The organism is Bacillus sp. FCW2, assembly GCF_021228595.1.
Lineage (GTDB): Bacteria > Bacillota > Bacilli > Bacillales > Bacillaceae > Bacillus > Bacillus velezensis.
Genome location: NZ_CP089436.1, coordinates 1,146,404 through 1,257,583, shown reverse-complemented (window position 1 = coordinate 1,257,583; position 111,180 = coordinate 1,146,404). Strand labels below are relative to the sequence as shown.

Below are 111,180 nucleotides of genomic sequence, written 5' to 3'. Positions count from 1 at the left end.
CGAAAGCCCGCCATCAAAATAATCCCGCTCACCACCGTCACGGTCAGACTTTTTGTTTTCAAGGCATAGTTGACCTGAAGCCGGGCTGCGCCCATGAGGCAACATCACATTTAGGGGAAGAATACATTTTAATCAAAAGCGGTGAATTGACGGTTGAGCTTTATGACGAAAAGCATGTGCTGACTTCGGGCGACGCCGCACAGTTATTTTAATTCCTCGGATGAACCGGTGACATATTTTATGCTGGTCTATTATGATGAACCGGCTTAAACGCATATCAGGCTTCTTCAGACAGAAGCCTGATGGACCGCAACCCATTCTTGTATGCATTGAATCAGTTTCTGGACAGAAGGTGTCTGCGTCTCCTTTGCATGAGCTGTCAAAATGCCGAGCTGCCTGGAGACATACCGGTCGAACCGTTTGATGAGCACATCACAATCATTCACCAAAAGCTGCGGCAAGATGCTGATCCCCAGATTGTTCCGCACCATTGCAATAATCGCTTCATCCCCTCTGATTTGATAAGCGACCCGCGGCGTGATCTTTTCTTCCTTCAGCACTTTCAGCACATCAAAATGTGTCTCCGGATAAGGCACGATACATTTGACGGACTCCATGACATGTAACGGAACCGTTTCACATTGCGCCAACTCATGCTGCGGGCTCATCACCGCTACAATCGGGTCCTCTGCCAACGGGTAAAAATACCACTTCTCGCTGTGGGATGTCCCGATCGCCGCATCAATCCGGTCATCTTTCAGCCATTCTTCCAGTTCAGTAGAATTTCCTTCAAACAAATGCACCTTAATGGAAGGATACAGCTCATTAAATTCCCTCAAAATTTTCGGCAGCCATTTTACAGCCACGCTCGTAACAGTGCCGAGCCGGACTTCCCCTCTTTCTAACCCATTAATATTATCAACGGTTTCAGACAGTTTTTCATAGTTTTTTTGAATTTCCTTCATAATATGTAACACTTTCAAGCCATTTGCGGTCGGCCTCACTCCATGCCGCTGTCTGATCAAAAGCGGAAAACCGTACTCTTCCTCTAATTTACTGATCATTTGGCTGATGTTCGGCTGTGTGTAATTCAATATGGCAGCGGCTTGGGTCAGGCTGCCGCTTTCAACCGTTTTAATAAAGGCTAAATGCTTCTTTAAATCCAACCGGCTTCATCTCCCAGATATCATTCTTTATTATCCAATGCATTAGTTATATTTAGTTTACTTATACATCAATCAAAAATAAAATGGCAATGTCTCCATCATTATACTTGATAACAAACAGAAGGTGAGCGTTTCAGCATGAGTTTTCTCATTCAATTTTTTATCGGCGGCACTGTTATGGTGGCCGCCGCGTATTTAAGCAAATCGAAATACTTATTTTTATCCGGCGTTATTACATTGCTGCCAATCATGACGCTACTGAATATTCACTTGCAGCTGAAAAATATGAGCCCCGACGATTTCAGAGCCGCTCAAAAAAACGGAATATTCGGTGCCTTCGGCGCGGTGATCTTCATCAGCAGTATTTTCATCCTGACAAACTGGTTCAAAGGAGGCCACGCAGTCATCGGTGCGTTTCTCATCTATATTTGCTATATGATCGGCTGTAAATGCCTGTTATGAAGATACGGCACCGATGTGTATAAAAAAATGCCCTTCCAGAACAATAATAACAATGCACTCAGTCGTGAGCAGTTTATATGACTGAATGATCATGAATTGTTATAATCAATGTCTAAAACATTCCGGGAGGCGAAATAAATGGCCAGAAAATTATTCACACCATGGACCGTTAAAGATGTAACGATCAAAAACCGTATTGTTATGGCACCGATGTGCATGTATTCCTCACATGAGAAGGACGGAAAACTGCAGCCTTTTCATATGGCGCACTATATATCGCGTGCAATCGGCCAGGTCGGCCTGATTATCGTGGAAGCGACAGCCGTTAATCCGCAGGGGCGCATTTCCGATCAGGATTTAGGCATTTGGAGCGATGATCATATCGAAGGTTTTGCCAAACTGACGGAACAAGTGAAAGCGCAAGGATCTAAAATCGGCATTCAGCTTGCGCACGCCGGACGTAAAGCTGAGCTTGAGGGAGACATTTACGCTCCGTCAGCCATTCCGTTCGATGAGCAGTCCAAAACACCGGCTGAAATGACGACAGAACAAATTAAAGAAACCATTCAGGAATTCAAACAGGCAGCGGCGCGCGCGAAAGAAGCCGGCTTTGACATTATTGAACTTCATGCGGCACACGGCTACTTAATGCACGAATTTTTGTCCCCTCTGTCCAATCACCGTACAGACGAATACGGAGGCTCACATGAAAATCGCTACCGCTTCTTAGGCGAGACCATTGAAGCCGTCAAGGAAGTCTGGGACGGCCCGTTATTTGTCCGTATTTCTGCATCGGATTATACAGACAAAGGGCTGGACATTGCGGATCATATCGGTTTTGCGAAGTGGATGAAAGAACAGGGAGTCGACCTCATTGATTGCAGCTCAGGCGCACTCGTTCAAGCTGATATTAACGTCTTCCCAGGCTACCAAGTGAGCTTTGCGGAGAAAATCCGTGAACAGGCCGAAATCGCAACAGGCGCCGTCGGTTTGATAACGACGGGAACAATGGCGGAAGAAATTCTGCAAAACAACCGCGCTGACCTTATTTTTGTCGCGAGAGAACTTCTGCGCGATCCGCACTTTGCAAGGAGTGCAGCGAAGCAGCTGAATACTGAAATACCGTCACCGGTTCAATACGACAGAGCATGGTGATGAAGTGACAGCCGGAGTTTTTCGATCCGGCTGTCTCTTTTTTTATTTTTTGAGAAACGATTGCCGAAGCTTCTCCGTCTTCCCTATAGAACCAATTAGAGGGGATGACTCCAATGAAAGCAGCATGGATGGAAAGGACATATCTGATTGACGGGTGTCCGTTTTATACGAAACACCGTAAAGGCGCCGGCGAAGTGACGATCGTCTTTGAAGCCGGCTACGGCACTTCTTCTGAAACATGGACATCATTACTCGCTGACATAGATGAAGAATTTGGGGTTTTCACATATGACAGAGCCGGAATCGGCAAAAGCGGACAAAGCCGAAACAAGAGAACGGCGGACCACATGGTACAGGAATTAAACGCTCTTCTTCTGAAGGCCGGCGTCAAGCCTCCTTATCTTGTCGTCTCGCATTCATACGGCGCGATTATCAGCAGACTTTGGGCGAGCCGGAACCGCCGGGATATTCTCGGGATGGTGATGCTTGATCCGGTTTCTGAGGATCAGGAGACGAAAGTGCTTCCGCTTCTTCCCGAAGAAATGAAAGCCGCCTATTTGAAACAGTTCATATTGGAAGGATCACACGCGGAATTTTTGACGAGCCTTCGTCAGATCAAGCATCAGCAGATTCATTTCGGCGATATGCCGCTGTTGATTTTATCATCGGGAGAGCGGGATGAGCACTTAAAGCACGCTCATGAACAATGGGTGAAACTGCACAGAAGCATGCTTGATGTCTCTTATCAAAGCGGATGGATTCAGGCCAAAAACAGTTCTCATGCCATTCACCACGATGAACCGCACATCGTCCACCTTGCCATTTATGATGTTTGGTGCGCGGTGCGCCAGCAAATGAATGCTCCTGCCTATCAGGCGGTAAACTGATTAAACAAAAGCCATTGTGCAGCGGCACAATGGCTTTTGTTATCGTGATCTATTTTGTCTCACGATGCAACGTATACTTTTTCAACCGGGGTGAATACTTTTTCATTTCTAACCGGTCCGGATTCGTCCGTTTGTTCTTCGTCGTAATATAATTTCTGTCCCCTGTCTCTGTACAGGCCAATGTAACATTCACACGCATCATTTTCACCCCTTATACAAATCGTAATTATTTCGTTTTATTATATCTCATCAGAAAAAAATGTCAAGCGTCCATTTTTTAAGACCGCTCCACAGTGACCTCCATGAAGTCAAATGCGATCTTACTGTTTTCAAATACCGCTTTCGCCTCATGTTCGAGACGCTCTATCGGCGATTCACCCTGATACCTTGCGCTGATATGAGTTAAAATCAGCTGTTTGGCGCCTGCTTTTTTTGCCGTTTGCGCAGCCTGTTCTGTCGTTGCGTGATAATAATTATGTGCGAGCTTTGCATCTTCCTTGGCAAACGTCGCTTCATGAACAAGCACATCCGCATTGCGCGCCAGCTCCGTTACCCGCTCTGATGCCCTCGTATCCCCGGAAAAAGCGACGATTCTCCCTTTTTTCGGCGGTTCCAAAAAATCCCGCCCGTTAATGATTCTGCCATCGTCAAGTGTGACCGTTTCGCCTTTTTTGATTTTCTGATAGACGGGTCCGGGCGGGATATTCATTTCTTTCAATCTGCCGGCCTGCAACGCGCCGGGAATATCCTTTTCCTGAACCCGGTAGCCGAACGCTTCCACGCCGTGAATGACGGATGCTGCGGTAACAATGAATTGCTCATCTTCAAAAACCGTCCCCTCTTCGATTTCATGTACGGTAAGAGGATACGTCAGATGAGTCGCCGTCACGTGCAGGCTTGTTTCGATAAAGGCTTTAATGCCTTTTGGCCCGTAAATCGTCAGCTCTTCTTCACCGCCCTGAAATGAACGGCTCCCCAACAGACCCGGAAGACCGTAAACATGGTCGCCGTGAAGGTGGGTGATGAAAATCTTCTCAATTTTCCTCGGTTTGATTGTTGTATGTAATATCTGATGCTGAGTGGCTTCTCCGCAATCAAACAGCCATACGGAACGCCTTTCTTCAAGAAGCTTCAGCGCGACGGACGTTACGTTTCTCGTCTTTGCCGGCATGCCGGCCCCCGTCCCTAAAAATAATAATTCCACAATGCTTCCTCCTAGATCTTTGTACTACTAAGGATACAGGATCAAGCTGAAAATGTGAATTCACCCGGGCCTTCTCCGGCCTGATTAATTTTTTTCCGCAAACCGCAAAAAACAGGCTGAAATGTTTGCTTTCAACGAATTTTAGATTTAAAATGAAGGAAATATGCGGGGTTTTAAACCATGCTTCAGATAAAGTGAGGTACTCTAAGTGAAAACAAACGACAAACCAAAAGCAGTAATTGTAATATTTGGTGCCACAGGGGATTTGGCAAAACGAAAACTTTACCCATCCATTCACCGTTTATATAAAAATGGTCAAATTGGTGAAGAGTTTGCAGTTGTAGGTGTTGGAAGAAGACCTTGGTCAAACGAGGACCTCCGGGAAACCGTTAAAACGTCTGTTTCTTCTGCCGGGCAAAAAGACATAGACGATTTCACATCTCATTTTTATTACCATCCGTTTGATGTAACGAATCCGGGTTCCTATCAGGAGCTGAATGTCCTGCTTGATCAGCTTGAACATACATATGAAATCCCGAACAACAGAATGTTTTACTTGGCGATGGCTCCTGAGTTTTTCGGCACTATCGCAAAATCACTTAAAAACGAAGGTGTCACAGCGACAAATGGCTGGTCCCGTCTCGTCATTGAAAAACCGTTCGGCCATGACCTGCCGAGTGCGAAAGAGCTTAACAAAGAAATACGCGAAGCTTTCACGGAAGATCAAATTTACCGGATCGACCATTACTTAGGCAAACAAATGGTTCAAAATATCGAAGTCATCCGGTTTGCGAATGCGCTGTTTGAGCCGCTGTGGAATAACCGCTACATCTCAAACATCCAGATTACGTCAAGTGAGGATCTCGGCGTTGAGGATCGTGCGAGATATTACGAGAAATCAGGCGCACTCCGTGATATGGTTCAAAACCATATTTTACAAATGGTCGCTCTCTTGGCGATGGAACCGCCGATTAAACTGAACACGGAAGAAATCCGCAGCGAAAAAGTGAAGGTGCTGAGAGCTCTCCGCCCTGTCGCTCCAAACGAAGTGAGTGACTTCTTCGTCCGCGGACAATACCAAGCGGGAACGATTGACGGAAACGCTGTACCGAGCTATACAGATGAACAAAATGTAGCACCGGATTCCAATACGGAAACATTCGTGTCCGGAAAGCTGTTAATCGATAACTTCCGCTGGGCCGGCGTTCCGTTTTATATCCGCACAGGGAAACGGATGAAAGAAAAATCAACGAAAATCGTCGTTCAATTTAAAGACATTCCGATGAACCTTTATTACGGCAATGAAACGAATGTAAATCCGAACCTGCTTGTCATCCATATTCAGCCGGATGAAGGCATCACACTATATCTGAACGCTAAAAAATTAGGCGGAGCCGCTCATGCTCAGCCGATTAAGCTGGATTACTGCAGCAACTGCAGTGATGAAATGAACACACCGGAAGCCTATGAAAAATTAATCCATGACTGTCTGCTCGGTGATGCGACAAACTTTGCCCATTGGGACGAAGTGGCGCTTTCCTGGAATTTCGTCGATGCGATTTCCGAAACGTGGGCAGCCGACAAAACCCTTTCTCCGAATTATGAAGCCGGGTCAATGGGACCGAAAGCTTCGGACGATCTTCTTGAAAAAGACGGTCTCCACTGGTGGAATATATAAGAAAACATCAAAAACCGCGGCGCCGTTCATGACGGCCCGCGGTTTTTAATATCAGAAAAGCCCCCGCAATAACTGCGGGGGCTTCTTCATTACTTCATCCATTCAGTATGGAAAATGCCTTCTTTATCTGTGCGTTCATACGTATGCGCGCCGAAGTAATCACGCTGCGCTTGAATCAAGTTTGCAGGAAGCACTGCCGTACGGTAGCTGTCGTAATACGCAAGTGCGCTTGAGAACGAAGGTACCGGCACGCCTTGGGCTACGGCAAGTGAAATCACTTGGCGAAGGGCGCCTTGGTAGCTTTCTGCAATGTTTTTGAAGTAGCTGTCTAACAGCAGGTTGTCAAGCTCCGGTTCACGGTCATACGCGTCTTTGATCTTTTGCAGGAACGCCGCGCGGATGATACAGCCGCCGCGGAAAATCATCGCGATTTCACCGTATTTCAGATCCCAGTTATATTCTTCAGACGCGGCTTTCATTTGGGCGAAGCCTTGTGCGTAAGAACAGATTTTACTCATGAAGAGCGCTTTTCTGACCGCTTCAATCAGCTCTTCTTTATTTTCAGTGACCGGCTTAACGTCTGGTCCGGACAGAAGACCGCTTGCTTTCACACGCTCTTCTTTCATTGCGGAAATGAAACGCGCAAAAACAGATTCAGTGATAATCGGAAGCGGCACGCCTAAGTCAAGAGCACTTTGGCTTGTCCATTTACCCGTTCCTTTTTGGCCTGCTTTATCAAGGATAACGTCAACAAGCGGTTTGCCCGTTTCTTCATCTTTTTTAGTGAAAATGTCAGCCGTGATTTCGATCAGATAGCTGTCAAGCTCTCCTTTGTTCCACTCAGCGAATACTTCGTGAAGCTCTTCGGCAGACAATCCGAGCACCTGTTTCAGAATGAAATATGACTCAGAGATCAGCTGCATGTCACCGTATTCGATACCGTTGTGCACCATTTTTACATAGTGCCCCGCTCCGTCCGGGCCGATGTATGTCGTACAAGCTTCTCCGTCCACTTTAGCAGAAATGGCTTCTAGAATCGGTTTCACGAGTTCGTGCGCTTCCTTTTGGCCGCCCGGCATAATAGAAGGCCCTTTCAGCGCTCCCTCTTCACCGCCTGATACACCCGTTCCGATAAAGTGAATGCCGCTTTCGGCAAGCTCTTTGTTCCGGCGCTGTGTATCTTTATAGTATGTATTTCCGCCGTCAATCAAAATATCGTCTTTTTCCAGATGAGGAAGAAGAGATTGAATCGTCGCATCCGTTGCAGTTCCCGCTTTAACCATTAATAAAATTTTACGGGGTGTTTCAAGAGACTGGACAAACTCCTCAATGCTGTATGTACCGACAACATTTTTGCCTTTTGCCTCTTCTAAAAACTCTTCCGTTTTGCTGCTTGATCTGTTGTATACAGACACAGAAAATCCCCGGCTTTCGATGTTAAGAGCCAGATTTTTACCCATTACCGCAAGACCGATAACTCCGATTTGTTGTTTTGACATATTCTAACGTCCCTTCTTCAAACGTTTAACCATTTTAAAATTTAAATTAAAATAAAATGATATTTATACTAAAGAAATTATCATACATAACCCCTTTTTTCAAGTTATTCACCTTTTCTTTTCATCCTGAAAAAAGTCTCTGTTAAAGCTCGTTCCCCTTGTTTTGCTTTCTTCTTTTTTTATAACGGCGCCTTTTCTGATCAGGTTTTGGCCGTATTTTTCATTCAGCTCGTTCATCATCTGAAAAATCGGCTCATCCTTTGCGTCCTCCTTGAATGAAAACAGATCAAGCTGTTTATACGCCTGCTGTTTTTCAACCAGTTCCGTCCCGGTGATGCCGAGAAGCCTTACCGGATTTTGGTTCCAGTGCTTGTCAAACAGTTCCATCGCCGCTTCCATGATGTCTTTTTTCTGATCAGCCGGATTGTTGAGGGTCATGCTTCTTGTGACCGTTTTCCAATCCGCATACCGAATCATGATGAACAGCCGGCAGGCCATGACCTCCTTACGCTGGAGCCGTTCGCTCACAGACAGCGCGAGCCGGTCAAACACACCCGTTAATTCATCCCAGTCAGCCGAATCATGCGACAGGGTGGATGAGTTGCCGACGCTTTTAAATTCATAAATCCGCTCGGGATTGACTTCTGCAGGATGGATGCCGTTCGCTTTATCCTTCAGCCTCGGGCCGTTTATGCCGAGAAGCGTTTTCAGCGCATGTTCATCTCCTTTTGCCAAATCACCGATCGTTTTGATGCCGAGCGTTTTTATTTTTTCCGCAGTTTTCGTTCCTATACCGTGCATCTCTTCAATCGGAAGAGGCCATAAGACGTCCGGCAGCTCTCTTTTTCTTAAAATGGTGATGCCGAGCGGTTTTTTCATGTCAGACGCCATTTTGGCAAGAAATTTATTCGGGGCGATGCCGATGCTTGACGGAAGCAAAAGCTCTTTTTGCAGTCTCGCCTGAATGTCTTCGGCTGTCTCATACGCCCTGTGTCTGTGCGGTGTGTCCGTAATATCCATGTATCCTTCATCAATAGAAACAGGCTCGACTAAATCCGTATACTCCCTCAGAATGCTGAACATTTCTTTTGACGAACTCCGGTAGCGGTCAAAATTCGGCGGCACGACGATGAGTTCCGGACAGAGGCGTTTTGCCCGCCACACCGGCATGGTGGTCTTTACGCCCCGCGCTCTCGCTTCGTAGCTGCAGGTGACGATGATTCCTTTCCGTTCCTTCACGTTTCCGGCAACGGCGATAGGTTTTCCTCTTAAAGACGGATCATACGCCATTTCTACGGAGGCATAAAAACTGTTCATATCGATATGAAATATAATTCTCCCTTTTCCGGCCACTCCCGGCGCCTCCTTTCCTTTCATAGACAACCTTATATATATGTAGTAAAATAAGAGCTGAATGGATGTGATAAAATGATTCTTGAGTCAATGAATGACTTTTTATTTTTAGTCGATTTTTTCACAATTATTCTTCCCGCTCTGACCGCGATCGGCATCGCTTTTCTTTTGCGTGAGCGCCGCGCAGGCGAGCATTGGAGAACGAAACGAATAGATGAACATCAAGCAGTCGTTCAGCTGAACCGAACAGACTTTCTTATTATTATATATCATCGCATTACAACTTGGATACGTAAAGTCATCCGCATGAATTCACCGGCGAATGATGATGAAGATGTCAGCTTCCTCCTTTTATAACGGCAAGTGAAGATAAAAAGGAGGAGACATAATTGTCTAAAACATATCAAAAATGGATCGCATTCGGATTATTTTTTATCGTACTGTGCACAGGCCGCTCGGCTTTTGCGGCGACATCTCAGACTCAGACGGGAGGCCTCGGGAATATCGGTTTTTTCCACGATTACCTGATCGAGCCGTTTTCGGCACTTTTAAAAGGTGTGGCGGGCCTGTTCCACGGTGAGTACGGACTGTCGATTATTCTGGTGACGATTATCGTCCGGATCGTTGTATTGCCTTTGTTTGTGAACCAATTTAAGAAACAGCGGGTGTTCCAGGAAAAAATGGCTGTGATCAAACCGCAGGTCGACAGCATTCAGGCTAAAATGAAACAAACGAAAGATGCGGAAAAACAAAAAGAACTGCAAATGGAAATGATGAAGCTTTACCGTGAGCACAATCTGAATCCGATGGCAATGGGATGTCTTCCGATGCTGGTGCAATTCCCGATTTTGATTGGTTTTTATTACGCCATCCGCTCAACGCCGGAAATCGCTTCACACTCATTTCTGTGGTTCAGCTTAGGGCATTCTGATATTCTTGTATCACTGTGCGCGGGAGCCATGTATTTCTTACAGGCTTATATTTCCCAAAAATTAAACGAGAAATATTCACCGGCTGCTCAAAATCCGGCCGCGATGCAGTCAGCAAAAATCATGGTCTTTATTTTCCCTGTCATGATGACCATTTTTTCACTTAACGTACCGGCTGCGCTGCCGCTTTACTGGTTTACAAGCGGACTGTTTTTGACAGTGCAGAATGTACTTTTACAGCAGACGCATCATAAAAAGAAACAAGCTGCGGCTCAGGCGGAGCCCGCCAAATCATAATACTGAAACCCTGCCGGAAACCTATCCGGCAGGGTTTTTTTCTTGTATCTGCAAGGCTTTAAGCCAATTATTATGAAGAATGAAAAAAGCACCCAATCAACTGGGTGCTTCGTTTTTAGTTGGCCGCTGTTTCGATAATGGCAACGACCATTTCCGCCGTTTTGACGAGCTCTTCAATCGGCATTTTTTCATTTTTCGTATGGATTTGTTCATAGCCTACTGACAGGTTGACTGTCGGAATGCCGTGGCCGGCAATGACGTTTGCGTCACTTCCGCCGCCGCTTGTCTGAAGTTCGCTCGGCCGGCCGATTTTTGCCGCCGCTTTTTTCGCGACTTCCACAACCTGATCGCCGTCCTGATATTTGAAACCCGGATACATGACCGCGATGTCCACTTCCGCGCGGCCTCCCATCTCAGCTGCAGCAGATTCGAAAGCTTCTTTCATTTTCTGCACTTGCGCTTCCATTTTTTCAGGCACTAATGAACGCGCTTCAGCCAGAATATCAACCTGGTCGCAGACGATATTGGTTTGCGTGCCGCCTTCGAAACGTCCGATATTAGCCGTTGTTTCTTTATCAATACGGCCGAGCGGCATTTTAGAGATCGCTTTTGACGCGATTGTAATCGCGGAGATGCCTTTTTCCGGTTCTACTCCCGCATGAGCCGTTTTCCCGAAAATGGTTGCTCTCACTTTCGCTTGTGTCGGCGCGGCTACAATAATGTTGCCGACTTTTCCGTCTGAATCAAGCGCAAAACCGTATTTCGCGGTAATGTCTGAACGATCCATTGCTTTTGCCCCGACTAATCCCGATTCTTCTCCGGCCGTGATAATGAATTCAATGGTGCCGTGCTCGATGTTTTGTTCTTTCAGCACTTTAATGGCTTCAAACATTGCGGCAAGTCCCGTCTTATCATCAGCGCCGAGAATCGTCGTGCCGTCGGATTTTACATAGCCGTCTTCCACAATCGGCTTAACGCCTTTGCCCGGGACAACCGTGTCCATGTGCGATGTGAAATAAATCGTATCCGCATCTTTTGTGCCCTTTAACGTACAGATTAAGTTGCCGGCTCCATGCCCCGTCACTTCTTTTGTATCATCTTCTTTTACGCTCAACCCTAAATCAGTGAATTTTTGTTTGAGCACCTTGCTGATTTCCGCTTCATGTTTTGTCTCTGAATCAATTTGAACGAGTTCAAGAAATTCTTCAAGCAGACGTTTTTCGTTTACCATTTTCAGTTCCCTCCGTTTAAAGCGGTATATTACCGTGCTTTTTTTTCGGTCTTTCCTCTTCCTTATGCGCAAGCATGTCAAATGCCTGAATCAATTTTTTCCTCGAGTCTTCCGGCCGGATGATATCATCCACCATTCCGCAGGCCGCCGCTTTATACGGACCGGCGTTTTCCTTTTCGTATATGGCTTTTTTTTCGCGCTTCGTTTTCTCCGGGTCGTCAGAAGCCTGTATGTCTCTGCTGTATAAAATCGACGCCGCGCCTTCCGCTCCCATCACGGCGATTTCCGCATTGGGCCAGGCGAATACAAGATCTGCCCCGAGCCCTTTCGAATTCATGGCGACATAGGCGCCTCCGTAAGCTTTTCTGATGATGAGCGTCACTTTCGGCACCGTTGCTTCGGCAAAAGCATACAGCAATTTTGCTCCGTGACGGATGATTCCCGCATGTTCCTGCTGAAAGCCCGGGAGAAATCCCGGAACATCAGCGATTGTCAATAACGGAATATGAAACGCGTCGCAAAAACGGATGAATCTCGACGCTTTGTCAGCGGCATCAATCGTGAGGCTCCCCGCCAAGTGTTTCGGCTGGTTTGCGACAACACCGACTGTACGCCGTCCGAGTTTCAGAAAACCGACAACAATGTTTTTGGCAAAATACGGCTGAATGTCAAAAAACGTTCCGTCATCCGCCAGCTCTTTTATTACCTGTAACACATCGTAAGGTTTCGAACTGTCCGCGGGAACGAGGGTATTTAATAACGGTCTGGCGTCTTCCTTTTTAACGGGCAATGCCGTCTGTCCGCCGTGCGGGAGATAAGAAAGCAGGGTTTTCACAGCGGAAAGAGCCTCTTTTTCCGTTCGTGCGGAATAGTGGGCACTTCCGCTTATCACATTATGTATTCCCGCACCGCCTAAACTTTCCGCGTCAATCTGTTCACCCGTAACCTGTTCAATGACTTTCGGGCCTGTAATAAACATGTGCGACGTATGTTCCGCCATAATCACAAAATCCGTCAATGCGGGTGAATAAACAGCACCGCCGGCACACGGCCCAAGGATGACAGAAATTTGCGGAATCACTCCCGAGTAAAGGACGTTGCGCCTAAAGATATGACCGTATCCATTTAATGATACCACACCCTCTTGAATTCTCGCACCACCTGAGTCGTTCAGCCCGATGATCGGGGTTTTGTTTTTCGCCGCCAGATCCATCACCGCCGCGATTTTTTCCGCATGTGTCTCGCCGAGCGTCCCGCCGAGTACGGTAAAGTCATGGGCAAACAAATACACGGGCCGTCCGTCAATTGTGCCGTATCCGGTAACGACTCCGTCTCCCGGAGCATTCCGGCACCCGGGCATGCGGCTCTTGGCAAACGTCTGCAGCTCTGAAAAACTGTCTTCGTCCAATAAATAGTCAATTCTTTCTCTTGCCGTCAGCTTGCCTTTTTTGTGCTGTTTTTCATTTTTTTCCGCTCCGCCGCCGTTTGTTAAAAAGGAACGTCTTTCGTTTAAGTGTCTGATATGATCACTCATGCTCATCTTGAGTTTCTCCTTTTTCAATTGTTTCACAAAGCTCAATCAGGACCCCGTTCGCCTCTTTTGGAGAGAGAAATGCGATCTTCTTCCCGCCCGCTCCGCTTTGCGGTTCATGATGGATCAAAGTCATGCGGCATGATTCAAGCTCCTTGATCGTTTCCTTCATATCGGCGCAGCGGAATGCCAAATGATGCAGCCCTTCGCCTCTTTTCTGTAAAAAAAAGCTGACGGGAGACGCGTCCGACAGCGGCTCAATCAGCTCAAGCTTTGTGCCTCCCGCCTCTAAAAAAGCAACTCTCACATTTTGGCCGCTTACCAGCTCGTCTCCCATATACGTAAGCCCGAGCATCCGTTCGTAAAATCCTCTCGCGGCATCAATAGAGCTGACGGCAATGCCGACATGATCAAGTTTTTTCATAGCGCGGCCACCTGCTTTCCGCCATAGGATATGGCTTGTTCATACAAGCAAAACACGTTAAAATGATAGACAGTAATCTTAAGGAGTGAAACAATGTCTCAAAAATTTATGAAAAGCGCCGTCATCGTCATTTTAGGCGTATTTATACTTTCAACCCTCCTCTCAGGCATTATGATGTATTTGCGGTAAAAAAGCAGGCGCCTCATTGCAAGGGGGTTTCCTGCTTTTTTATGAGGGCTTTCCGCTCTATTGCAATGTCCTCGAATGAGCGGTTTTCTTTTGTAATCAATACTTTCGTTCCGGGAGGGATAATCCGGAAAATACGGATGACATCCCGGTTTTTCATACGGATGCAGCCGTTTGATACAAACCCCCCGATCAGCTCTTCTCTGTTTGTTCCGTGAATGCCGTATATCCTGCCGTCGGTTCCTTTCGCGTCAAAACCGATCCAGCGGACGCCGAGCGGGTTTTCCGGCGCGCCTCCCTTTACATTTTTCTTCCGGTAATACGGATTGACGGCTTTGACCGTTACCGTAAATTCTCCTTCAGGCGTCAAATCATCCGTTTTTCCCGTCGCCACCTGATAAATGCCTTCTATTCGGTTATCCTTCACAACAGCAAGCGCATTTGTGGCTTTATTGACGATAATATAAGGGTCACCCGGCAAAGGGTTTGCGCCAAGCGGCCAAAGCGGAGACAGCAGCAGGGCGGCTGACAATAAAAAAAATCGCATGGGCTCCCCTCCTTTTTTCATTAGAATGACCAATGAAAGGAGGACTCATGCGATTGATCCATATGTTTTTTACAGCTTGATGCCTTTGAAATAACTTTTAATCACGAGATATTGTTCCATCTCACCGAGGAGGTGGAACAAAGCCGCCCGCGCTTCAAACTCCTCGCGCGTTGCCGGGAGCGGCATTTCTTCAAATTCCGTTCTCATTTCTGCAAGTCTTTTTAAAAATTTATGAGCGGTATTGCCGGGATGAATGGCTTCCCTTAATTCACGGATGAAATGGGCGATTATTTTGCCCTGCTCCACCGTTATTGAAATAGAGGTAATCTTCGGCAGCAGCCGTTCAATGATTTCAAATTGTTTCTGTCTCATCTTAAAATAATGATAGTAAAGATTTTCATGGCGCAAAATATGATTCTGCACGTCCCGATAGGCGAGGTTTTTCGCCTCTTGAATCATCTGATGCGTCTCCGGTATTTCCTTCCCCGACCAATCTTGCTCACCAGTTAACAAATACCGTTCGATTTCGGCGAAGATGACGGAAAAGTTGTCCTCGATTTTTTTCCGGTACGCCGCGAGTTTTCTGTCAAGGCTCGGCATATACAGATTCATTAACAGCGCGACGCCGATACCTACGGTGATCAGCTGGAACTCATTCCAGATAAACGCCATCGTAATGCCGCCGGACATATATAAATGAAGAATGATTACTGAGCTGGTGACGATCCCTTCGTTTATTTTTAAAACGACTGTAGTCGGAATGAACAGCACCAGCAATATTCCGATCGCAAACGGATAATAGCCGATCAGCCCGAAAAAGACATATGAGAAGACGATTGCCAATAAACAGGCGGCAAATCGGGCCCACGAGGCCTGAAGCGACCGCTTTTGCGTAATCTGGATGCACAATATGGTGATGATTCCTGCGGATGCGAAGTTTTGCAGATGCAACAGCTGGGCTAAATAAATGGCCAGCGCCGTTCCAAGTGCGGTCTTTAGTGTGCGGTAACCGATTTTAAACATTGCTTGCTCCATTCTGTTTGTTTCTTTCTCAAAAAAAAGAAGAAGAGCATTCTTCTTCTTTTCTTCCAGTTATATTTTATAATATTTTTTCTAAAAAGTCCTGTGCTCTTTTTGACTTCGGAGAAAGAAAAAATTCTTCCGGCTGCCCGTCTTCCACGATCGTCCCTTCATCCATAAATAATACGCGGTCTGCGACTTCTTTGGCAAATCCCATTTCGTGCGTTACGATCACCATTGTCATGCCCGTCTGCGCGAGCTCTTTCATCACCTCAAGAACTTCTTTGACCATTTCCGGGTCAAGAGCCGAGGTCGGTTCATCAAACAGCATGATGTCAGGATTCATGGCAAGCGCCCGCGCGATGGCGACCCGCTGCTTCTGTCCGCCTGACAAACGGTTCGGATAGTCGTTCCGTTTGTCAAGCAGTCCGACTTTTTCAAGGAGAGCGCACGCCTTTTCCTCCGCCTCCTTTTTAGACTCTTTCTTCACGCTGACCGGCGCGTATGTGATATTTTCAAGCACCGTTTTATGAGGAAACAAATGAAAATGCTGAAATACCATGCCGATATTTTCCCGCACTTTCAGTTTATTCGTTTTAGCTGCGGTGATTTCGTTTTCTTTAATGGCAATCGTTCCGCCGCTCGGGGTTTCCAGCAGATTTAAGCAGCGCAGAAACGTTGATTTGCCGGAACCTGAAGGGCCGATGACAGCGACGACTTCCCCTTCTTCGATCTGTGTTGAAATGTTTTTCAGTACTTCATGTTTCCCGAATGATTTTGACAGGTTGTCGACCTTAATCATTGGCTTTCAGCTTCCTTTCTACGCCTTTTCCGATGAATGCTAAGATCAAAACGAGCACGTAATAGATTAAGCCCGCCACAATAAGAGGTTCTAAATAGTTGTATGTTGCGGCGCCGGACTGGTAGGCCCGTCTCATAATGTCGCCAAGACCGATAACTGTGACGATCGCCGATTCTTTCGTTAAGGTGATTAATTCGTTAATAATAGCCGGAGAAATGTTTTTAAACGCCTGCGGCAGCAGCAGATCTTTCATCATTTTTCCGTATGGCACGCCGAGAGCGACGGCTGCCTCTTTTTGTCCTTTGTCAATTGCGTTGATTCCCGCTCTGATAATTTCAGAGACGTAAGCGGCCGAATTGAGCGATAATGCGGTGACTGCCGCCCAAAATTGATCGATCTGAAAGCCGAGGAGCTGCGGCATACCGAAATAGATGATCATCAGCTGCAGCACGAGCGGCGTGCCGCGGAATATCGAAGTATAAAAATCCGCAATCCATTTCAGCGGACTGATCGTGCTGATTTTAAATAAGCTGAGCACGATTCCTAATACAAGACCGATGACCGCTGAAACGAGCACAATTTTCAATGTGACCGCAAGGCCTTCCAATATAAAAGGAATTTGGGGGATTGTCGCTGAGAAATCCAAATTCATACGTGTGATCTCCTTTGTCTTTATTCAAGATAAAAAGCTCAACGAAAAGTTGAGCTTTCTTTTATTTCTCGTTGGTGAACCATTTTTTCTTCAGTTTTTCGATTTCTCCGTTTTTCTCCATTTCTTTCAGCGCTTTGTTAAACTTCGCTGTCAGATCACTGTCTTTGCGGAACGCAATCGCGGAGCCCGATTCGTCTGATTTCGCATCTGCTGACGCAAAGCCCTGCAGATCTTGATTTGAATTGAAATAGCCTTGTGCTACGATGTCTTCGATAATCGCGGCATCAAAACGCCCGGATTTGATCTCTTCGGTTAAATCTGAGATCCGGTTGCGGTCTTCGAGCTGAAAACCGTATTTCGAAGCGAGCTTCTTGCCTTTTTCCTCTTGAATGGAGCCGAGCTGCACACCGACGGTTTTGCCTTTCAGATCATTCAGGGATTTAATGCTGCTTCCCTTTTTCGTAACAATCATATTGTTAGCAGTATAATAAATATCAGAAAAATCAACTTGCTTTTTCCGTTCCGGCGTAGGTGTCATTCCAGATAAAATCATATCTACCTGCTTGGACTTCAAGGCTGTAATCAGGCTGTTGAAGTCCATGTCCTGCACCTCAACGTCATAGCCGGTCTTTTTGCCCAGAGCTTTTGCCAGATCAACGTCAAACCCGGTGATCTGATCGCCGTCTTTATATTCAAATGGTTTATAGTCAGCCGATGTACCCATAATCAGCTTGTTCTTTCCGCCCTCTGAGCCTGAATTGCCTGATCCGCAGGCGGACAGCGCAAAGGTGATACATGCGGCAGCTAATACCAACAGCCATTTCTTCATGATTCATTTCCCCCATATCTACTGATCTCTTAAAATTGAATATTTATTCGTTAACTTGTATTTTAAACACTTTTTAAGTGTGATGCAATACTATTTTTGAAAAATATATTTTCCTTTCTGTGTTTATTATAGTCATTGTTTTTCAGATTAGTGACAGCTGAACACCGATGTATAAATATTTATATTTATACAGATTCCATATAAAAAACCCCCGCAAGCGCTTGGCTCCGGGGTTTTTCTTTCACTTATACTTCTTCACAATATTCTTCAAATGCTTCCTGCAGTTTTGTGACGACGGCCATCGGCTCATGGCCTTCAATTTCATGGCGTTCCACCATTTTCATGATTTTCCCGTCTTTTAAAATGGCAAATGACGGAGAGGACGGCGGATAGCCTTCAAAGTATTCTCTCGCTTTGGCTGTCGCTTCTTTATCCTGTCCGGCAAATACCGTCACAAGCTGATCCGGTCGTTTATCGTAATGTACGGAATGGTACGCGGCAGGCCGTGCAATACCGCCTGCGCATCCGCACACAGAGTTGACCATAACGAGTGTCGTTCCTTTTTTCGAAAGCGCTTCGTCCACTTCCTCAGCGGTTTTCAGCTCTGTATACCCGGCAGCCGTGATTTCCTGGCGGGCTTGACGCACGACATCATTCATAAATAAATTAAAATCCATATTCAACTGGGACCTCTCCTTTTTGATCATCTCTTCTTATGATAGCAAGGAACCTCCCTATCGGCAAATGACACCGCTCATAACCAATTGTTTTTTGACCCTTTTATGTTCCCTATGTAAGTTTATGACCTTTTAAAAACGGGAAACTTGTTAAGGAGATTGTCTGAAATAAAGGAGCAGTCGTATGAGCCAACGGAAAGCAGTATTAATTTATAACGGAAACGCCGGACAAAAACAGATTGATAAAACGCTCGGCACGGTCGTCCCCATTTTGGCCCAGTCAGCTGACGAACTTTTGATTAAACCGACCAAACATCAGGATGATGCCCGTCAGTATTGTGAAAATCTCGACAGTTCAGTTGACCATTTATATATTTTAGGCGGGGACGGCACTGTGCATCAATGCATCAACAGCATCAGCAAGCTTGATCACAGACCCGCTGTCGGCATTTTGCCGGGAGGAACGTGCAACGATTTCTCCCGGGCGCTCGGCATCCCGCAAAACCTTCAAAAGGCCGCTGAAGCGCTCGCGGCCGGACATAAACAGATGATTGACGTCTGTAAAACGGATGACGGCTATTTTCTGAACTTCTGGGGCATCGGATTGATCACCGAAGCATCAAGCCATATCAATGAAACTGAAAAAGCATGGCTTGGTAAAATCAGCTACTTCACGAGCGCCTTGCGGACGATGACAAGCGCGAACCCGTTTCCTGTCAAATTGACGATTGACGGCGAGGTGAAAGAAGACGAAGCCGTAATGGTGCTTGTCATGAACGGGCATTATATCGGGACAAACAGAGTTCCCCTGCCTGATGCCAGCCTCCGGGACGGCTTAGCCGATGTGTTAATCTGCCGCAACACAAGCCTTGCCGCGTTGCGGGAGCTGATGACGATGGAGCAGGGTTCATTTGATGATTTCAAAGGAGAGCTGTCCTATATTCAGGCCTCCAGGATTGAAATCGAAACCGGACGTGAGATGGACGCGGATACAGATGGCGAGGTATACGGAACAACACCTTGTACGATCGAAGTGAAAAAACATCATCTCACTATGCTTGTTCCCGAGGATTCACAATGAAAATAAAAAACTCCTTTTGCCGCCCGGGCAAAAGGAGTTTTTTTAATATACTGACGTATGTTCATCAATGTTTTCTAAGATCTCTTTGACGCGTCCGAGGAATCGGCCGCACACGAGCCCGTCGAGCACTCTGTGATCTAAAGACAGGCAAAGATTAACCATATCACGAACGGCGATCATCCCGTTATTCATGACAACCGGTCGTTTGACGATAGATTCTACCTGAAGAATCGCCGCCTGCGGATGGTTGATAATGCCCATAGATTGAACTGAGCCGAAAGATCCCGTGTTATTGACGGTAAATGTGCCGCCCTGCATATCTTCCGCGGTAAGTTTTCCGTTTCTCACTTTTTTCGCAAGGTCCGTTATTTCTCTGGCTATGCCTTTAATCGTTTTTTCATCAGCATGCTTAATAACCGGAACAAACAGCGAATCTTCCGTGGCAACGGCAATGGAGATGTTGATGTCTTTCTTTTGGACGATTTTGTCTCCCGCCCACATGCTGTTCATCTGCGGGAACTCTTTGAGAGCCTGCGCCGCCGCTTTTACAAAGAAAGCGAAAAACGTTAAATTGAAGCCTTCTTTTTGTTTAAATGAGTCTTTAATGCTGTTTCTGTACGCCGTCATGTTCGTGACGTCGACTTCCATCATCGTCCAGGCATGCGGAATTTCTGTTTTGCTTTTATGCATATTGGCGGCGATGGCTTTTCTGACGCCTGTAACCGGAATTTCAATATCACCGGCTGACAGAGCGGGTGCCGGTGCTTGTTTTTGCTGTTGTTTCGGCGCTTGTTGCGTTGTTTGAACAGCAGCCGGCGCCGGTGCTTCCGATTTCTGCTTCATTCCCGAATCAATGATCTTTTGAATGTCTTTTCGCGTAATTCTTCCGCCTGCACCCGTTCCTTCAACTTCTTCAAGCTGAATGCCGTGTTCCCCCGCTAATCTGAGCACGGCCGGCGAATAACGCGCTTTATTTGACTGATCTTTACCTTGGAGGTTTGCATCGGTGTCTGAAGGGGTATTCTGCTCTTCTTCCCGCTTCGGCGCCTCTTCGGTTTCCGTTTCTTCTGTTTCAATTTTGCAGATGATCTCGCCGACTGCAAGAGTCTGGCCTTCTTCTCCTACAAGTTCTGTAATCGTACCGGTAAAAGAAGACGGCACCTCCGCGTTCACTTTATCTGTCATGACCTCCGCGATGGGGTCATATTTATTCACTTGATCACCGGGGGATACCAGCCACTTGCTGATCGTCCCTTCCGTCACGCTCTCTCCGAGCTGAGGCATAGCCATTTGTTCAATCGCCATGTCAAAAACCTCCTTACGTCTTTAAAACTCCGCTAATTCTCTCATCGCGGCTTCTGCTTTGTCAGGATTCATCATGAAGTATTTTTCCATTGTCGGCGCATAAGGCATTGCCGGAACGTCAGGACCTGCAAGCCGCTTGATCGGCGCGTCTAAATCAAATAAGCAGTTTTCAGAAATAATGGCGGCGACCTCGCTCATAATACCGCCTTCTTTCGTATCTTCCGTGATCAGCAATACTTTTCCCGTTTTAGACGCGGCTTCAATGATGGCTTCTTTATCTAACGGATAAACCGTACGCAAGTCTAATACGTGCGTGGAAATTCCGTCTTTTTCAAGACGCTCGGCAGCCTGCAGAGCAAAATGGACGCATAATCCGTACGTAATGACAGTAATGTCGCTGCCTTCGCGTTTTACATCCGCCTTTCCGATCGGAAGGACGTAATCATCCGCAGGGACTTCGCCTTTAATCAGGCGGTACGCCCTCTTATGTTCGAAAAACAGCACCGGATCTTCGTCACGGACTGCAGCTTTCAACAGCCCTTTTGCGTCATAAGGAGTTGAAGGCATGACAATTTTAAGGCCCGGCTGGTTGGCAAAAATGGCCTCCACAGATTGGGAATGATACAACGCGCCGTGCACGCCGCCGCCGTAAGGCGCTCTGATGACCATCGGACAGCTCCAATCATTGTTTGAACGGTAGCGTATTTTTGCCGCTTCTGAAATGATTTGGTTGACCGCAGGCAGAATGAAATCGGCAAACTGCATCTCGGCAATCGGACGCATGCCGTACATCGCGGCGCCGATCCCGACACCGGCAATCGCTGATTCAGCAAGCGGCGTATCCATCACGCGCTCTTCTCCGAACTGTTCATAGAGACCCGCCGTTGCTTTAAACACGCCGCCTTTTCTCCCGACGTCTTCCCCGAGAACAAACACGCGCGGATCTCTTTCCATTTCTTCTTTCATTGCTGCATTAATACTGTCAATATAAGACATTACAGACATAAGTATTCCTCCCTACTTCGCATAAACGTGATCAAGCGTTGATTCAGGAGATGCGTATGGCGCTTTCTCCGCTTCGTCTGTCGCTTCGTTTACGATAGCCATGATGTCATCCAGCATGGTCTTTTCTTCTTCTTCACCTAGAAGCCCGGCTTCTTGCAAGTATGCTTTGTATAAAAGAAGCGGATCTTGTTTCTTCGCTTCTTCTACTTCTTCGCGTTCTCTGTAGCTGCTGTCGTCGTCATCACTGGAATGCGGCGTCAAACGGTAGGAAACCGTTTCTATTAATGTAGGGCCTTCGCCTTTAGACGCCCGTTCGCGCGCTTCTTTTACGACTCGGTAAACTTCCAGCAGGTCGTTTCCGTCAACAGTGACTCCCGGCATGCCGTAGCCTGCCGCCCGGTCGGATATTTTCTCGCACGCCACCTGTTTGTCATACGGGACAGAAATGGCATACTTATTGTTTTCACACATGAAAATGACCGGCAGTTTATACACGGCGGCAAAGTTTGCCCCTTCGTGAAAATCCCCCTGGTTGGAAGATCCTTCTCCAAAGGTAACAAAAGAGACGATATCCTTTTTATCCATGCGTCCCGCAAGCGCGATTCCGACCGCATGAGGAACCTGCGTCGTAACAGGGGATGAGCCCGTTACGATTCTGTTTTCCTTTTGCCCGAAGTGGCCCGGCATCTGCCTTCCGCCTGAGTTCGGGTCAGCCGCTTTCGCAAAACCGGACATCATCAAATCCTTTGCAGTCATACCGAATGCAAGCACAACCCCTATATCTCTGTAGTAAGGAAGTACATAGTCGGTATCACGGTTTAAGGCATAGGCCGCGCCTACTTGTGCCGCTTCCTGTCCTTGACATGAAACAACGAACGGAATTTTGCCCGAGCGGTTTAAGAGCCACATTCTTTCGTCGATTTTTCTGGCTAACAGCATGGTTCTATACATTTCAACGGCTTCTTCGTCAGAGAGCCCTAATGCTTGATGGCGGTTTGTAGTCATTCAAACCCCTCCTTCTTTCCTTTTAAAAATGAATCGCGTTTCCGTCTGCGGCTAACGCAGCTTCTCCAATCGCTTCTGACAGCGACGGATGCGGATGTATGGACTGGCCGATTTCCCAAGGCGTCGCATCGAGCACCTTGGCAAGCCCCGCTTCAGAGATCATATCGGTGACGTGCGGGCCGATCATATGAACACCGAGAATATCATCTGTATTCCGATCGGCGACGATTTTGACAAAGCCGTCGCTTTCTCCGTATACAAGAGCCTTTCCGATCGCCATGAACGGAAACTTCCCGATTTTCAGTTCATGCCCTTTTCGAAGAGCTTCCTCTTCTGTCAGACCGACGCTCGCCGCTTCCGGATTTGAATAAATGCATTTCGGCACAAGAGCGGCATCAAGCGGAGCCGGATTAAGACCCGCCATATGCTCAACGGCAATGATGCCTTCACGGGAGGCCACATGCGCAAGCTGCAGCCCGCCGACAACATCACCGATCGCATAAATGTGCGATTCCTTCGTCTGCCCGGCTTCGTTCACGATGATAGAACCGTTTTCCGCTTCAATGTCCGTGTTTTCAAGGCCGATCCCTTCAATGTTCGGCTGGCGGCCGATGGAAACAAGCATTTGTTCCGCGTGATACGTTTCTTTTTTTCCATTCTTTTCAGCGGCAATTGAAACGCCGTCCGCTTTTTCCAATGTATCCGGAAGCACTTTCGCACCCGTCACGATTTTAATTCCTTTTTTCGTTAACAGTTTTTCCATCTCGCTTGAAATATCACGGTCTTCAGTCGGCAAAATGCGGTCCGCATATTCAATCACAGTGATATTGACGCCGAAATCGTTCAGCATGGATGCCCATTCAATTCCGATGACACCGCCGCCGACGATCATCATGGATTGGGGCAGACGTTTAAGCTCTAACGCTTCATCTGATGTCAGAATATATGTACCGTCTGCTTCTAAACCCGGCAGCATTTTCGGCCTTGAACCGGTTGCGATAATCAATTGTTTCGGTATCAGCATGTCGTTTTCTTCACCATTTGCGTATTCGACGGAAACTGTACCGGGAAGAGGTGAGAAGATGGAAGGGCCGAGCATACGTCCGTACCCGTTGAATACATCAATCTTCCCCTTTTTCATCAAGTGGGCGACACCGCCGGCCAGCCGGTCAACGATTCCCTGCTTTCGTTTTTGCACGCTGTCAAAGCGGAGGGAGACACCTTCCGTTTCAATGCCGAATGCTGCCGCTTCCTTTGCGGTTCGGTACACTTCCGCGCTTCTTAACAGCGCTTTACTCGGAATACATCCTTTATGCAGGCATGTTCCGCCGAGCTTTTCTTTTTCTACAACGGCCGTTTTTAAGCCGAGCTGGGCCGCTCTGATGGCGGCTACATAACCGCCTGTGCCGCCGCCCAGAATGACCACATCATACTCAGTCGCCATTTGTTTTCACTCCTTCGCCGATCTGATATTGCTTTGACTGCTCCTCACCGGCTAAAACCCGAAGCGCGCCTTGCGCGAGAGATTGCAGTTCATTTTCTCCCGGGTACACCAGTACATCCGAAATCCAATCTATGTACGATCTGATAGCGGATACGAAACTTTTCCCGTACGCCAATCCGCCCGTCAGGACGATAATGTCTACTTTTCCTTTTAAAACGGCGCTTGCCGCCCCGATTTCTTTTGCTACTTGATAAGCCATGGCGTCATAAATGAGACGCGCGTTTTCATCTCCGGCCTGAATGCGTTTTTCCACTTTGACCGCGTCCGTTGTCCCCAGGTAGCCGGAGAGTCCGCCCGTGCCGACAAGTTTTTTCATCATATCGGCTTTTGAATACTTGCCGGAAAAACACATTTCCACCAAATCACCCGCCGGAACGGTTCCCGCGCGCTCCGGGCTGAAGGGGCCTTCTCCGTGAAGCCCGTTGTTGACATCTGTCACCCGTCCGCAATCATGGACACCGACTGTGGTGCCGCCGCCCATATGAGTGACGATCATCTTCATCTGTTCATACCGTTTGCCGAGGGATGCCGCCGCCTGACGGGCAACAGCTTTTTGGTTCAAAGCATGGAAAATGCTTTTCCGCTTGATTTCAGGCATTCCTGATACTTTAGCGAGCGGAGTCATCTCATCCACCACGACCGGATCGACGATATACGCGGGGATATTTAATCCGTCAGCTATTTCCCTGGCAATAATTCCGCCCAGATTAGAAGCATGCTGGCCGTTGTAGCCGTTTTTCAAATCAGTGATCATGGCGTCATTCACTTCATATGTGCCGCCCTCAATCGGTCTGAGCAGGCCGCCCCTGGCACAAACGGCATCGAACTTTGAAATGTTGATGCCCTGTTCGTGCAAAGACTCAAGAATGCTTATTTTTCGAAATTCGTATTGGTCGATAATGCTGTTAAATGTTTTCAGCTCTTCTTCGGGATGCCGCAGCGTCTTTTCAAAGATACAGCGTTCATTGTGAAAGACACCGATTTTCGTTGATGTTGAGCCTGGATTCAGAATGAGAATGCGTTTTTCCTTTTCGAACATTTTCATACCTCCAGATCAAATTCCTATCGTCTGCTTAATATACTTTGGCCGTTTTGCAGAAACTGGCTTCTTGAACGGCGCATGCGCTCAATTCGTTCCTCAGCCAGACGGTCAGCCGCTAAGTATGTCGGAATGCCGTCACGCGCGGAAATATCGAGCACCCGCTCAATGTTTGCATAGATGCCTTCAACCTTTTTCAAAGCCCGCTCAGCATTGTAGCCGTAAAGCTCATCGGCCACATTGACGACGCCGCCTGCATTGATGACATAATCCGGAGCGTATACGATTCCCATTTCATGAATGGTATCGCCGTGACGTGTTTCTTTCAGCTGGTTATTGGCCGCTCCCGCAATGACTTTCGCCTTCAGCTGTTTAATCGTGTCATCGTTAATGACGGCGCCGAGAGCACATGGGGCATAAATATCGCACGCCTGTGAGTAAATGTCGTCGGGATCAACTGCGCGGGCGCCGAAGTCCTCAACGGCACGTTTAACAGATTCTTTATTGATATCCGTTACGATTAAAGAAGCGCCTTCTTCGTGAAGGTGGCGGCATAGATTGTAAGCCACATTTCCCACGCCTTGCACGGCAATTGTTTTACCTTCCAGTGAATCAGTGCCAAACGCCGCTTTCGCTGCAGCTTTCATCCCTTTATAGACGCCGTACGCCGTAACCGGGGACGGATTTCCTGATGAACCGAATGCCGGAGAAATTCCGGTTACATAGTCTGTTTCATCATGAATGATGTCCATATCTTCAACGGTGGTGCCGACGTCTTCCGCCGTAATATACCTTCCGTTTAAGCCTTGGATGTACCGGCCGAACGCGCGGAACATTTCTTCATTTTTATCTTTGCGGGGGTCTCCGATAATAACGGTTTTCCCGCCGCCTAAGTTTAAACCGGCAGCCGCATTTTTATAAGTCATGCCTTTTGCGAGTCTTAGTGCATCTTCAATCGCCGCTTCTTCACTGTCATATGTCCACATTCTTGTTCCGCCGAGTGCAGGGCCGAGCGTCGTATCATGAATCGCGATGATCGCTTTTAATCCGGATTGTTCATCTTGGCAGAATACCAATTGTTCGTAATCATAAGTCTCCATATATTTAAAAATTTCCATAGGTTCGTTCCTCCTACTGTTCTTGTGATGCGCAAATCGCAAGCGCAATTGAATACAGTTTATTTTCTGCGGTATCCGCTCTGCTCGTTAATGCGATCGGCGCTTTTGCACCGGCGATGACGGCAGCAACATTTGCTTTCGCAAAATAAATCATTGACTTATAAAGCATATTTCCGGCCTCGATTGAAGGAACCAAGAGAATATCCGCCTGGCCCGCTACGCTTCCGGAAATCCCTTTTTGCAGCGCAGCCGCTTGGGATACGGCATTATCCAAAGCAAGCGGTCCGTCCGCAATGCAGCCGGTAATCTGTCCTCTGTTGCACATCTGGACGATCGCAGCCGCGTTCAGCGTCGCCTCCATTTTCGGATTAACCGTTTCAATAGCGGCAAGGACTGCGGCTTTCGGCATAGGGTTCCCTACTGAATGTGCGACATGAACCGCATTTTGCAGAATATGCCCGAGCTCTTCAAGAGACGGGGCAATGTTCAGCGCTGAATCAGTCACATACATCAGCCGGTCATAGTCCGGCACCTCAAAAACGGCTACATGTGATAACACCCTTTTTGAACGAAGCCCTTCATGGCGGTTTAAAACCGATTTCAGAAGAGTTGAGCTCGGGAGATTCCCTTTCATTAAAATGTCCGCCTCTTGTTCACGCACTGCGCGCACTGCTTTTGCCGCAGATTCTTCGGGTGAATCGGCGTGGATGATTTCAGCATTGAACTTCGGCTCATTTGCCAGAAGCTCTTTCAGCTTTCCGCTGTCACCCGTCAGTAAAAATCGTGCCGACAAGTGTTCTGCCGCCATTTTGACGGCCTGGATCACTTCTTTATCTGCTGCGTGGGCCACTGCAATGGTTTTTGCGTTTTTTGCCGCGGCTTTTTCAACTAGGTCTCTCAGCTTCATTTTGTACCACCTTCCTTGTGCGAATCCGCTTTTAACAATGCAAGTTCCGTGCCAAATATGCGGGAGGGTTTATTCCGGCTTTTTTCAAGAAAACATGCAGCTGTTTGCGCTTTCTCTGCAATTTATTGCATGCCGTCATTTGCAAGGCCGTACTTGTCCATTTTGTAGTACAGATTCCGAATGCTGACACCAAGCGCTTTTGCCGTTTTGGTTCGGTTGAATTTATGCTTTTCAAGCGTTTTTTGAATGACGTGCGCTTCAAATTTTTCAACAGCCTGAGACAGCTTTTCCCCTTCCACATCCGGAAAATCACTTTGGGTGCCGTTTTTTTCATTCAGCTCTGATTCAAAAACAGGCAGATGCTGCTGTTCGATCCGTTCCATGTGCGGCTCTAAAAATATCATTGCCCGTCCGAGAACATTTTCAAGCTCCCGGACGTTTCCCGGCCAGCTGTAGGCTGATAAAGCACGCAGCGCGTTCGGCGCGAGCCCCTTTACATTGCGGCCGTAATCCTGATTGATTTTTTCAATGAGCCGAATGCTCAGCGCTTCAATATCTTCTTTGCGCTGCCGAAGCGGCGGGATTGAGATCGGATAGCGGTTAATCCGGTAATACAGGTCTTCACGGAACGCGCCTTCCGCCATGGCCTTTTCGATGTTGACGTTTGTCGCTGCGATAATTCTGACATTGACAGAAATCGCTTTAGCGCCGCCGACCCTGATAATTTCTTTTTCCTGCAGAACTCTGAGCAGCTTTGCCTGGGTGCTTTGGGTCAGCTCTCCGATTTCATCTAAGAAAATGCTGCCGTTATTCGCTTCCTCAAAAAGTCCTTTTTTGCCCCCGCGCCTCGCGCCCGTAAACGCGCCTTCCTCATAGCCGAAAAGCTCGGATTCTAGCAGGGATTCAGAAAGGGCCGCACAATTGACCCGGATGAATTTATTGTATTTTCGGTCGCTTTCATTATGGATGGCGTGGGCGAAAAGTTCTTTTCCTGTGCCGGATTCTCCCCGCAGCAGAATCGTCGCCGGCGTTTTCGCCCCGAGCTTCGCCTGTTCAAGGGCGACCAGCATTTGTTCACTCGTGCCGATAATGTCATCAAACGTGTATTTCGCTTCAAGCGTGCGGATGATCTGGCGCGCCCGATTCAGCTCAGCAGTCAGCGTTTTAATTTCTGACACATCGTGAATGACGCCGACGCTGCCTTTTAAAATACCGTCCACAATAACGGGGGCAACATTTACGATGACATCCTTTTTATTGGGGCCGACCTTCATTCTCACACCCCGCACAGGCCGCCTTGTCCCCAATACTTTCAGGTGCATGCTTTCCCCTTCTGAGATATCGGTGGAAGCGGGTTTTCCGATGACTTCGCTTTCTGACAGCCCGGTCATTTTTGTATACGCTTTGTTGATTAACATTCCGATGCCGTTTTCATCAACGACGGAAATGGCCTCGTCTGAGGATTGAATAATCGCTTCAAGCATGGTGCGGATTTGTTTTAAGTTCGTGACCTCTTCCGCCAGTTCAACTGCGTCGGTGATGTCTTTAAACACGCATAACGCGCCGAGAAGTTTTCCGCCTTCATCAATGATCGGCAGTCTTGTCGTGACAATCTGCAGGTGCTTTCCGAGAAGCTGCTTCTGGTTATATTCCGGCTCTCTCGTTTCCAGAATCCGCGGCAGCTTTGTGTTCGGCACTACATCTTTAATTTGGCGGCCGATGACATCCTCCCGTTTTTGACCGACCATTTTTTCTGCCATCTGATTAAATAAAATGATCGTTTCGTTGACGTCTATAAAAATCATGCCGTCGTGCGTTGAATTAAAAATCCGGTCATGCTTATACGTCTGCGACTTGAGCATTTGGATAAGCTGCTGTTTTTCCTCCATCAGCTGAAACACCATGTACGCCAATTTTCCCGGCATGACGATGGTTTGTTCTTTTTTCTCATGGAGCAGCTCATCCATGACCGCTTTATCGCCTGTTGTATGGATGATAATATCTATATCTTCGGTTATGTAAGGTTTCCAATCTGATGAGGTTGCAATTCCATATTTCCGGGCTTCTTGCAGCCCTTGCGCCTCCGGATCTTGATCAACCACCGCAATAATCCGGATCAGCTTTGTTTTCATCAAAATCTGTAGGAGCGCCGTGCCTCCTTTACCAGCACCTATAATCAGCACCTTCTGCATCCCGATACCCCTTTATATGAAAAAATTTGCACACCTGTATTTTCCGTTGCAATAATTTGCACAACCCCTATGTTACCACGTTTTGATCTCTTGACAAAATATTTTTTCGATTGGACAATAAAGGAAATCATATCGTAAAGGGGTTTTCTGAATATGAGCCGGCTTGTTGCGCTTTTGATTTTGGTCCTCCCCGGCGCTGTCGCGGCGCTCGGCATTAAGCTGATGAGAGATGCATTATTCGGGCATGTGTTTTCCCCGTTTCCGTCCCTTTTTCTTCAGGGGGCGGCCGGTTTGGCGTTTTTTTTGTTCGGCCTTTATGTTCTGGCCGGGTTTATTTTGTACAGAGATCGGAAACGCAATCAAGTCAGCCCGCGGTTCAGGAAAAAAAAGCTGTAAAAAAAGCCCTTGCAAAAAAAAGGGCTTTTTCAGTCGTCCGGCAGTATCGTTTTGGCAATGGATTGATCCAGTTCTTCATAGTCATCGTAAGCGATCGTTTCATATAATTCTTTTCTCGTCTGCATATCTGAAAGCCCCTCTTTTTGCGAGCCTTCTTCTTTCAGAAGGCGGAAAATACGCTCAAAAGCCTTGGCCGCCGTTCTGAGTGACGTGACCGGGTAAATGACCATCTGACAGCCCATATCGGAAAATTCATCAGCACTGTAATACGGCGTTTTTCCGAATTCAGTCATGTTAGCGAGAATCGGCACACTGATTTGTTTGGAAAACGCTCTGAATTCACTTTCGGATTGGAGCGCTTCCGGAAAAACAGCGTCAGCACCCGCTTTTATATAAGCGGACGCCCTTGTTAATGCCCCCTCCAGCCCTTCCTGCTGTCTGGCGTCTGTTCTCGCAACAACAAGAAGGGTCGGCGCGGCCCGCTTGACCGCTTGGATTTTTTGCGCCATTTCTTCAATCGGCACGAGCTGCTTCCCATTCAGATGTCCGCATTTTTTCGGCAGGCGCTGATCCTCCATCTGGACGGCGGCCGCGCGCGCTTCATACATTTCTTTCGCCGTCCGGGCGGCATTCAGCACTCCTCCGAAACCCGTGTCAATATCGACAAGGACGGGCAGATCAGACGAGCGGACCAGATCTTTAACCCGTTCAGCCATTTCCGCCGACGTGATGATCCCTAAATCGGGCAGCCCTCTGCTCGCCGTGTAAGCCGCGCCTGATAAATAAAGAGCCGAAAACCCCGTTTTCTTGGCGATAAGAGCGGCCATCGCATCGTGAGCGCCGGGGATCTGCAATAGATCCGGCGCTGCCATCAGCGTACGGAACCGCTCTGCAAGCTCCTCTTGAGACGACTGCTCGCTGACGATCCACGTCATGTTTGTCACCCTCCTATTTTATACGAGAAATAAGTCCATAAATTCACTAACGCTGAGCTTCTGCATTCGGCCGCTATGTTCGCAGGCCTCTTCGATTTTTCGCTGCTGCTTCAATGAAAAATGAGTGCTGATGTTTGCTGAAAACTTGGCAAGAATCTTCGGAACGGCTTCTTTTCTGCGGAACCGGTGTCCGAGCGGGTATTCACATTCAATCCGTCCCGTAGCCGTGCCGTCTGTAAAATGCACCTGTACGGCATTTGATATGGATCGCTTATTCGGGTCTAAGTAATCTTTTGAGTACGCTTTGTGTTCCGTCACCTCCATTTTGCTCCGCAATGTATCAATTCGCGGGTCAGACGCCGTTTCCTCTTCATAATGATCCGCCGTGATATCTCCGAAAAGCAGCCCGATTGCCGTAATATACTGGAGGCAGTGATCCCGGTCAGCCGGATTGTGAAGCGGCCCTTTTTTATCGATAATCCGGATTGCCGACTCATGGGTCATAATCGTGATCCTATCAATGTCTTCAATGCGGTCTTTCACCTCCGGATGAAGCCGGACCGCGCATTCCGCCGCTGTCTGGGCGTGAAATTCAGCCGGGTAGGATACTTTAAATAAAACATTCTCCATCACATAGGACCCAAGCGGGCGGGCAAGCTTCATTTCCTGCCGGTTAAACAGTACGTCTTGAAATCCCCACCCAGATGCGGTCAGAGCCGTCGGGTACCCCATTTCACCTTTTTGCGCCATAAGGGCCAAATATACGCCTCTGCTCGTCGCGTCGCCGGCCGCCCATGATTTGCGTGATCCGGTGTTCGGCGCATGACGATACGTTCTGAGGCTTGAATTATCAATCCAAGCGTGAGATACGGCGTTATTGATTTCCTCTCTTGAGCCGCCCAGCATTTGTGCGCAAACAGCCGCAGTCGCCACTTTCACAAACAGCACATGGTCAAGCCCCACTCTGTTTAAGCTGTTTTCCAAAGCGAGAATTCCTTGAATTTCGTGCGCTTTGATCATTGCGCAAAGCACATCGCGCACGATAAGCGGTTCTTTCCCTTCTGAAATCCGCACTCTGGATATATAATCCGCACAAGCCAATATGCCTCCGAGATTGTCAGACGGATGACCCCATTCCGCAGCAAGCCACGTATCATTATAATCGAGCCACCTGTTGATACAGCCGATATTAAAAGCAGCCGTGACAGGGTCTAAAACAAAAGGCGTGCCCGGGACTCTGCTGCCGTTGGGCACGGAGGTTCCCGGGACAATCGGGCCGAGCAGCTTTGTACATTCGGGATAGCTGAGCGCCAAAATTCCGCAGCCTATCGTATCAAGAAGCACATGTCCTGCCGTAGTGAATGCTTCTGAACTGTCAATCTCCTGATGGAGCACGTAGTCAGAAATCTCTTCGATTACAGCGTCCATTCGGCGGGGTTCTGTCATGTTTTCATCTTCCTTTCTCATCTGTTTACAGGCGCGCTCCGGTATAGCGGACACGCGGGCGGAAAAGCCGGTTTCGGCTGTGCTGTTCAATAACGTGGGCGCACAGTCCGACCGTCCGTGCGCTGAAGAATATAGGCGTGTACAGCGGGATCGGGATGCCAAGCATGTAATAGACCGGCGCTGCGTAGTAATCTAAATTCGGATAAAGGCCTTTTTTCTCCCTCATGACGGTTTCACCGGCTTCACACATATTATAAAGACGGAAATCACCTGAAAGATCAGACAGCTTTTTTAACGCTTCTTTCATCATGAGCGCCCTCGGGTCCATTTTTTTCATGTAGACACGGTGGCCGAAGCCCATGATTTTTTCTTTGTTTGCGAGTTTTTGAGTTAACAATTGTGTAAACCCGTCTGTATCCTTCGCTTCTTCAAGCATGTACATAACCGCTTCGTTCGCGCCGCCGTGAAGGTTTCCTTTAAGCGAGGCGACGGCTCCGGTCAGCGCGCCGTAAATATCCGATTGCGTCGAAGCAATGACACGGGCCGTAAACGTTGAGTTCGGCAATTCATGCTCACTGTATAAAAGAAGCGACCGGTCGAAGATTTCTTCTTCCAAAGATGACGGCGTTTTTCCGGTAATCATATATAAAAAGTTTGCGCTGTATGATAAGGTTCCGACCGGCGCCAAAGGCTCCAGCCCGTTGATGACTCGATAGCTGTTGACCGTCAGATTCGGCATTTTGCCTATCAGTCCGCGTACGCGGTGCTGATTTACGGAAGATGAACGGTCATCGATGTCCTTGTCAAAGCCTCCAAGGGCGGACAAACCCGTCCTCAGTCCGTCCATCGGGTGAGTATGTTCGGGCAGCAGACGGCATATGTGCAAGATTTCCTCGGGAAGATGTCCGCCGCGCCGAACGTCTTCTTCAAGCGCCGCCTTCTCTTTCGCATCAGGAAGTCTGTCTTCCAATAAGAGATGAACAATGTCCATATAGCCGGCCGTTTTAGAAAGCTCAATCAGATCGTGGCCTTTGATTAAAATACTGCCCTGCTGTGTATCCAGGAAAGAAATCCCCGTTTCCACCGCAATGACGCCATCTAAACCGGGAGAATAAGATTCCATGGTTTCGCTCCTTTGCGCACTTTTTATTGAAGAAGATACTTAGAAATAATCAGCCTTTGAATCTCATTGGTTCCTTCATAGATTTGCGTGACTTTCGCATCCCGAAATAAACGCTCCGCGGGATATTCTTTCATATAGCCGTAGCCGCCGTGAATCTGCACAGCCTCCACCGCCGCTTTCATCGCCGCATCGGACGCGAATTGCTTCGCCATAGACGCTTCTTTTCCGCACGGAAGCCCTCGCTGATACAGATCAGCAGCATGATAGACCAATAATTTGGCAGCTTCCGCATTCGTCGCCATGTCAGATAATTTAAATGAAACGGCCTGATTCGAAGCGATGGGTCTGCCGAACTGGCTGCGGGTTTTGGCGTACTCCACCGAGCAGCCGAGCGCCGCTTCGATAATCCCGAGCGCCTGAGCCGCTATGCCGATCCGTCCGACGTCAAGGTTTTTCATGGCGATTGAAAAGCCCTCGCCCTCTTCGCCGAGCCGGTTTTCAATCGGAATTTCCGCTTGGTCAAACTGCAATTCGACAGTATTGGAACCTAACAATCCGAGCTTTTTTTCTTTTTTTCCGACAGAAAAACCGGGTGTGTTTTTTTCAACGATAAACGCGGAAATCCCCTTTCTCCCCTTACCCGGATCGGTTATGGCGAATGTCAGATACAGATCTGCCGCTCCGCCGTTTGTAATAAAGATTTTTGAACCGTTCAGAATATATGAACCGCCTTTTCGCACGGCCGTTGTTTTCAGGCTTCCCGCATCAGATCCGGATTGAGGCTCAGTAAGCGCAAACGCCCCAATATATTCGCCCGCTGCCAGCTTCGGAATATACGTTTGTTTTTGGGCTTCTGTCCCGAAATGCAAAATCGGGATTGTCCCTACCGATGTGTGGACGGATAAAATGACGCCGACGGCCGCGCTGACTTTTGATATTTCATGAATCGCTAAAATGTAAGATGTTGTATCAGCACCCGCCCCGCCGTAAGCTTCCGGGACGGGAATGCCCATCAATCCCGCTTCGCCCATTTTTTTAATCAGCCGCTCCGGAAATTCATCTGTTGATTCCATGAGCTCAACCACCGGCGCGATTTCCTTGCGGGCAAAATCACGCACCATTTTTCTCATCATGATGTGCTCTTCTGTAAAATGCATGGCTGCCGTCTCCCCTCATGATCTTTACGTCATCTGCCGTACTCATAAAAACCGCGCCCGCTTTTTTTGCCGAGCCAGCCGGCGCTGACATATTTTCTGAGCAGAGGGCATGGGCGGTATTTCGGATCTCCGAGCCCCGCATAGAGAACCTCCATAATGGAAAGGCACGTATCCAGCCCGATGAAGTCAGCTAATGTTAAAGGACCCATCGGATGCCGCATGCCGAGCTTCATCACCTCATCAATCGCTTCCTTTGAAGCTGCTCCTTCGTAAAGGCAATAAACGGCTTCGTTAATCATCGGCATTAATATGCGATTAGATATAAAGCCCGGGAAGTCATTGACTTCGACAGGGGTTTTATTCATCCGGACGGCAAGCTTCTTTACTGTTTCCGCTGTTTCTTCCGATGTGGCGAGTCCTCTGATGACTTCGACAAGCTCCATGACAGGAACCGGATTCATAAAATGCATGCCGATTACTTTTTCAGGCCTTTTTGTGGCCGCGGCAAGCTCCGTAATGGGAAGAGAAGACGTATTGCTTGCCAATACGGCATGCGGGGGACAGATTTTATCTAGTGTGTCAAACAATTCCGCTTTTGCTTTTTTGTTTTCGGCAATGGCTTCAATAACAAAATCAGCATCTCCCGCTTCTCTGAGTTCTGCCGGGGAAATACGGCTGAAAGCGGCATCTATCTCCTGCTGTGACTTCCGTCCTTTTGCCTGCTCTTTCTCCAGGTTTGCCTTTATGCGGTGAAGACCTTTTGTTACCGTTTCCGGCTCCCAATCGTATAACTTGACGGCAAACCCGGCTTCTGCAGCCGTCTGAGCGATGCCTGCTCCCATCTGACCGGCACCTGCGACCATGATTGTTTTCATCTTCATCCGGCGCTCCCTCCTTTGATCAGTACACCTCCAGCAGGACGGCATCTCCTTGAGCCGCTCCGCTGCATATAGCCGCTATGCCTAAACCTCCTCCGCGACGCTTTAATTCGTATATTAAACTCATGATGATTCTCGCTCCGCTTGCGCCGATCGGGTGGCCGAACGCGATTGCCCCTCCGTTTACATTCACTTTCTCCCGGCTGAACCCGGCTATTTTTTCACTCACGAGCACGACGGACGCAAATGCTTCATTTACTTCAAACAAATCAATATCGTCAACGGACAGTCCGGTTTTTGTCAAGAGCCGGCTGATGGCCTCTCCCGGGGCGCTTGCCAGCTCGGACGCTTCCAGTCCGACTGACGCAAAGCCAAGTATCGCTGCGAGCGGCCTGACATGCTGCTTCGCGGCTTTTTCCTCTGACATCAGCACAAATGCTCCGGCCCCGTCATTTACACCGGGAGCGTTTCCGGCTGTAACCGTTCCGTCGGCTGTAAAAATTGGCTTGAGCGCTGCAAGCTGCTCAAGGCTCGTATCAGGGCGCAGCCCCTCATCCGCTTCAACAGTATGCTGTTTGCCTTTTTTGCCAGTCCAGGTGACAGGGACAATTTCTTCACGCAATTTGCCCGCTTCAGACGCCTCTGCCGCGCGTTTCTGGCTCAAAAGAGCGTAATGATCCTGTTCATCCCGGGAAATGCCGTACTTTTTGGCCGCAGTGCTTCCGTGGACAGCCATATGCACCTGGTCGAACGCACAGGTCAGCCCGTCATGAACCATTAAATCCTGAAACACCCCGTCCCCCATCCTCACACCCCAGCGGCCGGCCGGAATGGCGTACGGAATGTTGCTCATGCTTTCCATTCCGCCTGCAATCAGCACGTCCGCATCTTTCGCCCGGATCATTTGATCACAGATGGTAACGGCTCTGAGCCCTGATGCACAGACCTTATTAATGGTTTCAGCCGGAACGGACCACGGAAGCCCGGCATATCTTGCAGCCTGCCGTGCCGGAATCTGCCCGGCACCCGCCTGGACGACCATTCCCATCACCGCTCCTTCCGCTTCGCTTTCACTGATAGCGGCGCGCTTGATTGCTTCTTTTATGGCAATGCCGCCAAGCTCGGCTGCCTTTACCTCTTTTAATGCGCCGCCGAATTTTCCGAACGGCGTTCTTGCCGCACTGACGATAACCGTTTTTCCCACAATTTTGCCTCACTTTCAACAAGATAAAAGATAACGCTTACACAAAACGCCCTGTTACAATATATGAACCGGCTGACCGCGTTATGATTGCACCGTCTTTTTCCCGCCCATAAAAAAAAGAAGACTGTCTGAACAGTCTTCTCAGCTGCGGCATTCTTCTTTTATAGAAACAGCCAGCTTTGGATAATCGGTAAAAATCGCGTCTGCTCCCGCTTTCATCAGCTGCTTCATATCCTCAGGACGATTGACGGTGAACGGACGGAGCGCCGCTTGGTGTTTTGCAAGATGTTTGATCACTTCAGCGCTCACCGCCGGCGTACCGAGCTTCGGATGATAACCCGAAGCGGGAATGGCTGCAAGATACCGTTCAGGCCGGTACAGCACATCCATTGTCAGCACCGCCCGTTCAATTTCAGGCGCCAGGGCGTGGCAAACCGCGAGACTCTCATGATTAAATGAAGAAAAAATAACGCGCTTTTCCAGTCCGTAATATCTGACTTTTTTAATCACTTCTTCTTCCATTCCTTCGTAACGGAATACACTGTTTTTCAGCTCAATGTTTATCAGAAAATCAGCACGTTCCGCAAAACGCAGCACATCTGACAAAAGCGGAATTCTGACACCTTTAAAAGCATCTTTCCATTTTCCGGCGGCATCGGCGGTTCTGATTTTGTCATACGCCGTATCTTTCACAAATCCTTTCAAAGACGTCGTGCGGTCGAGGGTTTCATCGTGAATGACCACGATGCGGCCGTCTTTTGTCATCTGTACATCAAGTTCAATTCCGTCAGCCCCGTCCTCAATCGCTTTTTTGAACGCGGGCATCGTATTTTCCGGGCAGTCGCCCGACGCCCCCCGGTGGGCAAAAATATTCGTCATATGTGTCACCTCAGGTGTTTGTCATCGGTTTTCTCTATTATAATCGTTATGCACATAAGGAGGGCGCTATTTACACATATTTTATAATTACCGGCCGCTGTAATAGGTTTCGATTCCGTTTACAACGGCGTCCGCGGCGTGCTCTTGTCCGTTATCGCTTTTCAGCTTGTCCGCATCTTGAGGATTTGTGATAAAACCTAATTCAGCCAGCACACTCGGCATCTTTGAATATGTAATGACATAAAAAGGAGCTTCTTTTACGCCTCTGTCCCTCATCCCTAAAGACGTGACAAGCTGCTGCTGGATGTCGGAAGCAAGCCTTTCGCTGTCTGCGCCTTCATATGTCGAATTAAAATACGTTTCCGTGCCCGTTGCCGTTGATACGGCTGAATTCGTATGGAGGCTGACGAATAAATCGGATTGGCTGGCGCTTGCTTTCGCCACCCGCTCGTCCAAACGTAAAAAAGTATCGTCAGTCCTTGAAGCTACAGGTTTTGCGCCTTCTGTCTCCAATTTGGCGATCACCTTGTTTGACACCGCTAAATTGATGTTTTTCTCAAGCAGTCCATTTCCGCCAGCCCCGCTGTCTTCTCCGCCATGTCCGGCATCGATATAAATGGTTTTCCCTTGCAAAGGTTCAGCTGCATAAGCAGACGGCGCAAGCAGAAGCAGAGCGGCACCGAAGGCAGCAGCGCTTTTTGTCAGTAAACCCACGTTTTTTTCCTCCCCGTTTTCACATATCTGTTTCTTTTTTCAGTTCCTCAAGCCGTAATTGTCCGTTGCTCTCTTTTTTATAGGTGATTTGCACCGCCGTATGTTCAGGCAGAGACTGACATTCAAACCGCTTGGCGAAAGGCACCTTCACCTCTTGCCTTTCTCCGTCAATTTCGACCGCGATTGTATCGTTTCCGGCCGCTTTTATAAATGTTCCTTCCTGTGTAAATGACGGCGCCGCATCAGCCTCCGCGGTATACTCGCAGCCTGATAACAGCCATGCGGTGAAGATCAGAAGTATGACAGACTTCACACAGATCACCTCACGTTTTCTCATTCGGCTTTATCTTTGAACAGAATGGCCGATTTGTAAAGGGAGCCTTCATTCCTCCAGCGCTTTTACATATTTGGAATGAAGGCTATCTGGCCTGCTGTTTACCTGAACTTAGAAAGAAAACAAGCTGATCAGTCTATGAAAAAGGTTCTGTCTGAAGGCCGAATATGCAGAATTTAACGGAAACGGACGACTTTCTGTTCATTTTGAAAAAATATCAGATCGGCAAAAAAAGAGAGCCGCGTCATGCGCTCTCCCGAATAGAAACATTCATATTTATTTTGAGCTTTTCATAAAATGAACGGGACAACTTAAAAGAGCAGCGTATTGGCAGCAATGATGAGAATAATCACTCCGCTCAGCACCGTACTGAACTGTCCGACGTGAAAAGAACCGATGCGCAATGATGCGGCTTTTTTTCCAAGCGAGCAGCCGACCCATATGGTCAAAAAGCTTCCGACCGCCGCAGTGATGGAAATGGCAGCGGGAGAAAGCCCGATCAACCCCGCGCTTAATCCGTTGGTCAGCGCATTTGCGGATACGGCCACCCCGAGAACCATGGATTCCAATATACCGATTTCTCCCGAACCGTCGGCATCCGCTGCCTCCGGATTTTGCAGCAGACCGGCAAAACGGGCTTTTTTTCCTGACGCGCCAACACGCGCTGTTTTTCTCGGCACAGCCAGCAGAATGATGCGGATACCGATGACAGATAAAATAAACGCCCCCAGCAATACAGGAAGAAAGCCCGGTAAAACGGCTGAAATCCATTTGCCGAAATAAATTCCGATATAACTGAATACAAAACAGATAAAAGCGATCATCATATTCGACGCATGCGATATTTTGATTTTTCTGATGCCGTATGACATCCCCACTCCTAAATTATCAATGCTCGAGGACACTGCCAAACCTAAAATCAATAACCAAGCCATGTTCGTTTCTCTCCATTCTTTGATGTCTTTTCAACATGTTGTGCCGTTGAATCTACACTATCCTATTCAGCAGCACAGAAAAGGTACCTTTTCTGCAAAAATTATTGATTAATGATCATCATTCCGGCGGAAACGAGGTGACACCCTTGACAGAAAATAAAAATAAGACACTGGGGCCCCTTTTAAAATCACTGCTTGATAAGCACTCGCTCTCCATGAGAAAACTCGGCGCCTTAACAAACATTGATACGGCCACCATCTCCCGGATTATAAACGGAAAACAGAAGGCCAATTTAAAGCATCTTCAGGAATTTTCAAAACATCTCCGCACCCCGCTGGAGGAATTGCTTGAGGCGTCAGGCATAGACATCGGCCATGAAAAAGAAGCTGCGCCGCAAGACCCGATGCACGCGATTCAGGATATGCTGAATATGGCCGAGATGTTTGATCAGCCTTTTTCCCGGGAGCAAATTGAACGCGAACTGACCAGATATGAACAATATGCCAAAACCCAGCAAGGCCATCGCCTGATTTGCGATGAGTTTCAAAAGAAAATGGACAATGAAGAAAGCGTCGGCCCTTTTATTGATCATTTGAAAAACATGCATCATCAGTATATGGATGAATCAACACCGGCTGAAGACCGCGCGATTCTCGGGAGCGCGCTGCTGTATTATATTTTAGCGACCGACGTCATTCCGGATTACATGTTTCCGATCGGCTACCTGGATGACGCCATCGCCGTTCAAATCGCTTTGAACCGGCTGAAAAAAAAGTAAAGGCGCTTAAAAAAGCGCTCTTTTTGTGTTGAAAAATATGAAACACCGCATTACGGTTTTGTCAAAACAGAGACAGCTGTCATATGATACATCAACCTAACAAAAAGGAGGGTGTCTTCTATGGACAGCAACACAGTTGTGGCAGTGTGCGCTCTGTTAAGTGTTGTGATTCAGATCGGAACGATATTCGCCGCAGGAAAGTGGAAAAAAGAATAAACAAATTGACGGTTTTTTCGCACAAGCGTATGCTTATAAATAACCTTGTAAAAGATAAGAAAGAAGATATGCATATGAAAAAAATCATTCTCCTCTTCGCCGCCGCTGTCATATTCAGCTCGATCGGCCATCAAATTTCAGGAGGATATAAAGATCCTGAAAAAGAACGGAGAAAACCGTTTCATTCGTTTAAATGGTTCAGCCGGTCATAACCTCAGGAAGAAGAACAAGCAAAATAATTGCACACAATTAAAACATAAGCTAGAATACGGACGAGTTAAACTCCTAAGGAAGAAGGCGAAATGATGAAGCAAACTTATAAACCGCTGTTTGAACCTTTTACGTTCGAAAGCGGCGTCACCATACCAAACCGTATTTCAGTCGCACCCATGACACACTATTCATCAAATGATGACGGAACGATTTCCGACCGTGAATTAAGCTACATTACTCCCCGTTCAAAAGAAATGGGCATGGTCATTACGGCATGTGCAAACGTAACGCCAGACGGCAAAGCGTTTCCAGGCCAGCCCGGCATCTATGATGATTCTCACATTCCCGGCTTGAAAAAACTCGCTCAGGCGATCCAGTCTCAAGGAGCGAAAGCCGTTGTGCAGATTCACCACGGAGGATTGGAATGCCCTCCTGAACTCGTGCCAAACAACGACGTCGTCAGTCCGAGCGGCTCAGAAGAAGACGGGAGACAAACGTCCCGGGCTCTCACCGAACAAGAAATTGAGCACATCGTGAAAGCATTCGGCGAAGCGACACGCAGAGCGATTGAAGCCGGCTTTGACGGTGTTGAAATTCACGGGGCAAACGGGTACCTGATTCACCAATTTTATTCACCGAAAACAAACCGGCGCACAGACCGCTGGGGCGGAAGCGATGAAAAGCGCCTTGCGTTCCCGCTTGCAGTCGTTAACGCTGTCAAACAGGCAATTGATACACACGCTGAAAATCCATTCGTTCTCGGCTACCGCCTGTCACCGGAAGAGCCGGAAACACCGGGGCTTACAATGAAAGAAACATTCATTCTCGCCGACGCGCTTGCGGAAGAGAACTTGGATTATCTGCATATTTCACTGATGGATGTCAATTCCAAAGCCCGCCGCGGGGCGGATACTTCACGGACCCGGATGGATTTATTAAACGAACGCGTCGGCCATAAAGTGCCGCTGATGGCCGTCGGTTCCATCTATACCGCGGACGAAGCGCTTGCCGTATTAGAAAGCGGAATTCCGCTGGTGGCTCTGGGACGTGTCATTTTGATTAACCCCGAATGGGCGGTACTGGTCAAAGAAGGCCGCGAACAGGAAATCGAAAAAGCCATTCAAGCATCTGAAATTGAGAAATACCGACTTCCTGAACCGTTATGGGAAATGATTCAGAATACAGGCGGCTGGGTGCCGTTTGAAAAGTAGACTAAAAAACTGCCGGATGTCCGGCAGTTTTTTTGATTCACAAGTTTTTACCGCTTTGTTTACTCCTATTTCTAACACACAGCGTACATATAGTAAATAGATTAATAGAAAGGAGACCGTATATGATGGCTGGTTTTCCTATTACGATTAACAGTCTTTCCGGAAACGGGGTTGTCAATGTCGGCGGTGCGTTTTCGATAAGTCCTTTAACCGTATCAAAAACCGTCTACGGCTCAGGAGGGGGAAATACAGGGTTGGTCCTGCAAATGAATCAATCCAGTACATCTCAATCTTCAAGCTCTCAATACTCTGATCAAAATGTAACGAAAACACTATGACATCCCCATTTCCCTCCCTTTCCGGCTGGCAGCAGCCGGATTCTTTTTGCCGTTTTGTTTAATCTTCTTCCATATCACAGCGTACATATAGTTAGTAGACTGTGAGAGAAAGGAGAAAAAATAGAATGAGCGGTTGCCCGATTACGATAAACAACGTATCAGGAAACGGAGTTGTCAATGTTGGCGGCGCCATATCCATCAGTCCGCTGACTGCATCAAAAACCGTTTTCGGTGCCGGAGGGGGAAATATCGGCATTGTCATTCAAAACAATGCTGTGAGCCACACCAAAATGTTTGAACATCAATTTTCAGATCAGAATATTGTAAAGTCAATTTAAGGGCTGACAAGCAGCCCTTTCAGCATAAATAAAGCAGGCTCACTGATTTCCCGAAAGCTAGATTTTTAAACATCAGCGATCACCTTCCCTTGTTTTGAATGATTTCAGTTCAAGATGAATAGAATGCAGATTGAAAGCGAGTACTGAATCTCATTAAGGAAAGAAGGAATCGTGATGAAAAAACTTTGCCGGGAAGTTTGGATTGAAGTTGACCTTGATGCGATAAAAAAGAACGTACGGGCGATCCGCCGCCATATTCCGAATACGTCTAAAATTATGGCCGTCGTAAAAGCGAACGCTTATGGCCACGGGTCTGTGGAAGTAGCGCGGCAGGCACTGGAAAGCGGGGCGAGCGAGCTCGCTGTCGCCAGCGTCGAAGAGGGAATTGTGTTACGGAGAGCGGGAATTACGGCACCTATTCTTGTGCTCGGCTTCACAGCTCTCAGCTGTGTGAAAAAATCTGCCGTTTGGAACATAACATTATCAGCGTTTCAGGTCAGCTGGATCAAAAAAGCGAATCGGATATTGGAAAAAGAAGCAGATTCGAAACGGCTGTCCATTCATATCAATGTGGATACCGGAATGGGCAGGCTGGGTGTGCGTACGGAAGAAGAACTTTTAGCAGTGGTGAAAGCGCTCAAGTCGAGTACATACCTGTCATGGGATGGCATCTTTACACATTTTTCAACAGCGGATGAACCGGACACTGAGCTGACGATGCTGCAGCATGAAAAGTTTATCAGCTTTCTCCGCTTTTTAAAAAATCAGGACATTACGCTGCCTACCGTGCATATGTGCAATACAGCCGCCGCTATCGCATTCCCGGAATTCAGCGCCGACATGATCCGTTTAGGCATTGGGTTATATGGTTTATATCCGTCCGCCTCGATAAAGGAACTGAACCTCGTGGATCTCACACCCGCACTAAGTTTAAAGGCGCGTATCGCTTATGTGAAAGCCATGGTGACAGATCCCCGAACCGTCAGTTATGGCGCCACATATATCGCCGAACCGGGTGAAATCATCGCGACGATTCCGATCGGCTATGCTGACGGTTACTCCCGCGCCCTGTCCAACCGCGGGTTTATTCTTCACCGCGGCAGACGGGTGCCGGTGGCGGGGAGAGTGACAATGGATATGATCATGGTCAGTTTAGGTGAGAATGAGGGCAAACAAGGAGAAGAAGTCGTCATCTACGGTAAACAACAAGGAGCCGAGATTTCCGTTGATGAAATTGCCGAAATGCTCGGTACGATCAGCTACGAAGTCTTATCTGTGTTAAGCCGCCGCGTCCCCCGCTTTTATTTCAGAGACGGCAAAATCATTAAAATATCAGCTCCGGTATTATATGTGTAGACGTCATAGACCCCGCATTTATGTATAAAACAAGTACCGGCGTGGGTGATTCCTATTGTTTTCGTCAGCAAAATTTCAAAACGCCTTCTCTTCCGCGTTCATGCACGGAAAAGAAGGCGCGAAAAAGACATTTAGCCAAAAGCTTTGTTACGAAGCTTTATGCTCCAATCTCAGCTTGTCAGCAACCATCGCGATGAATTCTGAATTGGTTGGTTTTGCTTTTGTCATGCTTACCGTATATCCGAACAGTGAAGAAATGGAATCAATATTTCCCCTGCTCCATGCGACTTCAATGGCGTGGCGGATGGCCCGTTCTACACGGCTTGCGGTCGTGTTGAATTTTTTGGCGATGTCGGGATAAAGGACTTTTGTGATGCTGCCGAGGAGTTCAATATCGTTATACACCATGGAAATGGCTTCACGCAAATAAAGATAGCCTTTGATATGGGCAGGCACACCGATCTCATGGATAATGCTTGTAATGCTGGCATCGAGATTTTTCCGCTTCGGCTCCGGCTGGCTGCGGATAATGCTGCTTTGCGCGGACGGCGCACGGTGTGTGACACTGCTGACATTTCCGCTTACCTGGCGGATATGGCCGACAAGGTTTTCCATATCAAACGGCTTCAGGATGAAATAGGACGCGCCTAAATCGACGGCTTTTTTCGTAACGTCTTCCTGACCGAATGCCGTCAGCATGATGACGTTCGGCTGCTTCTCGAGCTCTGATTCCCGCAGACGCTCCAAAACCGCAAGTCCGTCCAGATGCGGCATGATAATGTCTAAAACGAGTACATCAGGATTCTTATCTTTAAACAAAGAAAGACATTCCTGTCCGTTATAAGCAACGCCGATCACTTCCATATCATCCTGTCCCTCTATATATTCACTCAACAGGCTTACAAGCTCTCGATTATCATCAGCAACACAAACTTTAATTTTCTCCACGTTTCTTCCTCCCCCAATGTATTAACAGGACGCAACCCATTTGACTGCTACATGTTACATTCGACAAAACCACTACTTCCCCTTTTAAAAAATCCATATTTACCAATAATAGTGGTATATCTTTGTTTTTCTAGCATTTTCTAGGTTTTTCGACTAAAAATTAAGTTTGACAAATCAGGAAACGTGAATTTGTCGAAAAATCTTCATGTCTTATTTTACATGAATCCAGGAAAGAAGTGAAGAACGCATCACATAAAAAAACTGCCGGATCATCCGGCAGTCAGCTTGCTTTGTCTTTCCCGTAAACATCAACACCCGCTTCAGGCAGCATCCATTCGATATGAACGCCGTAGCCGCTTGTCGGATCATTGACAAATACGTGGGTTACGGCTCCGACGACCTTTCCGTTCTGGATGATCGGGCTTCCGCTCATCCCCTGAACGATTCCGCCGGTTCTTTTCAGCAGTTTCGGATCTGTCACTTTCAACACCATTCCCTTTGTCGCCGGGAATTTTTGCGGCGTGGTGCTGACGATTTCAATATCAAATTTCTCTACTTTATCGTTTTCAATAACCGTCAGCATTTGCGCAGGTCCTTTTTTCACTTCATTTGACAAAGCAATCGGAAGCGCTTTGTCGGAAATGTTGTTTTTAATCGGCTGATGCAATGTCCCGAAAATGCCGAACGGGCTGTTGCGGTTAATATCGCCGATCGTTTTCCGTTCTGACGAAAACCTTGCCAGTTTTTCGCCGGGATTGCCGCCTTTTCCTTTTTCAATCGATGTTACAGTTGAACGGACGATTTCTCCGTCTTCTACAACAATCGGTTTTTTTGTATCCATATCAGAGATGACGTGGCCCAATGCGCCGTATTTTTTTGTTTTCGGTTCAAAAAATGTCATGGTGCCGATGCCGGCTGCCGAATCGCGGATATAAAGGCCGATTCGATATTTCCCCTCGGCTTCGTCCTTTGTCGGAATCAGCTTTGTTTTGATTTTTTGCTTATCGCGTTTCACCAATAAATCCAAAGATTCACCGGTTTTGCCCGCTTTTTGAATAAACGGGGCGATATCGCTCATTTTTTCAATTTTATGTCCGTTCATTTTAATAATGATGTCGCCAGATTCAATTCCCGCTTGTTCTCCCGGAGACTTTTTCCCATCCTTTGTCATCACCTGGTGAAAGCCGACGACCAAAACACCGACTGAATGCAGTTTTACACCGATGGACTGTCCGCCCGGAATGACCTTCAATTCTGGAAGGACACGCACTTTCGTTTTTTTAATGGGAAACCCGGCAAGATCATATACTACTTCTGACCGGCCTTGTGTTTGCCCTGTTATGTTTGCATGGCCGTGCTCTTCTTTCAGCGTAAAGGCTTCTGATAATTCGCCCTTTTCAGCGCTTATTGATGCATTGACCGGAACGGCTTGTGTCTGGTTTTCAAAGACGCTCATTTCTGACGGTATCAGTAAATATTCTTTAAACGGCTTAAAAAAGCCTACACTTAGTAAAGAAACAAGGAGAATTACACCTATTGCTTTCCTCATGTTATCGTGCATTCATTCCTTCACTCTCCTCGCTCCTATCCCACACCACTTTCTTTTTCTGCTACATCTATACTTTTGCCTTCCTGCGCTTGATTTATAACCGGCATACGAAGAAAAACATTGGATACACTGTTAGAGAAATGGAACAAAAAAATAAGCTGCCTGTATCAGCAGCTTATCCTGTCGTTTTTACCTGTCCGGCCTGTTTTAAAAGCTCTTGTGCATGCCGTTTTGTCAGATCGGTCACTTCAACGCCCGCAATCATGCGGCCGATTTCCGCTACCTTGTCCTGTTTGGAAAGCGGCGTGACATGCGTTGTCGTCCGGCCGTCTTTGAATTCTTTTGCGATCAGAAGGTGCGTATCCGCCATGGCGGCAACCTGCGGCAGGTGTGTAATGCAGAGCACCTGTGAACCGGTCGATACTTTATGGATTTTTTCCGCGATGGCTTGGGCAACCCGCCCGCTTACACCGGTGTCCACTTCGTCAAAGATGATGGAGGTGACATCCTGCTGGGAAGAAAAAATACTCTTCATCGCCAGCATCACCCGTGAAAGCTCGCCTCCGGAAGCGACCTTTGACAGCGGTTTTAAAGGCTCACCGGTGTTTGTTGAAATTAAAAACTTCACAAGGTCAATCCCCTTTTGGGTAAGCTGCACGGGCTGCCCGTTAACAACCGGCGCTTCACTTGCTGACGGATCGGTTTTCACGAGAAATTCCGTATCAAACGTTGATTTGCCCATATACAGACTTTTTAATTCCTGATGAATCGCTTCCGCCAGTTTCTTAGCCCAAGCTTTTCTGATTTTTGATAAATTGGCGGCTTCTACGGCCACATCTTTGCCGACCGACTCCAGTTCCTTCTTCAGCGCTTCAAGGTGGCTGTCGCGGTTCTCGATTTGATCGATTTCCTCTTCTATTTTGGAGCCGTATTCCAAAATGTCTTCTACCGTCGCTCCGTATTTGCGCTTCAGCTGTTTAATCTCGTTTAAACGGGTTTCAATAAAATTCAGCCGTTCCGGGTCATATTCCAGATCATCTAACAGATTGCGCATCTGAAAGGTGGCATCCTCCAGCAGATAATAGGAACTTGACACGCTTTCTGACAGCTTTTGCAGCGGTTCATTGATATCCGAAATATCTTCAAGCTGGGCAGAGGCCATTCCGACCCAGTCAAGCCCCCCCTGCTCGCTGCGGAGCGCATTATAGGCGTTTTGCAATGATTCATAAATTTTTTCAAAGTTGGATATCTGCTTCCGCTCTTCCTGAAGAAGCTCGTCTTCATTCAATTCAAGCTTCGCCGACTCGATTTCTTCAAGCTGAAATTGAATCAGGTCTAACCGATGCGCCATTTCCTGCTCGCTTTCTGACAGCTTCTTCACTTTTTTGAGCAGCTTCATATAACGCTCATAGCCTTCATGGTAAGCCTGAAGCGCGGATTCGGCCTCAGCGCCCGCAAACCTGTCCAACAGCTCTAAGTGTTTATCGTCCTCCATTAACAGCTGGTTATCATGCTGTCCGTGAATATCTAATAAAAGTCTGCCGATTTCCCTTAAAGCCGCAATCGTCACTAATTTTCCGTTGACACGGCAGACGCTTTTTCCTCCGGCATTGATGTCCCTTCTCATGACAATCATGTCGTCAGATGCGTCTATTCCCTGCTCACGGCATACTTCAAACACGGGATGACCGCTGTCCAATAGAAACAGTCCTTCAAGCTCGGCCTTTGTTTCACCGTAACGGACAAATTCAGACGAGCCGCGGCCGCCGACTAATAGGGAAACGGCGTCTATAATAATTGACTTGCCGGCCCCTGTTTCTCCCGTCAGGACGGTGAGCCCCCGCTCAAACGAAATCGTCAGTTCCTCTATAATGGCAAAGTTTTTTATTGATAGTTCAGCTAACAAACAGCATTCCACCTTTTATCTGATAATTACGCTACAGCAGCTCCAAAAGACGGCTTTGTACGCCTTCTGTATCTTCAGGCGTCCTGCAGATGATTAAAATCGTGTCATCTCCGCAGATCGTTCCCATGATTTCTTCCCATTCGAGATTATCCATCAGAGCGCCGATTGCCTGAGCATTCCCCGGCATCGTTTTTAATACGATCATATGGCTTGCTGAGTCAATTTTTACGAACGCATCCATTAATGAACGCTTCAGTTTTGACAGCGGATTGAACCGCTGATCCGCCGGCAGGCTGTATTTGTAGGAGCCGTTGTTCGTCGGCACCTTTACGAGATGCAGCTCTTTAATGTCTCTGGAGACAGTCGCCTGAGTTACCTTATATCCTTCTTCTCTCAGCATGTCAACTAAGTCATCCTGCGTTTCAATCTCATGGCTTGTAATAAGCTCTCTGATTTTTATATGCCTTTGGCCTTTTGTCATATAAGCACCTCTGTTTTCAAGCTGTTCTTGTCATTATGTTAACCGCTTCTTGATAAAAAGTACATGATGGCAGAAAAAAGGAATAATAGCCCCCTATTATTCCGGTACATCTGTCTTTTTGGCTTTTAATGTTTCATGTGCTTCGCGGACGGTACGGAGAATGTCTTCTTCCGGCAGTTCAGCGCCGTTTCCGTCTTCTCCGCCCCATTCCAAATGAAGCAGAAACTCAATATTGCCGTCTCCCCCTGTAATCGGTGAGAAGGACAGTCCTTTCACTGTATATCCTTCAGAAGCGGCAAATTGATTCATGCGGCGGAGAACGTCAGTATGAACGCCTGGATCTCTGACAATGCCTTTTTTTCCGACGGATTCCCGTCCGGCTTCAAATTGCGGCTTCACCAGTGCGATACAATCGCTCCCCGGTACAAGCAGCGTTTTTAAAACCGGCAGAATGAGGCGGAGTGAGATGAAAGAAACATCGATTGTCGCAAATTCCGGCAAACCCTCTGTGAAATCGGAAGGCTCGGAATAGCGGAAATTCGTCCGTTCCATGACGACGACCCTCTCGTCCTGTCTGAGCTTCCAAGCAAGCTGATTATAGCCGACATCCACTGCGTAGGACCGCTCGGCTCCGTTTTGGAGGGCGCAATCCGTGAATCCCCCTGTAGACGAGCCGATGTCAATCATCGTTTTGCCTTTTACCGAGACGGGAAACACTTCCAGGGCTTTTTCAAGCTTTAATCCGCCTCTGCTGACGTATTTAAGAGGGTTTCCTTTTACCGTTAACGGAAGATCCCGGGCGATTTTTTCACCCGGTTTGTCCAATCGGTTTTCATTTGAGTATACGATGCCCGCCATAATGGCGCGTTTCGCTTTTTCCCGCGTTTCCGCAAGGCCTTTTTCTACAAGAAGTACATCTAATCGTTCTTTTTTTGCTGTCATGATCCAATTCCTTTATGTGTCTTCGGCGGCATCAGCAGTTTGATCCGGTTCATAACCTCAGCCTTCGTGAGACCGATTTCTTCAAGCAGGGCGGTTACGCTGCCGTGTTCAATAAACCGGTCTGGGATGCCCATTCTGTCAATCGGTGTATGATACATGCCGAGGTCATGAGCGAATTCGAGAATCGTGCTGCCGAATCCGCCTTCAAGCACGGCTTCTTCTATCGTTAAAATCGGCAGACCTTCATTAAGAATGGCCTTCATCATTTGTTGATCAATCGGTTTTATGAACCGCGCATTCACGACACGCACGGACAGGCCTTCTTTTTGCAGTTCTTCAGCCGCTTCCAGCGCCATTTCAATGGTCGTACCGAATGTTAAAATGACCGCGTCTTTTCCGGGACGGAGCACTTCCCATGTTCCGATCGGAATGGTTTTCAGCTCTTTATCCATCTTTACGCCGAGTCCGTTTCCGCGCGGGAAGCGCATCGCGATCGGACCTTCCTCATAATTAAGGGCTGTATTGACCATATGGCGGCCTTCATTTTCATCCTTCGGCATCATTAAAACGAGGTTCGGTATATGCCGCAAAAAGGCGATGTCAAAAACGCCTTGATGCGTCTCCCCGTCAGCGCCGACCAAACCGGCGCGGTCAATGCCGATAAATACATTCGCGTTTTGACGGCAGATGTCATGGACGACCTGATCGTACGCCCGCTGCAAAAAGGTCGAATAAATCGCAAGAAACGGCTTCATGCCTTGGAGCGCCATTCCAGCCGCCATCGTCGCCGCATGCTGTTCTGCGATTCCGACATCAAACATGCGTTCAGGGAATTCTTTCGCAAACCCTTCCAGTTTGGAGCCGACCGGCATGGCCGGTGTAATCGCGACAATTCTGTCATCCTCGCGCGCCAGCTCCTGCACGGTGCCGCTGACAAGTCCGCTCCATGAAGGCGCCGCGGCTTTCGGCTTGACGAAATCACCCGTATTGATTTTATACGGACCCGTTCCGTGCCATGTGCCGATTGTGTCGGTCTCAGCCGGTTTATAGCCTTTGCCCTTTTTCGTGATGACATGTAACAGGACAGGGCCTTTCGTTTTTTTGGCGTATTGCAGGTTTTCAAACAGTTCGTGGTAGGAATGACCGTCAACCGGGCCTAAATACGTAAAGCCCAGCTCTTCAAAAAACATGCCTGACACAAGCATATATTTCAAACTGTCTTTTATCCGTTCCGCTGTGGCGGCCAATTTTCCGCCGACGGCCGGGATGCGCTTAAATAAATATTCAAGCTCGTCTTTTACCCATTGATATTTGCCGGCAGTCCGAAGCCGTCCCAGCATAGAATGAATCGCCCCGACATTCGGCGCAATACTCATCTCATTATCATTCAGGATGACGATCATGTCTTTTTTCTCATCACCGATATGGTTCAGCGCTTCAAGCGCCATTCCTCCGGTTAAAGCGCCGTCTCCGATAATCGGGATGATATATTCCTTCGATCCTTTAATATCACGGGCCGCAGCCATTCCCATCGCGCCTGAGAGCGAGGTTGAGCTGTGGCCTGTTTCCCATACGTCATGTTCGCTTTCGCTGCGTTTCGGGAAACCGCAAAGCCCTTTATATTGGCGCAAGGTTTCAAACTCCTTACCGCGTCCGGTTAACAGTTTATGAACATAGGACTGATGTCCGACATCCCATAAAAATTTATCTTTCGGACTGTCAAATTCTTTGTGAAGCGCAATTGTCAGCTCGACAACCCCGAGGTTCGGCCCGATATGGCCGCCAGAGGCAGACAGCGATGTGATGAGGAAATTGCGGATCTCCTCACTCAGCTCTTCCAGCTCTTCAATTGACATCTTTTTAAGAAATGACGGGTCCTGTATTGATAAAAGATCCAAAGCGGATCAACTCACTTTCAGCATGAATTTCTGCAAATTAAACAGTGTCTTTTTGAAAAAAGAAAAAGACTCCCTTTGTATTTTCATCGAAACTGCTTACATTTTACCATAGGAGCGGCAGCCCCTTCAAATCAGGACCGTTTTTAATGATCTCTCGCCGCGATTAAATCACAGAGGTCATGCAGCAATTCTTTCTGAAGAGAAAGGCCGCTGATGATCTGTTTCGCCTCGCTGATATGATACGCAAGCTTTTCTTTCGCGCCTTCAAGCGTTAAAAGCGACGGATACGTTGATTTTTCGTTCGACGTGTCTGAGCCGACCGGTTTGCCGATCCTCTCCTCATGCCCTTCAATATCAAGGATGTCGTCTCTGATTTGAAATCCGATGCCAATATGGCTGCTGAACAAACGGAGCTTTTCGACTTCATCCTCCGGTGCATCTGCCAAAATGGCGCCCGCCGTCACGGAAAAACCGAGGAGCTTGGCCGTTTTCCGCTCGTGGATGGATTCCAGCTCCTCAAGCGTTATCCGCTTTTGTTCCGCTTCCATGTCGGCAGCCTGCCCGCCGACCATTCCTTCCGTTCCTGCCGCGCTGATCAGCTCATCGACGAGACGGAGCCGTTTTTCTGCTGAAACCGCCTCAGACACGTGGGATGTGATCAATTTAAAGCTTTCTGTCAGAAGCCCGTCTCCGGCCAATACGGCTGCCGCTTCTCCGAAGACTTTATGGTTTGTGGGCTTTCCCCGGCGCAGATCATCATCGTCCATGCAAGGCAGATCATCATGTATTAAAGAATACGTATGAATCATTTCGACAGCGCATCCGACCGGAATCCCATCTTTTTCATCTTTTCCGTAAGCATTCAGAACGGCTAAGACGACGAGGGGGCGCAGCCTCTTTCCGCCCGCTTCCAAAGAATACAGCATAGATTTTTTGAGGGTTTCCGGCATCGCAAGCCGTTCTGTATACAAAGAAAGCTGCTGTTCAATCAGTTGTTTGCGCGATGCTAAAAATGCGTCCAGTTTATTTGTCACCTTCGTCTTCCTCCTGAACGCTGAAAGGTGCAAGTTCTCCGTTATCTTTTAAAATAAAGTCCATTTGCTTTTCGACATGCTGAAGCTTTTCATGGCACATTTTTGAAAGGGCCATCCCTTCCTGAAAATAATTAATCGCCTGCTCCAGCGGCACGTCTCCTTCTTCAAGCTTTGCCACAATGCCTTCAAGGCCTTTCATCGCCTCTTCAAATGTCAGCTCTTCACTTTTTTTGGTTTCTGTCATTTTCGTTCGCCTCTCTTTTGCAATACTTCACACGTCAGAACGCCGTCTGTCATCTTTACTTCAAGCGTATCATTTTGTTCCACTTGATCAACGCTTTTGATCAGCTCTTTGTCTTTATAGGCCAGACTGTATCCTCTCTCCATCACCTGAAGGGGACTTAATGCATTCAGTTTACCAAGAACCGTCTGAAACTGCGAATGAAGCTGCTTCAGCTGGACATTCATGCTTCGGGCGAGCTGATTTGAGCGCTCCTCGTACCGTTTTTTCGCCTGTTTCAGCTGGGTTTCAGGGTGGAGCGCCGTTAATCTGTACGTATTCCGCTCCAGCTGCCTTTGTTTCCTGTCCGTAAGCCCTGTGAGCTGTGATTGGAACTGCTGATACAAAAGGTCAAACTGCTGTTCCTTTTGGGTATACAATCGTTTCGGAAAACGGAACGCGTAGGATGACTGGAGCGATTGAACCCGTTCTTTTTTCTTGCTGATATGCTGCTGCATCGCTCTTGTCAGGCGGACTTCCGCCGTTTTTGTCCGTTCCATTAAGTCCGTCGTGTGGGGGACGGCGATTTCTGCCGCTCCTGTCGGCGTTGCCGCCCGGATATCCGCGACGAAATCACTGATTGTAAAATCTGTTTCATGTCCGACGGCTGATATAATCGGAATGGCGGAAGCAAAAATCGCCCGGGCCACGATTTCTTCGTTAAATGCCCACAATTCTTCGATCGAACCCCCTCCCCTTCCGACGATCAGGACGTCACACATTTTTTGTGCATTGGCTTCTTCAATGCGCTTCACAATCGATCTGCTGGCATTTTCACCTTGAACGAGCGCGGGAAGCACAATGACTTTCACAAGGGGGTATCTTCTTTTGAGTGTGGTAATGACGTCTCTGACGGCTGCTCCCGTCGGTGACGTGACGACCCCGATCGTAGCCGGAAAAGCGGGGATGGCCTGCTTATGCCGGTCATCAAACAACCCTTCGCCGGCAAGTTTTTTCTTTAATTCTTCATATGCTAAGTAGAGCGCCCCCACACCGTCCGGCTGCATTTCTTTCGCGTACAGCTGATAGCTTCCGCTCGGTTCATAGACGGAGATACCGCCTCTTACGATGACCTTCATTCCGTCTTCGGGCTTAAACGCAAGCCTCGAACTTTGCCTCTGAAACATGACGGCCTGCATGCGGGCATGCTCATCTTTTAATGTAAAATAAATGTGGCCTCTCGTATGAATTTTAACATTGGAGAGCTCACCCTTAATCCAAATGTCTTCAAGATGAGGGTCCACATCGAATTTTCGTTTAATGTATTTGGTCAGCGCGGAAACCGTGACATATGCCGCTTCACTCACATCCTGCACTCCTTTCATAAAGGCTTTTTGCCCTAAACTAAGAAAACCCGCTCTGGCTGAAAGGAGCCTTAAGAAGCGGGTATCGTGCTCATTGTCACACTTTTTGTGACTGTCTCCGGTTATCTATGATAACGTACGTCTGGCAGATTTAACAGTATTATGCGCAAGCATTGTGATGGTCATCGGACCTACTCCGCCCGGCACCGGCGTAATGAAAGATGCTTTTTCTTTCGCTTCATCAAACTGAACGTCTCCGCAGAGTTTTCCGCTTTCGAGACGGTTGACGCCGACATCAATGACAATGGCGCCCTCTTTGATTTGATCGGCTTTGATGAAATTCGCTTTACCGACCGCTACCACAAGAATATCTGCTTTTTTCGTATGCTCAGACATATTTTTCGTGCGGGAATGGCAATATGTGACGGTCGCGTTTTCGTTCAGCAGCAGCTGGCCGACCGGTTTTCCGACAATATTGCTTCGTCCGACTACAACAACTTCTTTGCCGGAAAGATCTACGTTCGTCTTTTTCAATAACTCGACAATTCCGTGCGGCGTGCATGGAAGAAATGTATCTTCGCCAAGCAGCATTTTCCCGACGTTGAGAGGGTGGAAACCGTCAACATCCTTATCAGGGGAGATCCGCTCGATTACGGCTTTTTCAGAAATATGATCCGGGAGCGGCAGCTGGACGAGAATGCCGTGGAATTCCGGATTTTGATTATACTGATCAATCACTGTTAAAAGCTCCGCCTCGGTTAAGCTTGAGTCAAAGCGGTCAAGCTTAAATTTCATTCCCATTGTTTCAGCGGCTTTTTTCTTGCCTGTCACATATGAAACAGAAGCGGGATCGTCTCCGATTAAAATGACCGCCAAGCCAGGCACTACGCCTTGTGCTTTCAGCTCTTCTACTTCTTTTGCCAATTGTTCGCGTTTTTCTTTAGCCGTTTCTTTTCCGTCGATGATTGTTGCAGTCATTTTCTTTCCTCCTATGATTCGATATCAGTTTTAATGTTAGAAAGAACCCCGTTTACGAATTTTGCAGCTTTATCGTCGCCGAACCGTTTTGCCAGCTCGATTGCTTCGTTTAATGACACGTTAGCAGGAATGTCGTCAGAATAAACCATTTCATACACCGCCAGACGCAGGACCGCGCGGTCTACGTTTGCAATCCGGTCAAGCTTCCAATTGACGAGATGGCCGGAAATCATTTCATCAAGCTGAACCTGATGTTCGATCACTCCGTACACCAGCTGTTCAAAGAAGGCATCTGTTTTTTCACCATCGAGCGCGTGCTCAATGGCATCGTTCGGTGCAATATCGCTGACATCAATCTGAAAAAGTGCCTGCAAAGCTTTTTCTCTAGCTGTTCTTCTTTTCATTTTCTTTCTCCTTCAGATCCGCTTTATCCGCTTGTCGTTAAGCTTAAAGAGATCATAACATATTTTTTTCTCAATCGCATGTCGAAATTTAGGTTTTTTCACCCTAATGCCGAATATTTTCACAAACCGTATTAATTTCATTCGGATTTCACAGCATGAAGAAACTCGGCTGCCGTTTGTAAGCCGGCTTTCTTCATGCCTGAAATGACGGGAAACGTATAAAAAACCAAAGGGCTGCCCATCCCCTTGGTTTTTATACGCTCATTACATTTCTTCGTCGATTTCGACTTCTTGGGCTTTCGTGTCAAATTGAATGCCGACGATATGAATATTGATTTCATTAATGGTAAGAGACGTCATGTTTAATAAGGTTTGTCGGATATTCTCCTGAACGCTTGCCGCCACTTTCGGGATCGAGATCCCGAATTGAACGACGCAATAGACGTCGATGGTAATCCCGTCATCGGCTAAATCGACCTTTACGCCTTTGCCGTGATTGATTTTGCCGAAGCGTTCTACGACGCCCGTGGCGAAATTGCCGCGCATTTCAGCAACTCCTTCAACTTCGGAAGCGGCGATGCCGGCAATGACTTCAATGACCTCAGGAGCAATTTCAACCTTGCCTAAATGAGCCTCATCATGATCCATTTTAAGCACACTGTTGTCTTCCATTCAATTCACCTCCCGCAAAAATTATGAGCCCATTACATCATATGTTTCTAAAAACTTTGTATTAAACTCTCCGCTGACAAATGTTTCGTGTTCAAGCAGTTTCAAATGGAACGGAATCGTCGTTTCAATACCTTCAATCACGAATTCGCTCAGCGCGCGTTTCATCCGTGCGACTGCCTCATCACGCGTTGTTCCGTATGTGATGACTTTAGCAATCATACTGTCATAGTACGGCGGGATCGAATAGCCGGGATATGCGGCTGAATCCACGCGTACGCCAAGTCCGCCCGGCGGCAGGTACATGTTAATTTTACCGGGTGAAGGCATGAAGTTTTTCGCAGGATTTTCAGCGTTGATGCGGCATTCAATCGCCCAGCCGTTAAATTCAACGTCTTCCTGTCTGAGCGAAAGCTCCTGTCCGGATGCCACTTTGATCTGTTCTTTGATCAGATCCGTTCCCGTCACCATTTCTGTGACAGGGTGCTCTACTTGAATACGCGTGTTCATTTCCATGAAGTAGTAGCGCTGTTCTCTGTAGTCATAGATGAATTCTACTGTGCCGGCTCCCGTGTAACCGACGGCCTTAGCTGCTTTTACCGCTGCTTCGCCCATCTGCTCCCTGATTTCAGAATCAAGCGCAGGTGACGGTGACTCTTCAAGAAGTTTTTGCAGACGTCTTTGGATAGAACAGTCACGCTCTCCGAGATGGATCGTGTTTCCGTAATTATCCGCAAGCACCTGAATTTCAACATGGCGGAAATCTTCGATGTACTTCTCGATGTACACACCCGGATTTCCGAATGCCGTAGCGGCTTCCTGCTGGGTAATCTCAATGCCTTTGATCAGTTCTTCTTCTGTGCGTGCGACCCGGATGCCTTTTCCGCCTCCGCCCGCAGTGGCTTTTATAATGACAGGATACCCAATTTCACCTGCAAGCGAAACCGCTTCTTCCGTATTTTTTATGATTCCTTTTGAACCGGGCACAATCGGCACGCCCGCCAGCTGCATCGTGTCGCGCGCGATATCTTTTGTTCCCATTTTTGAAATGGCGTCAGCCGTAGGGCCGACAAACGTTACGTTTAATTCCTCGCACAGCTCGGCAAAGTCGGCGTTTTCAGCTAAAAACCCGTATCCCGGATGAATCGCATCCGTGCCGGTCAGCTTTGCGACGCTGACGATGTTCGTTACATTTAAATAGCTTTCTTTTGATGTTTTCGGCCCGATACAAAAAGCCTCATCGGCCATTTGGACATGCAGGGCGTCTTTATCTGCCTCAGAATAAACGGCTACAGTTTCAATGCCCAGCTCTTTGCAGGCCCGGATGATTCTGACGGCGATTTCTCCTCGGTTGGCGATCAATAGCTTTTTAATCATAATAGCAGGTCTCCTTACTCAGCTTTTACAAGAAATAGAGGTTGTCCGTATTCGACCAGCTGGCCGTTTTCAACTAACACTTCAACGATTTCTCCTTTTACTTCGGCTTCAATCTCGTTAAAGAGTTTCATTGCTTCTACGATACAAACAACTGTATTTTCGCTCACTTTTGAACCTTGGTTTACGTAAGGGCCGGCTTCCGGTGATGAAGAAGCATAAAACGTTCCGACCATCGGAGACGTAATTTTGTGCAGGTTTTCGTCTTGTTTCGGCGCTTCCTGAGCAGGAGCGGCTTCACGCGCTTCCGGTTTTGCAGCCTGCGGAGCAGGTGCGTAAGCGGCGGGAACGGCTTGGGCTTGTCCCGTTACATTCACTGCCGGCGCTTCATTTTTTTTCAGTTTCAGGCTTACGCCTTCAATTTCGTAAACAAGTTCGTCGATGGAAGATTCATCGATTCTTTTTATCAGTTCATGAATTTCGTTGATTTTTAACATCAGTTCCACTCCTATGTATAAAAAATAGAAATTTATGGGTTGCTACTAAAAGTACATACTATGTTTATCTTACAGGAGCGCTTGTGTAAATTCAACACTGATCTAAAATGACATCAGAAAAGCCCGCAGCGGGTGCGGGCGGTTCAGGTCTCTTACTTTGTCGGTTCAAACGTGACGGCGACGTCTTTCATCGTCTTGATTTCTTTTTCCACCAGGTCAATGATAGCGGAAGCTTTTGCGTTTGAATGTTTGTCAGACATGACGGTAATGTTGATTTTGTCTCCTTCAGCATCCACGAGCGCATCTTTGTAGCCTTGTGTTTTAATCAGCGTTTCCAGCTGTTTTTCCGTCCCTTCAGCATTGCTCAGCGCCGTCATTTTATCGTAGGCTTCGCTTTTTTCCTTTGCGGTCGCATCATCGCTTGAAACAATGCTGTTTAACTGTTCCCTTTCTTTGCTTCTCGCGTCTTCAAGCTCCATGCGGTATGCGGTAAATAAGTTTTCATCAGCTGTTTCTGTGGCGACCGATCCGTCTTTGTCCGATGCTTCGGCTGATGTTTCTTTATCCTCTTTTGTGCCTTTAGAATCTTTCGTTCCTTTTGTGCCGTCTTCTTTTTCCGTACCGCTTCCGCTCTTATCTTTCGTTTCAGGAGCCGGCGTTTTTTCAGTGGCGACTTCTCCGCTGCTTTTTTCGCTTTTCATCTGCACGGCATTTTTGCTTTCCGGCGACATAATATAATAAACACTTAATACCACGACGAGACTGAGCATTGTTAAAAGCCAAACCGTTTGTTTTTTCAGCATGATTTATGAATCCTCCTTGATTTTTTTAGGGGCAACCGCTACACGGTAGCTCGGAACATCGAGCACCCTTGTGACGGCATCAATGATGGTTTTTTTTATTTGAACGTTGTCCACTCCCTGAGCGACAACGAGTACACCGCGGATATCGGGCTTTTTCGTCTGGACGACGACCGGGGTTTCCTGGTCCCCGTTTCGAATCATGACAATTTGTTCTTCAGAGGTTTGATCGGTTACGCTTCTTTTGCCGCCTTCTTTATCGGTTTCTTCAGTAGTGGTGTCTTTTTTCGTTTTATTTTTCTCAAACACTTTCAAAGATGTTGCGTCTACGTTTACGACAATTGAGACATCCTCCACGCCGATAATCGTTTCAAGGATTTCTTTCAGCTGGTTTTCATAGTCTCTTTCGTAATCATCGATCGTGGTTTTTGCGCTGCCGTCTTTCGATGCCTTAAAAACGGGTGCGCTTTTTTGCCCGCTTTTGTCTTCCGTTCGGCCGGACATGACGGTCTGCGCCGTTTGGTCCTTCCCGGTTTTCTCCGGTGAAGAGAACAGCTGGCTGACCAGCATAAAAGATACCCCGAGCACAAACACGAACAGAAAGTAATGATATTTTGTCAGTTTTGGTTTTTCTCCGTCTTTCGCCTGTCCGATCATCAGCTGTTTTTTGAGTATGGTCCATAGTCCGTTTTTATTCATGGTCGTTTTTCTCCCCGCCTTCCATATAAACCGTAATTTTCTCACTGCCGATTTCCCATATATCCGCAAGTTTTTCTTTGATGTCTGCGGCCTCTTTTTTGTCGGCTGCGCCTTCCGGTTCGTATTTGCGGTCTGTGCGGATGTCGATCGGTGCGACGGTTTGCACGGTTTTTTCAGAAGATGGGGCCATATACACGCTGATCGTTTTTACATCTTCTTCTGAACGAACCTGTTCTTCCGCTGTAAGGCGGATGTCGTCTATTTTGTATTCGTCATGACTGAACATCTCCTCCGCTTTCTTTTTTAGTTGGACAGCCATTTCTTCTAAAACATATGCGCGGTTTGATGCTTGTATTTCTTTTTTTTCTGATTTGATTTGATTTTTTATATCAGCGGATTGAGATTGCTCTTGTTTTGTCAAATAATCGAAGATGATTTCCGGGTCTGTTTTGAAAAGTTTGAATATCGGGTTGAGCATGACAATGATTAACAGCAGGCTGACAACCATCTTTGCGTATTTTTGCATACTGGAGCTGGGCAGCAGCATGTCGATGACGATGGCGAATAAGATAAATAAAATAATGCTTGTCAGCCATTCTGTTAAAAAGCTCATATCCAATGGGCCTCCTTTATTTCATCATCATGGTGAGGTTGCCTGCTGTAATAATGACTGTGATGCTGAGGAAAAACATGAGAGAGACGATGGCGAGCGCCGCGAAAATATACAGTACGCTTCTGCTGATGACGCCGAGGCACGTAATGACGGGCCCGCCTCCGAGCGGCTGCAGAATAGCGGCCGCGAGCTTATAAATAAAAGCGAGCGAGAGCACTTTGATCGCCGGAAACGCGGAGATGCAGATCAAAATTCCGACTCCGAGGATTCCCACGGTGTTTTTTAATAGGAGCGAGGCGCTGATGACCGTATCCGTCGCATCCGTAAACATCCGGCCGAGCACGGGAATAAAATTGCCTGTTATAAATTTTGCAGTCCTGAGCGTAATCCCGTCCGTCACGGCAGCCGAAGCCCCCTGTACGGAGATGACGCCGAGAAACACGGTGAGGAATACGGCAAGCGCGCCGATCGCGATATTTCTGAGCAGATTGGCAAGCTGCGTGACTTTATATTGATCCGTCATCGTGCTGACGATGCTTAAAATCGCTGACAGGAAGATAAGCGGCATGACAATGTTTTGAATGAGAAGGCCGCTCGTATTCATCAGAAATAAAATAACGGGGTGAAAAAAAGCTGCGGAGACGGCTCCCCCGGAAGACGCCAAAAGCGCGAGTAAAAGCGGGATAAGCGCGAGAATGAAGCTTGTCATCGTCTGGATCGCTTCACTGGCATAATTGACAGCAACATGAAAGCTGTTTAAAGCGAGAATAATCAGCACCATGTAGACGATTGCATAAGCCACTTTGCTGACGGTGCTCTGCTGGAACGCATTTTGCAGGAGCTGCAGAATGACACAAAAAATGGTGAGAAGAATCAAAGTTCCCAGAAGCTTTCCGTTTGCGAGCACTTCATGAAACAAGTATGAAAATAAAGCCTTCAGCCATGCCTCCGGTGAGAACGTTTTTTCTCCGTTAATAAAGTCGATGATGCTTCCCTTTTGGCTTTCAGGCAGAAGACCGCCGTATTCCGTCATGATGTCGTCCCAAAACTTTCCGATGCCTTCTGTTTTCAGCGCTTCGGCCTGCTTTTTCGCCACTTCATCAGCGGATTCTTGGTGAACTGCGGTTTCCTGCGACGCACCGTCTGTTCCGGCAGCTTGTACACATTCAGTCTGAAAAAATAAGAGGATGAACAAAAAAGCTCCCGCCCACCGAAAGCGCTTCATTTTTTGTGCCCCCCTTTCCATTTTATTTATGATCAAGAAGGAATAAGTCCGAGAATCGTTTCAATAATGACGGTGAGTATCGGCACGGCCATTACCAGTATCAAAATTTTTCCGGCCAGCTCTATTTTCGAAGCAATCGCTCCCTGGCCCGCATCCTTTGTAAGCTGCGCTCCGAATTCAGCGATGTAGGCGATGCCGATAATTTTTAAAATGGTTTCCACATAGACCATATTGACATTTGCATTGACGGCTATTTTTTCTATCATTCTGATAATGTCGTAAATCTGGTCGATGAGATAAAGAAAGATCACGCAGCCGCTGAAGACGACAATCATAAACGCGAAAGTCGGTTTCTGTTCTTTTACGATCAGGGAGAGAAATGTGGCGATCAGGCCTAAACCTACAATTTGAACAATCTCAATCTGTAAGCCCCCCTATCCTTGGAATAGAAACACAGCTTTGATCTTTTTGAACAGGTCATCGACAATCGTCGCCACCATAAATAAAATATAGATAAAGCCAAGCAGCGTCACCCACTGGGCGTATTCTTTTTTTCCCATTTGATCAAGTATGGTGTGCAGAAACGCAACCACGATACCGACTCCGGCGATTTGAAAAATGACATTTACGTCGACTCCCATTTTATGTTTGCTCCCCTCATGTTTACATCAATAGAAGAATAAGTAACAGTCCGGCTAAAAATCCTAAGCTTTTCACCATTTTTTCATTTTTCGCCTGCGCCCGTCCGGCATCCGCTTCCGCCGCTTCCAAATGTGTAAGCGCAAGCTTGATATGTTTCTGCTGAGAAACACGGTCATGGAGCCCGAGCGTCTCTCCGAATTGCTTCAGCACATCATATTCGCTTTTTTTCATCGCCATGGAAGACCAGTTATGTTTCAAGCTCTGTTCCCAAGCCGTTTTGGCGGAATCGCTTCCCTGCTCAAGCCTTCTGCTGAAAGCTTGAAACAATAACGATACAGGTTTGGAAAGCTGTGCGGCAATTTGTCCCGAGGCGGTATGCAGCGGTGTATGCCCGAACATGATTTCCGCTTCAAGCGATTGGAGCGCCGCGCGCAGCTGACGGATCTGCCTCGGCCTTTCAATATACATTTTGGCGATCTCAAATCCGGTCCAAGTCGTCGCTGTCAGAATAAACACGGCACCCAAAAGCTTCAGCATGTCATCACGCTTTCAGCATGCGGAACAGGTTCCCCGTCCTTTCCGTACATCCTGCTGATCGTTCCCGGACCGCGGCGCCTTGACAGTTCAACATACCGGTCAAACACGTTTTCCTCCCAAAGCATTTTCAGCGACGGCCTCTTTACCAAGTCTTTCATGTCCCACCCGTGCGCAGATACGATAACGGATACGCCCGCATGGAGCGCCTCCAGCAGCGCTTGTGAGTCTTCCATTCTCCCGATTTCATCCACAATTATGACATCAGGACTCATAGAGCGGATCATCATCATCAGCCCTTCCGCCTTCGGACAGGCATCAAGGACATCGATTCTGCGGCCGAAACTGTGCTGGGGAATGCCCCGCAGGCAGCCGGCAATTTCCGACCGTTCATCTACGATACCTGTTTTTTTTGCAGGAATGCGTTTTGATCCGGTGCTGGAAAGCCGGGCCAAATCACGAAGCAAGGTCGTTTTCCCCGTTTGCGGAGGACCGATGATCAGCGTGTTCAGCCAGTTTTCTTTCCATAAGAAAGGAATGAGCGGTTCTGCGATCCCCAGCTTCTCCCGGGCGATTCGGATATTAAAAGAAGTAATATCCCGGAGTCCTTTGACGGCTCCGTTTTCGACGATGACTCTTCCGGCCAGCCCCACACGGTGGCCTCCTCTGATTGTGATGTATCCTTTTTTCAGCTCTTCTTCCAGCGTGTACATACTGTAATTGCTGAGCCGGCTGAGGATCAGCTGTGCGTCGCCGGCCGTGCACACATATGACAAATACAAAGGTTGTCCTTTTTGGATCAGTTCAACCGGCCTGTCGACGCGGATTCTGATTTCTTCTGTATCCCGCCTCGCTTCTTCGGGCACGGCGGAGATGGCATCTCTCAATAATGCAGGGAGAACCTCTGTAATCTCATTCAATAGAGTCTCCTCCTTTTTTACCGATTGGCTTCTTTAAAATGTATGATCCGGGACAGACTTTATGACACCCCGGCCCTCTATTTATGCACACCGGCCAAAATCAGCACCACTCCCGCAAAAATCAATATTAACTTTGCATATGAGAGCTGTCCGGCAATCTGATAAATGCCGATCGTCATTGTGATGATAAAGATCAGCGGGCCGACGATTGCCAAAATACTATTCACCACAACCGCTTTTCTGATGTCGTTTGTCAAAAGCATGATAATAGCGGCCGATAATTCAATGAGCGAGGACAAAACTCGTAAACCGGCCATCGTTAAAACAGTAGAATTGATTGAACCAAACAAAAATTTCATTGCAATCCCCCAACTTCAAGCATTTTGTTACACTATATGCTCTAGCTGACGGAAGTAGTCTCACTATTTTCATATAAAAGAAAGATTTGATGCAGAACGCAAAAAAAGCCTGCCCCGTAAAAGGAGCAGACTCCGAATTTCTTTAACTACGCTCTTGACACGTAAGAACCGTCTGATGTATTTACAACAAGCGTATCGCCTTCGTTCACGAAGAACGGTACGTTTACGACAAGACCTGTTTCCGTTTTGGCAGGTTTTGTGCCGCCTGACGCCGTGTCGCCTTTAATTCCCGGCTCTGTTTCAACAACTTTCAGTTCAACTGTGTTCGGCAGTTCAATACCGAGCGTTTCAGACTGATACATCATGATGTGCACAGACATATTTTCCAGAAGATATTTTAATTCTTCTTCGATTTGGTTTTCATTCAATTCAAGCTGTTCATATGAGCTTGTATCCATGAACACGTGCTGATCGCCGTTGGCATAAAGATACTGCATCGTTTTTGTTTCGATTTGCGCTTTCGCGACTTTTTCACCTGCACGGAATGTTTTCTCCTGAATAGCGCCCGTGCGCAGGTTACGCAATTTAGAACGGACAAATGCCGCTCCTTTTCCCGGCTTTACGTGCTGGAAGTCAACGACGCGCCAAATGCCGCCGTCTACTTCAATCGTTAGTCCTGTACGAAAATCGTTAACTGAAATCATGTTTGATGTCCTCCTATATTCCGATCACAAAATAATTAATTCTTTAGGGGAATGCGTAATTGTCCGGTTGCCGTCCTCAGTGATGATGATATCATCTTCGATTCTTGCGCCCCCAACATCCGGTATGTATATGCCCGGCTCAACCGTTACCGCCATGCCCGGCTCAAGAACGGCCGATGACCTGAAAGACAGCCCCGGTGATTCATGGACTTCCATTCCGAACCCGTGTCCTGTCGAATGGCCGAAATACTGTCCGTAGCCTTTTGCGGTGATGTGATCCCTCGTCAGGGCGTCCGCTTCTTTTCCCGTCATGCCGGGTTTAATATGCAGGACACCAAGCGCTTGGGCATCGTATACGACCTGATAAATCTCTTTCAGTTTATCACTTGGCTCTCCGACCGCGACGGTGCGTGTGATATCAGAACAATAGCCTTTATAATAAGCGCCGAAATCGAGCGTGACCAAGTCTCCCTTTTCAATCAATTTGCCGCTTGCCACTCCGTGGGGAAGGCTGGATCTGACTCCCGAGGCGACGATCATATCAAAGGAAGAGCCGTCTGCTCCTTGGCGTCTCATATAAAATTCGAGCTCGTTTGCAACTGAAATCTCTGAGATGCCCGGTTTGATAAACGTCAGAATATGTTCAAACGCATCATCCGCAATCTTCGCAGCTTCCTCTAATATCTTAATCTCTTCACTTGACTTAATCAAGCGCAACTTTTCAACGGAATCCGCGACGGGAACCATCTCCGCTTCCTGCAGCACCGCTTGGTAGGATACATATGTTCCGTACGTCATGCTGTTTTGCTCGAAGCCGAGTTTTTTAATGCCGTACTCAAGAATCGTATCCGCAGCCGTTTGGATTAAGCTTCCGCCGTGCTCGATAATGTCAAAACCCTTCACTTGCGTCTTCGCCTGCTCGGTGTAACGGAAATCCGTGATAAATGCCGCACGTTCTTTCGATATGACCGCAAGGCCTGACGAACCCGTAAATCCCGTCATATACTGCAGATTGGCGGAGCTTGTCACCAACATTCCGTCTATATCCAGCTGACCGAAAAGATTTCGCAATTTCTCAAGTTTCATTCCCTTTCTCCTCCTCGCCGATTCTTGACTGCCGCCTGACAACGCGGGAGCATCCCCGCCCGGTTTTCAGCATAAAAAATGTTCACTTCTCGTGAACATTTTACCATACCGGACAGGGATTATACACTTATTCACTTGTTGCCGAGCGCCCTTGCAAGCTTGTCTGACGTAAGTTCATTGTAGTTGAAGGAAATTGAGTAGCCGACAAACAAACCGTACAGAATGTAAAGGCAAAGCGTCGTCACGATTGTATCTGATTTCAATTCAGTGATGGATTTCACATCTTCGAAAATCGGATTGAATAAGAAAAAAACCGCACACCATAAAATGACGCCGTACACCATCCCCGGCCACATCGTTTTAAAACGCTTCAGGCAGACGAAATAAATAAACGCCCCGGCAATTGAAATGAATCCGATGACAACGATGCTGACCATCGTGCCGAGCCATTGTTTTTTCCATTCTCCGATCATAAACGGCTGAAGAATCATGTTGGGGCTGATCTCTGAAAAATGAAAGACATACCCGAGATAGCCGATCAAACTCCAAAATACACCGCCGGCAAATCCGATACCGCAAATTCTGCCGGTAAATGAAACAGGCTGCTGATCATCATCCTGCTTCTTCTTTTCTTCCTGTTCTGAATGTTTTTCGCTTGTCATCATGGCACCTCCAGTCATAGACTGCCCCAAAATTTAAAAGTCATAAAAAGCTGCGCCATATTTTCATTCAATGAGTAAAATCTAAAGAAACGGGGTATACTGCATGTAGAAAAAGCATTGATTTCCCAACTGTCTAACTAGAGGTTTACCGCGGTTTCCTGTACAATAGAGTGAAAGGAAATGGTTAGTAAATCCTAAGAAAACAGGCAGGTTGATAAACAATGTCCAAACAAAAAACGCCCCCTGCATACGGCGGGCAGGCTGTTGTTGAAGGGGTCATGTTCGGCGGCAGAAAAAATTATGTTACCGCCATCCGCAGGAATGACGGAAGCATTGATTTTTTCAAGCTTCCGAGAGTGCCGAACGCCAAGCTTTCGGCTTTAAAAAAGATTCCTTTTTTGCGGGGAATCGTCGCCATCATTGAGGCGAGCGCCAACGGCACAAAGCATTTAAACTTTTCCAGCGAACGATACGGGCTTGATCCTCAGGATGACGCCAAGCTGGAGCAGGAAGATAAGAAGGGTTCGGGCTTATCGATGTTTTTCAGCCTGGCGGTGATCGGCGTTCTGTCGTTTTTGTTCAGCAAATTCGTTTTTACGCTCGTCCCGGTCTTCTTAGCGGAGCTTGTAAGGCCCGTCTTTTCCTCAGACGCCGCGCAGATCGGAATCGAAAGTCTGTTTAAGCTGCTTCTGCTTCTCGGCTACATTTATTTTTTATCAATGACGCCGTTAATTAAAAGAGTGTTTCAATATCATGGAGCCGAACATAAGGTCATAAACTGTTATGAACAGAATTTTCCAATTACAATAGAAAATGTTCAGAAACAGTCACGGCTTCATTACCGTTGCGGTTCAAGCTTTATTTTATTTACGATCATTGTCGGCATGTTCGTCTATTTACTCGTTCCGACAGATCCGCTTTGGGTGCGGATTTTAGACAGGATTGCGCTTATACCGGTCGTTCTCGGCATCTCCTTTGAAGTGCTCCAGCTGACGAACAGAGTGCGGAATATCCCCGTTTTGAAAGTGCTCGGTTATCCCGGCCTGTGGCTGCAGCTTTTAACGACAAAGGAACCGGCGGATGACCAGGTCGAGGTTGCCATAGAAAGCTTTAACGAGCTTCTCAGACTGGAAGACATTTCAGAACAGAGCGAAAAGCCGTCTCACAACGTAATCTGAACCGTTACCGTTATTATTTTGGAGGTGGGCAGTTATGAATCATCGTGTACAACCTTTTTTTGCTGTATTGATAGCGCTTGGCGCATTCGGTTTCATTTATGCGGCGGTAACCAACCCCGGGCAGATGATTTCAAGAGCGATCACCGTTATTATCGCAGGCATCATTATTTATTTTATCGTGAGGACGGTCCTGAACCGCCGCACCGGCCGTGACGGAACCGCTTTCAGAAAAGCGGCCAGACAATCGCGGCTCCGAATGAAGGAACAAAAAGCGAAGCACCGCGCCGGACACAGAGGCCGGGTCAGCCATTTGCGGAGCGTGCCGAGCAGCAGCAGACCGAAGCCGATGATTCTTAAGAAAAAAAGCCAGACCCAGCTTACCGTCATAGAAGGCAAAAAGAATAAAAAGAAAAACAGAGCGCTTTTTTAATAGCTCCATTGCTTCAAAAATTGCTCTGTTCTGCTTTTTCCTAGCTCAATGAGAGCTAGTTTTTTTTGCGGTGTGAGATGAAACTCCGTCGCCATCACATGTTCCACCGGAATAAAAATAATATTCTGTTCGTACTTTGTCGCGATATGCCTGGCATCATGAGCGTCTTTCATCGTTTCAAACAAAGCCCCGAACAGCTCAAAAGCGTTGCGGATTGTTTTTTTCGGGCGCTCTTTTTCGTTGGGCGAAAGTGAAATTCCGATGACCGGCCGTTTGCGTTCTTTTGAATACAGCCAAATCGGGAAATTGCTTAACACGCCGCCGTCAACGACCGTCGAGGTGCCTTTTTCGGTCTTCAGTTTTATCGGTTCAAAAAAATAAGGAATGCTGCAGCTCATTCTGACGGCTCTGGCAACCGGGAACATCTCCGGATTTAATCCGTAGCGGGGAAGATCGTCAGGAAGCACGATCATCGTTCCGTTCGTCAGATCTGAAGCGATGAGACGGAGCGAGCCTTTTTTCAAATCACCGAACGCGATGATGCCCTTCGCTTTTAATTTATCCGCAATCCATTTTTCCAGCATATCGCCTCTGTATAGTCCGAGGCGCCAATATATCGACACCCACTGCAGGATTTTCAGCGGGAGGAATGAGTATCTCTGATCAAGCAATTGCCTTCCGTCCACCTCATCTATGATGGAATGAACCTCTCTGCTCGTATAGCCCGCAGCGATAAATGCGGCAATAATTGCGCCGGCGCTTGTTCCGGCGAGCCTTTCAAAGCGAAAGCCCTTTTCTTCCAGCGCTTCATAAGCGCCGGCAAGCGCCACCCCTTTTATCCCCCCGCCCGAAAATACGCCGTCAATCTGCATAGCGCGCCCTCTCCCTTCCATCTCAAGGTGTATTATTATTTTAAGAAACGGCTGGGCGAAATAGACCAAAGAATGAAGACATTAAAAAAAGGGCGCCCCCATTTCGGGCTGCCCTTTATTCACCGGGATTTTCGGTTTTTTTCTGTACGGATTTCAATTCTTTTTTCCGGCTTTCGTCATCTTCGAAATACTGAACGAGGTCGCCGATGCGGTCAATGCTGTTCCAGCTCAGATGATGTTCGATTCCTTCAACATCATTGTAAATCTTCTCTTCATCAACACCAATGATTCTTAAAAACTGCTCAAGCAATTCGTGTCTGTATACGAGCCGTTTGCCGATCTTTTTGCCTTTTGACGTCAATACGAGCCCGCGATATTTTTCATAAATCAAATACTCGTCTTTATCTAGTTTTTGAACCATTTTCGTTACAGAGGAGGGGTGGACTGCCAAAGCTTCCGCGATATCAGAAACCCGTGCATATCCTTTTTCTTCTATCAGCATATAAATCTGTTCAATATAATCTTCCATACTTGGTGTTGTCATAAGTAACCCTCCCAAAAAGCACCTTAACTTTATAAACCATTACAAGTTTACACTAACGGTCATGAAAAAACAAGGATGCTTCCGGTCTGTCAAGCCTTATCAGCGCTTATAATTCCATTCATCAGACGCGTATTTCGTCTCAGCCAGCTCATTGACAAATGCAAGCTCTTCAGACGTGAGTGTGTAAGGCTCAAGATGAATGTTCAGCCCTTCCTCAAAACCGGCTTTAAAAGCGATTCTGGCCTCATCCATCGTTACCCGTTTCGGCGCTAAGGCGTTGATGGCTACCGCTTTGTTTTTGAAATTCCGCTGCATGCGCTCACGGACTCTGTCGCTCGGATATAAAAACAGATCAAACAGCTTATCCTCATCAATGTCAAGCAGGATGGAACCGTGCTGAAGAATGACGCCTTTTTGGCGTGTCTGTGCGCTTCCGGCAACTTTCCGTCCTTCGACGACCAGTTCATACCACGAAGGCGCATCAAAGCAGACGGACGAGCGCGGATTTTTCAAGCTTTCTTTTTCTTTCTCCGTTCGGGGAATCGCAAAGCAGGCATCAAGTCCAAGGTTTCTGAATCCCTGCAGAATACCTTCTGAAATCACCCGGTACGCCTCTGTCACCGTGGCCGGCATTTCCGGGTGATCCTCTGAAACGATTACGCTGTATGTCAATTCTTTATCATGCAGAACACCCCGTCCGCCTGTCGGTCTTCTGACAAACCCGAGGCCGTGTTTATGTACTGCGTCAAAGTTAATTTCCTTCTTAATATTTTGAAAATACCCGACAGACAAAGTTGCCGGATTCCAGCCGTAAAAACGGATCACCGGAGGAATTTTTTTTTGGCTGTGCCAATATAAAAGCGCTTCATCCAGCGCCATGTTAAATGCCGGGCTTTCATTCCCTGAGTCAATAAACCGCCATGTTTCTTTTTCCATACACTGAACCCTTCTTTATCGTTTTAATAAAATCAGTTTAACAAACTGCCTTGAAAATGAAAAATATTTCGTTTCATTAAGGATGACAATCGCTTCATGCTTTACTATAATAGTATTTGTCCCAAAACGTCCGGTAAGCCTTGTTTTCAGGAAGCAGGGTTTTATTTTATAAGCTAAAGGAGTAGAATCGCATTGTCTAATATGATTGCTTTAATTATTGTTGCGGCGTTTATCGTTTATATGATCGTGTCGTATTTTTACCAGCAGCGTTTAATGAAAACACTTACGGAAGAGGAATTCCGCGCGGGCTACAGAAAAGCGCAGCTGATTGACGTCCGTGAACCGAATGAATTTGAAGGCGGCCATATTCTCGGCGCGCGCAACATTCCGCTGTCACAGCTGAAACAGCGCAAAAGTGAAATCCGTCCTGATAAACCCGTTTATCTGTACTGCCAAAACAATGTCCGCAGCGGACGCGCGGCACAGACGCTCCGCAAACACGGCTGCAAAGATATTTACAACCTGAAAGGCGGATTTAAAAAATGGGGCGGAAAAATTAAAGCAAAAAACTAATCATGAAAAAAGAGCTGTCCGTTTTATACGGAAGCTCTTTTTTTATACCTTGTCAGCGGCTGACGTCAGGTGTACGTTCGTACTTTAAAACCGGCTTTCTTGCCGCCTTGGTTTCATCCATTCTTTTGACAACTGTTGTATGCGGCGCCTCCTGAACGATTTCAGGCGATTCCTCCGCTTCCCGCGCAATTTGAATCATGGCATCTATAAACGCATCAAGCGTTTCCTTTGATTCCGTTTCCGTCGGTTCGATCATGATGCTTTCTTCAACATTGAGAGGAAAATACACAGTCGGCGGATGATAGCCGAAATCCAAAAGCCGTTTGGCAATATCAAGCGTTCGTACGCCAAGCTTTTTCTGCCTTCTACCCGATAACACAAATTCATGCTTGCAATGACGGTCATACGGGAGATCATAATAAGGCGCGAGTCTTCTCATCATATAATTTGCATTTAAAACCGCGTTTTCGGTCACAGCTTTTAAGCCGTCAGGCCCCATGGAACGGATATACGTGTAGGCTCTGACATTAATGCCGAAGTTGCCGTAATAAGGTTTTACGCGCCCGATCGACTGCGGCCGGTCATAGTCAAACGTCAAACGCCCCTCTTTTTTCGTGAGAACGGGTTTCGGCAGATACGGAATGAATTCTTTTTTTACGCCGACCGGCCCTGAGCCAGGTCCTCCCCCGCCGTGCGGCCCGGTAAATGTTTTATGCAGATTAAGGTGAACGACGTCAAATCCCATATCTCCCGGTCTTGCTTTACTTAAAACGGCATTTAAATTCGCTCCGTCATAATAAAGCTTTCCGCCGGCCTGATGGACGATTTCAGCCATTTCCGTAATGTTTTCCTCAAATAACCCGAGGGTGTTCGGATTCGTCAGCATCAGCGCCGCTGTTTCTTCATTTACCGCTCTTTTCAAATCTTCAATGTCAACCAGCCCGTGCTCATTTGACTTGACGGTAATCGTTTCAAAACCGGCGACCGTGGCGGATGCCGGATTCGTGCCGTGGGCTGAATCAGGGACAATCACCTTCGTCCGTCCGAAGTCTCCCCGCGCTTCGTGATAGGCGCGGATCATCATCAGACCGGTCCATTCGCCGTGAGCGCCCGCCGCAGGCTGCAGCGTCACCTCGTCCATGCCCGTAATCTCCTCCAAGTGTCCGCTTAAATCGTATAAAAGCTCAAGCGCCCCCTGAACCGTGTCCTCGTCCTGAAGCGGATGAATAGCGGAAAAACCTGCGATCCGGGCAATTTTTTCATTTAATTTCGGATTGTATTTCATCGTACAAGAGCCGAGCGGGTAAAAGCCTGAATCAACTCCGTGGTTCCTCTTAGAAAGAGCGGTATAATGCCGCATAATATCGAGCTCTGATACTTCCGGCAGCTTTGCGTCTTCATCGCGGATATAGTCACCGGGAAGAAGACTTTCAAGCTCTGTTTCCGGCACATCAAGCTTCGGAAGGCTGTAACCGATACGCCCTTCGCGGGACATTTCAAAAATAAGCGCCTGATCTTGATTATTCATGTTGATCCCCCAATCCCGCAATAAGCGAATCGATCTCTTCTTTTGTTCTCAGCTCTGTGACGGCAATGAGCATATGCTGATTCAGTTCCGGATACGCAAGGCCTAAATCATATCCGCCGATTATGCCGTCTTGCAGGAGCCGCCGGTTTGCTTCCTTGACGGGAAGATTCAGCCTGACGGCAAATTCATTAAATATCGGGCCGTCAAATGCTACGTGCAAGCCGGCTTTTTCCGCTTGGCGTCTCGCGTAATCAGCTTTCAATATATTTTGGCGGGCCATGTCTTTGACGCCGTTTTTTCCGAGCGCCGTCATCGCGACTGAAGCCGCTAAAGCATTCAGCGCCTGATTTGAGCAAATGTTAGACGTGGCTTTGTCCCTTCTGATATGCTGCTCGCGCGCCTGAAGAGTGAGAACAAAGCCTCTTCGCCCGTTTTCATCTTCCGTTTGGCCGACAAGCCGGCCCGGCACCTTTCTCATCAGTTTTTTCGTTACTGCAAAATAGCCGCAATGCGGGCCGCCGAACGCCGCAGGTATGCCGAAAGGCTGCGCGTCCCCGACGACGATATCAGCTCCGCATGCCCCGGGCGGTGTCAAAATACCGAGCGCGAGCGGGTTTGAAGAAACAATCAGCTGGCTGTTTCCTTTATGTGCGAGCGGCTCAATGTCCTTTAACGGCTCGATTTGTCCGAAGAAGTTCGGATACTGGACGATCACGGCGGCCGTTTCATCACAAACGGCATGTTCCAATGCTTCAAGATCTGTGACGCCGTTTTTCGCGGGAACCTCTACAACCTCAATATATTGGCCCTTTGCGTATGTTTTCAAAACATCCCGTGATTCCGGATGAACGGCTGCGGAAATGACGATTTTTTTCTTTTTCGTATGGCCCGACGCAAGCATCGCCGCTTCCGCCAGCGCCGTTCCCCCATCGTACATAGAGGAGTTTGCGATATCCATTCCCGTTAATTCACAGATCATCGTTTGAAATTCAAAAATCGCCTGCAGCTCTCCTTGTGAGATTTCAGGCTGATAAGGCGTATATGCCGTGTAAAACTCTGATCGGGATATCACATGATCGACGATAACCGGCTGGTAGTGATCGTACACTCCTGCACCCAGAAAAGATGCATATGTAACAGCGTCTTTATTTTTCGCCGCAAGCTTTGTCAGCTCTCTCGTCAGCTCAGTTTCTGACTTTGCTTGTTTAATGCGGTAGTCTTTTTGAAACCGTACATTTTCCGGAATATCGGCAAACAGTTCATCAATTGTTTCTGCGCCGATGGCTTTCAGCATTTCTTTTTTATCCTGTTCTGTCGCGGGCAAATATCGATGCTTCATATGACTCTCCTTTTTCAGCTCTGTTTTGGACGTTTATAAAACGGTGTGCGGACAATCTTCGCTTTTACCGTTTTTTTACGGATTTCCACTTCTACTTCCGTTCCGACTTCACTGAATTCCGTTTTGATTAAGGCAAGGCCGATATTTTTCTTTAAAGTCGGAGATTGCGTGCCTGTCGTGACTTCACCGATCGGAACACCGTCTTTTTTCACGGCGTACCCGTGTCTCGGAATCCCTTTTTCAATCATCTCAAGTCCGACCAGTTTTCGCGGGGCTCCTTTTTCTTTCTGTTCGCGCAATACAGACTTCCCGAAAAAATCGGAATCTTTCTTGTGTTTCACGGCAAATCCGATTCCGGCTTCAATCGGTGTAATATCTTTCGTCAATTCCTGACCGTATAAAGCAAGCTTCGCTTCAAACCTCAGCGTATCACGGGCGCCGAGGCCGCACGGAACGAGACCTTCATGCTCTCCCGCTGCAAGTATCTCCTTGAATAGATGAACTGCATCTTCATTGCGGCAATATAACTCAAACCCGTCTTCACCGGTATAGCCTGTTCTTGAAAGCAGGACTTGTCGTCCGGCAACGTCGGCCCCATCAATAAACGTAAACGGCTTTAAGGAGGACAAATCACATTCAGTCAGCTTCGTAAGAACCGACTGAGCATTCGGCCCCTGAACAGCAAGCAGTGAAATCCCGTCAGACTGATTCGTCAGCGTGACATCGTCTTCCGCATGTTCCTTCAGCCAAGCGATGTCTTTTTCAATATTGGACGCGTTAATCACGAGCAGATAGCAGCTCTCGCTTTTCTGATAGATCAGCAAGTCATCCACCGTACCGCCGTCAGGATAACACATGGCGGTATAGAGCGCGTTTCCCGGCTTTAAATCGGCAACGTCATTTGTCATCATTTTTTGCAGAAAAGACAGGGCGTCTTTACCGGATACTTCAACTTCCCCCATATGAGACACATCAAACAGGCCCGCTTTTGTGCGGACGGCTTCATGCTCCTCTTTAATAGAAGAAAATTGAACCGGCAGCTCCCATCCTCCAAAATCAATCGTTTTTCCGCCGTATTCTTTATACACGTCATAAAGCGGTGTTCGTTTCAGCATCATCTTCCCCCTTCAGTCATTGGCGCATTGTAAAAACATATAAAAAAGGACAGAGAAACACCTCATGAAAATGAAGGTTTCTCTGTCCCGGCACCTGAAAGTTTACTTTATGAACATATCATAAAGACGTCCCCTTTGGTGGCCTGCTTCTTCTAAGTGCAGACACTCTCCAGAGTTGCGTCGAGCAAGAGTTCTTTTGCCTGAGAGATTCACTCCGCAGTTTGCTCCTTCGGCGCCCGGACGCCCATCTTTCGTCCGAGTCTCTCCCCTTGCTGTCATTCGCTCATATTTACCAATTTTATGGACATACTAAAGCAATATCTTTTAGTGAAATCATTACTTATATCCTACCACCCTCACTTACGTCCGGCAACAAAAATTATGATAAATCAGTTTTTTAAAAGAAAGGCGGTTTTGTTACATATGACAGCAGAGATCATATTTGATGCAAACTGGCCGGGAGAGTTTTCTGAGCGGCTGAAAACGGACGGTCCCTGGTCAAATTGGGAGATGTACAAACTGTCGGCTGAAGTCCAGCAGACCCTTGCCATTCCTGAATTTGAAGGATTGAGGGCTCCTTTATACCTGCCCGATTTCACTCCGCTTCCCCATCAGCTTGAAGTCGCGCAGAAAGTCGTTGAAAAAATGAACGGCAAGGCGATTTTAGCTGATGAAGTGGGGCTCGGAAAAACGGTGGAAGCGGGCCTGATTTTAAAAGAATACATGATTCGCGGGCTGGCCAAAAAAATCCTGATTCTTGTGCCGGCATCACTCGTTTCCCAGTGGGTCAAAGAGCTTCAGGAGAAGTTTTTGATACCCGCTGTTGAACAGAAGAAAAGCTATGTGTGGGAACAGTGCGATATCGTCGTTTCTTCTATTGATACGGCCAAACGCTCGCCTCACAAGGACATTGTGCTTTCTATTCCGTATGATCTCGTCATTATTGACGAGGCGCACAAGCTCAAAAACAGCAAAACGAAAAATTATGAATTTGCGAGAAGTCTTGTGAAGAAATACTGCCTGCTTCTGACGGCGACGCCGATTCAAAACCGGATCGAAGAAATCTTCAATTTAGTGTCACTGTTAAAGCCCGGCCATTTAGGAAATGAAAGCGGATTTCAAGAAACCTTCAATCAGAAGGACGGGATTGACGCTCATGAGCATTTGAAAGAGCTCGTCAATAAGGTGATGATCCGCAACACGCGGAGCGACACCGGCCTTACATGGACGAAGCGCCACGTGGAAACAGTGCCGATCACCTTTTCACCGACGGAACAGGCGCTTTACGATGACATCGTCGCACTGAAAAACGGCACGGAAAAGCCCGCAAGCGCATTTTCCATTATGACGCTGCAAAGAGAGTGCTGTTCAAGCAGGGAAGCCGTGTATATGACGCTCAAAAAAATGCTTGACCAAAAAGACAAACATGCGCCCGCATTCGATGACCAGACGATCGCTAATTTAATGGACCGCATCAATCAAGTCACGCAAAACTCAAAAGCAATTCAAGTTGTTGACTTGATCCAAAAGATTAATGATAAAGTCATTATTTTTACTGAATACAGGGCGACACAGATTTACCTGCAATGGTTCCTTCAGCAGAACGGCATAAGCTCCGTTCCGTTCAGAGGCGGATTTAAACGCGGAAAAAAAGACTGGATGAAGGATCTCTTCCGCGGCAAAGTGCAGGTGCTGATCGCTACAGAAGCCGGAGGCGAGGGGATCAACCTGCAATTCTGCAACCATATTATCAATTATGACCTCCCGTGGAACCCGATGCGGCTTGAACAAAGAATCGGAAGGATTCACAGACTCGGTCAGGAAAGAGATGTCCATATCTACAATATGGCGACAAAACATACGGTGGAAGAGCATATCTTAAAACTTCTGTATGACAAAATTCATTTATTTGAAAATGTCGTCGGAGAATTAGATGACATTTTAACAAAAATCAAAGTGAGCAATTTTGAAGACCATTTGCATGATATTTTATGCCATTCGCTGACAGAGGAAGAAATGAGAATCAAAATGGACAATCTCACCTCTTTTCTGTCGTACGGTACGGACAAGCCCGCCAGAAAAAAAGGATCTTAATCTAAAAGGAGGAAGCGCGACATGAGACAGCAGGAGGTTCACGAATTTTTACTGCGCTTTTTTGAAGCGAACCACTGTCCGATTACAGAACACGGGCCGGGTTTTATGACGGTTCAGTTGACGGTCGAGATGGACAAACAAATTATGAACCGCCCGTTTTATTGGCATTGGCGTGAAAAAACGGGCGGCGAACCGAACCCGATGAAGATCACGTTCATCACTGATAAAGAAACGGCTCCGGAGGATATGGACGGCGAATTTATTTACTTTGGAGCCCCGCGCCTCTTTCAAATCTTTCAAGCAGTTAAACAAAATGGGAGATTTACAAGAATATATGAGAAAATTGTATCAGCCGGAGCCAGAGTGCCGCTTCAGCCCTGGCTGGGATTAAATGTAGTGATTTCATACCAATCCGACATGAAAAAAGACAGACTTTTGTCTTTAGGCCTGCATCTTGTTTCTGGAACAATTATAGAAGGGTTTCAGCAGAAGCTTGCACCGCTTCCGCTGACCTCGCAAATATCAGACTATTGCTTTACCATATCGCCGATGATTAAGCCGGAAAGCGGGATTAAAAGGATGGAGCATTACTTAAAAGACGCTGCCGCCAAAGAGCCATCAGACTGGGCTGACAGCGCGATCGCCAGATGGAAAAAGGACCTCAGGCTGCTCGATCAGTTTTATGAGCAGACAGAGGAAAAACCTGAGGAATATCATTTGGAAAAACAAGCGCTGAAAGCCTTATATCAGCCGAAAATTCACATTCAGATTGAAAACGGCGGTTTATTTTTCCTGCAAAGTAATTTTTCTGGATAAGCGTTATCCATTCGACACCTTTCCCGTTTTTTCTGGAAATTCTATATTATAATAAAAGTATATAGAAAAAATTTCTGGCGTTTCGCATGCGATGAATCACTTCCAGACATGTAAAGATAAGGTCATGGCCGGATTGGCTGAAATACATAAACAAGTATTTTAGGAGGAGAAAATGCATGAAAAATGCAAAAACAGAATTTTCACAATTAGATAAGGAATGGGTTGAGCTGATATTAGAAGCCCAAAAAGCAAATATCAGCCTAGAAGAAATACGCAAATACCTGCTTTCGAATAAAAAGTCTTCTCAACATATCCAGGCAGCCAGAAGTCATACCGTAAATCCTTTCTGAATGTGCTATAATATCACAAGGAAGGTGATGACATTGATTGGCCAGCGTATTAAACAATACCGAAAAGAAAAAGGCTACTCACTATCAGAACTAGCTGAAAAAGCTGGGGTAGCGAAGTCTTATTTAAGCTCAATAGAACGAAATTTACAGACGAACCCCTCCATTCAATTTCTCGAAAAAGTCTCCGCTGTTCTGGACGTCTCGGTTCATACTTTACTTGATGAAAAACATGAAACCGAATACGATGGTCAATTAGATAGTGAATGGGAGAAATTAGTTCGCGATGCAATGACATCCGGGGTATCAAAAAAACAATTTCGTGAATTTTTAGATTATCAAAAATGGAGAAAAGCGCAAAAAGAGGAGTAGTGCCGCCATATGTGCACAACTCCTCTTTTAACTGTCCGACTTTCGGATTAGTTTTTATCCTCACTGTGAGCCTTTTCATTTTCCTTGACGTAACCGTCTTTATCCGTATGATCTTTCGTAATGGTCAAGCCGTTCCATTGCGTTGCTTCAAAAGAGAATTGAAGAGAAATCGCATTGCCTTGGAACTTGTTTTGCACACTTAATCCGTCCGCAGTTTTTGCGGTGTCATTTTTAAATTGGATTTCCATTCTCACCTGGTCATAATCAGCAGGCGTTTTCGGAACTCCGTCGTACTCAGGAGCTGTTTTGCCGTTAATGGTTGCTACATTGACTTTTCCGCTCTCACTCAGGAATTTCGGATCAATGTGCTTGCTGATCGCTTCGGCAGCTGCTTTATCCTGTTTTGTTGACATTAAGTATAAGTCTTTCAGGCTGGCCGCCTTCAAAATGATATTTTTAGGATAGCCGTTGCCCCCTTCTTTACCGACTGTCAGAACCGTAATTTCAAACTGGCTGAGGAAATCCTCCGCAGATTCATTTCCTTTCTTTGCTCCTTTAAAGTCAGTAAAATTCAAAGCCATCAGCACTTCTTTAATGGCAAGTGAACCGTTGTTTCTGAATTCGAAATCTTTCGTCAATTTATCGCCTGGTTTTAAGTTTGACAAATTGACATTGGCTGATTGTTCTTTAGCCGATAAATCAAGTGTTCCTGACGCAAATGTAGCGTCCGTCGACTTCACATCATTAAATGCGGCCCATGTGCCTCCTCCTACTAATGCTAAACCGAGTGCGGCTGAGGCAACGCCCAAGCTTAATTTCTTTTTCATACCCATGTTTGTACTCTCCCCTTACTTTTTATTTTTGTTATCAAATCCTGTCGCCAGGTTGCAACCGTATTCATGTGGAGATGGTTCCCTTTTTCGCATGTTCTTCCAGCGCTTTCGTTTTCCGCTCAATATCGCGGAGGGCGCTGACAATGACTGTTATTGAGTAAATCAAAAGCATGACGCCGGGAACGATTAACAGAATCGCCGTTCCGATCGGCTGGCTGGCCAAATGTATGACATATCCGGCATACGGAAGCTGATATCCCGTATACTGGGCCGCCACTTTTTCAGCTTGAACGGGTGCGGCATCCGGGGCGGCATTATGGTCCCCTTTTGTCTCAAACAGCAGGTTCCCGTCCTTTTTTGTGATCCCGATTATTCTGTGTGTGACGGCTGTTCCGTCATCTTGCGTAAAGGTGATCACATCCCCTTTTTTTAAGTCATTCACGTCAGAAATTTTCTTTACCGCTATGAGCGAACCCGTCTTAAATTCCGGGTCCATTGAACCCGACAGCACGGATTTCAGCGTATAGCCGAAAATGGCCGGCTCACCCCCGGAAGCCCGGGTCGAAATCACCGTTAACGTCAGCACAATAATCAAGCTGAAGATGACGGCATACAAAATATTACTGATCAGTTTCAGCGTTTTTTTCATGTTCTTCCCCGCTTTCTTTTACCGGCTCAGCCGGCTCTTTCTCCGTTTTCTTTAGATCGGAAACGGTCGCCTGTTCCCGGCATTTGACGAGTTTCATCGGTTTTGACCACTCAAATTTTTCTTCGTCGGCCGGGTACCCTTCAGGCTTGTAAACCTTGAATGCGTATATGCCCGGCTGCAAAGACCGCTTTGACTCAATTTTATAAATCGTTTTGCTTTTTTTATCAGTAATAAGCCCTTTATCCACAACATTGCCGTTTCGTAAAGGCTGCTGCTGAGAAGCGATTTTATGGAGCTCCCATTTCCAGTCAGAAACAGTCCGCTCTTTTCCCTTATTCTCCAGCTCGGCATAGAGCTGAAGCGGCGCACACACGGTGCCTGACGTATCAGTTTGATTTGTTATATGTAAATCACTTTGATCCCAGCGTTCGTCATAACGGCAATCGTCATCCGTATATTGAAAATCTCCGCACGTTTGAACCGGGAGACTGAAGCTTTTCACATCATTGAAGGAGGAACTTGTATCACCTGTGAACTGAGCACATATCATCACGGACAGGCAAAAAATGAACGAAAGCCGTAAAAATAGCATCATCCGCCATCTCACCTTGCCCTTTTTTTCCATTCGCAACAATCGGAACATGCCTTACCCCCTGTAAAACTGTTAATAAATATGACAACCGTTCTCTTTAAAGAACTGTATGAACAAAGTATAATCAAGGATTATCGTCTTGAAAAATGTCAAATTCGGTCAAATTGTTCGTTTTTGAGAATGGTATCTTTCAAAAACATCGTTTTGCTTCAAATTACACACCTTTTTGGAATTTTTTCTAATAAAACGTGAGAAAATAACGAGGTGCCTAGCACAAAATGGAAAGTATATACAGCGAAAGGACGAAGAATGATGATCAAACAAAGTCTGATTTGCCTTTCTCTTCTTGTTTTCGGGGTTTCAGGAACAGCTCAGGCGGAAACGGTGCCTTATTATGCTGTTCACCATAAATCAAAATGGGAAAAGTTAGCAGAAAAAGAAGCTAAAAAAAGATATCCGCTCGCCCAAACGTTATTTATTCAAAAGGTGTGGGACCGGAAAAGAACGGATGAAGCAGTCAAGCAATACCACTTGACATTGCGGGATGGCGCAAAAGAATTTGGTGTGTTCGTTACGATTTCTTTTAATCCCTACAGCCAAAAAGTAAATAAAATTGCCGTCATTGAGGAATACCAATAAGGCCCTCCTGTATCAGGAGGACCTTTCGTGTGATTCAACTTTATTTTTTCCGCTGCATCCACAGCTTAAAACTGTACGGCAATATTCCGAACCAGTGCTGAGAAGCCGGCACTTTCTTTTCTTTCCGCACTTCTTTTCGCTCTCTCCGTTCCTGTTTCGGCGTATCGAAATATTTAACGAATTGCTCAGTCATATATTTTACATAATCATTTGTTTTCACGGCTCTCACCTCATAGTGCTGTCTTTACTATGAAGTGTTGTCCCGCCGCCTCTTTTTTATACTTCCGTCCATTGAATCAGCTGTTTCTTCTTCTGATCGAACAAAAGGTGAGCCTCCCGTCTCGTGCCTGTCGTGGTTTCCGCCTGAATTGTAACCTGAACCGTTTCCCTTCGATCACTCCCGGTGATGTGAAAAGAAACGGTGCCGTACGGAAAACGCTGTGTACCAGTTTGGCCCTTTTGTCCCTGTGTCATATGGCGGCTTGACAGCAGCGCGCCGTTTTGGAGCAGGTTCTCTCCGATCCAGTACTCCCCGGCCTCTTTTGCAAATGTTTTTCGGGTGATGAAATCAGATGAAGTATAGCTGATGACAAGTAAAACTGCGGCAGAAACAAACAGAACCGCGGGATATATAAAACCGTCAGATTTGTACATTTAATCACCTTTAAAAGAGCTGTAAACCGGAATGACCGCCTGATTCTTTTTACCTGTAACGCTTGAGATCTCTAATAAGAGCAGGCCATTTTTCACATCAGCCGTTAATGATGCCGCGTTTTGCAGGATCGGCACGTGGCCTTTTCCGTTTACTCTTTTCCTTATCATCTTATGATAAATTTCAAAACGCACTTCTTCGCCTCCTGTTTTCCGGCATGCTAACGCCCGTCCGCCGTCCGCCGGCTTCACAGTCTCAGCCTGTTTACATTCGTTCATGATCTGCTGAACGGCAATTTGATGCTCCCGGCTGTCTAATCCGCCGTTATCGGTCCGGTTTGATAAGAACAGATGTAAAATCGGGCCCAGGGTGCCTGATAGGAAAAGACAGACTGCCAAGGAGAACAAAACATTAAGAAGCGTAAAGCCAGTCTGTTTTGAGAATGCTGAGGCACATTTCTTTTTCGCCGGGGTCAGCCGCACACACTTTGTAATACTCACCATCCTCCTTCCACTTCACACCGGGAGACGGCGGCTTTTTTCCGGTCATCATATAAGTGCTGATATGTTTCTGAAGAAGCTGGTACGCTTCCTGGCGATCTTCTATTTTCAGGCCATCTGTCAGCATGCCCGTCCAGACCGGAATGATAGACGTCATAAGGAACAGCCAAATGGCCATTGCTGATAGCGTTTCAATAGTAGAGAACCCCTTATTTCCGTTTAGCATGGACATTTCCGCTCCCTAAGTAAACTGTGATCTCATAGGTGAACCCGGCGCTCTTCAATTGAATCTTTCCTCCCGAATTCGGATGGCCTTTTTCGTTAAATTCAAGGCTCTCCGGTAAAGTCACAAGCGTAATGTGAAGCGAATCAAAAGAACGCTCGACAATCCTTCCGCCTGACTGCAGTTTGTATTTATGCTCTTTTGGAAGAAAAGTGATTTTTGTTCTTTTATGTTCTGCGATAGCCGTTTCCTGAGCAAGCTGAATATCTTTTTGGAGCTGTTCTGTTTTTTGCCGCACGACAAGGTGGGTGCAGACCGGCGGAACCGTCGTGAACAAAACCGTCAGCAGGACGGACGCCAGGCTTAACACAATCAGGCTTTCAAGAAGGGTAAACCCATTTTCTGTCCGCCTGTTATTGTTCAACTGTAACTTCTCCGCCACTAATTAAGATCTGTTTACCATTCGGGCAGGCTGTATTCTTTTTGATATACCCCTCTGATTGTAAATCGTTCATATCCGGCATTTTACCTTCATGGTCGATTTCGTACGCAGTCACTTGGGCTTTCACCATATTCTGCAGTCCTTCACAGCCTTTACGCTGAATGCTTTGATTATGTTTTGTAACGTTAGGAATGGTGATTAAAAGCAGAATGGAAACGATAAATAAAACAATCAGCATTTCAATTAAAGTAAATCCATCTTGATTTTTCAGACGAAGCACTCCCTTACATTTGGTTCATCATCTGGTACATCGGCATCAGCATTGACATGTAGACAATTAAAATCATACCGGCCACAACACCGTAAATGACAGGCTGGAGAATGCCGGTATACTTCGCCGCGTTTTGTTCAAGACGCTCCATCATAAACTGGCTGTACGTATAAAGTTCGCGGTGAAGCCGGCCGTTTGCCTGTCCGTGGCTGACTGCAGCCGCAAGGTCTTTTTCATAGCACGGATGCCCGGAAAGAGCGGATTCTATGGTTTCTCCGGCTTTCAGACGTGTAATGAGCATCTCTGCTTCTTCACGATAAAAAGGCAGAAAAGATTGTTCTTTAAAAGCTGTTAAGCTGTCATAGATAGAAAGGCCGGATTTCAGAAGACTGCTGAGCTGTAAAGAGAAAAAGTAGCTGTTAAAAAGAACGGCCGCTTTTCCTAATAGGGGGATTTTCACAACAATCAGCATTTTATCTTGCGGGGATTTTTTCTTACATAAGAACCAAACGTACAAAAACAAGCAGAAAGCGGCGGACAGCGCCAGTGCGCAGGCTTCATGAAAATGCCGAAAAAACGCAAAGATCAAAGCAGTCGCACCGGATGTATTCATATTCATTGATTGATAAATCCCAGAAAACTGCGGAATGATTAAACTTTGCAGGATATAAAACATGACACAGACGGAAGATATTAAAAACATCGGATACCGGAGCATTTTTTTGATTTGATTCGTCTGCATGAGCTTTCTCTGTAATAATTCGCCGCTTTGTTTCATCGCCCCCGGCAATTCCCCGTGTTTCTCAGCGAAATAGCAGATAGAGACGGCTTCTTTGTGAAAAGACAGTGCCTCAAGCACTTGGTAAAACGCATCACCTTCCCTCAGCCGGCGGATTCCTTCCTTCAGCTCTGCAAGCTGACGTTTATGCAGCTGGAGTTGCAGCAGTCTGAGCCCTTCAATCAGGCTGTATCCTTTTTCCGTCATTTCACCGAGCCTTTTCAAAAAAGCCGCTTGATCCTTCAACGGCCATGTTCGTTTAATCCGCTTCATGATACACCCACCGATCGTAATTGTCGGTCGTGACATAGCCGAGCGCGATTCCTTTTCTGATCAGCCTGCGGAGCGTCTGATATTGAAAATTGGCGTGCTCTCCCTTTGCTTCCTGAAAGCATTGGGTGAGGTTTTTCCCGTAGAGCAGTTCATAAATGCCCGCACGGCGTGTCTGCCTATACATCCGGCAGTACACGGAACAGTTTTCCTCTTTGCAGAACGGACATGTTAAATCAACCAGACGCTGAGCGGCAATAGCAATGACGGTTTGTTCAATTTCTGTCATGTTCACGCCGAACTCCAGCAGCCTGTATATGGCGCCCTTAGCATCTCTTGTATGCAGGCTTGAAAGAACGAGGTGTCCCGTCATGGCCGCGCGGACTGCGATTTCAGCCGTCTCGGCATCTCTGATTTCCCCTAAAATGATCATATCGGGATCATGTCTTAAAATCGCTTTTAAACCGGCGGAATATGTGACTCCGGCTTTTTCATTCACCTGAACTTGCAGCACATCCTCATCTCTTGTTTCTACGGGGTCTTCAAGCGTGACAATCCGCCGGTTGAAATGCCTTTTTGCATAGTTGACAAGCGAGTAAAGAGTGGTCGTTTTTCCAGATCCGGTGGGGCCGGTAAACAGAAGCAGGCCGTGCGAATGCTTCAGAAAGGACAATAGTGCGGCGCCCGCCCCCCGAAATAAGGACAGTTTATCCAGAGGGGGAATCTGCCGCTTAGGCAAAAGCCTGATGACAAGACTTTCATCATTCATTGTCGGCAAGGTTGACATTCTCAAATGAACGGTTTCCGTCGGAAGCGGCAGAGACAATGACCCGTTTTGCGGCTTACGTCTTTCTCCTATATCCATGGCCGATAAAAACTTAAAATGAGAAATAAGCCTTACGCATTCCTCTTTTTTTAAGACTCTTTTTTTCACAAGAGCATGGCCGATGCGAAAATGAATGAAAGCATCCTTTTCTCTCGGCACAATGTGTATATCTGAAGCCCTTGCCGTATAGGCCTCGTTTATGATGTTCCTGCTATATGTTTCAATATTTTTCACAAGACTTCCCTCCTTCCGCACGTATTGTAAATCAGATACACAAAAGCCGGCAAAGGAGAGATTATGCGTTTTACAGTGTGTAAAACGTAAAAAAATAAAAAATAAGCCACCTGACATTGATTTACCGAATGAAATCCGGAACCATTCGGCCATTTTCAGCCATCAAAAAAAGCAGGCGTATGCCTGCTCTTCTTAGCGTTTCTTTTCTTTCCGCAAATATTTTTTTTGATGCTCCCTCAAAATGTCCCCTGTCCAGCCTTTGTGCCGCAGATAAATATAAATCAGCAGGGTTGATACAATAATGAGCACGATGGAACAAATATACGCATATTTCCAATGAAGCTCCGGCATGTTATCAAAGTTCATCCCCCAGAGAGCTCCAAGCGCCGTCATCGGTGTAAAGAGAGTTGTAAAGATCGTCAAGGCTTTCACAATTTCATTTCCTCTTTGGGAGGTAATGACTTCCTCGGCGTGCAGCAGATTGCTCAGTTCCTGATCAAACTCATTGATATATGTAATTCCTCTTTCCATCTTTTGGTGAGCTCTGAGGTAATCTTTCTGCCTGTCATTTTTCGGGAGAAAAGCTTCTTTTAAAGCCATTTCCACTTTTTGAGCCCCCAGTGTAAGGCCTTTCCAAATGAACAGCTCATGGCGCAGTTTATGCACATTTTCCAAGATTCCTTTGCTGTTGTCATCATGAATCTGCCATTTCAGCGTCCGCTGCTTGACTTCAAATTCATCCAGTCCGATCAGATAGGAATTCATCAGCTCTCCCAGCAGAACAAAAAAGCCTTCAATCGGATTTTCACAGGTTTGAATCTGCTGTGTGGCATGCTTTTCTTTTACACCGCGCAGCAGCGAAAAATCAAAATTAATTGTAAAAAAGAAGTCTCTCGTAATATAAAAGTGAAATACGGTATGGTTTTTTTCATCATCTAATCCTTGATGATAGATTAAAGAACCGAAAACCGCTTCATTATTCTGATCATTTGTATCTGAGCGCAGAAAGTTTATATGATTTTCATGTTCAAACCACTTTTCGCATTGCGGCCAGTGATTGTGATGGATCATTTTTTTCGCTTCTGTTTTTTCATTCGGACCGAGCTGGTACCACAGCCAGTCCGCTCCCGAATGTACCTTCATCTCTTGTCATCCTCCAGTATCGCTTTCTTGTTTTATTACCGTAAATGAAGCAGGCTAAACCAGGTTCGATGTTTGAGCAGCTTTCTACAGTGGTATTATTCCGAAAAAAGGGAGGTGCAAGCCTTCCTTCGCGGAAGGCGTTACATTGTATATCATCAAACTATCTGCCATCGTACTATTTATTTTATTAACGGCGTGTTTTGTCGCCATAGAGTTTTCAATCGTTAAAGCAAGGCGCTCCCGCATTAATCAGCTCATTGAGGAAGATGTAAAAGGAGCAAAAGCAGCCAAGCATGTCATTACACACCTCGATGAATATTTATCGGCATGCCAATTGGGCATCACCGTCACCGCTTTGGGAATCGGCTGGCTGGGTGAACCGACAGTCAAAGCGATGCTTCAGCCGTTATTTTTAAAGACCGGAGTTCACGAAGCGGTTGCCCAAGTCCTGTCATTGATCATCGCTTTTCTGCTGGTTACATATGTGAATGTCGTTATCGGCGAACTCGCCCCGAAAAGTTTTGCTATCCAAAAAGCCGAGCGGATTACACTTTTGTCTGCCAGACCGATGATTTTGTTTTATAAGTTAATGTTTCCGTTCATCTGGCTGCTCAATCATTCCGCCCGCCTGATTACAGCCATGTTCGGCTTGAAGCCTGCTTCCGAACATGAAATGGCTTATACGGAAGAGGAATTGCGGGTGCTCCTTGCCGAAAGCTATCGAAGCGGCATGATTAAAAAAAGCGAGCTGCATTACGTAAATAACATTTTTACATTTGATAAGCGCACTGCCAAAGAAATTATGGTGCCCCGGAATGAAATGGTGAGTCTGCCGTTAGACAGCGGATCGGGACATATGCTCCGGGACATTATCAAAACAAATAAATATACCCGGTATCCCGTAGTAAAAGGAGATAAAGATCATGTAGTCGGCATCATCAATATAAAAGAAGTTTTATTCAGATTCCTGTCAGAAGGAGCGGCGTTTACAAAACACGAACTCAGCCCTTACATCCAGCCGGCGATCCATGTGATTGAGACGATTCCGATTTATCAATTATTCGTTAAAATGCAGCGGGAACACGCCCATATGGCCATTCTCATTGATGAGTACGGCGGAACCGCGGGATTAGTAACGGCGGAAGACATCATTGAAGAGATCGTCGGCGAAATCCGCGACGAATTTGATACGGATGAAACACCTTCCGTTCAAAAGCTTGGGAAGAACCGCTATCTCCTGAACGCCAAATTGCTGATCAGCGACGTCAATGATGTACTCGGAACAGAGATTACGGCTGATCAAGTCGATACACTCGGGGGCTGGTTTCTTACTCAGCATATTGACGCGAAGCCCGGGAGCACCATTGATTTTGAAGGCTACACATTTACGGTAAAAGAAATCGACAGCCATCATATCATTACGATTGAAGCTGAAAAAGCTGAATAGCTGAGGGAGACATCCCTCCCGGCCATTCAGCTTTTTATCATCTTAATGATTCTTTTACGATAAATCCGTTTTTTGCCAGCGCTTTCGCCAGACTCTGCTCCGTTTTCACCTGAGAAAAATCGATGCCGAGCTTCACGACGGTCTGCGCGATTTCCGGCCTGATGCCTGAGATTGTCGTTTCTATGCCAAGAAGTTTTGTGCTGTCAATCACTTTAAAAATCTGATAAGCGACCATCGTATCCACAATCGGCACACCTGATATATCTAAAAATAAATAAGAAAGACGGAGTGAAGAACATTGGTCAAGCACCGATTCCAAAATCATTTTTGCCCGGTAGGTGTCAATTTCGCCGACGAGCGGCAAAATTCCAATACCGTCGGCAATCGGCATAATCGGCGCGCTTAGTTCGTTAATCATTTCTTTTTGGGCGTTTAATTGTGTAACCGTCACTTTATAATATTCCTCTGTAAATACTTCAATCATATGGTCAATTGCTTTGTTCAGCTTCTCTCCCCAATGGAATACCGCATTCGCCCCAGGCTTCTCAGACATTGTTTCACAGCACGTCTGTATGCGGTTCCAGACCAATCTCCGGAATTCTTTAAAGCTCGTGACGCTTTCATAGACCGGTATTTCATGGACGGCCCGGTCCCTTGCGAACTGAAGCGCCCATTTCGTCAGCTCCTCTTCCCCGCCGTCTTTTTCCGATAAAATGCCGGCAACGATTTCAATTAACAGACGGTGCTGCATTTCCGCTTTCTGATCATCTGTAGGCCGCCCCGATTTTGGTATGAGCAGCCACTGGCGTGTGATTTCACCTGATTCTTCAATTAAGGTTCGAGATAATGCTTCACTCAAATGTTTCACGGGTCTCCTCCATTCAAATTCCTTTGTATGTATAAATCGGCGCCGGACGCACATACTGTAATTACATCCGATGGGCTATAGCCAAGCGGTAAGGCAATGGACTTTGACTCCGTGATCGTTGGTTCGAATCCAGCTAGCCCAGTCCCGCAACCGCAAAAAACGAAGATTAGCTGATAAATTTTGATCAGCGGATCTTCGTTTTTCTCTTATGATACAGATTGATGTACCGTTTTTTTCTTCGTCAGCTTCATCAGTTCTCCCGGATTGTATCCGATAACGAGCTTATTGCGATCGATCAGAATCGGACGCCGCAGCAGTTTCGGCTTCTCAGTCAAAAGCTTCAGCACTTCATTTACAGTCATTTCTTCAATGTTCAGGTTGAGATTTTTAAATGTTTGACTTCTCGTCGCCAATATTTCATCAATTCCTTCAGTCGTTAATGATAAGATCTGCTTCAATTCATCAATTGTCGGTGTCTCCCTGAATAGATGGCGCTCTTGAAAGTCAACATTGTGGGCTTTTAACCAATGTTTCGTTTTTCGGCATGATGTGCAGCTCGGGTATGAATAAAAAATAAGTTCTTTCATTTTTAAAAATTCCTCCCTCGGATAATCCGTCTCTTTGTTAACATAAGTACCCTGAACTTTTTTTCATTAAACATATTTCAAAAAGATTTTTCGGATCTTTTTCAGAGAGCGGCATAAGATATAAAACACAGGGAAAGACATAAATTCCACAATAAATATAATCATGAAAATGTTTACATTTTGAGTGCCGATCTATTATAATAAACTTCAGATAGACTCTCGGGAGGGGATAAGGAATGAATCGCATGTTCCGGGTGTTAGGATTTTGGACGGGGATATTTGCAGTCATGTTTTTTTTAGGGGGCATGAAAGACGCTTCACTTTTGTTTTTTGGACAGACGATCTTTTTCGTATTTCTTTCTTATTTGAATCTGACTGAGCGGATGTATATTTATATTTTCGGAGCTTACTTAACCGTATTTTTCGCCGGATTTACATATTACTCTATTTTTATTATGACACCGGGCGGCGGAACCCACTGACAGAAAAAGACAGACCGATTATGGTCTGTCTTTTTTCATTTACAGTGAAAAACCATTAATAAACGGGTTTCGCTCCTGCTCTGTCTGGATATCCGTTTCCGGCCCGTGTCCGCTTAATACAAGTGTATGTCCGGGAAGCGTGAGCAGTTTTTGATGAATGGAATCAAGCAATACGTTCTGACTTCCGCCGTGTAAATCAGTGCGGCCGATGCCTCCCTGAAAGAGCACATCACCTGAAATCACCAGATCCGCGTCCTTCACATAATAAGAAACGCTTCCCGGTGAATGTCCCGGCGTAAACAATGTCTCCAAATGGAAAGGCCCGATGTCCAATATGCCGTCGCCTTCAATCAGCCGTTCGGCGGGCCGTGCCGTTACGGCGATGCCCCGCAATATGCCTGATCCGTTTAAGGAAGAGTCCTCCAGCCACTTTTCTTCATTTTTGTGAAGATATACGGGAACATCCCATCTGTCTCTTACTTCGTCAAGCGCGCCGATATGGTCAAAATGAGCGTGCGTCAGTAAGATGGCCAACGGCTTCAGATTGTTTTCTTTTATGTAATTGTTGATTTTGTCCGCTTCCCCGCCCGGATCAAAAATAAGACAGGACTGATCCTCACTGACAAGAAAATACGCGTTTGCCTGAATCGGACCGGCCGGCATTCGTCTCCATTTCACTTTCATCACCTCTTTATGTATATGCCCTTATTATGAAGGTTTTCTGCGGAAGATTCAATGAATGCGGCCGGGAAAACGCTATCGACAAACAAAATGAAAACGGTTAAAATAAAATGGAAAGATTTTCAGGTTCCAATGACAAAGGAGGAGCATCATGTTACTTGTTGTAATCTTCGGCCTTGTCGCATTATTAGCTGTATTAGGAGTCCTGCGGGCTGTCAGACAGAGAAATATCCTGGGATTTTTGTTAGCCGCCGCCACGCTGGGCGTGTTTGGCTGGTTTACCGTAATGACCGTTGTAACCAGCGGCTATCCGACTGCACATTAAAAGCCTGTATCCAATGGATACAGGCTTATTTTTTATTGCTGCAAATGTTTGCTGACACTTTTGATTTTGCTCTCCAGCGTTGTTTCTTTATCACGTCTGTCATCAATGCGGATATTTGTCGCCACTCTGTGCAGCCCTTTTTGGAACGGAGCTTCGTGAATGTCCTGAATGACTGCGAATAAGTCGCTCAGCTCACCTTCAATCAACGTGTTCATCGGCGTGAGCTGAAATTTGATTTTGCCGGCAGCTTTGTAACCCTCCAAAATGTTTTGCACATCCGCTACATACTCACTGACGCTCGGTGTTTTTGTTCCGATCGGAATGATTGTCACATCTGCAATTGCCATTTGGTTCAAACTCCTTTTTCATTTGTTATGATTGGTTCTGTCATGCCTGTTTTCAGTGAAATCAGACGGTCATACGTAAAGCCGTATAAAGCGTATTCCCCGTTCGGAGAGATCTGAATCGGCTCCATTTCCGTGTTTTTGAGCACCGTCCGCTCCCGTTCGTCTCCTAAGTCAAAGCTGATCAGATTGTAAGAGCGGCCTTCAGGCTTAAATATGTAAAACCGCTTGTGTGTCTGATCGTAATCATATTCCATCGGCGCAAAGCTCTTATACTTTTCTTGGAGAGGAAATCGGTGTGTCACGGATGCCGGCTTTTGGAAAAGGAACTCGCCGTCTCCGTCCGATTGATCCGTTTGTCTGACGGCAATCGTCATGCCCGGGCGGGAATCGGTCCAGATGACGTGATGAAGCACTCTTTTTTCTTTTTTTGTCTGCAAGTCATAAGAATATAAAGGACCCTCTTCCTCCGTTTTTCCTTGCTTAATATATTGGAATTCATCAGTGGAGGTCCAATGGACAAAAGGGGCCTGAACGGGACTCTTTTTTAAAATGCCGTTTTTCATATCGGCCGTATAGGCTGTGAAGTCCCATGTTTCAGTAAAAACGGTAATCATCATTTGATACGGGTCATACGGATTCCAAGCCGTCTCCAGCTCATAAGAGTTAAAGGCTTTGTGATAAAGTCTTTTCCCCTGCTTGTTCATAAGCACAAGCTCAGTCTGACCGCTGCTTGTCACCTGTACGAGAATCAGCTGTTTTTTCCGGCTGATCTTTACATTGACAATATGGCCCTTTGTTTCATAGAGCCGTTCGGATTTTCCGCTGAAAAGATCATATTTCATCAGCTGATGATGTGCTGTATACAGAATCGTTCTGTTATCCAGCCATCCTTCCGTTTTCTCCGCTTCCTTTTTACTGAGCGGAACGATTTTCTGTTCTGCCGATTTTGCCGAAACGCCTGTGTCTTGCTGCTGATGAGATGGTTCACAGGCCGCTAAACACAGAACGAATGCGGACAGCAGAACACAAACCAAGTATCTCACCAGCCTTCCCTCCATTCTTTTCTATTGTCCCATATTTGTTTATGTAAACAAATGAGAAATTTCACAGATGTCTCAAAAAACAAGCGACCTCCACAAAATACCTTCCGTCGCTTGATAAATATCAGCAAACTGATGAAAAGGCAAAGGGTTTTTTCCCTTCCCGAGCTCAATGGTATAGCCCTCTTTTCCATACTGCTGTATAAACCAATCCCTAAAACCGGCATGGCTGTCAATGGTTTTAACGCCTTGATAGCAGTTTCCGCTTATCGCTTCAAACTCCCGAATCATCCGGGATGATTGCTCCGGTTCACATCCTTCGTATCCCCAATAAATCTCTTCTCCCTGCGTATGAAGCGCGATCAGCCTGTCAGGCGGCTGCTCCGTTATCAGCCGGTGCATCGCCTGCGCCTCCGGTTCAGTGAGCGGCGCCGTCCCCGGAAAATCACGGTATGAAGGGGCTTTCGGTTTGCGCCTCTGTTCAATATCCCAATTGGATGGGAAATGTTTATTTAAATCCACACCGTTTATATTCGCCTTCCATTCGCGGAAATCCGGGCGGTGCTCATTTAATTGATTAAGAAATTCATTTTTTTCTGATAAATCTTCACATCCGTAAAGTACGAGATCAACACCGTCGGGATTTACGAGCGGAACGAATGACAATGATGTCCGGCTGAATATATCAAGCGCAGAGTGCCCGAAAACAGTTTTATTTTCGCATAATGCCGCGCAATATTCTTTACACCATTTAAGCGCGACCGAGGTGGTGATCCATTCATTGGCATGAAATGAGGCGTTTACATGGACTTTTCTTTCGGCCGTATCCGCACCTATTTTCAGCTCATAAAGCGGCTTTCCCAATACGGAACTGCCGATTTTACGGCACGTGACAAACGGAAAGACATCCGTTATTTTCTCAATTTCTTCATAAACCGATTGGGAGCCGTACACCTTTTCTTCCTTCACCCATTGATCAGCGGAAAGAATCCTTTCACAGTGCCGGATGTATCGCGAAAGCCCGCTCAGCGTCTCAAGCGGCGGACCCTCTGACTGCCCGCTCACGGCAAAGCCGGGACAAAACAATTCATCGTTTTCCGCCGTTTTATCAGCGGCTTTCAACAGTTTTTCATCAATTGAAAGCACCTTTGCGATATCTTTCATATGCTGTTTCAATTCAGGTTTGACACGAATTCCCGCCATGTTCATCCCCCTTTTTTAAAAACTATATGACAGGGGAGATAAAAAAAGAAAGCCGCCCGCGATATGGGCAGGCAGACTTTCTTCAGCAGTTTTGATGTTTGAGCCATTCATTTTTGGCAATCCACGCCCCGCCGATGACTCCGGCGTCATTTCCAAGTGCCGCAATCGAAATATCGGCCGCTTCCGCAGAACGCGGGAACGCGGTGATTTTGAAGGTCTCTTCCACTTTTGACCGCAGGATTTCACCCGCTTTAGAGACCCCTCCGCCGAGCACGATTTTCGTCGGGTTCATGGCGCTTGCCAGGTTTCCGAGCACGAGGCCTAAATGTTTTGCGACATAATCGACGACTTCAAGCGCTGTCTTATCCTGCTGTTTAGCCGCTTCGAACACGTCACGTGCCGTCAGATCATCCACTTGTAAGAGCGAAGAGTCGGAAACCGCTGCAAGCTTTTCTTTCGCGATGCGGACGATGCCTGTTGCGGACGCAATCGTTTCGATGCAGCCGGATTTTCCGCAGTTGCACGGAGCTCCTCCTTCCGGAATACTGCAAATATGACCGATTTCTCCGCCGGCCCCGTTTTTACCGTGAACGATTTCTCCGTTGACGATGATGCCTCCGCCGACTCCGGTTCCGAGCGTCACTAAAATGACATCTTTGGCCCCGTCACCTGCACCCTTCCACATTTCTCCGAGCGCCGCGATATTGGCATCGTTTTCAATGACGGCCGGAATACCCGTTTCCGCCTCGAGATGGTCTTTCAGCGGATAGTTTTTCCACCCCATATTTGTCGTCTCATAGACCATTCCCGTCGCCATTTCCACGGGTCCGGGCGCTCCCATTCCGATCCATTTTACGATCCGTTTCGGCTTGTTCAGTTCTTCCAGCTTCTGGTCAAGCGCTTTGGCGATCGTGACCGTAATTGTGTTTCCTGATTTATCGGTCGGAACTTCCCATTTATGCTGAATTTCACCGTACATGTTGATGAAGGCCAGCTTGATGGTTGTTCCGCCAAGATCAATCCCCGCAAACCATGTATCTTCCATAATAATCTCCTTTTCTTATTAAAATCCTGCTGTGTTATCTGCCTTTGATCCGCTCCGATTCTCTCTGAAGAACTCCGGCGGCTTTTTGCCATAATTCTCTTTCAATCACGTTTGACAAGTACATTTCCTTTAATTCATCTTTCATAAAGTCAATTTCGGCTTGTCTGTCACCGAAATAAACGATATGTCCGAATGACTTAAACAGCTGCTGCACGTCATAAAATGAATTCATCTTCTTCACCATTTCTACTCTTCTTAGTATAAGCGTATTTCATCACTGATCCGGGCGTCAAGCAAAAAACGATTGGAGAAAATATCCTTGTATTATTTTCATAAATTGTATATTCAAAATTGTAAAAAAACACTCATTTATGCGTTTTTCTGTTACAATACTTTCGTGCCCAAAAGCACAAAAGGATTAAAGTTTGATGGGGTGTTGTTTTGAAACAAGAAAAAAGGCTGACGTTCATCTCAGCCATCAGTTTATTTGTCTTGATGTTAGCAGTCATTATTTCCTGCCTGTTTTTCTTTCATACAGAGCCGCATATGCCGCTGTTCTTTTGCGTCATTATTCTGTCTCTGGCAGGTTTGTGGCTCGGTTTCTCGTGGGACAGTCTTGAAAAAGGAATTGTCAGCGGATTGAAAAACGGTGTGCAGCCGATTATCGTGCTGGCTTTGATCGGTGTACTGATCGGCGCCTGGATGTACAGCGGCGCCATTCCCACCGTCACTGTTTACGCTTTGTCAATTATACAGCCGAGTCAGCTGCTTTTGACCGCATTATTTTCCTGCATGATTATCAGCACGCTTGTCGGCTCAAGTCTGACAACTGTCAGTACAATCGGCGTCGCGCTGTTAGGGGTAGCAAGCGCGGCGGGAGTTCCGCTCGAATGGACGGCGGGAGCAGTCATTTGCGGGGCTTGTTTCGGTGATAAAATGTCACCGATGTCCGACACGACGAATTTTGCCGCCGGAATCGGCGAAATTCCGATTTTTAAGCATATTCGCCATATGATGGGCACTACCGTTCCGGCACTGCTGATCACGATTGTTCTTTTTTATATTCTCGGTTCATCGGTTTCAATAAATGCCGCTTCAACGCAAAATATTGAGGCGGTCATTTCCGGAATAAAAGAGGCCGTTCACGTTACGCCTTGGTCGCTTCTTTCACCTCTGTTGGTGATCATTTTAGCTGTGAGACGGGTTTCCGTGATTCCGGTGCTTACCGCCGGTATTATTTCCGCAGGGCTTCTGACTGCTGTTTTTATTCCTGACAGCAGCATTCAAGGATTTATATCCGCCCTGCAAAGCGGGACGGCGTTTAAAACCGGCGACCAGGCTGTGGCCAGCATTATCAACAGAGGCGGGCTCCAATCGATGATGGGATCAGTCTCTCTGATCATGATCGCCTTTGCGCTCGGCGGCCTGATGGAAAAAACGGGCCTGATCGCGGCGCTGCTTCAAGGATTGATAAAAGGCGTGCATACGAAAGGACGTCTTGTCATGGCGACCGTCTTCTCAAGTATAGGCGTAAACCTTGCGACAGGTGAGCAGTATTTGTCGATCTTAATTCCGGGCCAATCTTATAAACCTTTATATGACAAGCTCAGCATTAAGCGGATTCACCTTGCGCGGTCGCTTGAGGACGGCGGAACATTGATCAACCCGCTGATTCCCTGGGGAGTAAGCGGCGCTTTTATGGCAAGCGCATTAGGGGTTTCCGTCATCGACTACCTGCCGTTTACCTTTTTCCTGTACATTTCTCCTATGATCTCAATTCTGCTCGGTTTCCTGAAAAAAAGCTGACAATACGAGAAAACCTGCCGTTTTTTACCGGCAGGTTTTCTTATGCAAAAAATCCCGCTGAAAAACGGGATTTGTTTAAAATGCCTGCTGAATGAATTTGTTTCTGATAAACGGTATTTTTAAAAAGAAATGAATGAATGACCGTCTGATCCCCGGCTGGCTGAGCACGCTGTTCATCAGACGGTAGCGGTTTTGGTAAACGGCTAAAACAGATACGGCGCATAATGAGTAGATCAACATTTTTTTCATCTTATCCCTCCTGCCCCTATCGTTTGTCAAACAGCGAGAATTATTCCGGTGCAAGAAGTTTTTTATGCGATTAAGCGATGGTTTCAGATTCAGTCACGATCATATCGACCGGAATATCGTGGGGCATGCGGGGAATGCGGTCTGTCAGCTGGCAGTCAAAGAGAAGCGACACGGTACGGCCTTTATAACCGGAGAGGTACCGATCATAATATCCTCCGCCGTATCCGATTCTGAAGCCTTCCCGGTCAAAAGCCACGCCGGGCACAATCACAAGGTCAATGTCTTTTTGGGCGGCTTTTTCCGTCAGGCTCTCGATCGGTTCACTGAGGCCCGCATATACGGTTTCCAGCTGATCATACGCAGAAAATGTACGGAACTCCATCGCTCCCGTCTGCGGAAAGCATTTTGGGATACAGACTTGTTTTTTCTCTTTCCAGGCCTGTTCAATAATCGGCCGTGTCGGAATTTCCAGGCGTGTCGAGATGGTAACGGCGATCACGCGGGCCTGTTTCCATTCTTTTAAAGAAAACAGCGTTTCACGCATGCTGCGGCATTTTTTCTCCCATTCACTTTCTGTCATGTCAGAAAGCTTTGCTTTTATATCGGTTCTGATTTGTGCTTTCACGTTTGTCAAACCTCCCTGAAAGACAAAAAAGCCAGAACTTTATTGAAAGCTCCAGCTTTTTCCGCTGTTTTAAACAGCTTATTTTGTTTCACGGTGTAACGTAGATTTTTTATCACGTGGGCAATATTTTTTAAATTCAACGCGGTCCGGATTGTTGCGTTTGTTCTTTTTAGAAATATAGTTACGCTCACCACATTCAGTGCAAGCCAAAGTAATATTAACGCGCATTATTTTCCCTCCAAACTAAATATCATTTACTTATTCAGACTTATATATAATACCACTATAATGGACGGAATGCTAGAGTGATTTACATGAAATGTTGTTTAAGTGCAGAAAACATCAGTTTACGCTTCTGATCCTCTGAATGAGCCTGCGTCAGATGAAGGGAAAATATGACGAAACAGGACAAAAAAGGACTTTCTGATACGAAATCTATAGAGAAATAACCGTTTGCTCCCCGAATAAAAAAGATTTCCCGACAAAATTCCGTTTTTTTCTCTATTTCCTTTAGAATGGCGGCGTTTTATGGTATAAAAAAGAAGGGCAAATTAATAATAGAAGGTGATGAAACGTGGAAATTGCTATTATTGCGTTGTTTATCGTCAGTATAGCGCTTATTGCATTCTCATATTCTCAAAGAGATCCGATGAAAGACGTGGAACAGGAGCTTGAAACGCTTCAGCTTTCCGCCATGCAGGAAATTTACAAGTTGAAAAAGAAAATGACGGTGCTTGAAGAAGAATTGCTGGAAACCAACCTCGTGATCCGCAAAGCCAAAAGCAGCGGCATTAACCAAAAAATCGCCAAACAAATCATTTCAAAATATAACAACGGAATGTCTGCGGAAGCCATCGCAAAAGCGGAGCACGTGTCTGTCGAGGACGTCAATACCATTATTAAAGATAATGAGAAGGTGCTCGTATGACAAAACGGGGCATTCAGGCTTTTGCAGCAGGCATGATTTTAGCGACGGCCGTTCTCGCCGCTGTCTTCTATTTGACTGACCATGACCAGGCAGCCGCCGTTAAAACCGAAAAAACAGCATTGACAGAAAAAGAAGTAAACAGCTACCTCGACGATCAGCAAAAAGTCTCCGTCAACCGGGATGACTATCAAAAACTTCTTGATTCTAAAGAAAAATCGTTAAACAACGACCAAAACACAGACGACAAAAAGAAAAAAGTAACATACAAACTGACGATTAAAAACGGAATGAGCACTGCTGATGTGTCATCCATTCTTGAAAAAGAAGGGATTATTCCTTCAGCGAAGGACTTTAATGATTACGTCATTGACGCAGGCTACCATAAAGAAATCCGCGCCGGCCATTTCAAAGTCGACTCAGATATGAGCTTTAAAAAAATCGTCAAAACATTAACCCGCTAAAAAAGCTTGCAGGCATCATCCATTCAGATGGATACGGCCGGCAGGCTTTTTTAATAAGCAATATAAAACGGACCCGGTCAATGGCCGGGCCCGTTTTTTTCATCCGAATTTTCCGGTGATATAATCATGTGTTTTTTGATGATCCGGCTGAGAAAATATTTTGTCCGTATCCCCCCACTCTACCAGTTCGCCCATATAGAAAAACGCGGTTTGATCAGAGACCCTCGCAGCCTGCTGCATGTTGTGCGTCACAATGACGATTGTATACTTTTCTTTCAATGTCAAAATCAGCTCTTCTATTTTCCGTGTGGATACGGGGTCGAGAGCGGACGTCGGTTCATCCATCAGAAGGACGTCCGGTTTGGTGGCGAGCGCCCTTGCGATGCACAGCCGCTGCTGCTGACCGCCTGACAGTGAAAGCGCCTGCTGGTGAAGGCGATCTTTCACTTCATCCCAGAGCGCAGCTGCCTTTAAAGATTCCTCGGCGATTTCAAGCAGTTTCTTTTTATTTTTTTCGCCGTGAATTCTCGGACCGTACACGACATTCTCAAATATTGACTGCGGAAACGGATTTCCTTTTTGAAACACCATACCGATTTGTTTTCTTAATTCTGCCGCATCCGTCTTTTCTTTCAGCAGATTGCGTCCGTTATAGATCATGTCGCCTGTCACTTTGACATTCGGAGCCATTTGCAGCATTAAGTTTAATGTTTTAATAAAAGTGGATTTCCCGCAACCGGACGGACCGATGATCGCAGTTACCTTCCGCTCCTCAAAACCGATCGTAATGTCTTTTAAAGCCTGATGGGCTCCGTACCATACGTTCATGCCGTGAATATCAAATAAATTCTGTGTGTGCACCGCTTCCTTCACAAGGCTCACAGTCCTTCCCCCTATCCGAACTTTCCGTTAATGTAGTCATCTGTCTTTTGCGCTTTAGGACTCGTAAAAATTTGTTCTGTCTGCCCGTATTCCACCACTTCCCCGTTTAAAAAGAAAGCCGTTCGGTCAGACACCCTCAGCGCCTGCTGCATGTTATGCGTAACGATAATAATCGAATAATCTTTTTTCAGTTCTGTCAAAAGCGTCTCGATTCTGGCGTTTGAAATAGGGTCCAGAGCTGATGCCGGTTCATCTAAAAGAAGCACGGCAGGTTTCATCGCAAGCGTACGGGCGATGCAAAGGCGCTGCTGCTGGCCGCCTGATAACGAAAGAGCCGATGAATGAAGCCGGTCTTTGACTTCATCCCAAAGCGCAGCCTTCGTTAAGCTTTCCTCGACCGCATCATCCAAAACGGCTTTCCTGCGTTCACCCGCATACTTCAGCGCATGTGTGATGTTATTGTAAATGGATTTCGGGAACGGATTCGGTTTTTGAAACACCATACCGATCTCCCGTCTGAGAGACACGACATTAATCGCTTCTCCCAAAATATTCAGCCCTTCATAAAGGATCTCTCCCTCGCTTCTTGCCGAAGGAATGGCATCGTTCATTCTGTTAATCTGTCTCAAAAATGTTGATTTCCCGCAGCCGGACGGACCGATCAGAGCCGTCACCGCATGTTTTTCAATATCCATGTTTACATCTTTAACCGCTTGTTTGTCACCGTAATAAATTGATAAATGCTTCACTTCCAAAATTGAAGACTCCGGCGAACGCTTTGTCTGTTCCGCATGTTCCCTGATGATGTGATCAATCATGTTTTCGCCTCTTTCCGATTAATTTGCCGTAAGCTTTTTATAAATGACAGATCCGAGCCATCTTGCACAAAGGTTAAACAAGAGCACCGAAATCACCAGCACCACCGAACCGCCGTTTGCAATCGCTTCGGCGTCAGGGATGATTCCCTGCGTATTGACACTCCATATATGAACCGCCAGCGTCTCAGCCGGCCTGAAAATGTTGAAAGGAGATGATTCAGAAAACGGGTTCAAATCCGTAAAATTCAGCCGCGGCGTTGTCAGCCCCGCTGTAAATAACAATGCGGCCGCTTCTCCGAATACTCTTCCTGATGCGAGAATGGCTCCGGTTAAAATCGAAGGAATCGCACTCGGAATCAGCACCGTTTTGACGGTATGCCATCTCGATACACCTAAAGCGAGAGAAGCTTCTTTCAGCTCCTTAGGAACTGCAGTGAGCGCGCCTTCTGTCACCCGGACCATAACGGGAAGGTTAAAGACGGTTAATGCGAGCGCGCCTCCGATAATCGTGTAGCCCCATCCGGTCAGGTTGACAAACATCAGCATGCCGAACATCCCGATGACAATGGACGGAAGCGAAGACAGCACCTCAATACACGTTCTGATAAAATCAGTGATTTTATTTTGGGGCGCATATTCAGCCATAAAAACGCCGCCCCCCACACCAAGCGGTATCGTGATCAGCATGGTGATAAACAGAATGTAAAAGGAGTTAAAAAGCTGATCCCGTATTCCGCCGCCTGACGCAATGGCGCTCGATTTTGACGTAAGAAAATGCAAGGAGATTTCAGAGACGCCGTGAATAAGAATGTACAAAAACAATCCTGCCAAAATCGCCGCGATTACAGCGGCGCATAACCCGAATACACCGGTGGCCAATTTATCCGTTATTTTCCGGTTCATTACACTTTCCTCCTAGATGACAAGTAGCGTATGAGCAATATAAACAGAAACGACATGATGAGAAGAACGAGCCCCATAGACCATAACGTATTATTTTCAATACTGCCGTATGTGGTATGGCCCATGTTTAACGTAATAATCGTCGTTAATGTTCCCGCCGTATCAAGCAGGCTTTCCGGCAGAAGCTTTGTATTTCCGATAACCATCTGTACGGCGAGTGCTTCTCCGAACGCTCTTGCCATCCCGAGCACGACAGCGGTCAGCAATGTCGGAAACGCCGCCGGGATAAGCACCTTTCTGATTGTCTGCCACCTCGTCGCACCAAGCGCATATGAACCGTCGCGAAGGTGTTTCGGAAGTGACGCAAGCGCATCAGCGGAAATCGATGTAACAGTCGGCAGAATCATTACCGAGAGTACGATCGTCCCCGCCAGAAGGCTGTGACCCGTTCCGCTTGATTTAAAAGAGCCGATAAACGGAACCAATACTGTAAGACCTATGAATCCATAAACGACGGACGGAATGCCGACAAGCAGCTCAATTACCGGCTGCAGCACCTTTTTTCCCCAAGTCGGCGCAATTTCCGTCATAAACACGGCACCCGCAATACCGAGGGGCGCTGCGATCAGAGCAGACAGAACGGTGACCGCAAATGATCCGAAAATAAAAGGCAGCGCGCCGAACTCAGGTTTTGCCTGGGTTGGATTCCAATTCAGACTTGTTAAGAACTCAATCGGGCTTACACCATTTACAAAAAAAGATTGCAGCCCCTTTATGCCGAGAAAAATTGTGATCGCCGCTGATGCCGCAATGATAATCGCGGCACACACAGACACAATCACCCTTCCGCGGACTTCATCCAATTGCCTGTTTTGTTTTGAGCTTATTAAGCGTTCGCTTACAGACTCTTTTTCTCTGTGATTTATCATTTGTTTACACTCCTATAAAGAAGAAGAGGCGGGGAGCCCGCCCTCCCCTCAGCTTTGCTTGCCGTTTGCGTCACGTGTGACTTTCATATCAGAGATCGGAATGTAGCCTTGATCTTTTACGATACTTTTCTGTACTTCATCGCTGTTCATATAGTCAAGAAACGTTTTTGTAAGGCCTGACGCTTCACCTTTCGTATAAGAGTGCTCGTAAGCCCAAATCGGATACTCGCCTGTGACGACGTTTTTCTCTTCCGGTTTGATGCCTCCGATCGATAAAGGCGTTACTTTGTCATCGTTTATATAAGAGAATGCCAGATAACCGATTGCTCCCGGCGTTTCCGCAATGATTTTTTTGACTGTATTGGAGGAATCCTCTGTAATGCCCTCAGCAGGATCTGCTCCGTCAAGCGCGTATTTGACGAACGTAGCGCGTGTTCCTGATGAATCAGGACGGTTCACGAGTGTAATTTTTTGATCTTTACCGCCAAGCTCTTTCCAGTTTTTAATTTTTCCTGTAAAGACGTCTGTCAGCTGTTTTTTGGTTATATCCTTTACGCCCGCACCGGGGTTGACCGCAGCCGCCATCGCCACTACCGCTACTCGGTGGTCTTTTAGGGCTTTTGCATCAATGCCTTCTTTTTCTTCAGCAAAGACATCTGAGTTGCCGATTTGCACTGCCCCTTCAGACACTTGCGAAAGACCTGTTCCTGACCCCCCCGCTTGCACCTGCACATCAGCATCCGGATGTTTTTCCATAAACTTTTCCGCCGCTGCCAGTACTAACGGCTGCATGGCTGATGAACCAGAAATGGTTAAAGAACCTGATGCTTTTTTATCCTCACTTGCAGATTGACTGTCTGTCTTGCCGCTTTCCTTTGCATTTCCGCATGCTGCAGCAACAATCATAACAGCAGCCATCAGAAGCATAAGCATCCATTTGTTTTTTTTCATTTCCTGAATTCCCCCTGCATTTAATGTGTAATTTGTCCTACACGTATAGAGTAAAGGGTTCTTGTAAAATGCGTATAAATCAAGTGTTAAGGTTTTGTAAATCCGGATGTTTTTTTGTATAAAAAAAACGCTCACAGATTGTGAGCGTTTTTCTATTAGTTGTTTGTATTGCCGTTTTCAGCGTCTTCCTGAATTTTATCTTCGTTTTTCTGCTTCGTATTATTATCTTCTTGTTTCTTTTTCAGCTCAAAGTATTTGTCCAGAGCTGCTTCCCCTATGTCGTTAGTTATAGAATACCTGTCATTATAATCTTCATAAGCCCATGGAACCACTACCGAAATAGCAACTTCAGGATGATCTGCAGGAGCATAAGCCACCAAGGTTGTGTTATAAGTATAAGCACCAGTTCTTGATTTTATAGGTCCGTCATAGAAAGCTTGTGCTGTTCCAGTTTTACCGGCAGGGTTATAACTTTTATTAGCAAAATTTGCTCTCGCAGTCCCTTGAGCTCCATTCATAACAAGTTTAAAACCTTGTTGAACACGTTTAATTTCACTTTCCGTCATATCAAGACGGTTCATCACTTCCGGATTAACAGATTCAACGACGGCCCCGATACCTTTTTTTGAAGGTTTTCTTACTTCTTTCACGACTTGGGGCTTCATACGATAGCCACCATTAGCAATGGTCGATACATACTGAGCCATTTGAAGCGGAGTGTATGTGTCATATTGGCCAATCGCAAAATCAAGCAAGAAACCTGACTGCCTTTTAGTTCCCACATATCCTGTAGCTTCGTTAGGCAGATCAATTCCTGTTTTTACCCCTAAACCGAATTCACTGAAGTAATAACGAAATTTATCAAATGCGCTGTAATCAAGCGGCAGTGAATGTCCTGATATATATTTACCCTTACCAATTGCAATTGCCGTTTTGAACATATAAACGTTAGATGAACGCTCAAGTGCAGTTAAATCATTTATTGGCCCCATTACACTTACCGATTTTTTAGGAGGAGAGCCTTTAATATTTAAAACTTCATCCGTAAATATATTTCCGATTTTAATAGCACCTGTTTGATAACCTGTTAACAGTGTTGCCCCTTTTACAGCTGAGCCCATGTTGTAAGAGGAAGTCATTGTTCCTAGTGCATAATCGTCAATTTTATATTTGCCGTCTACTTGTTTAATCTGTTTACCCGCCATTGTAAGCACTTCTCCATTACGGGGATCCATCATTACGACAAATGCTCTGTCAAGCAACTGTGTACTCGGTCTTGCCTTTGCAGCCCTTAAATTTTTCTCAATAATTTTTTCAACGTCTTTTTGCAATTCGGTATCTATAGTAAGCACTAAATCATCCCCGGCTTTACCTTTTGATACCGTTTCTGTATCTGTTACGTTTCCAGAGGAATCTGTCACATTTCTCACTTTCTCTTTTTGGCCCTGCAGCAGATTTTCATATTGATACTCTAAATAACTTTTTCCTACTCTGTCATTCCTGCTGTAGCCGAGTGACAAATAATGCTCAAGAAGATTTGAAGGAAGTCCCTCATTGGAGCTCGAGACACTGCCGAGAACTGATTTTAACAACCCTTTATTTGGATAAGACCGTTCCCAGTCAGACGTCACGTCAACCCCCGGCAGTTCATCTAAATGTTCGCTGACGACGGCCATTTCTTTTGCCGACACGCCTTCATTTTTGATGTATTGAGGCGTCAGGGAGTATCCTGAATCCATCTGTCTTTTGATCGCAAGGATCTGCATGTCTTTTGAAGTGAGCTCATTCAGCTGTTTGTCTGTGATGCGTTTCAGCTGAAGCTGATATAAATCATCGTCAGACAGTTTTTTGTCTTCAGCTTTTTGGTTTTCTTCGGCCGTAATCAGTTTTTTCGCTTCATCAGGCCTTGTTAACATCCAATAGTCTTTTTTATCCCGCTCAGTCACCTTTTTGGTGCTTACCTTAATCATACCCGACAGTTTTTTTGCGATTTTTAAACGCTGCGCCTGGGTGGTTGAGGCTGAACGTGTATATGTAATCGCATTTAATGCTTTATTCGTTACGATGGGATTTAGGTTCCGGTCGTATATTTTCCCTCTCGGAACCGCCGTGCTGACATCAGACTCCTCTTGCTTATTAGCGGCGTTTTTATAATCATCACCCTGAACGATCTGCTTGATGCCAAGCTCGACGATAATCCAAGTGAAAATAAGAAACGCAACCAAAAACAAAAAATTAAGCCGGATTGGCAGTGATTTTTTCTTTTCTTTGTTTACAGCTATTTTCTTTTTATTTCTCCTCATGACATCACCTTTTCTTATTTACAGAAAGAAATGACACCTTCTGTTCAGGTGCCATTTTTCATTCTAAAGGTTTTTTCGATATTTTTCTACAGATAACCCTTTTATCTTTCTCCTTTTATAAAATTCGGTTCCGCCGCCTGTTTTTGTCGGTCTTCTTCTACTGTTTCATCAGAAGTTTCCGTATCCAGTTTGATGTCTTTTATAAAGTAATAAATCAGCGGATGCCCGGCTCCGAGCAGCACGAGCGCCGCCGGTATCCCCACTTTTTCCTTGAATAATGTAACGATTACAAGGAAACAAAGGATGGAAACGATCCGGCCCGCATTTAAAAATAACTCCCTGAGCACAATGTATTCAATTCTGGCTTTTCTGGCAAGCCGCGCCCGGCCTATCACATCATATGTAAGCGAGACATACGGCACGAGCAGAACTGGATAGCCGATCGCAATAAACACTCCGTACAAAAGGAGCGTCGTGAAGCTCATTTTAAAAATAATGAGAAACAGAGCGCCGTACAAGATCAATCCGCCGATAAGAATCGCCTTTTTCCGCGCTCTTTTTTTGATGAGCCTTGATGCAAAATAATAGGCAAAAAAAGAAACCGCGGAATTGACGAGGCCGAATGTTCCGAGCGCCAGCTCACTGTTTGTCGCAATGAATACAAATACGCTGATTAAAAAAACAAAAATCCCTTCTCTCAAGCCTTGAAAAAAGTGCGCGTTGGTAATCCGGCGCCAATTCAGATTCGTGTGGCGCTCATCAAAAACTTTTTTCAGCATAAACCGGCCTTTCGACTCCCTCCGCTTCAGAAAAAAGCTCATGACCACGGCAAGGGCAAATAAGCCGAGCGACAGGCTGAAAATGATTGTATAACCCGTATTGTTTTCAAGTCTTGAAATGACATATCCGGCCACAATCGGACCGATCATGCCCGCCGATGAAGACAAAATGCCTAAAAACCCGTTAAAAAAATCTCTCGTTTCCGGTTCCGTGATTTCGAAAGTCAACACATTAAAAGCCAGCCAGTAAAAGCCGTATCCAACTCCGAGCACGGCCCCTATCAAAACAAGACGGGAAGCCGCAGTTTCTCCGGCAAGCAGCACACTTAAATAAAAAGCGGCCAAAAAGATAACGCCGAACCTGAGAATAAACACTCTGTCAATTTTTTTAGCCAGCCGGCCCGCCAGCAGAAAGGTAACCGGCTGCATCGTCACGACCGACAAATTGTATATGGCCAAATCAATAAATTTTCCCGACTGCTTCCACAAATACACGTTGACAAATGTATTTGACAGCGCGATGCCCAATGAGTAAAGGCCGCCAATCGTCAATAACAGCAGCAGCCCTTTATTTATTTCGATGTCGCCGATAATTTTTTTTATTTTGCTCATCATTGACTCCCCTTTACTACACATTAGTTTGTCTCACTCAAACTGAGATATGTAAAAGGAATCAAAGTCAATAAAAAAACAAGGTCTCCCGCGGGAGACCTTGTTTGATCGAACTATTTATTTTGCTTCGCTGTAAAGACGGGCAACTTCATCCCAGTTCACAACATTCCAGAAAGCTGAAATGTAATCAGGACGGCGGTTTTGGTAGTTCAGGTAGTACGCGTGCTCCCAAACATCAAGACCGAGAACAGGTGTTTTACCCTCTGAAAGCGGTGAATCTTGGTTTGGCGTGCTTGTAATTTCAAGTTTGCCGTTGTTTACAACGAGCCAAGCCCAGCCTGAACCGAAACGGCCTGCAGCTGCTGCGGCGAATTTTTCTTTAAATTGATCGAAGCTTCCGAACGTGCTTTTGATCTCTTCAGCAAGCTCACCAGTCGGTTCGCCTCCGCCGTTCGGAGATAAAAGAGTCCAGAATAAAGAGTGGTTTGCATGTCCGCCGCCATTGTTGCGGACTGCCGTGCGGATGTCCTCCGGCACTGCGTTCAAATCAGCAACAAGCTCATCTACAGATTTCTCTGCAAGCGCTGATCCTTCGATCGCTTTGTTGAGGTTTGTCACGTATGTGTTATGGTGCTTCGTATGGTGAATCGTCATCGTTTCCTTATCGATATGAGGTTCTAAAGCATCATAAGCGTAAGGCAATTCTGGAAGTTTGTAAGCCATAATTTTTTCCTCCTTTAAATATATGTACTGAAATGCCGCTTAACGCGAACTTTTCTAATCTCAATGTAACAAAAGAAAGCGTGGTAATCAATGAAAAAGCTCACAATCCGGCGATTCCAGCAGACATATTACACTTTATCCGTTCACGGCCGAAATTAAACCTTTCTAAAGCACCGTCCATAAGAAATACCCGATCATAAAGAGCTGAATGACGCCTTTTGCCGCGACGCTTGTTAAAAAGCCGATTAACGAGCCGAGCCCCACTTTTGCCGCGGACTTGATATCCTTTTGATGAACAAACACCTCAGCGCAGAGAGCACCGATAAACGGGCCTAATATAATGCCTGCCACGGGAATAACGAAGGGCCCGATCAATAATCCGATCGTGCTTCCCCAGATTGCCGCCCTGCTTCCTCCGTACCTTTTAACGCCAAGTAAATTTGACACATAATCAGCTGCGAATAAAACGGCCGCAAATACCGCCTCAATGAGCCAAAACAGGTAAGAATAAGGACTGAAGGAAAACAAAAATCCGTAGAGAAGAAAACCGGCCACAATAAAAATAACGCTTGGAATCACCGGATATACAAGCCCGATAAAAGCAATGACGAAGACCGCAATGATCATCAGCCAATACAAAACACTCATGACAAAAACACCCTCCTTTGTTTTGCGGGCGATCACCGCTTCCCGCTTTATCTTATTATGTATGATTCCTTATCACCGCTTTAAATACTCTCACTTGTGTTCATCCCCTGTGAACGATACAATAAGCAACATATACCAGTTTAGGCTAGGAAGTGAAGATGTTGAACATATTTACGGCTTTATTGAAAAGTACATACTCTCCGGCAGATATTGCAAAAACACGGTTTCAGGGGATAGGAAAAGCGATCCTTTATGTCTTTTTGCTGTCTGTCCTTTTTACGCTGCCAAGCGCTTATTACCTTTGCTCCGGCACCGTAAACTCAATGAACGGTTTCAAAACCGTGTTAAAGAAAGATTTCCCTGATTTCAGCATTTCAAACGGAGAATTGCAGACGAAAGCGTCCGCCTCTAAGGAAACGGAAGCGAACGGGTTCGTCATCGTGTTTGATCCGACGGATGCTTACGGCGCTAAACAAATAGCGGCGAAACAAAACGCGATCGGCATTTTGAAAAATAAAATGGTGCTTGCTGTAGACGGACAGGCGACAGAAATGAATTATTCGCTGATGCCTGCTGATATCACAAAAAAAGAAATCATATCAGCATTAAACCAAAATAAAACGATGATCGTCACCGTCCTGTCCGTTCTGCTGTTCATCATGACAGCGGCCGGAAAATTCATTGAAGTATCATTTCTCGCCGTCATCGGCCTGATATTGAAAAATGCGCAAAGAAAGACATTGAATTACCAGCAGCTCTGGAAGCTTTCGGCTTATTCCATTACACTTTCGACCATATTCTTTACGATCATGCGCGCGCTTGTTATTACGGTGCCGAGTGAATTTTTAGTGAATTGGTTTGTAAACTTTATCATCCTTTTCCTCGTCTTAAAAGAGATACCGCCAAGAAAAACAGCTGTGTAACAAAGACTGCCCCCGGCGGTCTTCTTTTTTGTCATGAACAAAATGGGACAAGCATACAATGAAGTAAAAATGTATGCGGGAGGCGGTTGGAATGAAGCGGCTTACTTTTGTATTCGGCAGTTTATTTGTGATATTCATTATCTTTTACGATCTTAAAATCGGCACGATCCCTTCTCAAGACCTTCCAGCATACGCAGCGGCGGCACAGCCAGCCCAACAAGAAGCTTCATACAGAACGGTTACGGTCAAAAAAGGCGATACGGTGATGTCGATAGTCGGCGCACATAAAGCGCCAGATGATATTGCACAAGATTTTGAAGCGCTGAATCCGAATGTAAAAGCAAACGCCATTCAGGCAGGCACCGCTTATAAATTCCCCGTCTACCGCAATTAAACGTTAATTTCTTGTCAGTTCGGCAAATACACTGTTACAATATAACATGTAAATAGAAGTTGCCTGACATGTAAAAGGCTCAGCCTGCAAAAACGGTAACTACAATTAAGGAGCGATTGACAAGTGAGTGAAATCACACATCGTACAAAAACGCGTCCCGTCAAAGTGGGACCTTTAACAATAGGCGGAAATAACGAAGTCGTCATTCAGAGTATGACGACGACCAAAACACACGACGTAGAAGCAACAGTTGCGGAAATCAACCGTTTAGCCGAAGCCGGCTGCCAAATTGTCCGGGTGGCATGTCCGGACGAACGCGCCGCTAACGCGATTGCCGACATCAAAAAACAAATTTCCATCCCTCTCGTTGTCGATATTCATTTTGACTACAAGCTTGCATTAAAAGCAATTGAGGGCGGCGCCGACAAAATCAGAATCAACCCGGGTAACATCGGCCGCCGCGAAAAAGTGGAAGCCGTCGTAAAAGCGGCGAAAGAAAAAGGAATTCCGATCCGGATCGGCGTAAACGCGGGTTCTTTGGAAAAACGCATTTTAGAAAAATACGGCTATCCGACTGCTGACGGAATGGTTGAGAGTGCGCTTCATCATATCAAAATCCTGGAAGACCTTGACTTTCATGACATCATCGTCAGCATGAAAGCGTCTGACGTCAATCTAGCCATAGAAGCATACGAAAAAGCGTCAAAAGCATTTGATTATCCGCTCCACCTCGGAATTACAGAATCGGGCACGCTGTTTGCCGGAACGGTAAAAAGCGCGGCCGGACTCGGAGCGATTTTAAGCAAAGGAATCGGAAACACGCTCCGGATCTCTCTGAGCGCCGACCCGGTTGAAGAAGTAAAAGTAGCCAGAGAACTGCTGAAATCATTCGGTCTTGCTTCAAACGCGGCTACGCTTATTTCATGCCCGACATGCGGACGGATCGAAATTGATCTTATCAGCATCGCAAATGAAGTGGAAGAATACATTTCTAAAGTCAAAGCGCCGATTAAAGTAGCCGTTCTCGGATGCGCCGTTAACGGACCGGGTGAAGCAAGAGAAGCCGATATCGGGATTGCCGGTGCGCGCGGCGAAGGCCTTCTTTTCCGCAAAGGCCAAATCGTCCGCAAAGTCCCTGAAGAAACCATGGTCGATGAGCTGAAAAAAGAAATCGACAAGCTGGCAGAAGAACACTACGCAAAGCTTGAAGCGGAAAAAGCAAAAGCAGAACAAGAAACACAAAAAGCTTGACGGATATTCCGCCAAGCTTTTTTTTGCGTTGTGTTAAAAAAACGGTGTAATGAAGATGCCAAGCACAAGGGAAACAATACCGATTCCCATCGCCCATCCGCCTAAAGCGCCTGCTCCTCTTCTTCTGGC

General features: G+C 46.6%; 130 protein-coding genes, 1 tRNA gene and 1 riboswitch (2 of these 132 only partly in view). Of the genes, 34 read left to right on the top strand and 97 right to left on the bottom strand.

The features are described from left to right. Positions 1-212, top strand: partial view of a cupin domain-containing protein gene (locus K3G25_RS06425; RefSeq protein WP_025649871.1) — the 3' portion only. 22 nt of this gene lie to the left of the window's left edge; only the last 212 of its 234 coding nucleotides appear in the window; its start codon lies off the left edge, out of view; it ends in the stop codon at positions 210-212. Between the two features lie 75 nt (positions 213-287). Here the strand turns inward: K3G25_RS06425 and K3G25_RS06420 are convergent, their stop codons facing one another. Further along, entirely contained in the window at positions 288-1,166 is an 879-nt protein-coding gene (locus tag K3G25_RS06420) for a LysR family transcriptional regulator (protein ID WP_022552993.1), read from the bottom strand. A gap of 138 nt (positions 1,167-1,304) precedes the next feature. Here K3G25_RS06420 and K3G25_RS06415 point away from each other — a divergent pair, with 138 nt between their 5' ends. The 3 genes from K3G25_RS06415 to K3G25_RS06405 all read left to right on the top strand — a co-directional run bounded on the left by K3G25_RS06415 (position 1,305) and on the right by K3G25_RS06405 (position 3,670). Beyond that, positions 1,305-1,628, top strand: coding sequence for a GlpM family protein (locus tag K3G25_RS06415; RefSeq protein WP_015240166.1), 324 nt, complete (start codon positions 1,305-1,307; stop codon positions 1,626-1,628). Positions 1,629-1,766: 138 nt separating this feature from the next. Further along, positions 1,767-2,783, top strand: a complete 1,017-nt coding sequence (gene namA / locus K3G25_RS06410) for an NADPH dehydrogenase NamA (RefSeq protein ID WP_003153250.1) — start codon at positions 1,767-1,769, stop codon at positions 2,781-2,783. Between the two features lie 113 nt (positions 2,784-2,896). After that, a complete protein-coding gene (locus tag K3G25_RS06405) occupies positions 2,897-3,670 on the top strand; it encodes an alpha/beta fold hydrolase (protein ID WP_014418323.1) in 774 nt (257 codons plus the stop codon). A gap of 49 nt (positions 3,671-3,719) precedes the next feature. Here K3G25_RS06405 and rpmG (K3G25_RS06400) read toward each other — a convergent pair whose 3' ends face one another. After that, a complete protein-coding gene (gene rpmG / locus K3G25_RS06400) occupies positions 3,720-3,869 on the bottom strand; it encodes a 50S ribosomal protein L33 (protein ID WP_003153246.1) in 150 nt (49 codons plus the stop codon). Between the two features lie 78 nt (positions 3,870-3,947). Further along, positions 3,948-4,874: a ribonuclease Z gene (rnz, locus tag K3G25_RS06395; protein ID WP_017418101.1), complete on the bottom strand. Its 927-nt coding sequence runs from the start codon at positions 4,872-4,874 to the stop codon at positions 3,948-3,950. Between the two features lie 208 nt (positions 4,875-5,082). On the opposite strand from rnz, the gene zwf reads away from it, so the two are divergent. Then, positions 5,083-6,552 (top strand): glucose-6-phosphate dehydrogenase, encoded by a 1,470-nt coding sequence (gene zwf / locus K3G25_RS06390; RefSeq protein WP_012117935.1) that lies wholly within the window; start codon positions 5,083-5,085, stop codon positions 6,550-6,552. 89 nt (positions 6,553-6,641) lie between these two features. On the opposite strand, the gene gndA is transcribed toward zwf, so the two are convergent. Continuing rightward, positions 6,642-8,051 carry an NADP-dependent phosphogluconate dehydrogenase gene (gndA, locus tag K3G25_RS06385; RefSeq protein ID WP_003153241.1) on the bottom strand — a complete coding sequence of 470 codons (1,410 nt, stop codon included), beginning with the start codon at positions 8,049-8,051 and terminating at the stop codon, positions 6,642-6,644. A 108-nt stretch (positions 8,052-8,159) separates the two neighbouring features. Then, positions 8,160-9,404 (bottom strand): DNA polymerase IV, encoded by a 1,245-nt coding sequence (locus K3G25_RS06380; RefSeq protein WP_095060997.1) that lies wholly within the window; start codon positions 9,402-9,404, stop codon positions 8,160-8,162. Between the two features lie 75 nt (positions 9,405-9,479). Here K3G25_RS06380 and K3G25_RS06375 point away from each other — a divergent pair, with 75 nt between their 5' ends. Both K3G25_RS06375 and K3G25_RS06370 read left to right on the top strand, forming a co-directional pair. Continuing rightward, positions 9,480-9,761, top strand: coding sequence for a hypothetical protein (locus K3G25_RS06375; RefSeq protein ID WP_003153239.1), 282 nt, complete (start codon positions 9,480-9,482; stop codon positions 9,759-9,761). 32 nt (positions 9,762-9,793) lie between these two features. Continuing rightward, the gene (locus tag K3G25_RS06370) at positions 9,794-10,630 is read left to right on the top strand and encodes a membrane protein insertase YidC (RefSeq protein WP_020956057.1); all 837 of its coding nucleotides are present in this window, start codon (positions 9,794-9,796) and stop codon (positions 10,628-10,630) included. Positions 10,631-10,745: 115 nt separating this feature from the next. Here the strand turns inward: K3G25_RS06370 and K3G25_RS06365 are convergent, their stop codons facing one another. Genes K3G25_RS06365 through mce form a run of 3 tightly spaced genes read right to left on the bottom strand, consistent with a single transcriptional unit; the run spans position 10,746 to position 13,816 of the window. Continuing rightward, a complete protein-coding gene (locus K3G25_RS06365; protein WP_003153237.1) occupies positions 10,746-11,861 on the bottom strand; it encodes a tripeptidase T in 1,116 nt (371 codons plus the stop codon). 16 nt (positions 11,862-11,877) lie between these two features. Next, complete coding sequence (locus K3G25_RS06360; protein ID WP_370531141.1) at positions 11,878-13,401, bottom strand: acyl-CoA carboxylase subunit beta; 1,524 nt, start codon at positions 13,399-13,401, stop codon at positions 11,878-11,880. Continuing rightward, positions 13,388-13,816, bottom strand: a complete 429-nt coding sequence (gene mce / locus K3G25_RS06355; RefSeq protein WP_232489629.1) for a methylmalonyl-CoA epimerase — start codon at positions 13,814-13,816, stop codon at positions 13,388-13,390. The genes K3G25_RS06360 and mce overlap by 14 nt, the downstream gene beginning before the upstream one ends. 93 nt (positions 13,817-13,909) lie before the next feature. On the opposite strand from mce, the gene prli42 reads away from it, so the two are divergent. Beyond that, on the top strand, positions 13,910-14,005 hold the full coding sequence (prli42, locus tag K3G25_RS06350) for a stressosome-associated protein Prli42 (protein WP_007408390.1): 96 nt from the start codon (positions 13,910-13,912) through the stop codon (positions 14,003-14,005). Positions 14,006-14,018: 13 nt separating this feature from the next. Here the strand turns inward: prli42 and K3G25_RS06345 are convergent, their stop codons facing one another. From K3G25_RS06345 to brxB, 6 genes are all read right to left on the bottom strand, one after another. After that, positions 14,019-14,549 carry a L,D-transpeptidase gene (locus K3G25_RS06345; protein ID WP_014418329.1) on the bottom strand — a complete coding sequence of 177 codons (531 nt, stop codon included), beginning with the start codon at positions 14,547-14,549 and terminating at the stop codon, positions 14,019-14,021. Positions 14,550-14,618: 69 nt separating this feature from the next. Next, positions 14,619-15,572, bottom strand: a complete 954-nt coding sequence (locus tag K3G25_RS06340; RefSeq protein WP_029326084.1) for an aromatic acid exporter family protein — start codon at positions 15,570-15,572, stop codon at positions 14,619-14,621. 76 nt (positions 15,573-15,648) lie between these two features. Further along, entirely contained in the window at positions 15,649-16,371 is a 723-nt protein-coding gene (locus tag K3G25_RS06335) for an arginine ABC transporter ATP-binding protein ArtM (protein ID WP_003153229.1), read from the bottom strand. After that, positions 16,364-17,023 carry an arginine ABC transporter permease ArtQ gene (locus tag K3G25_RS06330; protein WP_003153227.1) on the bottom strand — a complete coding sequence of 220 codons (660 nt, stop codon included), beginning with the start codon at positions 17,021-17,023 and terminating at the stop codon, positions 16,364-16,366. The genes K3G25_RS06335 and K3G25_RS06330 overlap by 8 nt, the downstream gene beginning before the upstream one ends. A 61-nt stretch (positions 17,024-17,084) precedes the next feature. Beyond that, complete coding sequence (locus tag K3G25_RS06325) at positions 17,085-17,852, bottom strand: arginine ABC transporter substrate-binding protein ArtP (protein ID WP_014418331.1); 768 nt, start codon at positions 17,850-17,852, stop codon at positions 17,085-17,087. Positions 17,853-18,097: 245 nt separating this feature from the next. After that, the gene (brxB, locus tag K3G25_RS06320) at positions 18,098-18,535 is read right to left on the bottom strand and encodes a bacilliredoxin BrxB (protein WP_003153223.1); all 438 of its coding nucleotides are present in this window, start codon (positions 18,533-18,535) and stop codon (positions 18,098-18,100) included. 178 nt (positions 18,536-18,713) lie between these two features. Between brxB and K3G25_RS06315 the strand changes: the two genes are divergently transcribed. Continuing rightward, positions 18,714-19,610 (top strand): YegS/Rv2252/BmrU family lipid kinase, encoded by an 897-nt coding sequence (locus K3G25_RS06315; RefSeq protein ID WP_022552989.1) that lies wholly within the window; start codon positions 18,714-18,716, stop codon positions 19,608-19,610. Between the two features lie 42 nt (positions 19,611-19,652). Here the strand turns inward: K3G25_RS06315 and K3G25_RS06310 are convergent, their stop codons facing one another. The 8 genes from K3G25_RS06310 to K3G25_RS06275 all read right to left on the bottom strand — a co-directional run bounded on the left by K3G25_RS06310 (position 19,653) and on the right by K3G25_RS06275 (position 29,685). After that, positions 19,653-20,915, bottom strand: coding sequence for a dihydrolipoamide acetyltransferase family protein (locus tag K3G25_RS06310; protein ID WP_128496714.1), 1,263 nt, complete (start codon positions 20,913-20,915; stop codon positions 19,653-19,655). A gap of 21 nt (positions 20,916-20,936) precedes the next feature. Next, the gene (gene bfmBAB, locus K3G25_RS06305) at positions 20,937-21,920 is read right to left on the bottom strand and encodes a 3-methyl-2-oxobutanoate dehydrogenase subunit beta (protein ID WP_014418335.1); all 984 of its coding nucleotides are present in this window, start codon (positions 21,918-21,920) and stop codon (positions 20,937-20,939) included. 12 nt (positions 21,921-21,932) lie between these two features. Beyond that, positions 21,933-22,925 carry a thiamine pyrophosphate-dependent dehydrogenase E1 component subunit alpha gene (locus tag K3G25_RS06300; protein ID WP_032874085.1) on the bottom strand — a complete coding sequence of 331 codons (993 nt, stop codon included), beginning with the start codon at positions 22,923-22,925 and terminating at the stop codon, positions 21,933-21,935. A gap of 22 nt (positions 22,926-22,947) precedes the next feature. Further along, entirely contained in the window at positions 22,948-24,369 is a 1,422-nt protein-coding gene (lpdA, locus tag K3G25_RS06295) for a dihydrolipoyl dehydrogenase (protein WP_232489628.1), read from the bottom strand. After that, entirely contained in the window at positions 24,359-25,474 is a 1,116-nt protein-coding gene (gene buk / locus K3G25_RS06290) for a butyrate kinase (RefSeq protein ID WP_014721483.1), read from the bottom strand. Before buk ends, lpdA begins: the two co-directional genes overlap by 11 nt. Before the next feature lie 17 nt (positions 25,475-25,491). Next, positions 25,492-26,586: a branched-chain amino acid dehydrogenase gene (gene bcd, locus K3G25_RS06285; RefSeq protein ID WP_165882261.1), complete on the bottom strand. Its 1,095-nt coding sequence runs from the start codon at positions 26,584-26,586 to the stop codon at positions 25,492-25,494. 13 nt (positions 26,587-26,599) lie between these two features. Then, positions 26,600-27,493, bottom strand: a complete 894-nt coding sequence (yqiS, locus tag K3G25_RS06280; RefSeq protein ID WP_014418338.1) for a phosphate butyryltransferase — start codon at positions 27,491-27,493, stop codon at positions 26,600-26,602. Between the two features lie 122 nt (positions 27,494-27,615). Further along, on the bottom strand, positions 27,616-29,685 hold the full coding sequence (locus tag K3G25_RS06275) for a sigma-54 interaction domain-containing protein (protein WP_021494294.1): 2,070 nt from the start codon (positions 29,683-29,685) through the stop codon (positions 27,616-27,618). A 153-nt stretch (positions 29,686-29,838) separates the two neighbouring features. Between K3G25_RS06275 and K3G25_RS06270 the strand changes: the two genes are divergently transcribed. After that, positions 29,839-30,081 carry a DUF2627 domain-containing protein gene (locus K3G25_RS06270; RefSeq protein WP_014418340.1) on the top strand — a complete coding sequence of 81 codons (243 nt, stop codon included), beginning with the start codon at positions 29,839-29,841 and terminating at the stop codon, positions 30,079-30,081. Positions 30,082-30,110: 29 nt separating this feature from the next. On the opposite strand, the gene prpB is transcribed toward K3G25_RS06270, so the two are convergent. The 10 genes from prpB to ytaF form a co-directional block, all read right to left on the bottom strand. Then, a complete protein-coding gene (prpB, locus tag K3G25_RS06265; protein WP_022552985.1) occupies positions 30,111-31,016 on the bottom strand; it encodes a methylisocitrate lyase in 906 nt (301 codons plus the stop codon). Between the two features lie 18 nt (positions 31,017-31,034). Beyond that, positions 31,035-32,462 carry a bifunctional 2-methylcitrate dehydratase/aconitate hydratase gene (locus K3G25_RS06260; protein WP_017418115.1) on the bottom strand — a complete coding sequence of 476 codons (1,428 nt, stop codon included), beginning with the start codon at positions 32,460-32,462 and terminating at the stop codon, positions 31,035-31,037. Between the two features lie 25 nt (positions 32,463-32,487). Further along, positions 32,488-33,585 carry a citrate synthase gene (gene mmgD, locus K3G25_RS06255; RefSeq protein WP_007612474.1) on the bottom strand — a complete coding sequence of 366 codons (1,098 nt, stop codon included), beginning with the start codon at positions 33,583-33,585 and terminating at the stop codon, positions 32,488-32,490. A 23-nt stretch (positions 33,586-33,608) separates the two neighbouring features. After that, positions 33,609-34,742 carry an acyl-CoA dehydrogenase gene (locus tag K3G25_RS06250; protein ID WP_014418343.1) on the bottom strand — a complete coding sequence of 378 codons (1,134 nt, stop codon included), beginning with the start codon at positions 34,740-34,742 and terminating at the stop codon, positions 33,609-33,611. 29 nt (positions 34,743-34,771) lie between these two features. Continuing rightward, on the bottom strand, positions 34,772-35,623 hold the full coding sequence (locus tag K3G25_RS06245) for a 3-hydroxybutyryl-CoA dehydrogenase (protein ID WP_029973895.1): 852 nt from the start codon (positions 35,621-35,623) through the stop codon (positions 34,772-34,774). 19 nt (positions 35,624-35,642) lie between these two features. Then, positions 35,643-36,824, bottom strand: a complete 1,182-nt coding sequence (locus tag K3G25_RS06240; protein ID WP_017418118.1) for an acetyl-CoA C-acetyltransferase — start codon at positions 36,822-36,824, stop codon at positions 35,643-35,645. A gap of 141 nt (positions 36,825-36,965) precedes the next feature. Continuing rightward, complete coding sequence (locus K3G25_RS06235; protein ID WP_015240188.1) at positions 36,966-37,703, bottom strand: glycerophosphodiester phosphodiesterase; 738 nt, start codon at positions 37,701-37,703, stop codon at positions 36,966-36,968. Between the two features lie 87 nt (positions 37,704-37,790). Then, entirely contained in the window at positions 37,791-38,417 is a 627-nt protein-coding gene (locus K3G25_RS06230; RefSeq protein ID WP_029973894.1) for an N-acetylmuramoyl-L-alanine amidase family protein, read from the bottom strand. Between the two features lie 19 nt (positions 38,418-38,436). Then, positions 38,437-38,754, bottom strand: a complete 318-nt coding sequence (locus K3G25_RS06225) for a hypothetical protein (protein ID WP_014721488.1) — start codon at positions 38,752-38,754, stop codon at positions 38,437-38,439. Positions 38,755-39,062: 308 nt separating this feature from the next. Then, positions 39,063-39,686: a sporulation membrane protein YtaF gene (gene ytaF / locus K3G25_RS06220; RefSeq protein ID WP_029973893.1), complete on the bottom strand. Its 624-nt coding sequence runs from the start codon at positions 39,684-39,686 to the stop codon at positions 39,063-39,065. A gap of 146 nt (positions 39,687-39,832) precedes the next feature. Between ytaF and K3G25_RS06215 the strand changes: the two genes are divergently transcribed. The 6 genes from K3G25_RS06215 (at position 39,833) to alr (ending at position 44,137) form a co-directional block, all read left to right on the top strand. Continuing rightward, complete coding sequence (locus tag K3G25_RS06215; protein WP_014418348.1) at positions 39,833-40,465, top strand: helix-turn-helix domain-containing protein; 633 nt, start codon at positions 39,833-39,835, stop codon at positions 40,463-40,465. A gap of 290 nt (positions 40,466-40,755) precedes the next feature. Beyond that, entirely contained in the window at positions 40,756-40,893 is a 138-nt protein-coding gene (locus tag K3G25_RS06210; protein WP_014470646.1) for a hypothetical protein, read from the top strand. Positions 40,894-40,986: 93 nt separating this feature from the next. Next, complete coding sequence (locus K3G25_RS06205; protein ID WP_029973892.1) at positions 40,987-42,105, top strand: NADH-dependent flavin oxidoreductase; 1,119 nt, start codon at positions 40,987-40,989, stop codon at positions 42,103-42,105. A gap of 125 nt (positions 42,106-42,230) precedes the next feature. After that, positions 42,231-42,443: a spore germination protein gene (locus K3G25_RS06200; RefSeq protein ID WP_029973891.1), complete on the top strand. Its 213-nt coding sequence runs from the start codon at positions 42,231-42,233 to the stop codon at positions 42,441-42,443. A gap of 125 nt (positions 42,444-42,568) precedes the next feature. Next, complete coding sequence (locus tag K3G25_RS06195; RefSeq protein ID WP_014418351.1) at positions 42,569-42,781, top strand: spore germination protein; 213 nt, start codon at positions 42,569-42,571, stop codon at positions 42,779-42,781. Between the two features lie 174 nt (positions 42,782-42,955). Next, positions 42,956-44,137, top strand: coding sequence for an alanine racemase (gene alr / locus K3G25_RS06190; protein ID WP_021494302.1), 1,182 nt, complete (start codon positions 42,956-42,958; stop codon positions 44,135-44,137). A gap of 147 nt (positions 44,138-44,284) precedes the next feature. On the opposite strand, the gene spo0A is transcribed toward alr, so the two are convergent. The 26 genes from spo0A to K3G25_RS06060 all read right to left on the bottom strand — a co-directional run bounded on the left by spo0A (position 44,285) and on the right by K3G25_RS06060 (position 66,645). Then, positions 44,285-45,085 (bottom strand): sporulation transcription factor Spo0A, encoded by an 801-nt coding sequence (gene spo0A, locus K3G25_RS06185; protein ID WP_003153177.1) that lies wholly within the window; start codon positions 45,083-45,085, stop codon positions 44,285-44,287. A gap of 280 nt (positions 45,086-45,365) precedes the next feature. After that, positions 45,366-46,646: a SpoIVB peptidase gene (gene spoIVB, locus K3G25_RS06180; protein ID WP_038461527.1), complete on the bottom strand. Its 1,281-nt coding sequence runs from the start codon at positions 46,644-46,646 to the stop codon at positions 45,366-45,368. Between the two features lie 163 nt (positions 46,647-46,809). Then, entirely contained in the window at positions 46,810-48,540 is a 1,731-nt protein-coding gene (recN, locus tag K3G25_RS06175; RefSeq protein ID WP_007408359.1) for a DNA repair protein RecN, read from the bottom strand. Between the two features lie 31 nt (positions 48,541-48,571). Beyond that, positions 48,572-49,021 carry a transcriptional regulator AhrC/ArgR gene (gene ahrC, locus K3G25_RS06170; protein WP_003153173.1) on the bottom strand — a complete coding sequence of 150 codons (450 nt, stop codon included), beginning with the start codon at positions 49,019-49,021 and terminating at the stop codon, positions 48,572-48,574. A 96-nt stretch (positions 49,022-49,117) separates the two neighbouring features. After that, positions 49,118-49,963 carry a TlyA family RNA methyltransferase gene (locus K3G25_RS06165; protein ID WP_007612503.1) on the bottom strand — a complete coding sequence of 282 codons (846 nt, stop codon included), beginning with the start codon at positions 49,961-49,963 and terminating at the stop codon, positions 49,118-49,120. Then, entirely contained in the window at positions 49,960-51,861 is a 1,902-nt protein-coding gene (gene dxs / locus K3G25_RS06160; RefSeq protein ID WP_017418124.1) for a 1-deoxy-D-xylulose-5-phosphate synthase, read from the bottom strand. Before dxs ends, K3G25_RS06165 begins: the two co-directional genes overlap by 4 nt. A 143-nt stretch (positions 51,862-52,004) precedes the next feature. Then, positions 52,005-52,895, bottom strand: a complete 891-nt coding sequence (locus K3G25_RS06155) for a polyprenyl synthetase family protein (RefSeq protein WP_007408353.1) — start codon at positions 52,893-52,895, stop codon at positions 52,005-52,007. Then, positions 52,885-53,139 (bottom strand): exodeoxyribonuclease VII small subunit, encoded by a 255-nt coding sequence (locus K3G25_RS06150; RefSeq protein WP_007408352.1) that lies wholly within the window; start codon positions 53,137-53,139, stop codon positions 52,885-52,887. The genes K3G25_RS06155 and K3G25_RS06150 overlap by 11 nt, the downstream gene beginning before the upstream one ends. Next, a complete protein-coding gene (xseA, locus tag K3G25_RS06145; protein ID WP_003153166.1) occupies positions 53,136-54,482 on the bottom strand; it encodes an exodeoxyribonuclease VII large subunit in 1,347 nt (448 codons plus the stop codon). Before xseA ends, K3G25_RS06150 begins: the two co-directional genes overlap by 4 nt. A gap of 123 nt (positions 54,483-54,605) precedes the next feature. Then, positions 54,606-55,457: a bifunctional methylenetetrahydrofolate dehydrogenase/methenyltetrahydrofolate cyclohydrolase FolD gene (folD, locus tag K3G25_RS06140; RefSeq protein WP_007408350.1), complete on the bottom strand. Its 852-nt coding sequence runs from the start codon at positions 55,455-55,457 to the stop codon at positions 54,606-54,608. A gap of 11 nt (positions 55,458-55,468) precedes the next feature. Beyond that, positions 55,469-55,861: a transcription antitermination factor NusB gene (nusB, locus tag K3G25_RS06135; protein ID WP_029973885.1), complete on the bottom strand. Its 393-nt coding sequence runs from the start codon at positions 55,859-55,861 to the stop codon at positions 55,469-55,471. A 264-nt stretch (positions 55,862-56,125) separates the two neighbouring features. Then, complete coding sequence (locus K3G25_RS06130; protein ID WP_003153156.1) at positions 56,126-56,533, bottom strand: Asp23/Gls24 family envelope stress response protein; 408 nt, start codon at positions 56,531-56,533, stop codon at positions 56,126-56,128. A gap of 21 nt (positions 56,534-56,554) precedes the next feature. Next, positions 56,555-57,907 (bottom strand): acetyl-CoA carboxylase biotin carboxylase subunit, encoded by a 1,353-nt coding sequence (accC, locus tag K3G25_RS06125; protein ID WP_007408348.1) that lies wholly within the window; start codon positions 57,905-57,907, stop codon positions 56,555-56,557. 14 nt (positions 57,908-57,921) lie between these two features. After that, entirely contained in the window at positions 57,922-58,401 is a 480-nt protein-coding gene (gene accB, locus K3G25_RS06120; protein ID WP_128496716.1) for an acetyl-CoA carboxylase biotin carboxyl carrier protein, read from the bottom strand. Between the two features lie 152 nt (positions 58,402-58,553). Then, on the bottom strand, positions 58,554-59,204 hold the full coding sequence (locus tag K3G25_RS06115; protein WP_007408346.1) for a SpoIIIAH-like family protein: 651 nt from the start codon (positions 59,202-59,204) through the stop codon (positions 58,554-58,556). A 3-nt stretch (positions 59,205-59,207) separates the two neighbouring features. Further along, on the bottom strand, positions 59,208-59,900 hold the full coding sequence (spoIIIAG, locus tag K3G25_RS06110; RefSeq protein WP_014418358.1) for a stage III sporulation protein AG: 693 nt from the start codon (positions 59,898-59,900) through the stop codon (positions 59,208-59,210). Then, positions 59,893-60,513, bottom strand: coding sequence for a stage III sporulation protein AF (gene spoIIIAF / locus K3G25_RS06105; protein WP_029973883.1), 621 nt, complete (start codon positions 60,511-60,513; stop codon positions 59,893-59,895). The genes spoIIIAG and spoIIIAF overlap by 8 nt, the downstream gene beginning before the upstream one ends. A 16-nt stretch (positions 60,514-60,529) precedes the next feature. Further along, positions 60,530-61,738 (bottom strand): stage III sporulation protein AE, encoded by a 1,209-nt coding sequence (gene spoIIIAE / locus K3G25_RS06100; RefSeq protein ID WP_003153145.1) that lies wholly within the window; start codon positions 61,736-61,738, stop codon positions 60,530-60,532. 32 nt (positions 61,739-61,770) lie between these two features. Beyond that, entirely contained in the window at positions 61,771-62,160 is a 390-nt protein-coding gene (gene spoIIIAD, locus K3G25_RS06095) for a stage III sporulation protein AD (protein WP_071392571.1), read from the bottom strand. 12 nt (positions 62,161-62,172) lie between these two features. Then, positions 62,173-62,379, bottom strand: a complete 207-nt coding sequence (gene spoIIIAC / locus K3G25_RS06090; protein ID WP_003153142.1) for a stage III sporulation protein AC — start codon at positions 62,377-62,379, stop codon at positions 62,173-62,175. A 22-nt stretch (positions 62,380-62,401) separates the two neighbouring features. Beyond that, positions 62,402-62,917, bottom strand: a complete 516-nt coding sequence (gene spoIIIAB, locus K3G25_RS06085) for a stage III sporulation protein SpoIIIAB (protein ID WP_007408343.1) — start codon at positions 62,915-62,917, stop codon at positions 62,402-62,404. Next, positions 62,911-63,834 carry a stage III sporulation protein AA gene (gene spoIIIAA, locus K3G25_RS06080; protein WP_017418128.1) on the bottom strand — a complete coding sequence of 308 codons (924 nt, stop codon included), beginning with the start codon at positions 63,832-63,834 and terminating at the stop codon, positions 62,911-62,913. The genes spoIIIAB and spoIIIAA overlap by 7 nt, the downstream gene beginning before the upstream one ends. A gap of 77 nt (positions 63,835-63,911) precedes the next feature. After that, entirely contained in the window at positions 63,912-64,193 is a 282-nt protein-coding gene (locus K3G25_RS06075; RefSeq protein ID WP_003153124.1) for a YqhV family protein, read from the bottom strand. A 146-nt stretch (positions 64,194-64,339) separates the two neighbouring features. Continuing rightward, positions 64,340-64,897, bottom strand: coding sequence for an elongation factor P (gene efp, locus K3G25_RS06070; RefSeq protein WP_003153123.1), 558 nt, complete (start codon positions 64,895-64,897; stop codon positions 64,340-64,342). 24 nt (positions 64,898-64,921) lie between these two features. Next, entirely contained in the window at positions 64,922-65,983 is a 1,062-nt protein-coding gene (locus K3G25_RS06065; RefSeq protein ID WP_128496718.1) for a M24 family metallopeptidase, read from the bottom strand. A 131-nt stretch (positions 65,984-66,114) separates the two neighbouring features. Beyond that, the gene (locus tag K3G25_RS06060; RefSeq protein WP_029973882.1) at positions 66,115-66,645 is read right to left on the bottom strand and encodes a YqhR family membrane protein; all 531 of its coding nucleotides are present in this window, start codon (positions 66,643-66,645) and stop codon (positions 66,115-66,117) included. A gap of 221 nt (positions 66,646-66,866) precedes the next feature. Here K3G25_RS06060 and K3G25_RS06055 point away from each other — a divergent pair, with 221 nt between their 5' ends. Continuing rightward, positions 66,867-67,823, top strand: coding sequence for a DUF1385 domain-containing protein (locus K3G25_RS06055; protein WP_053284919.1), 957 nt, complete (start codon positions 66,867-66,869; stop codon positions 67,821-67,823). A gap of 34 nt (positions 67,824-67,857) precedes the next feature. Next, the gene (locus tag K3G25_RS06050) at positions 67,858-68,253 is read left to right on the top strand and encodes an SA1362 family protein (protein ID WP_007408340.1); all 396 of its coding nucleotides are present in this window, start codon (positions 67,858-67,860) and stop codon (positions 68,251-68,253) included. On the opposite strand, the gene K3G25_RS06045 is transcribed toward K3G25_RS06050, so the two are convergent. From K3G25_RS06045 to K3G25_RS06035, 3 genes are all read right to left on the bottom strand, one after another. Beyond that, the gene (locus tag K3G25_RS06045) at positions 68,250-69,125 is read right to left on the bottom strand and encodes a patatin-like phospholipase family protein (RefSeq protein ID WP_022552971.1); all 876 of its coding nucleotides are present in this window, start codon (positions 69,123-69,125) and stop codon (positions 68,250-68,252) included. The genes K3G25_RS06050 and K3G25_RS06045 overlap by 4 nt on opposite strands. A 115-nt stretch (positions 69,126-69,240) precedes the next feature. Further along, entirely contained in the window at positions 69,241-69,669 is a 429-nt protein-coding gene (gene mntR / locus K3G25_RS06040) for a transcriptional regulator MntR (protein WP_007408338.1), read from the bottom strand. A gap of 99 nt (positions 69,670-69,768) precedes the next feature. Continuing rightward, on the bottom strand, positions 69,769-70,605 hold the full coding sequence (locus tag K3G25_RS06035; RefSeq protein WP_003153114.1) for a lipoate--protein ligase family protein: 837 nt from the start codon (positions 70,603-70,605) through the stop codon (positions 69,769-69,771). Between the two features lie 192 nt (positions 70,606-70,797). Between K3G25_RS06035 and K3G25_RS06030 the strand changes: the two genes are divergently transcribed. After that, complete coding sequence (locus tag K3G25_RS06030; RefSeq protein WP_007408335.1) at positions 70,798-71,178, top strand: rhodanese-like domain-containing protein; 381 nt, start codon at positions 70,798-70,800, stop codon at positions 71,176-71,178. 52 nt (positions 71,179-71,230) lie between these two features. Here the strand turns inward: K3G25_RS06030 and gcvPB are convergent, their stop codons facing one another. Genes gcvPB through gcvT form a run of 3 tightly spaced genes read right to left on the bottom strand, consistent with a single transcriptional unit; the run spans position 71,231 to position 75,160 of the window. Further along, positions 71,231-72,706: an aminomethyl-transferring glycine dehydrogenase subunit GcvPB gene (gene gcvPB / locus K3G25_RS06025; RefSeq protein WP_154817560.1), complete on the bottom strand. Its 1,476-nt coding sequence runs from the start codon at positions 72,704-72,706 to the stop codon at positions 71,231-71,233. Further along, positions 72,699-74,045 (bottom strand): aminomethyl-transferring glycine dehydrogenase subunit GcvPA, encoded by a 1,347-nt coding sequence (gene gcvPA / locus K3G25_RS06020; protein ID WP_014418365.1) that lies wholly within the window; start codon positions 74,043-74,045, stop codon positions 72,699-72,701. The genes gcvPB and gcvPA overlap by 8 nt, the downstream gene beginning before the upstream one ends. Positions 74,046-74,059: 14 nt before the next feature. Next, a complete protein-coding gene (gene gcvT, locus K3G25_RS06015; RefSeq protein WP_021494308.1) occupies positions 74,060-75,160 on the bottom strand; it encodes a glycine cleavage system aminomethyltransferase GcvT in 1,101 nt (366 codons plus the stop codon). Positions 75,161-75,338: 178 nt separating this feature from the next. Beyond that, positions 75,339-75,439: riboswitch (glycine riboswitch) on the bottom strand. A 144-nt stretch (positions 75,440-75,583) separates the two neighbouring features. Here gcvT and K3G25_RS06010 point away from each other — a divergent pair. The 4 genes from K3G25_RS06010 to sinR all read left to right on the top strand — a co-directional run bounded on the left by K3G25_RS06010 (position 75,584) and on the right by sinR (position 78,789). After that, the gene (locus K3G25_RS06010) at positions 75,584-77,254 is read left to right on the top strand and encodes a DEAD/DEAH box helicase (RefSeq protein WP_154817561.1); all 1,671 of its coding nucleotides are present in this window, start codon (positions 75,584-75,586) and stop codon (positions 77,252-77,254) included. 21 nt (positions 77,255-77,275) lie between these two features. Further along, complete coding sequence (locus K3G25_RS06005; RefSeq protein WP_014418368.1) at positions 77,276-78,070, top strand: YqhG family protein; 795 nt, start codon at positions 77,276-77,278, stop codon at positions 78,068-78,070. Positions 78,071-78,246: 176 nt separating this feature from the next. Beyond that, positions 78,247-78,420: an anti-repressor SinI gene (sinI, locus tag K3G25_RS06000; protein WP_014418369.1), complete on the top strand. Its 174-nt coding sequence runs from the start codon at positions 78,247-78,249 to the stop codon at positions 78,418-78,420. Positions 78,421-78,453: 33 nt separating this feature from the next. Beyond that, positions 78,454-78,789 (top strand): transcriptional regulator SinR, encoded by a 336-nt coding sequence (gene sinR, locus K3G25_RS05995; RefSeq protein WP_003153104.1) that lies wholly within the window; start codon positions 78,454-78,456, stop codon positions 78,787-78,789. 47 nt (positions 78,790-78,836) lie between these two features. Here sinR and tasA read toward each other — a convergent pair whose 3' ends face one another. The 3 genes from tasA to tapA form a co-directional block, all read right to left on the bottom strand. After that, on the bottom strand, positions 78,837-79,622 hold the full coding sequence (gene tasA, locus K3G25_RS05990) for a biofilm matrix protein TasA (RefSeq protein WP_007408329.1): 786 nt from the start codon (positions 79,620-79,622) through the stop codon (positions 78,837-78,839). Positions 79,623-79,686: 64 nt separating this feature from the next. Continuing rightward, positions 79,687-80,271: a signal peptidase I SipW gene (sipW, locus tag K3G25_RS05985; protein WP_012117977.1), complete on the bottom strand. Its 585-nt coding sequence runs from the start codon at positions 80,269-80,271 to the stop codon at positions 79,687-79,689. After that, positions 80,243-80,914 (bottom strand): amyloid fiber anchoring/assembly protein TapA, encoded by a 672-nt coding sequence (tapA, locus tag K3G25_RS05980; protein WP_014418371.1) that lies wholly within the window; start codon positions 80,912-80,914, stop codon positions 80,243-80,245. The genes sipW and tapA overlap by 29 nt, the downstream gene beginning before the upstream one ends. Before the next feature lie 258 nt (positions 80,915-81,172). On the opposite strand from tapA, the gene K3G25_RS05975 reads away from it, so the two are divergent. Further along, positions 81,173-81,502 carry a DUF3889 domain-containing protein gene (locus K3G25_RS05975; RefSeq protein WP_012117979.1) on the top strand — a complete coding sequence of 110 codons (330 nt, stop codon included), beginning with the start codon at positions 81,173-81,175 and terminating at the stop codon, positions 81,500-81,502. Between the two features lie 40 nt (positions 81,503-81,542). On the opposite strand, the gene K3G25_RS05970 is transcribed toward K3G25_RS05975, so the two are convergent. The 9 genes from K3G25_RS05970 to K3G25_RS05930 all read right to left on the bottom strand — a co-directional run bounded on the left by K3G25_RS05970 (position 81,543) and on the right by K3G25_RS05930 (position 86,841). Further along, the gene (locus tag K3G25_RS05970; protein ID WP_003153093.1) at positions 81,543-81,722 is read right to left on the bottom strand and encodes a YqzE family protein; all 180 of its coding nucleotides are present in this window, start codon (positions 81,720-81,722) and stop codon (positions 81,543-81,545) included. Positions 81,723-81,778: 56 nt separating this feature from the next. Next, on the bottom strand, positions 81,779-82,156 hold the full coding sequence (gene comGG, locus K3G25_RS05965; protein WP_017418138.1) for a competence type IV pilus minor pilin ComGG: 378 nt from the start codon (positions 82,154-82,156) through the stop codon (positions 81,779-81,781). Beyond that, positions 82,157-82,552: a competence type IV pilus minor pilin ComGF gene (gene comGF / locus K3G25_RS05960; RefSeq protein ID WP_025649850.1), complete on the bottom strand. Its 396-nt coding sequence runs from the start codon at positions 82,550-82,552 to the stop codon at positions 82,157-82,159. It abuts the gene before it with no gap. A 13-nt stretch (positions 82,553-82,565) separates the two neighbouring features. Then, complete coding sequence (comGE, locus tag K3G25_RS05955; RefSeq protein WP_017418140.1) at positions 82,566-82,880, bottom strand: competence type IV pilus minor pilin ComGE; 315 nt, start codon at positions 82,878-82,880, stop codon at positions 82,566-82,568. Continuing rightward, complete coding sequence (comGD, locus tag K3G25_RS05950; protein ID WP_095061019.1) at positions 82,864-83,301, bottom strand: competence type IV pilus minor pilin ComGD; 438 nt, start codon at positions 83,299-83,301, stop codon at positions 82,864-82,866. The genes comGE and comGD overlap by 17 nt, the downstream gene beginning before the upstream one ends. After that, positions 83,291-83,599, bottom strand: coding sequence for a competence type IV pilus major pilin ComGC (gene comGC, locus K3G25_RS05945; protein ID WP_014418376.1), 309 nt, complete (start codon positions 83,597-83,599; stop codon positions 83,291-83,293). The genes comGD and comGC overlap by 11 nt, the downstream gene beginning before the upstream one ends. Before the next feature lie 4 nt (positions 83,600-83,603). After that, positions 83,604-84,641 carry a competence type IV pilus assembly protein ComGB gene (gene comGB / locus K3G25_RS05940; RefSeq protein ID WP_269770607.1) on the bottom strand — a complete coding sequence of 346 codons (1,038 nt, stop codon included), beginning with the start codon at positions 84,639-84,641 and terminating at the stop codon, positions 83,604-83,606. Beyond that, positions 84,628-85,698: a competence type IV pilus ATPase ComGA gene (gene comGA / locus K3G25_RS05935; protein ID WP_003153083.1), complete on the bottom strand. Its 1,071-nt coding sequence runs from the start codon at positions 85,696-85,698 to the stop codon at positions 84,628-84,630. The genes comGB and comGA overlap by 14 nt, the downstream gene beginning before the upstream one ends. Positions 85,699-85,890: 192 nt before the next feature. Continuing rightward, complete coding sequence (locus K3G25_RS05930; protein ID WP_232489627.1) at positions 85,891-86,841, bottom strand: magnesium transporter CorA family protein; 951 nt, start codon at positions 86,839-86,841, stop codon at positions 85,891-85,893. A gap of 145 nt (positions 86,842-86,986) precedes the next feature. On the opposite strand from K3G25_RS05930, the gene K3G25_RS05925 reads away from it, so the two are divergent. Then, positions 86,987-88,288 carry a hemolysin family protein gene (locus K3G25_RS05925; protein ID WP_012117986.1) on the top strand — a complete coding sequence of 434 codons (1,302 nt, stop codon included), beginning with the start codon at positions 86,987-86,989 and terminating at the stop codon, positions 88,286-88,288. A 37-nt stretch (positions 88,289-88,325) separates the two neighbouring features. On the opposite strand, the gene K3G25_RS05920 is transcribed toward K3G25_RS05925, so the two are convergent. Next, positions 88,326-89,156, bottom strand: coding sequence for an STAS domain-containing protein (locus K3G25_RS05920; RefSeq protein ID WP_039254482.1), 831 nt, complete (start codon positions 89,154-89,156; stop codon positions 88,326-88,328). A gap of 71 nt (positions 89,157-89,227) precedes the next feature. Here K3G25_RS05920 and K3G25_RS05915 point away from each other — a divergent pair. Next, positions 89,228-89,298: transfer RNA gene (locus K3G25_RS05915), tRNA-Gln, on the top strand. A 64-nt stretch (positions 89,299-89,362) separates the two neighbouring features. On the opposite strand, the gene K3G25_RS05910 is transcribed toward K3G25_RS05915, so the two are convergent. After that, positions 89,363-89,743 (bottom strand): Spx/MgsR family RNA polymerase-binding regulatory protein, encoded by a 381-nt coding sequence (locus tag K3G25_RS05910; RefSeq protein ID WP_003153079.1) that lies wholly within the window; start codon positions 89,741-89,743, stop codon positions 89,363-89,365. Between the two features lie 236 nt (positions 89,744-89,979). Between K3G25_RS05910 and K3G25_RS05905 the strand changes: the two genes are divergently transcribed. Beyond that, positions 89,980-90,225 carry a DUF2626 domain-containing protein gene (locus K3G25_RS05905; protein WP_003153078.1) on the top strand — a complete coding sequence of 82 codons (246 nt, stop codon included), beginning with the start codon at positions 89,980-89,982 and terminating at the stop codon, positions 90,223-90,225. A gap of 39 nt (positions 90,226-90,264) precedes the next feature. Here the strand turns inward: K3G25_RS05905 and K3G25_RS05900 are convergent, their stop codons facing one another. Then, the gene (locus K3G25_RS05900) at positions 90,265-90,903 is read right to left on the bottom strand and encodes an MBL fold metallo-hydrolase (protein ID WP_017418145.1); all 639 of its coding nucleotides are present in this window, start codon (positions 90,901-90,903) and stop codon (positions 90,265-90,267) included. Positions 90,904-91,057: 154 nt separating this feature from the next. Between K3G25_RS05900 and K3G25_RS05895 the strand changes: the two genes are divergently transcribed. Next, the gene (locus K3G25_RS05895) at positions 91,058-91,231 is read left to right on the top strand and encodes a DUF2759 domain-containing protein (RefSeq protein WP_003153076.1); all 174 of its coding nucleotides are present in this window, start codon (positions 91,058-91,060) and stop codon (positions 91,229-91,231) included. Between the two features lie 32 nt (positions 91,232-91,263). Here the strand turns inward: K3G25_RS05895 and K3G25_RS05890 are convergent, their stop codons facing one another. The 5 genes from K3G25_RS05890 to K3G25_RS05870 all read right to left on the bottom strand — a co-directional run bounded on the left by K3G25_RS05890 (position 91,264) and on the right by K3G25_RS05870 (position 95,110). Beyond that, positions 91,264-91,578, bottom strand: coding sequence for an MTH1187 family thiamine-binding protein (locus K3G25_RS05890; RefSeq protein ID WP_003153073.1), 315 nt, complete (start codon positions 91,576-91,578; stop codon positions 91,264-91,266). Between the two features lie 5 nt (positions 91,579-91,583). Continuing rightward, positions 91,584-92,621, bottom strand: a complete 1,038-nt coding sequence (locus K3G25_RS05885) for a YqgU-like beta propeller domain-containing protein (RefSeq protein WP_154817567.1) — start codon at positions 92,619-92,621, stop codon at positions 91,584-91,586. A gap of 72 nt (positions 92,622-92,693) precedes the next feature. Next, positions 92,694-93,821 (bottom strand): M14 family metallopeptidase, encoded by a 1,128-nt coding sequence (locus K3G25_RS05880; RefSeq protein ID WP_154817568.1) that lies wholly within the window; start codon positions 93,819-93,821, stop codon positions 92,694-92,696. Positions 93,822-93,903: 82 nt separating this feature from the next. After that, the gene (gene glcK / locus K3G25_RS05875) at positions 93,904-94,866 is read right to left on the bottom strand and encodes a glucose kinase GlcK (protein WP_014418385.1); all 963 of its coding nucleotides are present in this window, start codon (positions 94,864-94,866) and stop codon (positions 93,904-93,906) included. A 34-nt stretch (positions 94,867-94,900) separates the two neighbouring features. Next, positions 94,901-95,110: a YqgQ family protein gene (locus K3G25_RS05870; RefSeq protein ID WP_007408313.1), complete on the bottom strand. Its 210-nt coding sequence runs from the start codon at positions 95,108-95,110 to the stop codon at positions 94,901-94,903. A 197-nt stretch (positions 95,111-95,307) separates the two neighbouring features. Between K3G25_RS05870 and nhaC the strand changes: the two genes are divergently transcribed. Then, positions 95,308-96,672, top strand: coding sequence for a Na+/H+ antiporter NhaC (gene nhaC, locus K3G25_RS05865; RefSeq protein ID WP_021494320.1), 1,365 nt, complete (start codon positions 95,308-95,310; stop codon positions 96,670-96,672). Positions 96,673-96,747: 75 nt separating this feature from the next. Here the strand turns inward: nhaC and K3G25_RS05860 are convergent, their stop codons facing one another. The 3 genes from K3G25_RS05860 to rpmG (K3G25_RS05850) form a co-directional block, all read right to left on the bottom strand. Beyond that, entirely contained in the window at positions 96,748-96,921 is a 174-nt protein-coding gene (locus tag K3G25_RS05860; protein ID WP_094296041.1) for a hypothetical protein, read from the bottom strand. A gap of 70 nt (positions 96,922-96,991) precedes the next feature. Then, the gene (locus K3G25_RS05855) at positions 96,992-97,546 is read right to left on the bottom strand and encodes a 5-formyltetrahydrofolate cyclo-ligase (RefSeq protein WP_017418150.1); all 555 of its coding nucleotides are present in this window, start codon (positions 97,544-97,546) and stop codon (positions 96,992-96,994) included. 78 nt (positions 97,547-97,624) lie between these two features. Then, positions 97,625-97,774: a 50S ribosomal protein L33 gene (gene rpmG / locus K3G25_RS05850; protein ID WP_003153056.1), complete on the bottom strand. Its 150-nt coding sequence runs from the start codon at positions 97,772-97,774 to the stop codon at positions 97,625-97,627. 346 nt (positions 97,775-98,120) lie between these two features. Here rpmG (K3G25_RS05850) and K3G25_RS05845 point away from each other — a divergent pair, with 346 nt between their 5' ends. Continuing rightward, entirely contained in the window at positions 98,121-98,474 is a 354-nt protein-coding gene (locus K3G25_RS05845) for a hypothetical protein (RefSeq protein ID WP_003153047.1), read from the top strand. Next, positions 98,471-98,935, top strand: coding sequence for an endolytic transglycosylase MltG (locus K3G25_RS05840; protein ID WP_022552954.1), 465 nt, complete (start codon positions 98,471-98,473; stop codon positions 98,933-98,935). Before K3G25_RS05845 ends, K3G25_RS05840 begins: the two co-directional genes overlap by 4 nt. Positions 98,936-99,034: 99 nt before the next feature. On the opposite strand, the gene pstB (K3G25_RS05835) is transcribed toward K3G25_RS05840, so the two are convergent. The 9 genes from pstB (K3G25_RS05835) to K3G25_RS05795 all read right to left on the bottom strand — a co-directional run bounded on the left by pstB (K3G25_RS05835) (position 99,035) and on the right by K3G25_RS05795 (position 108,483). Then, entirely contained in the window at positions 99,035-99,817 is a 783-nt protein-coding gene (gene pstB, locus K3G25_RS05835) for a phosphate ABC transporter ATP-binding protein PstB (protein WP_038461533.1), read from the bottom strand. Between the two features lie 11 nt (positions 99,818-99,828). After that, the gene (gene pstB / locus K3G25_RS05830; RefSeq protein WP_014418390.1) at positions 99,829-100,635 is read right to left on the bottom strand and encodes a phosphate ABC transporter ATP-binding protein PstB; all 807 of its coding nucleotides are present in this window, start codon (positions 100,633-100,635) and stop codon (positions 99,829-99,831) included. An 18-nt stretch (positions 100,636-100,653) separates the two neighbouring features. Continuing rightward, positions 100,654-101,538, bottom strand: a complete 885-nt coding sequence (gene pstA, locus K3G25_RS05825; protein ID WP_232489626.1) for a phosphate ABC transporter permease PstA — start codon at positions 101,536-101,538, stop codon at positions 100,654-100,656. After that, complete coding sequence (gene pstC / locus K3G25_RS05820) at positions 101,538-102,467, bottom strand: phosphate ABC transporter permease subunit PstC (protein ID WP_007612605.1); 930 nt, start codon at positions 102,465-102,467, stop codon at positions 101,538-101,540. Before pstC ends, pstA begins: the two co-directional genes overlap by 1 nt. Positions 102,468-102,515: 48 nt before the next feature. Further along, positions 102,516-103,418: a phosphate ABC transporter substrate-binding protein gene (locus K3G25_RS05815; protein WP_007408304.1), complete on the bottom strand. Its 903-nt coding sequence runs from the start codon at positions 103,416-103,418 to the stop codon at positions 102,516-102,518. 155 nt (positions 103,419-103,573) lie between these two features. Continuing rightward, the gene (locus K3G25_RS05810) at positions 103,574-105,721 is read right to left on the bottom strand and encodes a peptidoglycan D,D-transpeptidase FtsI family protein (protein WP_022552950.1); all 2,148 of its coding nucleotides are present in this window, start codon (positions 105,719-105,721) and stop codon (positions 103,574-103,576) included. Positions 105,722-105,822: 101 nt separating this feature from the next. Next, on the bottom strand, positions 105,823-107,112 hold the full coding sequence (locus K3G25_RS05805) for an MFS transporter (RefSeq protein ID WP_012118002.1): 1,290 nt from the start codon (positions 107,110-107,112) through the stop codon (positions 105,823-105,825). A 117-nt stretch (positions 107,113-107,229) separates the two neighbouring features. Further along, on the bottom strand, positions 107,230-107,835 hold the full coding sequence (gene sodA / locus K3G25_RS05800) for a superoxide dismutase SodA (RefSeq protein WP_003153025.1): 606 nt from the start codon (positions 107,833-107,835) through the stop codon (positions 107,230-107,232). A gap of 165 nt (positions 107,836-108,000) precedes the next feature. Then, positions 108,001-108,483 carry a DUF456 domain-containing protein gene (locus K3G25_RS05795; protein ID WP_007408301.1) on the bottom strand — a complete coding sequence of 161 codons (483 nt, stop codon included), beginning with the start codon at positions 108,481-108,483 and terminating at the stop codon, positions 108,001-108,003. Between the two features lie 158 nt (positions 108,484-108,641). On the opposite strand from K3G25_RS05795, the gene K3G25_RS05790 reads away from it, so the two are divergent. The 3 genes from K3G25_RS05790 (at position 108,642) to ispG (ending at position 111,051) form a co-directional block, all read left to right on the top strand. Further along, complete coding sequence (locus tag K3G25_RS05790) at positions 108,642-109,406, top strand: DUF1189 domain-containing protein (protein WP_014418394.1); 765 nt, start codon at positions 108,642-108,644, stop codon at positions 109,404-109,406. A 91-nt stretch (positions 109,407-109,497) separates the two neighbouring features. Next, positions 109,498-109,800: a LysM peptidoglycan-binding domain-containing protein gene (locus K3G25_RS05785; RefSeq protein ID WP_003153022.1), complete on the top strand. Its 303-nt coding sequence runs from the start codon at positions 109,498-109,500 to the stop codon at positions 109,798-109,800. Positions 109,801-109,932: 132 nt separating this feature from the next. Further along, a complete protein-coding gene (ispG, locus tag K3G25_RS05780; RefSeq protein ID WP_170616544.1) occupies positions 109,933-111,051 on the top strand; it encodes a flavodoxin-dependent (E)-4-hydroxy-3-methylbut-2-enyl-diphosphate synthase in 1,119 nt (372 codons plus the stop codon). Between the two features lie 33 nt (positions 111,052-111,084). Here the strand turns inward: ispG and K3G25_RS05775 are convergent, their stop codons facing one another. Further along, on the bottom strand, positions 111,085-111,180 hold the end of the coding sequence (locus tag K3G25_RS05775) for a DUF308 domain-containing protein (RefSeq protein WP_087920773.1). 282 nt of this gene lie beyond the right edge of the window; 96 of the gene's 378 nt are visible here — the last part of the coding sequence; its start codon lies beyond the right edge, outside the window — the gene reads right to left on this strand; its stop codon occupies positions 111,085-111,087.

Excerpts from the sequence above, each read along its gene's own strand:
- K3G25_RS06415 (WP_015240166.1), top strand. The coding sequence starts at position 1,305 with ATGAGTTTTCTCATTCAATTTTTTATCGGCGGCACTGTTATGGTGGCC.
- namA (WP_003153250.1), top strand. The coding sequence starts at position 1,767 with ATGGCCAGAAAATTATTCACACCATGGACCGTTAAAGATGTAACGATC.
- K3G25_RS06405 (WP_014418323.1), top strand. The coding sequence starts at position 2,897 with ATGAAAGCAGCATGGATGGAAAGGACATATCTGATTGACGGGTGTCCG.
- rpmG (WP_003153246.1), bottom strand. The coding sequence starts at position 3,869 with ATGCGTGTGAATGTTACATTGGCCTGTACAGAGACAGGGGACAGAAAT.
- gndA (WP_003153241.1), bottom strand. The coding sequence starts at position 8,051 with ATGTCAAAACAACAAATCGGAGTTATCGGTCTTGCGGTAATGGGTAAA.
- K3G25_RS06375 (WP_003153239.1), top strand. The coding sequence starts at position 9,480 with ATGATTCTTGAGTCAATGAATGACTTTTTATTTTTAGTCGATTTTTTC.
- K3G25_RS06365 (WP_003153237.1), bottom strand. The coding sequence starts at position 11,861 with ATGGTAAACGAAAAACGTCTGCTTGAAGAATTTCTTGAACTCGTTCAA.
- K3G25_RS06360 (WP_370531141.1), bottom strand. The coding sequence starts at position 13,401 with ATGAGCATGAGTGATCATATCAGACACTTAAACGAAAGACGTTCCTTT.
- mce (WP_232489629.1), bottom strand. The coding sequence starts at position 13,816 with ATGAAAAAACTTGATCATGTCGGCATTGCCGTCAGCTCTATTGATGCC.
- prli42 (WP_007408390.1), top strand. The coding sequence starts at position 13,910 with ATGTCTCAAAAATTTATGAAAAGCGCCGTCATCGTCATTTTAGGCGTA.
- K3G25_RS06345 (WP_014418329.1), bottom strand. The coding sequence starts at position 14,549 with ATGCGATTTTTTTTATTGTCAGCCGCCCTGCTGCTGTCTCCGCTTTGG.
- K3G25_RS06340 (WP_029326084.1), bottom strand. The coding sequence starts at position 15,572 with ATGTTTAAAATCGGTTACCGCACACTAAAGACCGCACTTGGAACGGCG.
- K3G25_RS06335 (WP_003153229.1), bottom strand. The coding sequence starts at position 16,371 with ATGATTAAGGTCGACAACCTGTCAAAATCATTCGGGAAACATGAAGTA.
- K3G25_RS06330 (WP_003153227.1), bottom strand. The coding sequence starts at position 17,023 with ATGAATTTGGATTTCTCAGCGACAATCCCCCAAATTCCTTTTATATTG.
- K3G25_RS06325 (WP_014418331.1), bottom strand. The coding sequence starts at position 17,852 with ATGAAGAAATGGCTGTTGGTATTAGCTGCCGCATGTATCACCTTTGCG.
- K3G25_RS06315 (WP_022552989.1), top strand. The coding sequence starts at position 18,714 with ATGAGCCAACGGAAAGCAGTATTAATTTATAACGGAAACGCCGGACAA.
- K3G25_RS06310 (WP_128496714.1), bottom strand. The coding sequence starts at position 20,915 with ATGGCGATTGAACAAATGGCTATGCCTCAGCTCGGAGAGAGCGTGACG.
- bfmBAB (WP_014418335.1), bottom strand. The coding sequence starts at position 21,920 with ATGTCTGTAATGTCTTATATTGACAGTATTAATGCAGCAATGAAAGAA.
- K3G25_RS06300 (WP_032874085.1), bottom strand. The coding sequence starts at position 22,925 with ATGACTACAAACCGCCATCAAGCATTAGGGCTCTCTGACGAAGAAGCC.
- lpdA (WP_232489628.1), bottom strand. The coding sequence starts at position 24,369 with ATGGCGACTGAGTATGATGTGGTCATTCTGGGCGGCGGCACAGGCGGT.
- buk (WP_014721483.1), bottom strand. The coding sequence starts at position 25,474 with ATGAAAATGTTCGAAAAGGAAAAACGCATTCTCATTCTGAATCCAGGC.
- bcd (WP_165882261.1), bottom strand. The coding sequence starts at position 26,586 with ATGGAAATTTTTAAATATATGGAGACTTATGATTACGAACAATTGGTA.
- yqiS (WP_014418338.1), bottom strand. The coding sequence starts at position 27,493 with ATGAAGCTGAGAGACCTAGTTGAAAAAGCCGCGGCAAAAAACGCAAAA.
- K3G25_RS06275 (WP_021494294.1), bottom strand. The coding sequence starts at position 29,685 with ATGCAGAAGGTGCTGATTATAGGTGCTGGTAAAGGAGGCACGGCGCTC.
- K3G25_RS06270 (WP_014418340.1), top strand. The coding sequence starts at position 29,839 with ATGAGCCGGCTTGTTGCGCTTTTGATTTTGGTCCTCCCCGGCGCTGTC.
- prpB (WP_022552985.1), bottom strand. The coding sequence starts at position 31,016 with ATGACGTGGATCGTCAGCGAGCAGTCGTCTCAAGAGGAGCTTGCAGAG.
- K3G25_RS06260 (WP_017418115.1), bottom strand. The coding sequence starts at position 32,462 with ATGACAGAACCCCGCCGAATGGACGCTGTAATCGAAGAGATTTCTGAC.
- mmgD (WP_007612474.1), bottom strand. The coding sequence starts at position 33,585 with ATGGAATCTTATTCTCCCGGTTTAGATGGCGTCATTGCGGTGGAAACG.
- K3G25_RS06250 (WP_014418343.1), bottom strand. The coding sequence starts at position 34,742 with ATGCATTTTACAGAAGAGCACATCATGATGAGAAAAATGGTGCGTGAT.
- K3G25_RS06245 (WP_029973895.1), bottom strand. The coding sequence starts at position 35,623 with ATGAAGATGAAAACAATCATGGTCGCAGGTGCCGGTCAGATGGGAGCA.
- K3G25_RS06235 (WP_015240188.1), bottom strand. The coding sequence starts at position 37,703 with ATGACGAATATTTTTGCCCACCGGGGGGCGTCGGGCGACTGCCCGGAA.
- K3G25_RS06225 (WP_014721488.1), bottom strand. The coding sequence starts at position 38,754 with ATGAGAAAACGTGAGGTGATCTGTGTGAAGTCTGTCATACTTCTGATC.
- ytaF (WP_029973893.1), bottom strand. The coding sequence starts at position 39,686 with ATGGCTTGGTTATTGATTTTAGGTTTGGCAGTGTCCTCGAGCATTGAT.
- K3G25_RS06210 (WP_014470646.1), top strand. The coding sequence starts at position 40,756 with ATGAAAAAAATCATTCTCCTCTTCGCCGCCGCTGTCATATTCAGCTCG.
- K3G25_RS06205 (WP_029973892.1), top strand. The coding sequence starts at position 40,987 with ATGAAGCAAACTTATAAACCGCTGTTTGAACCTTTTACGTTCGAAAGC.
- K3G25_RS06200 (WP_029973891.1), top strand. The coding sequence starts at position 42,231 with ATGGCTGGTTTTCCTATTACGATTAACAGTCTTTCCGGAAACGGGGTT.
- K3G25_RS06195 (WP_014418351.1), top strand. The coding sequence starts at position 42,569 with ATGAGCGGTTGCCCGATTACGATAAACAACGTATCAGGAAACGGAGTT.
- alr (WP_021494302.1), top strand. The coding sequence starts at position 42,956 with ATGAAAAAACTTTGCCGGGAAGTTTGGATTGAAGTTGACCTTGATGCG.
- spoIVB (WP_038461527.1), bottom strand. The coding sequence starts at position 46,646 with ATGCACGATAACATGAGGAAAGCAATAGGTGTAATTCTCCTTGTTTCT.
- ahrC (WP_003153173.1), bottom strand. The coding sequence starts at position 49,021 with ATGACAAAAGGCCAAAGGCATATAAAAATCAGAGAGCTTATTACAAGC.
- K3G25_RS06165 (WP_007612503.1), bottom strand. The coding sequence starts at position 49,963 with ATGACAGCAAAAAAAGAACGATTAGATGTACTTCTTGTAGAAAAAGGC.
- K3G25_RS06150 (WP_007408352.1), bottom strand. The coding sequence starts at position 53,139 with ATGACAGAAACCAAAAAAAGTGAAGAGCTGACATTTGAAGAGGCGATG.
- folD (WP_007408350.1), bottom strand. The coding sequence starts at position 55,457 with ATGACTGCAACAATCATCGACGGAAAAGAAACGGCTAAAGAAAAACGC.
- nusB (WP_029973885.1), bottom strand. The coding sequence starts at position 55,861 with ATGAAAAGAAGAACAGCTAGAGAAAAAGCTTTGCAGGCACTTTTTCAG.
- K3G25_RS06130 (WP_003153156.1), bottom strand. The coding sequence starts at position 56,533 with ATGGAAGACAACAGTGTGCTTAAAATGGATCATGATGAGGCTCATTTA.
- accC (WP_007408348.1), bottom strand. The coding sequence starts at position 57,907 with ATGATTAAAAAGCTATTGATCGCCAACCGAGGAGAAATCGCCGTCAGA.
- accB (WP_128496716.1), bottom strand. The coding sequence starts at position 58,401 with ATGTTAAAAATCAACGAAATTCATGAACTGATAAAAAGAATCGATGAA.
- K3G25_RS06115 (WP_007408346.1), bottom strand. The coding sequence starts at position 59,204 with ATGCTGAAAAAACAAACGGTTTGGCTTTTAACAATGCTCAGTCTCGTC.
- spoIIIAG (WP_014418358.1), bottom strand. The coding sequence starts at position 59,900 with ATGAATAAAAACGGACTATGGACCATACTCAAAAAACAGCTGATGATC.
- spoIIIAF (WP_029973883.1), bottom strand. The coding sequence starts at position 60,513 with ATGAGCTTTTTAACAGAATGGCTGACAAGCATTATTTTATTTATCTTA.
- spoIIIAE (WP_003153145.1), bottom strand. The coding sequence starts at position 61,738 with ATGAAGCGCTTTCGGTGGGCGGGAGCTTTTTTGTTCATCCTCTTATTT.
- spoIIIAC (WP_003153142.1), bottom strand. The coding sequence starts at position 62,379 with ATGGGAGTCGACGTAAATGTCATTTTTCAAATCGCCGGAGTCGGTATC.
- spoIIIAB (WP_007408343.1), bottom strand. The coding sequence starts at position 62,917 with ATGCTGAAGCTTTTGGGTGCCGTGTTTATTCTGACAGCGACGACTTGG.
- K3G25_RS06075 (WP_003153124.1), bottom strand. The coding sequence starts at position 64,193 with ATGAAATTTTTGTTTGGTTCAATCAATTCTACTGTTTTAACGATGGCC.
- efp (WP_003153123.1), bottom strand. The coding sequence starts at position 64,897 with ATGATTTCAGTTAACGATTTTCGTACAGGACTAACGATTGAAGTAGAC.
- K3G25_RS06065 (WP_128496718.1), bottom strand. The coding sequence starts at position 65,983 with ATGAAACTTGAGAAATTGCGAAATCTTTTCGGTCAGCTGGATATAGAC.
- K3G25_RS06060 (WP_029973882.1), bottom strand. The coding sequence starts at position 66,645 with ATGACAAGCGAAAAACATTCAGAACAGGAAGAAAAGAAGAAGCAGGAT.
- K3G25_RS06055 (WP_053284919.1), top strand. The coding sequence starts at position 66,867 with ATGTCCAAACAAAAAACGCCCCCTGCATACGGCGGGCAGGCTGTTGTT.
- K3G25_RS06050 (WP_007408340.1), top strand. The coding sequence starts at position 67,858 with ATGAATCATCGTGTACAACCTTTTTTTGCTGTATTGATAGCGCTTGGC.
- K3G25_RS06045 (WP_022552971.1), bottom strand. The coding sequence starts at position 69,125 with ATGCAGATTGACGGCGTATTTTCGGGCGGGGGGATAAAAGGGGTGGCG.
- mntR (WP_007408338.1), bottom strand. The coding sequence starts at position 69,669 with ATGACAACACCAAGTATGGAAGATTATATTGAACAGATTTATATGCTG.
- K3G25_RS06035 (WP_003153114.1), bottom strand. The coding sequence starts at position 70,605 with ATGGAAAAAGAAACATGGCGGTTTATTGACTCAGGGAATGAAAGCCCG.
- gcvPB (WP_154817560.1), bottom strand. The coding sequence starts at position 72,706 with ATGAATAATCAAGATCAGGCGCTTATTTTTGAAATGTCCCGCGAAGGG.
- gcvPA (WP_014418365.1), bottom strand. The coding sequence starts at position 74,045 with ATGAAGCATCGATATTTGCCCGCGACAGAACAGGATAAAAAAGAAATG.
- gcvT (WP_021494308.1), bottom strand. The coding sequence starts at position 75,160 with ATGCTGAAACGAACACCGCTTTATGACGTGTATAAAGAATACGGCGGA.
- K3G25_RS06010 (WP_154817561.1), top strand. The coding sequence starts at position 75,584 with ATGACAGCAGAGATCATATTTGATGCAAACTGGCCGGGAGAGTTTTCT.
- K3G25_RS06005 (WP_014418368.1), top strand. The coding sequence starts at position 77,276 with ATGAGACAGCAGGAGGTTCACGAATTTTTACTGCGCTTTTTTGAAGCG.
- sinI (WP_014418369.1), top strand. The coding sequence starts at position 78,247 with ATGAAAAATGCAAAAACAGAATTTTCACAATTAGATAAGGAATGGGTT.
- tasA (WP_007408329.1), bottom strand. The coding sequence starts at position 79,622 with ATGGGTATGAAAAAGAAATTAAGCTTGGGCGTTGCCTCAGCCGCACTC.
- sipW (WP_012117977.1), bottom strand. The coding sequence starts at position 80,271 with ATGAAAAAAACGCTGAAACTGATCAGTAATATTTTGTATGCCGTCATC.
- tapA (WP_014418371.1), bottom strand. The coding sequence starts at position 80,914 with ATGTTCCGATTGTTGCGAATGGAAAAAAAGGGCAAGGTGAGATGGCGG.
- K3G25_RS05975 (WP_012117979.1), top strand. The coding sequence starts at position 81,173 with ATGATGATCAAACAAAGTCTGATTTGCCTTTCTCTTCTTGTTTTCGGG.
- comGG (WP_017418138.1), bottom strand. The coding sequence starts at position 82,156 with ATGTACAAATCTGACGGTTTTATATATCCCGCGGTTCTGTTTGTTTCT.
- comGE (WP_017418140.1), bottom strand. The coding sequence starts at position 82,880 with ATGCTAAACGGAAATAAGGGGTTCTCTACTATTGAAACGCTATCAGCA.
- comGB (WP_269770607.1), bottom strand. The coding sequence starts at position 84,641 with ATGAAGCGGATTAAACGAACATGGCCGTTGAAGGATCAAGCGGCTTTT.
- K3G25_RS05930 (WP_232489627.1), bottom strand. The coding sequence starts at position 86,841 with ATGAAGGTACATTCGGGAGCGGACTGGCTGTGGTACCAGCTCGGTCCG.
- K3G25_RS05910 (WP_003153079.1), bottom strand. The coding sequence starts at position 89,743 with ATGAAAGAACTTATTTTTTATTCATACCCGAGCTGCACATCATGCCGA.
- K3G25_RS05905 (WP_003153078.1), top strand. The coding sequence starts at position 89,980 with ATGAATCGCATGTTCCGGGTGTTAGGATTTTGGACGGGGATATTTGCA.
- K3G25_RS05895 (WP_003153076.1), top strand. The coding sequence starts at position 91,058 with ATGTTACTTGTTGTAATCTTCGGCCTTGTCGCATTATTAGCTGTATTA.
- K3G25_RS05890 (WP_003153073.1), bottom strand. The coding sequence starts at position 91,578 with ATGGCAATTGCAGATGTGACAATCATTCCGATCGGAACAAAAACACCG.
- K3G25_RS05880 (WP_154817568.1), bottom strand. The coding sequence starts at position 93,821 with ATGGCGGGAATTCGTGTCAAACCTGAATTGAAACAGCATATGAAAGAT.
- glcK (WP_014418385.1), bottom strand. The coding sequence starts at position 94,866 with ATGGAAGATACATGGTTTGCGGGGATTGATCTTGGCGGAACAACCATC.
- K3G25_RS05870 (WP_007408313.1), bottom strand. The coding sequence starts at position 95,110 with ATGGTGAAGAAGATGAATTCATTTTATGACGTGCAGCAGCTGTTTAAG.
- K3G25_RS05860 (WP_094296041.1), bottom strand. The coding sequence starts at position 96,921 with ATGAAAAAAATGTTGATCTACTCATTATGCGCCGTATCTGTTTTAGCC.
- rpmG (WP_003153056.1), bottom strand. The coding sequence starts at position 97,774 with ATGCGCGTTAATATTACTTTGGCTTGCACTGAATGTGGTGAGCGTAAC.
- K3G25_RS05840 (WP_022552954.1), top strand. The coding sequence starts at position 98,471 with ATGACAAAACGGGGCATTCAGGCTTTTGCAGCAGGCATGATTTTAGCG.
- pstB (WP_014418390.1), bottom strand. The coding sequence starts at position 100,635 with ATGATTGATCACATCATCAGGGAACATGCGGAACAGACAAAGCGTTCG.
- pstA (WP_232489626.1), bottom strand. The coding sequence starts at position 101,538 with ATGAACCGGAAAATAACGGATAAATTGGCCACCGGTGTATTCGGGTTA.
- pstC (WP_007612605.1), bottom strand. The coding sequence starts at position 102,467 with ATGATAAATCACAGAGAAAAAGAGTCTGTAAGCGAACGCTTAATAAGC.
- K3G25_RS05815 (WP_007408304.1), bottom strand. The coding sequence starts at position 103,418 with ATGAAAAAAAACAAATGGATGCTTATGCTTCTGATGGCTGCTGTTATG.
- K3G25_RS05810 (WP_022552950.1), bottom strand. The coding sequence starts at position 105,721 with ATGAGGAGAAATAAAAAGAAAATAGCTGTAAACAAAGAAAAGAAAAAA.
- K3G25_RS05805 (WP_012118002.1), bottom strand. The coding sequence starts at position 107,112 with ATGAGCAAAATAAAAAAAATTATCGGCGACATCGAAATAAATAAAGGG.
- sodA (WP_003153025.1), bottom strand. The coding sequence starts at position 107,835 with ATGGCTTACAAACTTCCAGAATTGCCTTACGCTTATGATGCTTTAGAA.
- K3G25_RS05795 (WP_007408301.1), bottom strand. The coding sequence starts at position 108,483 with ATGAGTGTTTTGTATTGGCTGATGATCATTGCGGTCTTCGTCATTGCT.
- K3G25_RS05790 (WP_014418394.1), top strand. The coding sequence starts at position 108,642 with ATGTTGAACATATTTACGGCTTTATTGAAAAGTACATACTCTCCGGCA.
- K3G25_RS05785 (WP_003153022.1), top strand. The coding sequence starts at position 109,498 with ATGAAGCGGCTTACTTTTGTATTCGGCAGTTTATTTGTGATATTCATT.